The organism is Klebsiella sp. OBRC7 (assembly GCF_000293135.1).
Classification (GTDB): domain Bacteria; phylum Pseudomonadota; class Gammaproteobacteria; order Enterobacterales; family Enterobacteriaceae; genus Klebsiella; species Klebsiella michiganensis.
The window spans coordinates 1-114,249 of the sequence record NZ_ALNJ01000030.1 but is presented as its reverse complement, the minus strand read 5'-3'; the positions used below and the strand labels follow the sequence as shown (position 1 = coordinate 114,249).

Here is a 114,249-nt window from a genome sequence, read left to right as displayed (position 1 = left end):
ATTTGATGCAGCAGTATCGACGGCGACTACCTTCAACCAGGTAATATTTACCATCCCGACATACAGCAATAGCTTCAGTTGTTACCCCACTTTCTTTAATTAGGGGAAGTATATCTCTTGTAGAAAGATCATCAACTGCCTCTTGATTTCGAGGGTTTAGTTCATGAACGAGCGTTTTATCAGAGACTTCTGATCCTGGGACTACTACGTAGCGAGCTTCAACTTTGCGCCCATTCGCCAGAGTAAAGAGTCGCTTTTGCGTAGGGGGAGTTCTTAGAGGCGGAAGCCCGCTTTTTTGATCGACAACTGTACGTTTACCGTTTCCGGTTAAGTATTTGTCTTTGCTTGTACCGCGTTCAACTTCGCTCATTATTCACTGCCCTCCCTAACTGAGATACTTTTAATCTCATTGATAAGTTGTTGATATACCGACTGAACTGACATTTCAGCTATATCATACTGCTTTGAAGAACAGAGCTCTTCTGATTTTTTGATATCGAGTACTGTTCGACCTTTTTCGGCAGCTGCTACAAAAGCTTCTGAGTGTTTAATGTTTGTAGTCATGAATCTATCACGTACTGTTCTTACCAGTTTATTTAAAGTACGAATTTCATGTTGGCTTCTATCATCAACATTCACAGCTAGTACATTTAGCCATTTAATGTTCTCACCCTTAGAAGGCAATTGTTCAAGTCGGTCAGAAATAGTAATCATATAGTTTGTAGTTGATGCAAAATCATATTCTCGTGGTGTAATCGGAACAAGTATTGCATCAGCAGCTTCATTTGTTGACCAAATTATTGGAGAGTCTTGTGGTGGAGTGTCAATAAATATAAGATCATATTTTTCTTTTAATACAGGTATAACAACATCGCGAAAACGAGTAAGCAGCTTGTGTCTTGTTTCTTTATCCAGACTCCAATATTTATCAGTAAATCGGTCATCAGTCGGGAACGCTGTTATTACATCCATGTTGGGAAGATGCGTAGAAAATGCCATCGTTCCAATAATCTCAGCCTCCGTGTATCCCTGCTTTATATATTGAGTGAAATCGTTATCTTCAATTTCGCTAAGCAAAACGTCAGTAATAGTTAGATACACACTATCTTCGCTAGTGGAATGGATCAGGTTATTTCCTAATGAACCTTGTGGGTCTAGGTCAATGACACATATTTTGGCATTTAGATAAAGATCCAAAGCAGCTGAGGTAGCGAGTGTTGCTGTTGTTGTACTTTTACCGGTTCCACCTTTATGGTTTTCAGTCACGATGACTCGCGGCAAATACATGTCACGGTATTGAGGTGTGCCCATTGCATCCATTATTTTTTGCACATCCCAACGGGTATACAGGTGACTCTTGTTTTGGAAAATAGGTTCACCAATTACATTTTTTTCATGCAGTTCGGAAAGAATTCTACTAAATGTATTTCTTGATTTACCAAAAAAATCAGAGAGAGTTTTTTTATTTAAACAGTGATTATAGATAAGACGGTCTAATCCATCGACTTGCTCATCTGAAACGTCAACTTGGCTCGACTCAAGGATAATCTCCTTAAGACTTGCTTGCTCGTTTTTCATTTTCAGGCCGATCGCACGAATATCATTTAATATGCTCATAGTCTCTCCTTAGGTTAGTTTTTACATTATTAATGAGGATTGAGCACATTACAAGGTAAAAGTGCATTGCAATGCACTTTTACCATATTAAGCGCTCAAATCGAGATTTCGCGCACAAGTCATTTGTTTACTCTATGTAGCATAAAACCTCCAACATATTGATATACAATAAAAAAATGATTCAAAGTGAAAAAATATCGATTTGGTGAATTCTATCGCTATCGGCCTATATCTACAGCTTACTTTTCAATAATAGTGTTAGCCTTGCATTAACTAAGACGATGAAATCCGCCTCCCCTCCCTTCCCCTTCTCTTATATCCACTGTTTACACCGTTAGCTATGAACATCAGCAGCAGGAATTCTTACTGCAAACATCGAGGTTGTCTTTGCCTTTGGTACTTCAGTAAGTGGATGGGTCTACCGGAATGTGGCTGCGAACAACGGGGTTGTTTTGTACCTGAGAGGCATCAGGAAACCAATGAGAGCCCAGTTGGATAGCTGCGAACAGTGGGGTTGTTTTATTCCTGAGAGGCATAAGGAAGCTATTGAGAGCCCAGGATAGCCGCGAACAACGGGGTTGTTTTATTCCTGAGAGGCATCAGGAAGCCAATGAGAGCGCAGTTGGATAGCTGCGAACAACGAGGTTGTTTTGCACATCAAAGACATCAGGACGCGTAAGAGATCCTGATAGGTTTGTGCGAACAGTGGTGAAGTTTGAACCTGCCGGATATGAGGAATCTGCTGAGTTTCCCTGTTTGTGACTTCGACAACATAGTTGTTTTTGACCCACGAATTATCAGAAAGCCGCAGAGGTCCAAGGTACCTATCTGTGTACAAATGGGCTGCATTGTTGCTGACAGGTATCAAGATGAGTATGAGAACAAGGCCGAATATCTGCAAGTTACGTGGTTGTATTTCTCCTGATAGGCATCAGGAAGCGTAAGAGAACCTGGTGGGCTACCTGCGAACAACGGGGTTGTTTTTATTCCTCAGAGGCATCAAGAAGCCAATGAGAGACTAGTTAGATAGCTGCGAACAATGGGGTTGTTTTGTTCCTGAGAGGCATCAGGAAGCCAATGAGAGCCCAGTTGGATGGCTGCGAACAACGGGTTGCTTTGTTCCTGAGAGGCATCAGGACGCGTAAGAAAACCTGGTGGGCTACCTGCGAACAACGGGGTTGTTTATTACATGAAAGACATCAGGACGCGTAAGAGAACCTGATGGGTTTGTGCGAACAGTGGGGGAGTTTGAACCTGCTGGGTAAGAGGAATCTGCTGATTATCCCTGTTCATGACTGCGACAACATAGTTGTTTTGACCTGCAAATCAGCCGAAAACCGTAGAGATCAAAGTTTGCTATCTGCGTACAAAGAGGTTGCATTGTTGCTGCCAGGCATGAGGACGAATATGAGAACCAGGCCGACTATCTGCAAGCTACAGGGTTGTATTGCTCCTGATAGGCATCAGGACGCATAAGAGAACCTTTTGGGGTAACTGCGAAAAACGAGGTTGTTTTGTTCCTGAGAGGCAAGAAGGATCCGATAAGACCCCAAAGTGTTTTCTGCGAACAACGGGGTTGTTTTTTACATGAGAGACATCAGGACGAATAAGAGAACCTGATAGGTTTGTGCGAACAGTGGGGAAGTTTGAACCGGCCGGGTATGAGGAATCTGCTGAGTATCTATGTTCATGACTGCGACAACATAGTTGTTTTTGACCAGCGAATAATCAGAAAACCGCAGTGATCAAAGTGGCTATCTTCGTACAAAGGGTTGCATTGTTCCTGATAGGCATCAGGACGCGTAAGAGAACCTGTAGGGTAACTGCGAACAACGGGGTTGTTTTTAGTCATGCAAAGACCCTTGAAGCCTATCACGCTCACGAATCCGATCTGAGAAGAAGGGGGTTGAATTTATACCTGCGAGGCTACGGTAAGAGTATGAGGGCCCAGTGGGTTTCTGCGAACAAGGGGGTTGCTTTGTTCCAGAGAGACATCAGAAAGCACCTGAGACTCGGGGGGATGCGAACTACAGGGTATTTTATTACCTATGAGGTAACATGATACAGCTAAGATATAAGTGTGAAGGCTGAGAGCGACGGAGTTATGTACGGTCTTCCGGGGAACAGAAATACGCTGACTTTCGATGCTATCGAAAGAAATCACGGGAATAGGGGAGGGGGAAAAGAAACAGAAAAAAATAAGAGAAATGAAGTGTTGTATGTGAAACGAATATACATCCTAACCTTTACCGGCAAAAGTTAGGGCCATCGAAAAGACTGGCCCTAAAAGAGTTTATTTCAATTGTGGGAACTCAACAATAAAACCAGCAGAGCCAACAATACCATTTGTACCAGGAAATATTGGAATTACGACATCATTTCCAACTGTGCCCAAATCAATTTGTATTTCTTTAGTTTCTCCAGGGTTAACGATGTTACCTATAATACTTAGAGAGAAAGAAGCATCAGAGCGTACTGTAACAAGAGCCGTCTGAATACCTTTTGCTAAAGATCCATCATTTCTTCTCAATTGACTGGCCTTTAACACCGCCAATGGTTCTCCCGTAGATAAAGAAAGGGCTTTATTGACTGCAAGGGTGTTTAACTGATCCAAAACAATCAGGTTTTTAGGGTAATATGCAAAGCGGATAGAGTTAGTACTCACATTTCCTGCACTGTCTTTAGCTTTCACTAGAAGTGTATATTTATCAGTGTTCGCATCTAGAGATGGGAATAAGCGAGGATATAATGGCGTGAAAGTACCATCAGAATTTTTCACGAAACCCAATTCTACATCATCAGAGGTAGGTCCACCCTGAAGAACCATCTGATATATTTCCGAGCTACTAAGCGCATCTATTACAGAGATAGATATGTTCTCAAGTCCATATACAGTGCTTTCAGTAAGAAGTGGCTTTCCTTCATAAGAAAAAGAAATTGAAGGGGGAGTATTGTCAACAACAAGAGATTGGAACGGAAGTTGAGATGTATTATTGAAAGTATCAGTAGCACTAAACGCAAGGTTATAGCTACCTTCGGGTATGCCTGATAAATCAAATGCATAGGTATACTCTTCGCCCGACATGGCAACTTTTGTACCAGTAAGAAGTACTGCATTAGAAATTGTATCGAGTATCTCTACCTTTGAGAGCATTAAAACATCACGCCAGCTACCATTTCCAGGCTGAGAAACATAAACAAGCACAGACTTATTTTCTTCTTTATAATCGTAGCCCGTGATTTTTGGAATTAAATCTGTATTCCAAATACTACGAATTTCAAATTGATTTGATGAAAGTGTCTTATCGGGATTTCGAACAATAAAATAGTGAGCTAAGTACCCATTACCTTTATTTATAGAATATGAAAATGGTCCCGTACAAGAAATTTCACCTTGGGGAATGGTGCAAACTTCATAACCTTGAGTAATATTATAAAACGACTGCACATAATCTCTTGGATCAACGATGACAGTAGCACTTTGATATTCACCAGGTAAATCCTTATTGGTGAATTTCATTGTACCAGCGGAAAAACTTCCAATTGTAGAAAAAGTAGTTGCGTAGGATTTAATAGAAGGAGATTTTGGAGCCGTTGAACTCAACTTAATGTTATAAGAAGAGTTACCACCTCCATACTGGTAACCGTTATGTATAGTAAATGACGTTCCAACCGGCGTGGATTGTTTAATATAAACGTAACCATTAACTTCAGTAAGCAGCGAACCGAAAGATAAACCAGCTTTATTATACGCTCTATAATTATGTTTGGGTATTTTATAGACAAGAGTGACAGGATTGGTATTAACAGTCATGCCAGCAGTATATTTAATATAACCAGTAGCAATACCTGGAACTACACTTGTTGTTGAATTAGGATCAGCAACTGCAAATAGTTCATATTCTCCGGCCGAAGAATCAAAAAGAAATGTCTGATCGGGTACCTGAGTGAAATTTCCCGCTTTATCATAGAGAAATGCTCTAAAGCGATACTCTACATCAGCATCAGAAACAGGCATCCAAGTAGCTTTGGCTATTGCCCCTCCACCTTTGGTTATAGGGGCTGTAGCTGCTTTAGAACCTTCATCATACGTCATTGCATAACTTGATTGTGTAGAACCATCAGGTTTTATAATTTGAACTATAGCTTTATCAAAACCAGATAGATCATTGATATTCTTAATTGCAAGATTGATGGCAGCTTCCTGTCCTTGTCCTAGCTCCCAACGCTGCCCGGTTACCACCATGTTGTATCCTGGTATCCAGGGTACTGAAAAGTTATCTGACGTAGGTCCTACAGTGTCGATTACAACAAGATGACTTGTTGTTGAAACAACGGACGATTTTGAATCCAAAATGTCAGATTTTATGGTGTAACGTCCATCACTGATAGGAGGAATAGTGACTGTCTTCCCGTAAAAATAATTGCCGCTTGAGGAGGCAATTCGATCATCAACAGTAATGATGCCGGTTGTTGTGCTAAAGACAGCATTGGTATCCGTATCTCGAAAAACTGATATGCGAATTTGTTGGTCTAAGCCACCAATGAGGAGGACATTAAAACTTCCATGCGGATTAAGATACGGCGCACTTTCAGAGACACTTTTTTGAGCCCCATGGATATCTGTGAACTTATACTCGTATACCCGGGCATTCGCAATGGATAGCATGCTTGCGGCAATAGAGACGGTCATAGCTAAAGCAGAATGATGTAAGAATTGTGGAAAACTCATAGGAAACCTTTTAATGGGAGAAGCCACGAAAGTTACTTTCCAAAGACGCTCATCGGTCTATACGGGAATAATATCATGCGAATTTTTTTTGATTTCGAGATAAGAGGGCAAAAGAAAAAAATGTCACTATCTATTGATAGTGACATTTGAACTCTGGAGGTCAGTTGATTTCGGAGAGGATACGCTCTGCTACCGCAATTTGCTTACTGGAAAGATGACGGCCACTTTTAATGGTAAGTGTAAGACTTTTCAGGAATTGATTTTTGCTGCTTGATAACATGATTTTTTTCTCAAGTGCAGATAGATTATCAATTTGGTTCTTGCGCCAGGAAGTTGAATTAACAACCTTTTGGGCAGCTGAATAATTCTTTTTGAAAAGAACCTGCAACGTGAAACACTCTTTGATCAAAGTACCCTGTTTTCCAGTGCCTTTACAGGAAGTACAAGTACCTGAAGAGTTTGCATAACTGATGCGATGACGGCCGGAACCATGACAATATGTACATAAATAGTTTTTTTCGTACCGAGCGGAACCATTGAATTCATGAATATTAAAAACAAGTTTATTATCAATTAACTGACCATCAACTGAAAACCATTGTTCATTTGAATTTTTCATTTAGAATCCCCCGCCTTGTTGTATATTACACCATTAAATCAAATAAAAACGCCCTGTATAGGCCCTATTTTTAATGATGTATGAGCAGGGTGGAGGCAATTCTCATGTATTTATCATAAACATTAAGAAATAACAGAAAAAATATAGTTACTCAGTGTTTATAAAAAATAACGCGATTAAGTAGTTGAAATTTATATAATTATGGGGGCACACCCCCATAATTTAAGAAGAGAATAGGATTGCAACAGCCGTTAATTCTCTTCTGGATTAGCAATAGGAAAATTATTCATGATTACCGGAAGAACCGTGACTGCTAAAGGTTCACCATTTTCAGGAAACGGAGGTATCCCCTCCATCTCGATATCTTTTAAATCTGACATAGCTCAATCCTCAAAAATTAAATAATTATGGGTAATTCACTTCATACAGCAGAATGCAAATTCAGTAACGAAAATTCGTTATTCTGATTGTTCGAAGGTGGTTCATTCAAAGGAGCATTGGAGGCCGGTGTTATATTGGTGTCATCAGCTGTAGATTGAGTAGACTGTGAAAGTTTACCCTTTGTGGTTTTGCGCTCAAGCTTGGTTTCATGATCACGAATAGAGGCATAAGCCTGCAAAATAAGCTCAACAAAATGCCTGTCGACCTCAATATTTATTTTTTCATTTTGACCAATTTGTTCAAGATCAATCTCCGTAGGAAGGGAGGCTCGTAATCTGTTTGAAACCTCTTTGATACTGGCCGCCAGGTTTTGAGATAGTTTTCGTGGGATCGGCTGAATGCCAATCGAAGATTTTGTAATCCGGACTGCTTTACGTGTACCCGTGGTTGCTTTAATGATGTCAGTTACATTAAGTGGAAGTGAACCAACTCCTGATAAATCAGGTGAGAGAACCTTAATCTTGTCATTAAGGTCTGAACGTATTTTTTCAAGGGCTTCGTTTTCGCCAAGATCACGGATCAATTCCAGACACAAAGTATACGAAATCACATCCTGGCTAATTAGTACTTTGAGCTCATCATTGATTGTTGCCAATGAAATGAGTTGACGTACGGCCATATCTGAAATGTTTTCACGTTTGGAAACTTGCTCCACGGACATTCCTGCTTCATTAACCAAACGACTATAGGCAATTCCGCGACCTACGGGGCATAAAAGAAGGGCTTTTGCACCATCCAAAGAGTGCCATTCCTGCTCAATATCATCACCTAGGAATTCACGTAACCGAATAAGTATAGGAAGACCTGTTTCCTTGAGAGCAAGTAAAGCTGCACGGGTACGGCAGTTTCCCTGACGTACACGAGGCCGACCGTCAACAATGACGACAGTGATAGGGTCGATATCTGCACCGTTGATGAATGCGTTTTTAAGGTTCTGAATGTGCGCCGCAGGTTTTGGAAGCTTGTAATATTCTTCCCCCAATCCCATCTCCCTGCAGTTCCAGTTAGGTACGAGCTCCAATGCCCTCGGATCAATCATGTAAGGCTGTCCATTCACAGCCTTATGGCAGATATCCGGGTTGGCATCACTAAATTCCCGTAAATTTCTGACCTGACGGCCGTGGCGTTCTGTTGTGATAAAAAAGGATGCAGATTGTTGGTTGTTATTCATTCTTCTACCTATGACCAGTTCAACTACAGAAGCATTACTTTACATTAATATGGTATGAATTATTTTTGGCTTGCTGTAAGGATCAGCAATGCAGAACTATTTTTTTTAAAAGTAACTTTTCTAGGAATCACATAAGGTTTAACCCCTCAATGAAAACACTAACACCATGAATTTCAATGCTTTTTCTGGTTCTTGTGTAAGATATAACGCCATGGTGATTCAGTAGTTTCAAATCTGATAATGTTGCCGGTGCAATATCAGCGAGAATCAAACCTTCTTTTTTCAAAAGTAACTTTTGCAACAGGGTGTAAAGACTAGTCCGTTTTGAGAAAAACAAGGTTGATAAGACAATGGCTGTTCTGTTGCTTAGTACATGTAGTTGCGAGGCAGCGCGAGGGTTGATTGCTATATACCCTTTGCTGATTGTGCTTGTTTCAAACTCATGTCTTACCTCTGTAAACATAGCTATGGTCCGAACACAATTGTTGAGAACAATTTCTAACCTGAACTCAATCAAGAGCAATAGAAAATATGAGACATCGGAAAGTGAATATTTGATTGCTCGTAATCCAATGGCCTGGCAAACACGTTCTGACTTTTCAATCAGTTCCACAACTACAAAATTAAAGTCAAACACATCTAACTCAACATTTTTCCTTACGTTCAAGTCAAGCAAGATAGCTAACCACAGAGGTTGAAATCGTGTATGCATGATAGGGCCTGATAATTTTATCGAATCAGGGCGAGAGCATTTCTTACCGTTAACCAAAAGTGCGCTGATGTCGCAGGACGCTATCTCTATCTTTGAATGATCCAAACTTAGGGAAGCCTTATGGTATTTCTTGAAAAATACCTGCAACACCTCGATTTCTTGAAGATTTTTATGACTATTCATATCCAAATTAGCCCTTAAATACTTAATAAGCATTATCTGACTGATTTACAGATGAGGAGCTTTTAACATCAGAAATAGAGAGTAATTTTACTTGTAAAATACTCATGTTATTGATCCAAAGCCTTTTGGTTGTATAGATCTTGGCATCGATGACATCACCTATTTTATACTGCGAAGGGTAGGTGTCATATAGAATAAAATGCCGGTGTTCAGGGGTTTCCATAAGGAGTGATGAAAATTTCTCTGTTGAGAATTTCCTCGTAAAAACGTCAATATGCTTCACGAAAAGAGTCACAGAAATAGTTACCCCAAGTTTTGCATTAAAAGGCATAACTAACCGACCGCCAGATGGTTTTGTTTTGTCGGCAGCAGGCAAAATATAACGATATTGGAGTCTTGTAGGAAAGTTACTTTTGTTAAGTGATGCATAGATAGATGAATAAAAGTCACCTTTATCTTGCTCCACGAATGCCAACCGTTCAACCAGATGTTTTTTCAAGCAAGTCTGCTCTACTGATTGATTGAAAGGTAGCTTCAGCCCGTGTAGTGCAGCCCATTCATAAACGGGATAAACTTTTTCAAGAGCCGGTGGTAATGACCCGATTCCAGAGCAGACCTGACAATTGATACCAGACCCTAAACAGTTGGGACATGGGCGATGTATATACATGTGACCATCAGAGTTAGGCTGATTATCTACGATGAAAATGTTATCTGTCGTTACCCACATAATTACCTCACCTGAAATATGTTCCAATCCTATCAGGAAAAATTTATCAGGTAAGGGGGTATTTTTTTTTCATTAGTTGATCGATGAAAGGGACTATGGCGCTTAAAGCCGAACATCCCTTTAGAGGTTAAAACTATCGTAAGTCAATTGAGCTTTAGACATGACATTGTATCTGTCATTTCGTTCCTAGAAGATACCTGATGATTTACCAAAGGTATGATGCTGACGTTGGAATTTAATACATTGATGATATGTTTTATATTTTTGGAAAAAATTTTAAAGACCCATTCCGAGTCCATCTTTTCAAAAATCTCTGATTCAGAGAGAATAGAGTTGCTAATAATGCGGCGGGTTTCATAGTTACAATGTCCGTCAATATTGCAACTCAGAACTAACACATTGTTATAAAGCGATATTTTTAGATTTAAACCCGCAACTTCAAGTAACCTCGTTTTCATGATTTTCCATTCACGTCCTGCATCAGAATGATCCTAAATTTACAATTTGAAACGCATTTATGGAAGAGGGTAATGTTGTAAATTTCACCAAAGATGGCAGATTATATTCCAGATTACATGCTGCAACCGTGTACATTTAGGTTAAAAAACTATAAAAATAGATTTAAACGATCAATTTCAATGATTTATATATATCACACTTTCTTCAATATTACTTCATTTTTCGTAACATTTTGAAGCATCTGCAGCCCAAACACCCCCATAATTATGGTAAACCACCAAATTTTGTAGTTTAGTAGCCTCTATAGGTTTGGCCGCTAAGGTGACCTTCTCAACTCGAAACCAACCGTCAAAAGTTACTTTCGTCAATGATAGCTAGATTTCATAACAACAGAAGTTCCAATCTCTTGCTTTATGTTTACTGCTCTCAACTAACCACACTCCTAACGACTATGTTGAGATTATGGACAAGTGTGTCCAAAAGTTACTTTTCCAAGGTAAGGATCTTAACCTGGCAGTATTCTTTTATGGCATAGAAGAATGAATAGTGATGAATTTGATAAAAGTGACTTTTGCATACGGTAAAGTTGAAGCTTGAGAATGAATCTAAAGGACATCTGGTGTGGTTTTGGTGAGTCATAATATGGGTAAAAGTGACTTTTATCAGCTGAAAATGTTGACAAAGAAACAGGGGAGATAGAACAGAATTATCAACAAATCCAAATTATTAACATATCTTTCATGAGGTTACGACATTTTAGACTATGTACTGCGCTCTAGTTCTGAATTTATAACACTATAGGAGATGCTCCTACTTCTATAAAAGTAACTTTTAAATGGATCTCATTTTTTGTTTTTTTTATAAAAAATATCATCCATATATTGAAATTTAAAATTATCTCCTAGGTATTCTGAAATGGCTGGTTAGTCACCAGATCACATAAACAATTTCAGTCTTCAGGAGTTAAACATGATCAACAAATCCATGGCTATGGCCCCGAAAGCAGTTTCTTTCACACTGTCCGAAGGTATGCGTAATCTGCTTAGCAATAAAATGTTCCAGGTATTTATCGCACTGATGTGTGCAGCTCTGTTCTCATCAATCGCGCTGGCTGGCGGTGATGACGGTGCTCTGGGTGAAATTTGGACCCAGTTGTCTGAAGCACTGAGCGGAGCGCCTGGTAAAGCGTTGGCAGCATGTATGCTGATCTCTGCTTTCTATTTCTCTATCGGTCGTCCGAACCCGGGCCTTGCTCTCGTTTCCTTCCTGATGATGATGATTTTGGCTAACGGCGAAAAGATCATCACTGGTTTCCTTGATGCAGGTGTAGCACTGTAAAAAATAAATTTTGCTAAACGGGCAAAACAATACTGAGGGGACGAAAGTCCCCTTTTTTTTACCTATACAATAGGGGTCATTATGAGCAATGGTACTGACACAATGGATAATTACACATACCGGTTTCCATTTAGAATTAATCTCCCTTTGTTAATTCTCTTCTTTGATGCGAAGCAAATAGGGGTCGTCATGGGGTTGCTTTCATTTGGTAATATTTTTGAATGCATGTCCATAGCAACATTTGCAGCAATCGGATATTGGATTGCATACGGCAAAGCTAAGGAGAGTGCGATCAGGGGGAGATTAAAACATAAGTTGTGGTGGAATGGCTTTCTACCGGGTAAATCCGTTTTCCAAAGTCGCTATTTTTCTGACCCCTTTATGAGAAGATTTTACAGCTAAAGTTCCCGGAGAAGTAATGAACGAAAAGAAAAAGTCACTTTTAGATTACGTCACGAGCTTCTTCTCGTTTAAACCTAAGAAGCTGGTTGCTGACAATGTAGTAGATGAAGAGAAAGATGATGGAAGACGTCAAAAGAACGAAAGCTATAGTACTGATAAAATACAACGCAGGAAAAGCATACTCAATGTTTCTGAGGAACTGAATTTACCTAAGAAAGGTAAAAAAACAGGTGCAGAACTGACATATTCCCAGTTAATTCAACGGGACAAGAAACTAATATTAAACAACCGTTTGTTGACTGTTATTGCTGGACTTCTTGTTGTTAAAGTGGTGTTTTTTTCTACGACGGAAGTGATTGCCATACCCCCAGATATGACCGAAGAAGTTTCTGTAGCAGGTGCCAAGGCTAGCGAGTCCTATAAAACACAATGGGGTCTGTTTATCGCCACCACTCTTGGAAACATTAACCCAAAAAATGTCACATTCGTAACGAACTATATTTTAAAAATGTTTCCGGCTGCAAAACAATCAGATTTAGAAGCTGAGCTTAAGAAAGCATCTGATTTGATGCTTGCAAGAAAAGTTGACCAAACTTTTATTCCGGAAGATGTCAACTTTTTGCCTGGTGACAATGTGCTGTATGTTTGGGGCACCCGTAAAACCAAATTTCTCAACGTATCAGATAAGGAACAATCTGAGCGTTGGACGTATGAGATGGTATTAAGTGTTAAAAGTGGTCGCCCAAGAATCCTGTACCTGAACCAATACTCCGGCACACCTAATATCAAGAAAGTAACCGTTAATGGGAAGGTATTGGAAACAGAGTTCACCGAAAATACCGACATGATCCAGCCACAAGATGAAGCAGAAGCCCAATAATATGAAAAGAAAACTCATAGGATTACTTATCACTTTAAACGTGCTTGCTCCAGCTGTTCATGCAGATGAAACATTTAATATTCCTGCTTCGGCAGTGAATACACAAGCTTTTGATGAACCGCCTGATTCCTCTGAAGCTATGAATATTGTGACCAATGCAGTGAAACAGGTCCCCGGTACGGTAACGAGTACTAATGCTATTCAACCGCCAATAAATACTAACCGGCCGACTACAAAGTTGCCAGCTGCTCCAGGGCTTTCCCCAGCTAGTGCTTCATCTCCTGCAGTTCGTTCTATGACGGATACATTGATGAATAATGCTCCAGCTGAAGGTCCAGGACAAAAAGCTGTTAATGAAGCAAAAAAACGCTATCAGCCAATGCAAAATGTCACTGTGCCGCCAGGCGGGAACATTGTCTTACCTGTGTCTCTTGGTTTGCAAAACCGGATCCAGACAACATTCAAAAATGTAAGTGTTTCAACAACTGCACCACCAGAAGATACGACCATCTATGTTGATGGAGGAAGTGTTTTTATTACGACGGAGAAAGACGCTCCGGTTGGAATAATGTTATCTGAAGAAGGGGTGCCTGCATCCACTTATAATTTGACCTTGATACCAATTGATGTTCCTGGCGCTATGATTCATGTCCAAACACAGTTAACCCAGAATATGGCTATCGAACGCGATCGCCATATTGCTGAAAACACGAACAAGGAACTTCTGGAGCAAGCTCAGTCCGGTGAACTTGATGAAAAATCGATCGCACAGGATGACCGTAAGCAACGTATCATTGATATTCTTTATCCCGTCGCTAACGGTGAAGTTCCTACCGGCTTCGCGCTTCAGCTTGATAAACTTTCTGTAATACCTACTAAGGAACGGACGCCTTGCAGTTTTAACTTTTATGCAAAACTGGGCCAACGGTTGGTCGGAGCTCGTGAACTTGTTGATGTAATTCTTGTTCAAAATAACTTGACTTATCCATCGGTTATTGATGACCAAAAATGTATTACTCCTGGAGTAATTGCCACTGCAATTTTTGATAAAGCATTCCTACAACCTGGTGAAAAAACGGAGCTGTATATACTTCGTGACAAGCTTTATCAGGAGCGTGAGTCTCGCGTAACTAAGCGGCCAAGTCTAATCAATGATTGATAAGAAAAGTTACTTTTCTAAGTTCAAATTGGCCATTTTGTTTAGTGTTGGTTTGGGTGTGGGTTTTTACATCGCTAACATTGAAAATGAACGCTCTCAGTTTGTACAAATTGTGCCCTCTGAATACAAATCGTTCGAATTCCAAAAAGCTGATTATGATGCTTTCAAAGTATATGACATAGACAATTTGCTCTCTGATGAGATTGACGATCGTGATGCTCATTTAATATCAGGGCAAAAAATACCCACTGAGAGCGATATCAGCCATTTCGAACCAGAAACTCATGAGCAGATTAAGGAGATATCTCAAACTGCACTGGAGAGCGAAAATCAGTTCTATGAGCATCTTGAAAACAACACATTCAAAAATTTACGGGCTGAGCCTCCTTACTCTGTTCCGCAAATAGATGAAAAGGTCAGATCATTGAGGGTAAAGAGATTTTTACCTCCCGGTAATAAAGGTCAACGTAATGAAAACATTGAAGCTGAAGGAATTGTGGGCAGAAAATAAAGCCATTCGTATGGCATTTTTGCTCATCGTCGCATTTGCTGCTCTTGTGATGGTGACCCTCACACTAATGGGGGGGGATGACTCAAGCAAGAAAACGAAAAAAATAAAGCCGGTTACTAATCTGCTTGATACATCTTCGGTTGAAAATATGGATGAAGAAGGGCAGAAGCGTTTTTTGCAGACAGTACAGATGCAAAACCGTAAAGACCAACAAAGTATGTTGGACCAGGTAAAGCAGATGGAAAAATACAAATCTGAGAATTCTGGTGAGATTAATGAGCTTAGAGGCCAGATTAAGCAGTTAACTCAACAGATTTCAGATATGCAGAATGGTAAAGGTCCGGCAAGCAACCGCAGCCTCGACAGTCGTGGCATTCAACAACCTACTGACAGCCAACAGCCCAATTCTGCATACCAACTTAATGGTAATGCTGCAGGTAATCGCAATCAGGAAATACCTGTTGCTGGTGGGATATCCCCTCAACGAAATCAACTGGTTCGCACCATTACAAGCAACAGCATTACCACGGCCAATAATGGTGTACTGGAAGTAACACCTATTGTTGAAAAGAACATTACAAATGCTAACCAAAAGAGAATAGTTAAATCAGGTTCACCTGCGTTAGCTGGTGATGGAACTAAACCCATAGATAGCAACGCAAAACACTCAAGACGTTCAGACGATCAGTATTTGCCAGCAACGTCACAGTTGTATGGAGTCTTGATTACTGGTGTTGAGGCCCCTACATCTCTGTCGTCGCAAGAAGAACCACTTGGAGTGACGTTCAGGGTAAAACGTGATGTGTTCCTGCCTAACAACTACAGAATGGATTTGCGTGACTGCAACCTTTTAGGCACAGCCCGGGGGGATATGGCTTCGGAGCGAGTCTATATCAGAACGACGAACCTTAGTTGCGTGAACTCTAAAGGAAAAAGCTTTGATATTAAACTGGAAGCATACGCCGTCAGTGAGATCGATGGTAAAGCAGGAATCAAAGGCACACTTATTTCCAGAAATGGTAATGCAATCATGGGGAGTGCTCTTGCCGGTGGTTTAAGCGCGCTTGCTCAAGGTTTGAGCCCAAGTAAGGTTAGTCAACTAAATATCGACCCCAACTCACAAGCTCAATATCAGGGACCAAATATTGGTGCGTTAAGTGCGGTCGGTGCGAGCGGTGCTGTATCAGGTGGACTGAATAAAATGGTCGATTGGTACACTCATATCATGGATCAGCAATGGCCGGTTGTTGAACTTTCCCCAGGAATCAACGCTACTTTTGTTGTTCTTAGCGGCGCGTCCATTCCAACAAACTTAGCGGCGAAATGACCATGACTGAACAGAATAATAAAGATGAACATAATGACGCGGACTTTGATAAAGATGTCAAAGAGAAAAAAAATCTGACATTTTCTGTATCATACGCTTTTGCAGAAAAGTCGCTAAAATTTTTCATTCTGGCTGCAATTATTTCTGGAATTGTTGTATTTCTCTGGAAACAAATAGATGGCAGATTTAGCCTATTTAATGAGCCCGTAAAAATCGCTGTGCTGAACCCTACAGCACTAAATGAACAATATCTAAAAGCACATAACGGCAATAATAACGATTATATACCCTATATCCGTAAGCTAATGGCGCTTTACCGTGCCAGAGACGTACTTGTCCTTGATATGAATTACGTGATAACCCGACCGTCATCTGTAAGTGAAATTTCTTACATTAGCGACACAGACGTTGAGAGTGAACTCGCTGAATATGGAATAAACCCGAAAATGTTTGAGGAAAAGCAGTAATATGAAAAAGTTACTTTTCAATTTACTCATTTTGATTGCATTACTAAACTCGTCATATTCATTCTCGAATGGTCAATACAATGCAGATGCTGCTGCATTAACCCGTTCAGCATCTGATAACGGTCTTGCTCTGAATCAGTCGACACGTGGTTTGGTAAACAAGCTAGGGGCCTACCAGGCGAAGGATGCAATCTACTTGCCTACTGGTGGACTTTTCTTATTTGAAGATCAACGAAGTGGTTTGACGATTGTTACAACAACAGGTCGTTACTCATTTTCCGAAGGTAAAGCCTATGACGTAATCCGCAAGACTCAGATTCAGACAATTGCTGATATCAGGAAAAGTTACTTTTTACCGATGAGTGAAGCACCGTTCAGAACTGAGGATTCCTTTACCATACAGTTTGGGAACCCCTCACTAAAACGTCAGGCAGTGATATTTATTACACTGGACTGTGCGGATTGTGTTGCTTTCCTCGGAAAAATGAATGAAATAAAAAAAGATGTGCGTTTTGACATTGTAATTCTACCGAGTCCAGGAGGGGCTGCAAAGAGAGTCAAGCAGATGTGGTGTTCTGTTAAAGCCGGTAAAGTAACTAATTACGATATACTACAGTCATTATTAGGTAAAACAAACGATATTAATACTCGTCTTATTCCACATGAAAGCCTGACTGACTGCTCTGTAGAACCGATCATAACAGGTTTATATCTTGCATCTATTTATAACGTTCAAGGCACACCGTCTGTTGTTCGCGAAGATGGGCTTTTAGGAAATGGGATACCCACAGACTTTAAAGCCTGGTTGAAAGTGAATTTACAACCTTTGCTGCAAAACCCATTTGATAAATAAAGGTCATATATGAAAAATTTCATAAAACTCATCATGTCAGTTGCTGCAGTCTCAACCCTATCTGGTTGCATCGGACAATCTGAAAGTTCCTGTCCCGGCATTGAGGAGGGGGTACTGTGCATGGGTCCTAGGGCTATTATGGAAGCAACCAACAATCATGACGATCTCAAATATTTAAAGAAGGAAGGTGATGTGGGAAAGCAGGATATTGCGGATAGTCAGTATCCAACTACATTAACACCTCCGCCAGGCGTGCAGTACCCTAAGAAACCTGTTGTGAATACTGGGCCAAAGCCGTTATTTTCAGGCACTCCGCAGCCGGTTAAACCACTTACAACCGCAAGTTATGTTTCTCAGCAACATGTTCCGGCGGGTAAAGGGTTGTATTCAGAGTTTGATGGTAAGCCTGTTAACCCAACACTTAGCGCTTATCAAGAACGTCAGTACCAGGTGCAGGGCACCAAACAAGCAGTGATTGCGCCAGAGCCTCTGGCTGTGTTGCGACAAGGCAAGGTTATGCGTGTTCTTATCGCACCCTACACTGACGATAACGACGCGTTAAACCTACCTGGTTATGTATATGTCAATGTCAAACCACAAACATGGGTCGCTGGAGATTCAGCACTGAAAAATCCCGCCCGAATAGTTCCTTTGGAAGTTCAGGATCGTGCTCGCGATAACATGCAGCAGCAGCAACGCAGCGCTAAAGGTGTAACGGCTGCTGGAGTCACCGGCTCATTCTAGCTCGTTCCATGAAGAAATGAATAGCACCACGGAATGTAAGGTAAACGTATGAACAATTCTCGTCTTGCAAAAGAACTGGAAAGATTAAATCTTGGAAACTTCATTCCTGTAGTGGACAGAATGGTAGACGTTCCATATTTTTTACTGGAAGAAAATGCAGTGGGCATGTTTTTCATTTGTAACCCATCACCAGGATTATATGACAACCAACAAAACCTGATGACTGATTTGTTTAAAATGGATTTCCCTGCTGAGTCCATTATGCAGATGTCGTTGGTAGCATTGCCTGATATTAATACATCACTTTCACGTTGGTTGCGTCGTCGCGGTAATCGAATGGGAGGTCGCGACAATGAAAAAGCAGACCTGTTGACCGTATATTCACTTGATTATCTTTCTAAGAGTCAGTATGACCCATTGAAAGTTGCTGATGGTGTAAAAATTACCCATGCCGATGATTTAAAACTCAGGAATTTTGAGCTTTGGATAACTGTCAGAATACCAATCAATAGTTTTGTGCCAAACGAATCAGAATCAATTAGGCTGGATGCAATTTATAAAGATTTACTGGCTAAATTGAAAGGACTTAGTCTATCACCGGTTACTGGTGATGCTGATATGTGGTTGTACAGCGTTGATAAAGTTATTAACCCTGGAAAAGATGCTCGCTGGAAGTATGGTGGACTGGAATCTAACTCTCTGCAACCATTAAATCAGCAGGTAAACGTTCCGGGAAGAAAGTTTGAAGTAGGTGAAGATTATTTCGCTTCACTTACTGCTGATGGCGAAGAAACAGCTCAGCGATATTTTAAACACCTGTCTATGACAAAGTTCCCTGAGTATGTAAATTTTGGGGCTATATATGAATTAGTTGTTGACTGGATGACAGGAAGCAAAACTATATTCTCACCGTTTATAATTAATTTCTGTATTCAGTTCCCGTATCAAAAGAAAATTCAAAAAGAGTATCTGCGTTATAAAGCAATCACAGATAACCAATCTAAAATCCCGATCGTGTTAAAATATCTTCCACGTCTTGCTGATATGGATAAAGATTATTCGGCATTAACCAGAGAGTTAGAGGACAAAGCAAAATTATTAAGAACCTACATGACATTTATTGTTATGGATAACACTTTGGATAGAGTCAAGGTTGCTGCGAAAAGCCTTATAAGTTACTACAGTGAAAAAAAAATCACTGTCGTTGACGATAGTTATATTTGCTTTTCCGGTGTCATGTCAGCCTTACCTCTCTGCAATGACCCTGCCACATTCAGAGATATGGATCGTGGTGACGTCATGACAAATACGGGGGCAGCTCATTTAGCTCCAATTTTTGGTCCATGGAAAGGCAACACACAAAACCCGGTCATACCATTTGTCACTCGTGAAGGGCAATTGGTTATGATTGATATATTTGAGACTTCTGCATCTTATAATGTCTGCGTTGGTGCAACATCGGGAGCGGGAAAATCATTTGCAGCTAACAATATCATTCTTAACTATCTGTGTTCAGGTGAACATATAAATCCGTTGTATCATTTCGATGATATTAGAGAACAGCTTACAAACGATAAGTTTTCCCCTCCACTTGATTTAAGAGGTAAATTTAATGCCTCGGCTGATGGTGCCCAGGTTTTTGTAGTGGATATCGGACGTTCCTACCAGGGGCTTGCTGAGCAGTTCGAGGACTCCCAGTTTATTGACTTCGGTGTTGATGCTACATTTTCACTTAATCCTTTTGCCTTCATGGTAAAAAAATATTCTGCCGAGGTATCACTGGATGGAGTAACGGGAAAATCAGAGGACTCCAATAAGGAATCAGACCTTATATCTCAGACCATCATGGTTCTAAACCAAATAAAGCTGATGGCTTCGAGCAGCGGCAACATAAGCGATTACCAGGAAGCTGAAATGCTTCGCCTTATTATCGAAGAAGCGCAGAAGCCGGAGGATGATTATCTTCCATCAGTCACTGGCTTTGCAAAAAAATGCAAGAATCATGATAAACAAGAAATTAAAGATATTGGCGTTCAACTTGGTCCATGGTGTGAAGGTGGCATTTACGGTAGAAGGTTTACAACATCATTGCCACCAATTGATTTTGATAGTCGCTTTATTGTTCTTGAGCTGGAAGAGCTCAAACCTACACCACATCTTCAGTGGGTTGTGTTGATGTCAATAATCCAGGCTGCACAGCATGCCATGTTTATTAAGAAAGATGGGCGACGCCGTCTGTTTATCCTGGATGAAGCCTGGGAATACATTGGGGAAAGTAATGGTGATGATGCAGCTGTTTCATTCTTTACTAAATTCCTCGAAGCTGCATGGCGTCGTTTCCGTAAAACTAACTGTGCAGGAATCTGTATTACACAGAGTTTTGAAGACTTCTACAAGTCACCAATCGGAATTGCAATCGCGAACAACTCGCCATGGAAGTTCATCATGAAGCAATCTCCGGAAGCGATCGATTCAATGCAAAAGAACAAATATATCTCTGCAACAGCATCTGAATATGAAAGAATGAAGTTGATAAGAACTGAAAAATTTGTTTTTTCTGAAATCATGATTCGTTTCGAAAACGTACAGCAGATAGTACGTCTATATGTAGACCGTAAAATGGAACTTTGCTTTACTACAGACCCTGCTGACAGGCGTAAAATCTGGAGTCTTATTGAGGACGGATTTACCTACGCAGAGGCTATCGACAGAGTGTATGAACAGGAACAAATTCAATTAGGGCTTTCCAAAAAATTAGTTGCATAAATGAATATAGGGGCTAACGCCCCTTTATTCATTGGATATTTACGCGTTCAGACATTACCGGCCTCAATTCTACAATGACTTTATCCTGTGATTCATCAATGTTAACGCCCAACGGATATTCTCCCGGAAGGGCACTTGTGACGACAACGGGGGGGTTATTCGTAAAGGCTCTCTCAGGCGTTGGAGCTGGTTTGTATATCATGAGGGCAACGTTCCGGTAGTCCTTATATGAGATACCAAATGTTCTTCCTTCCTGTGTATCTGGTATTTCTACTTTCACAGGAGTTACCCCTATTTTTTGTTTTGTGACAACGTTAATGATTATTGCCCCAGGAGGATTCGTATCTATAGTGTAGGAAAAGGCCCATGTAATCCCAGTTGTAAAAAATAAAGTGAATAGAGCGAAACAAGAATTTTTAATCCCACTGGCTATAAATAACATTAACATACTCCTCATATTTTTTAGTTGAAGTAAGCTTAAACCGCATCGCCACTTCTACAGGAACGGCCATTTTTTTGTTCTCACTAGATAAACCATTGAACTTTTTGCTTACAAAAACCATTTTAATATCATCTGTATAGCACAATCCTAATAATGCGATATTCGGGACCATAAATGTACTGACCGATGATGGTGGAACTATAATTTCATTCTGAGATTCATATCCACAACGATTCCCATATAAAGCGAGTTTATCAATCATCATAAACTCATTATATCCATTATCTATAATTACATATACTTCTAAACCTGCATTCACTACGTGAACCGTGTATTTAGCTGTAAGTTTACCCGGTACATCGATGGTTTTAACAGGTGTGTAGCTTATCGCAGGTAGATTCCTGTGCCAATCTAAAGGCTGCTGACAAGCAGAAAGTAGCAATGTTACAAATAGAATTAAGCTATTTTTTAACATGAGTCACCCCGGTGGCTTTTATTATAATATTTTCGTTAGGGTAGGCAATAAGGTTCTTTGTGAAATACTGTGAACCTCCTAACATCCCATTTCTCGAAATTATATACACCTCTTTGTCGAGATTTATTGATGTAAACCTGCTAACGTTTACATTAGAAAATCCACTTTTAATTTTACTGACTTCATCAAAATTAGATACACTGTTTACAACATCATTATTAGTAATTCGAATAAATTCAGGCGAGTCCTTATAGGTGATAATAATGGACTCTTTAGCTGCATTTATTTCTTTACCCGTCACAACTGTTAGAACTTTAGGTTTCTTCTTCCCAACCATATAAACTACTGGAATGAAATCGTAAAATTTCACACCCTCATTAATACGGAGAACTACGTCACTTCCAGGCTCAACCCACACAAAATTTTTACCTATTGATGCAATGGTACCATGTCCATTTTTTGCGGCAATTGAAAAATCAATGTCTGGGAATGTTAACATTAATGGTGTGATGACCGTTTCATTTGTGATTCTTATGAATTTTGTTTTTTCATCTTTACTTTTGAAATACCCTACCTTAGAATTTAACATATTGTTATTTTGCTCTACATGGATATCAGCACTAAGATAAATTTGTGAATCAGCTAGAACATAAGTCGCAGGCATCAGTAAGCATAGCAGGCAGGATACTATTTTAAACTTCATATAAACGCCCCAGTTCTGTATCCGTGATATCAAGAATTCTTATTTTAAAATCCAAAGGAGCAGAGGATAAACCATTCCAGTCATTAGGGAAGAGGCAAGTGATTTGTTTATTAATCACTGCGTTAGACCTTTGTCCATATGCAATTTCTTTAGGCTGGTGCGCACCTAACACTACAAGCGAAACGTTGTCTATTACTTTGCCAGAATCAAGAAAATAGCGACTCCTGGTGATATTAGTTGCCATAATGCGCAGTTTTTGACTGTCCATTTTGTTTAGGGTATCTATTATGTCTTTCCATTCCCTTCCATCCTGGGGGATATCAGACGAACCAATTATGTAAATACCGTGCTTTGTTTTTACATTAATAACCAATGGGTAGTCTATTTTGTATATGTCACGTTCAAGTAAGATTTGATCATATTGATCATGCCATTTACCGCCCAAACTTCTCCAGTGTTTACGAGTATGCGTGTCTGGATAATAGCGCAGGCTTTTATTGTTTTTTTGAGTTATAGCATCAGTCATGAGAAGCTCATGAAAGCCCACTACTGAAAAAACATGGACTTTTTGGTCGCCAATTTTTCTTTGTACAATTGACTTCAAAAGACTCTTAGCAGATGGTCCCCAGTCAAAAAGGTTACCGGTAGTTATAATAACGAGTTCGTCGCTAACAGCTGTCAAGCGTGACAACCCTGTGCGAAGTAATTCAAAGTGACCATACAGATCACTTACTATAAGAATACGTCCGTTAAAGTTAGTCAGGTCAATGTTTAAATTTGAAAGAATAGTCATTTTTCACCTCACCTTGATCATACCTTCAAACATACAGATATGAGCTGGCTATGGAGGCAAAATGCTATTTTTGCCGTATTTTTTTTAAGAATCTGTAAGGTTATGGTGAAACAGACTTTTTTGACTGTATAAGATTAACATTTCTTTGTACGATGTTGCGGGGCAGAAATGGCATATGCCTCAAAACTGGTCAGACCTTAGGTTCGATTTTACACGGAGTATATACTCTAATGATTCATAACAAAAAGTTGGCTAAGCTATAAGGTCTAAGCCTGATGTTCGAGTTTTAAGATATGAAGACAATGATTTAACGTATTGTTTTTAATGGATAAGTACAAGCAGGGTGAATTTATCACAATCCTTGTCCCTAATGTGACCTAATTCCTATTGCTTCTGATAAAAGTTACTTTTAAACCGTCAGAAAAGTGGCTATTGATTGATGATTTTGCAGAACAAGTGAATAATATAGCCCCTTTTGTTGTCCTTGCTGCGTAACGTGGGATCTCCACGACGGAGCTGGTCGATGAAAGCGAAAATCCGTAGCTTACATGTTAAGCTAAGATTAGATATATCTATGCAGCCACTGCGAATACAAGTTTTTTTATCGTTCTGGCTAAAGTAGGACCGGTTTGTTTTTGGTATGATTTTAGCGACATACTTCCCATCAAAGCACATGAGTAACTACAGATGACAGATGGCATGATTTACCATGGGGTAAGAAAGCATGAACTACTCAGAATTATCGAGCGTTCTGGCTTAACCTTCGAAGAAGCACCAAATACTTTTGGCTTTGCTGAAACCTCCCATAATCCACTTTCTTTGATTCTGGATGGTTACTTTATTCAGATTACTCCTATGGCCCGCGAAGATCACAACTGGGAAATAGCGCCGGTCGACACTGTTATTTTATCTATTATTATTCCACCTTCTCTTGATGAAGACCTGGATGAAAACACCATGACGATTATGTCTGATTGCGGAGTTGCTGAGTTTGAGCTTGAGGATGCCGGGACAAGGATTAACAGGCTGATAACATTTGTCGGTGGAGCAACGGCAGGCAATTTCTTACATCAACTCAGGCTTCTTTACATTACGGCCTGCCAAACTCAAGGGGGGTTTGAAGATAACGATGAAACTTAATTTAAAAAAAGTTAGTTTATTCGTATTACCTATTATTTGCCTGGCTTTATTTTATTCACTACTGATGGGCGAGCAGAGCCTGTTAAGCTTTAAACAAAAATCGGTACGCGCTTTAAGCCTTTCTGGAGATGAAACCAGTTTAAACTTTCAGATAGTTGATAATAAAACAATTCTTATTAACAACATACCAGCAGTTGTAAAAAGCGAGTACACTAAAAAACTAACTACTGAAGAGCTCCCATCCGGAGCACCTTCGGGGAGCTATCTAATACTGGAAACTAATTCATATATTATTGCCATGAAGCGTTCTGGTGAAAACACATACATTGGACTTATTAAAAACTTAGTAAACGAAGGTGAAAAAAATATATGGTGGAAGATCTAACAAAAGATTCATCGTCGCTGTTGCAATACAGAAACGAGAAGGTATTTAACTCCGGAAAAGCTGCGCTTGAACTCAATACTTCAGCTTCCAATGGTGACGTTAACCTGATACTTACCGGTCCATCGCCAGAAAAGTCTGGTTCTTTTGACTGGACAGGTAGTAAATGCATTTCAACAAAGCTTAGTGACGATGAAGTCATAACTTTATGCATGGCATTTCTTCACCTTACTCCAGAAGCAGCGCTTAAAGATAAGAAAACCATGCATCATGGGAAGAGAGTCTACAAAAACATAAAAGTAACTTTTGACGGAAAACTAACAGCTATACTGGAAGGTGGGGTTCTTGCCATAAACAAGACTGAAAGTGGAGTCAATTTCGTACATAAAATTAGTATCGAACCTTCAGCTTGCCTTAGGTTAGGACTTTTCCTCCTGTCAGTCATTCAATCAAGAAATCCTGGCCTACCGTCCGATACGATACTGACGTGCATGCGTCTAAATGCAAGCGCTCGATCCCAAAAGTAACTTTTACCTGACGGCAAACGCGTTTTGCGAAATTTTAAAAAAAACACTTCACGTAATTCGGTAAATACACTCTCCTCATAAGATACAGTAGGTGCAACTATGGCATAACTACGTACAGAGCTTCCCATGACTAAAATTAATAAAATCTCATTGCTGATGTTCTGTTCTGTGTTCAGTGCTGTTTCTAACGCAGAATCTATCATGGTTTCCGGGACCTTAGAGACCGCCTTACCTGATGTCAAATTTTCGACATCACCACAAGTAAATACAGCGTTTGTAAAAGAAAATACGGTAACTGCCATACCAGTCTCGGATGGCTGCGATGTATCCTCTGACCCTAATGTCAAAAGCACGGCTGGAAGCCTGAAATGTGTTTTCGAGTGGTTACCCAATAACTCCGGTATGCCGGTTGCCAATGGTTTTTCGCTCAAGGGGTTCCCCGCAATTGCAGGTGACATTAAATTGCCCTGGCAGATCGCCTACTACTCAGGCTCAGAAAGAGAAAAAGTGATTGTTCGTGAAGGGGAGTACATATTTAAGACTGTGGAACCCGTAGCCCCCGTTTTTTCAAGTATTAAAGGGTCAATGAGTAACGGCACCTCGGGCTCAACGCTGATTTCATACATAAAGAATGAAACTCTCTCAAATATTGAGATCTCTGTGGAGCCCCGCGATTACGATATGGTTGCTTCTGTCGGTTCCGGAACTTCATGTGCTATCGCGGCTGGCGCATCCAAATGCTCTATCACGACTGGAAGTGTAGGTATCAGTGACGGCAGTACCGATTTCGGCAGCCGGGATGTTGCCATAACACTGAACTCGGCTAATAACTTTTTTTCCCCACCTATCGCAGCTAATGTGAGACTAAGCTGGGATTACCGTGCTCCGGCAGTCGATAGCACTTTCTGGAACGTATCTAAAGAAGCTCGGGCTTTTAAAGTAGGTGATAAAGACATTTTTGTCGGTCCGAAAACAATCGCTGTTGCTGTCTCGGTTCCAGCAAAGTCTAGTACCGGTGACTGGTGGAAACCAGCGGCAATGTCGCTGACATTAGCTCCTGATGGTGGTTTTTCGCCAACCACAAAAGTTACTTTGGACGATGGTACTGAACTCAATTTTAACAAAATCTGGTCTACTCCTTCCCGGAGAACTCTGCAGCCAGTTGCTGGGTATCAGGAAGTTGCCGGGAAATATGTCTATTTCTTTGATATAAGCGATCTTGCCAGTGCGTCGTATATTGCGACTTTCTCTGTCGCAAACACAGCCGGAAACGACTCAAGTTATACAGAACCGGATTCGAAATTAGTACTTTCTGATGAGCCAACAGTTACTGTCTACAAGGAAGGTGCGGAGCTCGTTAAGCGGGATCAAGTCTATTTTCTGAATGAAATCGTTATTGCAGCCTTCCAAGGCGAAGAGGGCGTGGCCGATATAAAAAGCGTTGCTATTGATAATGTCATGGCCTCATACAGCCCAACTAATGTGAAAGGCATATATCGTTTAAATCAGATGACGTCACTGGAAACAAACAAAGTACATACTTTGACAATTGTAGCTGAAAACGTTAATGGAATATCTAAAACCTATTCGATTGATTTCACCTACATGCCGATGACCTTCACCCTGAAGTCCATCGACTCAGCATCCACAATTTACAGTTACGTACGTCCCTATACGTCCCTGGTCACTCAACAATCAGGAAATACCTGCAAAATATTCTCTACTGAGGAAGATGCTCAGGCTCTGCTTGGTCAGTTCGGCAATGGGATTTACGCTACTGCCTGTTATGTACAGTGGAACAACGTTCCTGCGGGTATGGAGTTTTACTCTAAATCTAAAGTGCCTGGCCTGACGGGTTACTTCTCTAAAGTTGGGGATAACATCCTTGATTACAACGTTTATGTGATAAACACAAAAGGCTCAAAAGCTCTTGCAGCTCATAACCGTAAAACGATCCCGGCAGTAGAACCTTTCGCGCCCGAGATTTCTTACAAGTTAAGTAAAACGGTTAGTACCTTAGGAAAAAATACCGCTCTGGTCTATATCTCTGGAGGCGATGCGGCAAAAGTTCTGGCGAAGTCGGTACCGGCCAACATTGTCTTGACGTCTAAGGTTGAGGGTCAGGATCCGGAAACGACGACTTATAAGAACAAATCGAGTGGTGACACGCCTGTAACTTATTCCGAGCGAATTAAAGTTCCAGCAGCTCCATTATGGACACAAACCAACGTCAACATTGATGTTGCCTATGAGAACGAACCGAGTATTAAGTCCTCCAGTATTCTCAAAGTGTATACCGTTCCTAACTTCAGCATTCGTGCTTACATGAAGGTAGAAGAGCGTAAGTCGGCAACGAGCCTCAAAGTGCCTGTGTCGGTTAACATTGGTCAATGGAATAACAGCTGTAGTTGTACTCTATACGACGAAAAAACAATGGGTAACTGGGATGTAGTGGTTTACAAAGTTACTTCAAAATGGGTGACAGATGCTGAAACTGGTAAAGATTATTCCGTTTCTGAACGAACTCCATTGACCGGCAAGCTGGCAGTCAATTCAGAGGGGATTGCAGCTGGTGAGCTTAACATGGATGATCTGACTCTGGGTAGCCACCGGATTATTGCTGTAGCAACAGTAAGGAGCCCGTTTGATGACTTTGAGCTCAAACGTGAAACGTCCACAACAAGTATCCGGGTCTATAAAGGCGCTGACCTTGAAGGTGGTCTTTCTAAATCGCTTATTGTTGGCCGTGTACCACTTTCGGCAATGGTCTCTTTCAGAACAAAAAGTACTGATGATTATGATTCACTTAGCCCGACTGAATGGCAGATCTCCAGTAACAATGGATCTACATGGAGTACTCTTGAGGATATGACTGGTCTTCGCAGTGTCAGTATCAAACAAAAAGAGGTGGGCAAGTGGCTCTATCGCGCAAAATTAACGAACAAATACACGGGTAAAACGTCATATACCGATAATCTCACTGTGGTCGCATACAGAGAACCTAAGCCAGTTATAACGGTAGGTAAGGTGCTTGAGGGGCACAGTATCCCTGTAACGCTGACCGACAACAATGAAGAAATCAAAGGTAGTGCTGTAGACGTGCAATGGTCTGAGGATGGCGAAGATTGGACTGAAGGGGGTGTAAAATACACGATCACCTCCTCGGAGGTTCCGAAGTATATTTTTGCGAAGGTCCGATATACCGAAACCGATGAAATGGCCGGTACATCCGCGTGGAAAGAAACACGAGCTCGTGTAACCGTCATTAAGCACAAGAAATTGTCAGTAAAGGTTGAGGGTAACGCGCAAGTAGAGGTTGGCAAAAAAGTAACTTTGCAGGGAACTTACACGAACCCAAATACTGAGTACTCATCTGATGCTGAGGTTTTAGAGGAGTGGATACTGCCTGATGGGAGCGTTAAGAAGGGCGGGCTTCTCGATACAGTGCTAACCGAAGATATGCTTGATGCACGTGGTTACGCTGCGTTTACCTATCAGGCATACATGCCAGAGGCTAAGGAAAGGACATTAGCGAAGCGAACGATTAGTGTGAAATCATGGGTATATAAATTCCCTGAGCCTCGCCTTAATACAAAGCTCAAATACACAATGATCCCATCCGAATTGGCAGTATCGGTAACCGGAGTGGATGTTACCTATCCAGGTGTAGTTTTCACTGAGGACTGGCAATACAACAAAGATGTCATGACACTTGATAGTGACACTAATGGGAAAAAAGTGTTCCAGGTGTTCAAGTCAGGGACGCATACACTAACCTATGTTCTGAAAGATAACCGTAATAATGAGGCAAGGGTTGAATATACTTTCGTTGTAAACGAACAGAACCCAATGGAGATTACGGTTAACCCCAAATATTCAAACAAGTTCATGAGGGCACCATTAGATCTATCTATGAGGTCGAGTGTAAAACTAGCTCACTCAGCCGACAGCATTGATAATGTCTCCTTTAAGCTGAATGGCAAAGCTGTAGATGGAGGAAAAAACTACTGGTCCCAGACATTTGAGAACATTATGGAGGGCAGCTACAAGCTTGAAATGGATGTTGTCAGTACGCAGGGCCAGAGAGGGAGTGTAACGGTCGACTTTGACGTGATACCTAACACACCACCGAATTGTAGCCTGACTTATACAGAAACACCGCTGAGCTGGGCTTTTACGGCTAAATGTAATGACCCGGATGGAAAGATATCCAGTTATGTATGGAAGGTTAATGACCAGGTTCGCGGCGTTTTTGGTAGCACAGCTACACTGTCAAAGTCACAAAACAAAGGTAAGCTGGTGGTATCAATCACTGCTTATGATGACAGTGGTGATACGGCAACAAGTTTTATCACACTAAATAACTGACATCATACCAAACCATATACTGCCTATAGCCCCTTAAATCAGGGGCTATTTTTTTATGTAAATCATGAAATTCCTCCTGTTATCTGGAAAAAATTACTCACCATTGGGGCATAATGATCTGAAATAATCACTCAGGACACATTATATGTTGATGTCTCTAAGGTATCTTTCACCGCAACGTAGGGGTTTATTACAAGTCGATAAATCACTAATTTTGCACTTTGTTATAATTTCTGTATTGATACATTTATTTTTTACCAGGTTCACGCTGGGCCACGGACTGCTCTATGGTTGCATTCCTGCTGAATATTACATGGTGGATAACCACGACAAGCAATATGAAATAGGAGATATGATTAACTTTACAATGGACAGGGATGCGAGATTCATTAAGGCTGGCGATAAAGTAATTAAAATTGTCGCGGGGAAGGGAGGGGACAAAATCCAGATTACCGATACATACGTTAAAAACGGAGATCGTCTATTCCCGGTCGATGGAAGCCGTATTGTGAAAAAATATCAAATTGCACCAGAAATCCTGAACCGAGAAGTGACGGTTCCCGCCGGGCATATATTTGTTGTAGGACAAACCGACTACTCATGGGATTCCCGTTTTTGGGGAACAGTACCAGAAACGACAATCACAGGAAAAGCATATGCCATCTTCTGAATGCCTCAAAAAGTTACTTTTTTGCTGTCTGTTAGTAACTCCTCTTACACATGCTAGTGACTCAGCTGAACCAGCTGGAACTCAAAGTATGGAGTCGGTCGTCGGTACGCCTCGTTACAATCCAAGCTCTGTATCTGACAGCGTCCGGGCTGTAATTGAACATACAGGTAAGCTACGAGAAGCGAACACCATGAGTGAAGTAGCTAAGGACATTAAGGAAAACCAACCCACTGAAGTGTTTTCAGAGGATGCTGAAAAGATAAATCAGACAAAAAACGAAACGATGAGAACGCAGTCATCAAGCATAGAAAAAATGTTCGGGAAGTCGGGAATTACAGCACAGGACTTTGAACGGAAACTGGATAACAATAAAAATGAAGAACTATCAACTGATAATGGTTTGACGATATTTGCATCATTCAGCATGCCAGATTATGTTTTGACTGACCTGATTAAAACGGCATCAGAAAATAATGCACGCGTTGTGTTCCGGGGACTTAAGGATGGTGTTGAAAACCTAATTCAGATGCAGGTAGTGTTGCGTAATTATATAGCGAATGCAAAAATAAAAAATGAACCTTTAGTCACTCTCGACCCGGAAAGTTTTACGCAGTATAGCGTTAAAGAAGTACCAACTATGGTTTACAAAAAAGATGATAAGACCTATAAGATCAGCGGGTCGATTAACATCAAGTACTTCATGAAACAGATAGAAGAAAACCCTGAAAAAACATCCTTCCCGGTGACTGCCCAAACATTCCCTGTAAAAGAGAAGAGCATAATACAGGAACTGGAGGAGCGCAGTAATAAATATGACTGGGAAGCAGCCAAGAAGAATGCATTAAAATCGACATGGCAAAATCAATGGATGGCCTCCCTTCCTGTATCAGACGAAAATAAAATCTGGTATATCGACCCAACTATTCAGGTAAATGAAGATATTAAAGATAATCAAGGAAATCTTCTGGCAGCTGCCGGTCAAAGAGGTAACCCTCTAGCACAATTACCTCAGAAACTTACCATGATCATCTTCGACCCAATGAATTCAGAGCAGTTAACCTGGGCGAAGATACAGTTTATGCACCGTTTTGGAGAAGGAAAGGTCATGCCTGTCTTTACGCGAATCAAACGTGAAGATGGCTGGAAACATTTGGAAGAGCTCCGTGGACAGTTTTATGGACAAATGTACAAAATCAACCCCGAAATCATTAACCGTTTTCTAATCAAAGCCACTCCATCAATTATTTCCGTTGAAAACACATATTTCAAAGTCCAGCAATTTGCCCAAGCTGATGTGCGCGAGTACACCCGAATTAATCAGCAATCAGAAAAAGAGGTGGCGCAATGATTAAAAAGTTACTTTTACCTGCGTTCACAGCAATTATGCTAAGCCTGGCGCTGCCTGGTATGGCAATAGGTGCTGAAAACGGTAGTGGAATTTGTCAATCAGCTGGCGTATGGAAAGGGTTGATCAAAAATATTTGCTGGAGCTGTATTTTCCCTATGAGAATTATGGGAGTAGGTAAAGCACCAGAAGGAGCCGCCCCTTCAGAACCTGTTTGTTTCTGTACTGACCAGAACGGGGTTCCTGAGGTTGGCTGGCAGCTTTCGTTCTTTCAACCAGTAAAAATGGTTGAAGTAGTTCAGTCCCCGTGGTGTTCACCAGTTCTCGAAGGTGTAAGCCTGCAGGCATCGAGTTTTGATATGGGCAAAGGCGCTACCAATAAACCGAAAGGTGGTAACGAAGCGGGGTTTTATGATGTTCATTTATGGGAATTCCCGATACTGGTCATGCTAAAGCTTCTCATCATGGGGGATTGTACGGCCGAGCCATACATTGATCCGTCTCTGACATATATAAGTGAGGTAGACCCTCTTTGGGAAAATGACCTTCTTACGCTCGTTCTGAATCCAGAGGCTGTAGTGTTTGCAAACCCTATTGCTTCTATGTGGTGTGCAGCAGACTGCGTCAAAGTGACTGCAGGGGCAGATAACTTGAGTGCACACTTTTGCGCCGGATGCGATGGCAATCTATATCCGTTAACGGGCCACGTATTTGCGAACGACGATTCAGTCAGAGTTTCATCTTTGCTGACACAACGAATGATAACAAAGCTTCACAGACAAGGAATGCTGATGCAAACGATGGGTAAGGATGCGATGTGTGAGCGAGGATTTAGTTACTTCATGCCAAGATCGCAATATCGTTTGTCGATGTTATACCCCGTTCCGGAAGCAGAAGGGCCTGAGTGTTGCCATCGATTAGGTGATTCAGTCCATGACTGGTCCACTAGAAAAGGCGGGCGTAAACGAATAGGTGTTAATAACTACGTATATATGCTGTGGAGATATAATGACTGTTGCGTTAGATATATCCCTTGATAACGGTAAAACATATGAAAAAAATTATTTCTTTGATTTTATCCGTATCCATAATAACTAACACACTGAGTTGGGCATATTATGTCACCCTGATAAACATGGTATTGACCCCAAGGGTTTATGCCGCAAACGAAATATATGAGAGTCTTGAAAATACCTTTGACCTAAGTAACCCCGCTGCAAACAGAACCGCAACGGTTACGACAGATAATATTCTGGAAAAATATAAGAGTAGTGAAGGGGGTTCATACACTGAGAAACTGAATTCATACGACAACACTGGCTCTTCAAGTGTTGATATGAGTAAGTACAGTGGTAAGCAGTTTTCTAATGAGGATGTATTAAACTTTGCAAAAACAGACGGAGCTGATATAGCAGGAACAGTTTCACTTCCAAAGATGAGTGGGAATAACATAACAATTAATGGAACTGAAAATGGAGGAAAGTTACTTTCCCGGAATGAAGATGGAAGTATATCAATTAAACCTAACCCTAATGCTGGTGGCAGAATAACGGGCACCAATACGGCTGAAATGTACAGTTCAGAGCAAAATAATGCTGATGTTCAGTTTAATGCAGATGACAGTTATGGGGATGAGAAGGGGTTTGTAGAGGATATTAAAAACAGGAAAAGTCAGCTTTTTACAGCAAACAGCTATGACGGCCAGGCCTACCGGTCGCTGGTGTCTGCTACCAAGTCGAATCCTATACCTAATATTTCACCAAATGACCCTATGTTCACGAGTGGAAGAAGCGAGATTGCCAATGCAGCAGCCGGAACAGGGCAGTGGCTACAGAATTGCTCAACGCAGACAACTACTTCAACAATTGACAAACACACTCCAGATTATAAGGAGTATTACTGTAATGCACCTAAAAAGGATAATTACAGCAGTTGTACGATAACTCGTGAATTTAGTGTTCCTGTATACATTTCAGGAGGAAATGGCGACCTAAGCGTATGTGGTGACAATTGTATAAGAGTCTGGTTCGGACGACATGGTGATGACTATTTTGATGAGGGCGTGCATGAAAATAGTATGTCACTTCATTTTCACCAGGATGCTGTCATTAAATCTGCCAAAATAGTTTCTGCAGAATGGGATGATCACATGCAGGTCAAAATAGATAACACCCAAATTTTCGCACATATAGATGGTGAATATCGTGATCCGGGTTATGGTTCGCCAAGAAATGGTCTTGAGAGAAAAACATCAAATAAACTACAAGAGCCTATTGATGTTACTGAACAAGTCAAAAAATCAGTATACGATGAGTCAGACAATGAAGTTGAAATGTCATCCACTGTATGGGTAGGTGGTAAAGGCGAAGGGTATTTTGAAGTAGAATTGATATTTGAAAATATTAAACTTGAAGACAAACACATACAAGAACCAGCAGGGTGCTATGAAGCTGTAAAAAAAACAGACTCATTTTGTCGCTTTGATAGATTTAACGATTTGGATGTTGGAACAAAACGACTACCACAGTCTATTCTGCAATATGCGTCACCTCTTTATGACGGAGACACAAACAATATAACCTGGAAAACAAACCTAGAAGGTTATTTCTGTGACCCACTAGGAAAAGAAAAATTATGTCAGTATGACGCATCAGGTAATATCTTGAAAGATGCTGATGGGAATGATGCCTGTTACAACTACGATGATATAAAGACCATGCCAGATGCATGCTCCAAATACTCCACAAACTCGTCGTGTTCGATGTCAAAACAATCGTGTGCAGAAGGATGGTTCGATGAAGGCACGAATCAATGCTATATGTATGAACAAAAATGGACTTGCGATGAAGGTACAACAAGAACCGTTACTATTACTAATGAGTCTAATACTTGCATAGGTATGATCCCATGTTCTGGTGGTACGTGTAATACTGGTGCAAATGAGGAAAATAAAGATTTTGGAAAAGTTGTTGCCTACACAAGCATGGTCCAGAATATGCAGGGTGACGCAATGTGCAGCGACCCAAATGATTCAAACTCCTGCATTGTTTTTTCTGGTGAGAAGCAATGGTGCGGTCGCTCTGTAGGTTTTGTTAATGGACTCGCAAAAACTGACTGCTGCGAAGCTCCTGAAGGAGCAGCTGGTAAGCTTGAAGCCATTATCCTGGCAGGTACCATGTTGAGAAATACAAACTGGAGTAAAATCTCAGCTAAGTTGACGACCTGGACTGGAGGCGAATCCGGTACCTGGGCCTCTATGACTAATTCAGTAGGGCAATGGACGTCCGGAGTATCGTCAAGTGTGGGTCAAATGTGGCAACGAGTGACCGAACCCCTGACGTCAGTGTATGAGTCAGTTACAGGCAACGTTTCTAAACTGATTGGATCTACCACAGTAGAGGGGGGTGGTTCCGCAGCCGCAACTGAGCTTACCAAAGACGGGTTACAGACTGGAGGACTCGCTGCAATTAAACAGCAGTTAATGAATAAAGCTTACGACATGTTACCCGACGCAATTAGGGACTTTGTTTTTGATAAAACAGCAAGTGCAGCCGGGCAGGCTGTTTTTTCCTCAGCTGTTACCAACTTTATGTTGGCCTTGAATGTTATTGGTTGGATTTATACAGCTTATCAAATAACAAAAATGCTTCTCGAAATGCTTCTTGCCTGTGACCAAAAGGAAATGGAGGCATCAATACACAAGAATCAAGGAGCATGTTTTGTAATAGATACCGACCGCTGTGTTAAATATCTGAACGTTGGATTCACAAAGAAATGTATTAAAAAAGCAACGGATATGTGTTGTTACAACTCGTTATTATCGAGAGTTATAATGCAGCAGGCTTATCCTCAATTAGGTATTAATCCCATAGAAAGTGGTTGTGTTGGATTAACAATCTCACAGGTTCAGCAACTTGACTGGGATAAAATAGACATGACTGAATATATTGAATCTGCTGTTGTAGCAGGGGAGGTCCCCGATGAATATGCAACATTTACAGAAAGCTCAGTTGCTAATATGGGACCTTATAAGAATGACAATGCACAGTTACCATCTGAACGAGCATTAGAGTCAATGGGTGGTGATGTCAACATGACAAAAGCGAGGGAAGAGAATACGCAGGCTTTGAAAGCAGAAAATGTTGACTGTTCATACTTACCAAGACCAGCAATCTGCGAAGTAGGTTCAGTTTACACGGATCCTATTACCGGAGCTATTATCAAATAACTATCTGACCGGGTATAGCCCGGTCAGATTATAATATTTTAATCAATGCCTTTTTTTAAAGGGAATTTTTTATATCCTAAATCACCCTTAATAAAGTAATATTCTCCGCCATTAAGAGATACACTTGCATAGCCCGGGGCCGTTTTTGGTGTTTGAGGCATTAGTGTAAACCCAGGGAAACCAGTGGTATCAAAAGATAGTCCCTTCACCATAAAGTAGACATATCGAATAACTGTATAATTACCAGCTCGTATATGTAATTCATCTAGTTCTGACCCAGTAGCTGGACGGATTACTTGATACTTAAAGAAGGTTGTTCCATTACTACCAGATTGCGGTACTTCAGTTTTAGTCTCACACGTATCCCAAGGCCCCATAAAGGACTTAGTTATTGTACATTCAGAAAGAGCTTTGCTTTGTTGTGAGTAAGTTGCATTGTTTAGTTTAGGATGATCTTTGATAGCATCGATAATTATTTTCGCCCCATTTTTAACAAGTGCCGAGTCATTGTATGGCAGATTGGTTGGGTTTGGCACGAAAACTACAAATTGTGGGGCCTGGATGTATTCCGCATCTGCTTCACTATAAAGAGATGCTGTAAACATTCCGATTCCTGCGTTAAGGCCACCGGTGATCGCTCCAGTAGCCGTATTCAAAAGCATTTTGGAGGCAAGACCTTCATCGACGCCTCCAGCAGCATTCTCAGCTTCTTCGACATTTGCCTGGACCCCAGCCAATGAGTATGCGTTTACTGCCAAGGATTTCTGACGATCTGAGTGCCAGTAGACGTCATGCATTTTAGTAAACATGCGGTTTTCCGGGCTGGTTGGTTGTGTAGCACAACCGGCAAGGAGTGTGCAAGCCAGTACAGTGGTCAGTGTCTTTTTCATTTATGTGTCCCAGTGGTTTATTTAAAGTGATTATTCCATATAAAATTCCTTGTGCAAGGGGGTATTTTTTAATCTTATCTTTTATAGGTCATAAACAGTGTGAGTTTATGAAACACAACATGAGTAGGATTGCCTTCATAAACTAAAGAAATCTACAAGCACATCACCATAAAAAATGAAAAAAAAGAAAAAAATTAAAGTTGATACTATTACGAAAAAAAAGCACCAGGATGTGACATTATAAATACCTAGATATAAAGGAGCTAAGATGGCATCTAGTACTGAAGAACAAGACCGTGTTATACGAAACATGGATAAAAACACAATGGTGATTGCATGCCCAGGCAGTGGGAAATCTTTCACAATGAAGGAAGGAACTAAAGCTATTTTTCAGCGACATCCTTTAGCCAGAGTAGCATTGGTTACTTTTACCCGTGCCGCTACTGATTCTTTAAAAGGTAGTCTACAAAAAATGATAGAACCACAACTCATGAGTAGGATTGAGGTAGACACATTTCATGGTTTCATAAAAAAAATGGTTAATCAAACCGGCTGGAAAGGTGGGCTACTTATCGGTCACAAACAGATGGCTATGGTTTCTCGTGTTCAGAAACATTTGGACTACCATGAAGGTGTGTACGACATCATGCCATTTATTGATGGGATCGGACGAGAACTAAATCCTGATATTATTAAGATAAAATATACACGTGACCAAATAGCATTTTACAACGAGTATATGAATTTTTGTAAAAAGGACAATGTTGCAGATTTCAACTCATTGTCAAAATATGTTGTTGGAATGCTCAGCACAGATAAAATGAGGCCATTAGGTATCACGCATCTGATTGTTGATGAAGTACAGGATACCGATGGAATTCAATTCACATGGATTTCAGAACACGCCAAAAGAGGGATCAATACCACGATAGTTGGTGATGATGACCAGACAATATATAGCTTCAGGGATGCCGGAGGCGTAAAGATTTTCAGGCAGTTCAACAAAGCATACAACCCCAATGTTTTTCATCTAACAAAGTGCTTCCGTTGTGCCCCAGTCATTTTGAAATTTGCTGATGCGGTGATAAGCAAGAACAAGGCACGTTACGAGAAAAGCCTTGTATCAGGAAGGCAAGGAGATAGAGGGAAAGTTACTTTTGTGAAAACTGATGATGCAGAAAACCAGTTTGAGACTATCAGAGATCTGGTGGAGAAGAACCCAAATGACTGGGCCATTTTGAGCAGAAACAACACCACTTTGGACAAGATGGAAAGTTATCTCGAGATGCCGGTCACCCGGATAGGAGGTAAATCATTCTGGGAAGGACTGGAGCCTAGTAATATCCTTCACCTGTTCACCTACTTCAGGCAGCCTGGTAACGTTGGTCTGATGAAACGAGTGCTTTCATTTCTAAATGAAGATGAGCAAATCCTTGATGTGTTATGGAAACAGATGAGTGCCAGAAAAGTTACTTTTCAGCAAACGGACTTACCCAATGATTCTTCTGTGCTCACTAAAATGCTGCATAAGCATATGACGCTCATGTTGACTGACACGCAAAGTAAGGAAGAGATAGAAAACCGGTTTAAAAAAATAAAAGAGTGGTTAGAAATGGCCGGATACAAAATGTTCAATACTAAAGGTGATCCATCAGTTACCCGGTTATCATTAATGTCCTGCTATCGATGGGCAATCAAAGATGGATGGCTGAAGATGCTTAATATTGCAGCTGGCATGACGATGGGGAGCAAAAAAGAACCAACTGATACCGAGCAGAGTGGAATATGTCTTTGCACACTGCATGGTTCAAAGGGCCTTGAATGGAAAAAAGTAATAATTATAAATTGCAACAATGACCAAATACCATCACCAAAAGCCATTGGGGATGAAGGTATTGAGGAGGAGCGCCGATTATTTTTTGTAGGAATGACACGCGCCGAGTCAGAGCTTTACATAACGTGGCATGGAAAACCATCTGAATTTATAACCGAATCGTTCCCTAAAGTAGTTGAGTTATCCGGTGAATATGCTGTGGTTGAAGGCAAAGAAGATTTTTGTTTACAATGAAAGAATGTTGTTGTATAAATTTATTAATAGTTTGTTTTAATACCTATACCCCTTCTAAGATATCCATAAATGGATAGCTCATTTTTGAGTTGCGACACCAGAGCCTCTTTTTCATAGAGTGGCGCTGGTGCGATTACTCACGTCTGTATTTCCACAACTCGTAGCTTATTTACTTTTAAAAAGTAACTTTCTACGGACTCCTTAATGCCAGAAAAGTATAAATTCAGGCGGTTTGTTACTTCCGGGTGATAAACGACGGCATATGCCACCTTTAACTGAAACTATGTATGTGGTTTTAGTTACTCAAATCTAAACTAATAGGTACTTAAAATGACTGCTACTACTGCTAATTCAACTGCTAATACATCTACTCGTGCTAAAACATCAAATACTGCTAAAACTTCACAGCCAGCTGCTAAAGCTCCTAAAAAAATTGATAAAGACTCAATTTTAATGGCGCATGCAAAAGTATTCTATGGTGACGAAATTCCACCATCAAATACTGGCAGTGATATTTGCAAAATTGAAAAGGGCACTGATAACGACAAGGCTTACATTTGGTATATGACAGATTCTGTCAGCCGTGTAGTCGAGTTAAAAGCGCTTGAGGAAAGTTCAAAACTGAAGCATCTTGTTGGTTCTGAACGTTCTGTTATCTACAGCATTAATGTTAGCGATACTTTCATTAAGGAGATCACTCTCGATGAGGCAGAGCAACTTCTTGAAGAGTTCCCTGACATTCCACGTGAAAAAACACTCGAAGAATTTTTAGCATCTCTGGATGTTAGGCTTATCGAGTTAAATATTGACTCTATTGTTTCATCAGAAAATCTTAACTTCGGAAAAGAAAAACTGATTAAACTTGGAGCAGTTAAAGTAAGTCAGTGGCTTCAACTTGTCATTGATGAAGTCTTTGTTTTTTATAAACGTGAAAACTTTATTGAGACTGTAGAATCTCCCCATAAGGACCTTAATGACTTTTACAGTAAATTGAAACCTTTGATGAGAGAGTTCGGTCTTAAAGATAAACATTATGGGCTTTCATTTAAAGAGATGATGATCCACAAAGTTGATGGTTTTGATTTTGTTGTTTCTGATTCAATGCCTAAGTTGCTTAAGCTTGAAGCCTCATTGAAAGAAGAGGAATTAAAAGCAAAGGCCTTCACTGAAAAGCCATTAGTTGATGAAGCAATCACTGAAATTCCAAATAAGGTTATTTCTTTCTATGATTCGGTAACAACAAGAGTTCTGAAAGGAGCTGCTTGTGTAGCCGTTGTCTATTTTGGAGCTTCTACTTTATATAACTTCGTTAGCTACATTCAATGAACGTCATATATATAGCGTCTTCTTTATACAAGATACACGCATACCATCCATAAGGAGAAAAGAGACTCCTTCTGGGTCTCTTTTTATTTTTTAAAAGAGGCCTAAATGTTTACTAATCATATTAATACTGTCTGTGTTTCCGGTGAGGTTAATAAGGTTATAATTCGTCCAGAATATGACACTATTATGTTAATACTGGATAACAAACAAGAAATGGAAAATAATGGTAAAGTCGAAATGGTCGTTTCCCCTATCCAGGTGAAGATACCACAAGACCTGTATGATAAGGAATTTAAGGAAATTATTCGAGGTGATAGCCTTATGATTTCTGGTTGTCTTGTTACTGATAAAGTGTCTTCTGGTGAATTCACGGTCGTCAGAGTTCAAGCCCAGAAATTGCTTCATAGAGTACCTAAACCGATAGAAGGCTTTGGCGCTTCAAGGTTCTTAACGCGTTAAATTTCTTTAACCCTATAGGGAGAAATCCCTTTTGGGTTTCTCCGTTGGAGAGACCTATCATGCATTTAAGTAGTAAATTTAAAAGGATTGTTAATAAAAACCAACTTAGTTTTAGCTTCTTTTTATTCGAGGAAGATGAAGTTAAGGAGAAGGTATATAAACCTGTGGTTTCATCTTCAATCAATGAATCTGATATAGGTGACGTATCAACCTATGAATATCAGGAGCTTGATGATTTCGTTTGGTCTGATGAACATATTTCCACATTGTTCTATAAGTTGATGGAATCATCATTTGTAACTGTTCAGTACCATATAGACCATTCCATGGTTTATAAAATCGATTCACATGGTTATCGATATTTAACACCTAAATTAAAATTGGAGTTAGACTGGTACTGTACTAAACAATTTCAAATCGTGTGTCATTACTTTGGATATGACCCCGATGAAATTATTCTGTTTATAAAGTCAAGGCTCTTACTTGAGGTGCGTTCAAGAGAGTCAATGCAAAACCTTATCAATTCATTAAACACTGACAACTTAACATTTTCACACCCTATTATAGGCCCGCTGAAATGGTCAGATTTTTTGGATCCAGGTTATTGCGACTCAAGGAGATCGTTAATTATAAAATGGTCAATAGCAGACAGATTGAAACTCTTTAAAAAGATTTTCGACGAGCAAATGCTAATCCTTGAAAATTTAAGTGAGAATGGTGCATGGACATGGGATCGAATTAAAGATTCATACGTCCTAAAAACTGAAGCCGTTGATTATATTCAGTGGTTATATTCAGATGCATGTAAAGTTATTTCTCATGCATACGGATTTGATTACGGATTACTTTTAAACACTTCAAAAGCCATTATCAAAAACAGACTTTACTATACATATATGAAATGGGGTTATTTATGACACACGCTACCGCCGCTAATAATACATTCAATATTGTTTCTCTTACTGCTAATGAAGACTCAGAATCGGAGATTAAATATTTCGAATCACATGAATTAACCAAAGCAGTAGAATACGAAGATTGTGATGATTACATTCTTGTTCGTGCGAATGAGCATTTTAATGTAAGCAGCTTTTCTGAAAATGACGTTGTACCAATTTTCAAAAAAGTCACTCCTTTTCGTGCACTACTTAATAGTAAGTACCGTCCAAATCCGATAACCCTTCGTCGAATGATCAAGTTGCTCATGAATAATGAGATAACAGCTGGAATTTGTCTGCAAGGAGAGTCAGGGTCTGGTAAAACTGAGCTGGCATTATATATCAGCCACATGCTTAACTGGCCTATCACCATCAAGCAAATCAATAACGAATTATCTATTGATGACCTTGAAGGTATGAGAACGCTGGAAAATGGTAATACACGGTATGTATATAGTGACCTTGTCCAAGGCTATCGTGATGGTCACATCATTCTTCTTGATGAGATTGATAAAATAAATCCCGATACTGCTGCTAAGTTACATATGCCATTAGAACGTAAACCGTGGGCAACTGCGAAAGAAGGAGGCGATTTGATTCATGCAAATCGTTTCACAAGATTTATTGGCACTGCTAATACGAACATGAGCGGAGATGATATGCGTTTCGCTTCTTCACAGTCTCAAGACTCTGCATTTATTAAGCGGTTTTTAATATTGCCGATGTTTAGACCTGACGAAAAAGATATGTATAACGCTGCAGAGGCTCACTTCCCTGAACTGAGTCCTTCATGTTTGAGAGTGTTTGCTAAAGTTGCTTTTGAGCTCAACAATCTGAAAGACGACGAGTTGGTTATGGATATTCGTGAACTCATATCATGGATTGCCACTTCGAAAGTTCTTGATGAAGAAATTTCTGTAGGGTTCACAATTGCATTCACTTCTAAGTTATCTTCTGAAGCAAGAAGTAGGGCGGATATATTGCTTGAACAATTGTTCCCAGAAGAAATGTTTCTTTCAATTTCACAATTGAAGTAGAAAGTTAATCTTAATTCCGTACTTTATAAAACCCCACCGGGAAATATTTTCCCTCTGGGATATATTTTTCCGGTGTACACTGGAGAAATATCATGGCTAAAATCAAAATTGCTGCTATTGCCGATACCACTCACATCAGCAAATCCGTTCAAACTTTCATTGATCGCCATCCTGAACTTCAAGATGGTGCCGTTATCATTAAGGTAGATGTCGAAGGTTCGCAGGGTCGCCGTCGTACTAATGAAATAAGACAGTTTTTTGTTGAAGATGAAGTATCAGACCAGTCCAGCGTTAGCAAGGTTGAAATTCAATGGATTTCCAGCAAGGCTTTGAACTTTAAAAGCGCCGTGCATACGCGACTAAGTAATTTAAAGCGTAAATATTGCATTCCATTCAGCTCAATGAACATACTTCCGACATCTAAACTGGAGGAGTACTTAATTGAAGTTGAAGCCGTCCGAGAGTACTTCAAAGAAGGTATCCAGAATGCTTTAGAACGTTATGAAGAGTACATTCAGATGGAAAAAGATAGAAGTCCCAAAATTGCAGACTTGATTGAAAAATTGAGAATGACAAAGACAGACTTCGAAAATTCTTTTCTTTTCCAGGTTAGCCACCCTATACCTTTCACACCAATATCAATTGATGGGGAGGATTTAGGTGACCGCTATACAGTGGGTTTAATTAAAGATATCGCGGCGACTGCTGAATCTATTTATGCTTCCTGCACTAAGCCAAAGATTGACCAGACTTTTGTAGAGAAACTTGCTAATTTGAAGGAAAAGGTTGTTAGTTTTATGTTTATGGATGATCGGGCAACTAAAATTGCTGATTCAATTCAAAGCGTATTAAACCACCTTCCGAATGGAAATTTGGATTCGGCCCTTCACATGAGTTTGTTCCGCGAGTGGTTATTACTTTTAAGTGATACTGACCGTTTGAACAAAATCATGGATGGAGATGATTTAGTAACTAGTTTCATTTCCGAAATTAAAAATAGATTTAATGATTTAGATGATAAATTGGTCAATAATTCAAGCTTGAAATTTGTCGATCCGTTTGCAACTAAATCACCTCAGGCTAATACCCAGAGTAGTTCATTACCTTTAGTGTCAAAAAATGATGGCGTGCAGAAAAAAGTAACTTTCGGAACGTCACTCAATTTTTGATTATTCAATTCCCTCGTGGGCATACCCACTTGGGTGCGCCCATTTAATATAATATGGGTGTTTTATGTCTATTAAATTAAGTTCTTCTTTGCGTTCAAAGTTAGCAGCTCAGAATATCGCTCGTGTCATTGGTGCTGACCCTGACCTTACTATTAGGTTTGCCGGTCGCAAAATGAACCCACGAATTGATATGGTTAAAAAAATAATATATTTACCTGATGGTGACTTTAGTAATGATAAATACTGGAAGTTATGCTCTGGTTGGATTAGTCATGAAGGTGGTCATAATCGTTTTACTGAATTAGAAACCTGCATAAGTTTTGAGAATGAGTACCTTTCAAAATTACCAGGTTTTGATCATATATTACCTGATGGTGTTCCTGTTTTCTCTTCAGAAAACGATGAGAAGAAAGCACGAATTAAGTTAAAAAGACTTCATCGGGAAATCAACCTTTTTGAAGACATTCAGATGGAGGAGAAAACTGGGAATCTTTTTCCATTATCTAAATCGATGCTTTCTGAAATGTATTCTTTAATGGTTCAAGATGGTTACATGACTGCAGATGGAAAAAATATAGTTTCATATGTGGAAATGTACATTTTAAATAAACTCCGAGTCAACCAATTAGGGCAAGAAGGCATTCCTGAGATTTTAAAAAATTTCTTTGATCTTGCTGATACTACTCTATTAGGTTTGAAAGATCGTTTTGATTCATTAATCGCAGAAGCTACCGGTGTTAATTCAACTCTTATGGCATGTGATTTAGGATTAAAACTTCATGAAGAGTTTGAAAAATTACGTGATGATCTAAAAGAGAAAGAAGAAGAGCAGAAGAAACATGATGATTCTGATGACTCTGATGACTCTGATGACTCTGATGATTCTGATGACTCTGATGATTCTGATGACTCTGATGACTCTGATGACTCTGATGATTCTGATGATTCTGATGATTCTGATGATTCTGATGATTCTGATGATTCTGATGATTCTGACAGCTCCGATGATTCTTCTGTAAGTGATAATTCAGATCTAAAACCTGTTTACTCACCCGAACAGATAAAAAAGGCCATAGAGGATCTTGATAATTATCTTGATTCTGACAATGACCAAACACCATCGCATGATTTTCATGAAGCTCTTAAAAAAGCAATTACCGTGATGGCAGCATCATTCAGTGATGAAGATGTTACAAATTACGGGGTTCGCATCGGTTTTATCCGTCTTACTGAAGAGGACTATACTAAAGCACAAAATAATTCACGTGACCTAAGAAAGTTACTTTCTTCTCTATTAAAACAGAATGTCCGCCGTAACAACCGGCTTACAGACCGTGGAGCTCGCCTTCATGGAAGAAAGCTTGTTGAGGTACCTATGGGCGCAACATCTGTCTTTAAGAAAGGTGGGGATGGATGGAAGCGATCTGACGTGGGTATAGTTAATCTACGTGATATCTCGGCATCTATGTATGAAGTTGGTGAACTAGCTTTAAATGCTAACCTCGCTTTTACCTTGGCTTGTGAGTCGGTAAACAATATTGATGTTGCTGATGTTGTTTATCCGGTCCAGAAAGAAGGTTTTATAGACATTCTTAAGCCATTTAACGAATCAGTTGCTCACAATTTCTCTGATTACGAAAATGTAAGTAGCGGATTACATACTCCAACTGCTGAAGCGATAAATGAATGCGTAGAATATTTATTACGTTTCAATTTTACACGTAAGGTTATTTTTATAGCGACAGATGGTTTACCGTCTAGTCCTGTAGAATGCGTTAGCAGAGCAGTTGAACATGCCAAGAAACATGGTATAGAAATTGTCTGTATCGGTTATGGCATTGAAAAACCACAAGGCTTCGACGGCGTTTATTTTAAAACAATAAACGATATATCTGAATTAATTCTTTTGTATAAGGAATTAATCAGAAGTCTGGTCTAAATTTAAATACCTTCCCCTGCGGGCTTATATACCCGCCTGGGTGTATTTGCTCGCCTTTTAGGAGCAAATATATGAAAGGTGAAAAATATATTAAGCGTGTCCGAGTTGACTCTCGTCAATTGGACGGTGGAATGATCGGAACCAAGATATACGTTACTGAAGGAGAAGTTGTTGACGGTGTATTGCCGGTTGAACGTCTTGTGCGTGATTCCAGCTTTTCCGAGGAAAATTCTGAAGTAATGGACTCAGTAGTTGACAAACTGGTGAGTAAATATCGGAATAACGGTTACGAAATCTTATAAATGAATGTGCCACCCTGTGGCACTTCCTTCATTCTGCGTTGTGGGTTTCTCAATGTTATCTGCACAGCAGTAGGCATTGTGAAACCCACAATGTCAGCCAGGAGAATATTATGAGTCATTCTACAAGTTCTAATTTACCGGCTAAATCACCAATGCAGCATGCACAAGAGACATTTGACCTCGTCAAGTCTCACGTTCATCAATTGGGTGGATGGCGTAATGTTCTGTCCTTTTATCCTGAATTTCATGAGGCGTTAGAAAAAGCACCTCGCTCCGTAAAATGCCCGTTTACAGGCGACGGTAAAACGAAATTTAGATTTAAAGACCGTTCACTGGAAAGTGTTCATGCTATACATGAAGATTATCCACATAATGCATTCATTGATGGCATTGATTTAATTGCTGAACTAAAGCAGGTTAGTAAAACGCAGGCTGCAAAAGACATTCTGGAAATGATCGGTGTTTCTAAGGACAGAAAGTTGAATGAAGCAGACCGCGTTAATATCGTTCTTTATGAGAAAAAAGCTTCTTCTTTCTCTGATATTGGAGAAGAGGAAAGATTTAATCGCATAAAGAAATTAGAGGCTGTATACAAATATACTAACATTGCGACTCCCGATTCTTTAGTAGCTCGATATCTTTCAGGGCGCGGAATTAAGAGGATTCTCACAAAGTTACCAGCAAGCCTGGGGTTAAATCCAAAAATGCGTTACTGGCATGGTGTTAATAAACCTGCCAGCTTTCACCCCACGATGGTTGCTATCTTTAATGATAAGTTAGGTCGCAATTGCACTATCCATAAAACTCATCTTAGTGATGATGGGCTTGTAAAAGCAGATGTTGAAAACCCAAAGTTAATGATGAAACCGGTCTATCAGATGAATGGTGGCTCGATCCAGTTGTTTAAACCAACCTATGATGAAATGTCTAAGGCTTGGTTTTTGGGTATCAGCGAAGGTATAGAGAATGCGTTGTCGGTAACTGAGGCAACTTCAATACCATGCTGGGCATCTTCAAGTTCTACGTTTATGGAAATGCTCGAAATTCCTGATCATTTTATGCCTCCTTCTGATTGCGATTTCATCGAATTGACGATTTGGGCAGATAAAGATCGGGTTAATCCAAATACAGGTAATGCTGCCGGAGAAACTGCTGCACAGGTTCTTAAGAACCGAATGGAACCATTATTCGCTGCACGCTATCCTCATGCGAATGTCCATGTACACATTTTCTTACCAGAAATTGATATTCCTGATGGTAAGAAAGGTGTCGACTGGAATGATGTGCTAATACTCAATGGGACAGAAGCTTTTCCTGGTAAACTTGAAGAAAAGTTTTTCGACCTGATTAAGTAATTATCATAACCCATACAGGGAGAGTTCTCCCTGTGGGGGCTCTCTCATTTAACATTAAGAGAGCCTGTTATGAACAATATTTCTGCAATTGATATTGAATCTGTATTCACCTGGGTAAAAGATAACGTCATTTTGAAGCATTCCTCCACTCTTGTTAATACACCGTGGTATGACTACGACATAGAGGCAGATTTGCGCTTAATCAAGCAAGCCTTAATCAATGGTAACTCTGAATTTATCTACGTTGTTCGCGATCATGGCACCATGTTGCTTTTGTTATCTGAATTTCACTCCTCCATGGCACTTGATTGGGATGGTAGTGAGGACTTTGCATATTATCATTGTAAAATGTTTAGCATGCAGAGCGTTCGTCTCACAAAGCAAACTGCTGGTGTTCTGTTAGATCGAGGGCCTTTACTTAAGTCTTTTAGCGGTGGCAACAAAAACACCTATCTGAAAGAGATTTTAGATTTTGTTAATAATAAAGGTTTTAACTCCGATCCCGCACGGTCACTCTTTGACTGCCTTCACATCGGTGAGGAGTTAAACCTTCCCTCAATGAAGAACTTCATTGCGCGAGTTGAAAACCATCTTCGCTGCTTAAATTAATTATTCATTGTTGTCTATAAAAAGAGCGCATATTTTATGCGCTTTTTTTTTGCCAAAAAAATTTCTCAAAGTCTGATTTTTAGTCCCTTAGTCCAGAAACTTTGCCTTTCTACTATGATTTAATAGTTTAAAGGAGGGCTGATGAACTACAGACATGAATGCTATGGCCTAGAAAAGTTACTTTTGGCCGATGATGATTTCCTTCTCTACCTTTTTGGTGGGGACAATGCTGAAGCTTTACGTACGGACTTGAAATTGCGTTATGCAGCCGGTGAACGACTTATCACAACGCAAAATTGTCCAGACTTTTCACCTGTCTGGGGTTGCCCTGGGCATGAAAGAGAGTGTGTTGATGAGTAACCCGTATGACCTTTCAATGTATTCATTACTGGTTGTAATGGTCATTTTGGCCCTTGTTTCAACGTGGTATGCAAAAGACCACAAAATTAACTTTTATTTGTTCCTTCTCAGCATAGTTACTTTTGTTGCTTTATTGGCTGTCGGGCTTATCAACTGGTTCGTTGAAGGCTCAGTTTATGGTGCTTTAATCACAAGTGCAGGTATCATTTGCCTCAGCATGACCAGACTGAGACTGTTAGTTTATCGCTATAGCGTTAAGGCCAGTGTTAAAAGCATCGTATCTTCGGTTACTGATGGTAGAAGGGTGGTTTTCATTGCTCACGATAATTTAGACCTGAGAGAAGTCGTCTTATCCTTGTTCAGCCATCACTTACCAACACAATCACGCGTGGTACGTGGTCCTCTGGGTTTCGGAATGGATAATGATATTGATTTCATAAAACAACATAACCTTTCTGATCAGGGGTACCTGGTTATCTTCTTGAACCAGGAAGATTCATACACATGGTTAAAGCTCATCGCAGATGGTGCACCAGAAAAGGCAGTTGCTTTTAATTTTGATTATATTCCAGATCTGGAGAGCAAACATGAAAACGAATGATGTGCATGGCGCAGCTGACGGCTTGCCGATGAACACGCTTGTCATTGACACAGCAACAGCACGTCGTTTTGAATGTGTAAAAGAGAGGGTACGTAGACTCGGGTTCAATAACATATCCGACCCTGAAATTATTGACGCTATCCTGTCTGAAATAACAACAGCTGATGCTGCTGGTATTATTATCGAGTACAAATTAAAAAATACAAAACCTTTGCTCTCGATAGATTAGGGCTTTACAGAGCATTTTTTTATGCTTTCATATTCATTAATGAAAAAAAAGAGAACCTAAAAATTGAATATGATTTTCAAAGAAGAAATAGTCCTGGGTATCTACAGCTGGTTGCATATGACACCTGTCAGTATATTGGTCAGAAATATTACCAGTGCTGGTGGCTCTTTTGCCATCGTTCGTTTGACGGTTGACAGCAGAGGAGTGCAGATGGGCCCAAAGGCCCAGGGCCAGCTCCTATGCTCATTTAGTTTTAATGTTGATGAGACCTATGTGGCAGATACCGGGGAAGGTCCCAGGATTATGAAAGCCGAAATGATGAACGCGGTTATGCAGATTGTTCCTGACTTTATCGAGCTTACGGATCGTCAAACCCATGCAATCAGGGAAGAAGTTTCCGTGTTTGATCGAGTTTGTGCAATGCGCCTTACCGGTGGTCACGGGAGCTCAAGGTCGCTGTGGGAGAACGATATCCTCCCACGCATGAAGAGCCATAGCCAATTACAGTGAGGCAGGACGATGGGTAAAGTGCACAGTATCGGAAACATTACCTGGAAGAACTACGAAAGTGCATCGTTTAAAGCCTATGCCGGTATCGGGGCAATTTTAAGCCTTGGACTCATTACAGCGACGGTGCGTAACTATGAAATCCTGCAGATGACGGTTCCGTATTCATGGTATCTCTACTTTACGGCATTCTGGCTACTTTATCCGTCCTTCAGGATCTCTTTCAGCGAAAACGCCGGGCGAATGTTTATTTCGTGGGGATTTTTCGGCCTGAAGCTGATAACGATTAACCGGCCTGTCCCTGCTGGTTACTGGCTCGTGTCGATGGAGAAAACACGATACCGGTTGATTCGGGTGTGTCAGGACGGACGCCGCCTGCCGCTATGGCTGACATTCAGAACTTTACCTGAATTCATTTAACGACTAACGTCCGCCCTCGGGAATCAAGATCGGGAGATGAAATGAATACTGACTTCGCACATTACAATGAAGAGCAACTACGCAAACTCGATGAGCTGCACAGTTTACTCCAGGATAGCGAGATCGGATCAGCTTACCTTGCTTCGCTCCCGGAGCCACGAAGCATGGAGGAGTATCATCCCCCGCAGGAAATTAAGGTGACTCACTCGGTGCCTGGCCTCGACACCCTGGTGGACATCTACCGGCAGCAGCGGGTTGATAAAGGCCTGGCGGAAAATGAACCTTATTCAACCAAAATCACCCGTAAATACCCCGGGTTTATTGTCGTCAATAATAATCATGACGAAGTGTTGGCGCTGGTAGGAGAAATCAACCGGCTACGGGATAAGTTTGCTGATGCGGTCAAAAGTATCACTCAATACAGAGACTCCCGGTCAGAAATTCTGCATCAGGTTTGCCCGTGGCTGGTGACCCTGCAGGTATCCCGTAACATCCGCATCGTGACTGAGAAAATTCGTACTCTCGGTTTTACCTGGCAAATTCCGGTCGTTCATAAATTCACCCGCCTGGAAACGGTTATTGATCGCTTACGCAGGGAACTAACGGCACTACAGCCTGATATCAGGCTGACAATACAGGATGTTAAGCGACTGAAGCAGGAGCGTAGTGAGGAAATCATGATGCTGTCGTTGCTCAATGAAGAGGTCAGTCATGAAGATGAGCAGCTGAGGAGGTTTCGCATCATCCGGGAAAGTAACTTTCCTGCTGTTAACGTCAATATCAGGTACACCAGTCCACATGATCCTGATGACGTGTCCGGACCGTACAAACTCAACTTCAGAGCCCCTTTACCGTTAATTTTGTTCAGTGAGCCGAGCCGTTTTAACCCGTTAAAAGATTACGAAAAAGGTGAAAGGCAGAAGCGCGGTAATGTTGATGAAAAATATCGATCTGTCCTGCCACGAATTGGGCTGGTGGAAGTGATTAAGGAGTCGGCATGAGCCGGATTTTAACCGGTATTTGTCGTGCGGACCCGGCCAACAGGCTTTACGAGGTCGCGGTCAGTCGGGGAATATCGTTTGTGAACGCGAAGGAACGTTTCCGGGTTCAGATCAGTTTTAAAAATGCTATGACGCAACCGAGTGAAGACAGATTTCTGGCTGAGTTACTGACAGTTCATCATTTCCTCTCGGATCCCTCCATTCTGTGGCATATGGAGAAACAGGTTTATGCCAGCACCACCTTATGGGCCAGTACATCGGCCTGGCTGCCTGATATATATCAGCGCAAAGCCAGTACGCCCGGCGTGGTAAAGATCATCCGGTATATGCATGCTCTGTTCCCGGGACTCAACACATCGGTGGAAACCAGTGAGCAGGGCTACGGGCAGGCTCTGACCAGCACGAGTCTTGAAGTCCCTTCCTGGCCTGCGATGCCACAGTTTGACTGCGAACTGGGTAAAGTCCAGATCACGATGGGAGGGATGATTCGTTACACAGAAACCATGAGCAATAAAAATTGCAGAAACCCACTTGCACTGATGATGAAGAGTTTCAGGAAAGGGATGATCCCCGTAGATAAACTGCCAGAGAGCAAGACAGCAAGACTTTTGCCACTCGATATGAATACCGCTGGTGAGGTATTTTCTCACACCACCTGGCCGAGATATCGCTATGTGTTTGTTACCGGCGAGGGCGGCATTAAGAAACTGGTCAATGTGGTCAGGCTGAGATTAAAACCCCTGGAGGAATAATGAATTATGCAATATTTATGGTCGTAACCGCCCTGTGTGCGTATGGCCTTAATTTTTTGACAAGCAAAATCGGGGCCGATGCGAGCCAGAATAATCGGGGCGACGGCACGGAAGGGATGGCCTTACGGTGTATCATTTCATTTATTCTGCTTCTCGTGGCTTTATTTTTGCCCATCAAACCGGCAGTGATTCATCTGGGGGTGGAATTTGCTGCACTGGTAAATTTCATTGCCTGTGTGGTTCTTTACACCCTGGCGGGTATCAAGGTAAAACGGAGATTAAAAAAACAACGGAAAGCAGAAAAGGCAGACCAGAAACGCTAACAAATTAAATCACCCTAATTTTCCTTCGTGAAACGCACCAGAAGCCATTCTTGAGCAAGATAAGGCTTTTCTTCGTCTTCCTGCCGTACGGCCGCATAATGAAGGAACTGGGGCGTTTCACAATGACGGGAGAAATGAGTCTGCATCCATTCTGAAAAGCACTGAGTTTTGAGTTTCCTGACTGTGTTGTTCTGCCTGAAACTTTTCCCCACTCACAACCAAGGCGAACACAAGCGTAATAGCCATTCCTTTTACATTCCATCCGGAGGGACAATGAATAATAAACGAACCATTACTACTCGTGAGCAGATAAAAGTAAATGGAGAGATTAAAGAAAGAACAGCCACGCATATTGTAACAGGTGCACATGGGTACGAAACACTCTGCACAAGTGGATATAATATCGACAGGAATGAGAAGGGTGAAATAATTCATAATTGCGAGAAGATAGCAGAGGATGAATTGCCTGTTACTTGTCCAACATGTCGTGTTGTCTGGTTTCATACCCATGAATTCAGTATTACTGACTTTGACACATTATCTGATAGAGGTAATTTTGTTTTGACAGACTTGAAGGAGATTAATATTTAATGACGTTTCATTAACCCCCACAACACGTTAACACCTGACTGTCGGTATCTCCGGACCCATGTTATATGTCGTCCAGATGATTGCGCATAAAGCTCACCATGGCTTTTTCACTGGCAAGGTGTGCCCTTATATACCGGAAAACCATCTTCGGATCAGACCAGTTCCCCATCTCCGTAATTTTCTCCAGAGTGTATCCGTCCCTAAACAGTTCAATAGCCCCCCCGACTCGCACACTGTGCCCTGTCCACTTAATGTACCGGCCAGACTGTCGCTTATCACCCACTTTACCGGCTATATCCCACAGGCGCGAAAATGCTTGGTTCAGTGAATTGGAGGACAGAATACCGACATCCTCTCGTGAGACCTGTGAGTCCTTCTGCAGCTGAGTGAGCAACGCCTGATTGAATCCAGCCTTCAGGAGCATGTTATCTATAGATTTGCCTCTGGACAGCTTACTGCTGGTGGCCGGAAAATACCGGTTTGTATGGACGTTGACAGGTTGAAACAGGTAACGGTTCCCGAAGGTTTCTGTATTCGTATACTCCACCGTTTCAATCAGTCGCCTGACGTGTCGGCTGCACTGTGCCGAAAGTTGAAACGTCAGGTTGCTCGACAGGCTTGTTTTGGTCCGCATCACATCCAGAAGGTAACAGGCACTGTCATTTTGCCATTTGAGGTCACCGGTTTTAATCCTCCTGATTTCCACGTTGCGCAGCAGCGTTTCAAAACCAACCCAGATCATAGCCAGGTCACGAATATCCCTGACGTCGTCGCTCTTCTGGAGGGCCCGACGGAGTATATTGAGGTCTGCAACCATAAAAGGAAGCGCCTGGCCGGTAACCACTTTTTTCTCATTTTCCCGCGCCCGCCAGACCTGGACAAGCGCTTTAATAAGAACGTTGCGGAAGTCAGGGAATCCGAGACTCCCGTTGACGCTCGCAAGGCAAGCAATGAAATGAGAAATGGTCGCCATTTTGACGGATCCATTCAGCCCGTTGATATAACGTTCAACATCAACAGCAGCCACAGGGAAGGGCGTCAGGCCATTTTTGGCACACCATGACGACCAGACACGGGTGGTCCTTAACTGGCTTCTCGCAGTGTTGTAGCGGCGGAAACGTAACAGCTTAAGCGCATCCAGTGCGCTCATGTCATCGGGCCGGGATAGGGCTATCAGCTTCGTTCTATCTGTCATGGAAGATCTCATGTCTTTTAACAGCACTGGCTTTATAACCAGTATACTAACAGTATTTTTTTTCAAAGCCAGGAACAATAACAAAAAACCAGAAATGCCTGACTTGCCAGTCTGTTGGCATTCATTTATTGTTTTCGAAAGTACTGAGTGTTTTAAACCTGCCCCGGAGTGCCGTTGTTGAAAAGCCCACATGCTGAAAGCAACCTCAGAGAAGTTTATCTCCTGAAGTTCAGAAAATGCAGTACAACAGAAACTCTTGATAAAGTTTTTGAACGTATCCAGGATAAATTAAACGAGGAAGGTGGACCAATAAACGAGATTATCAGTCTGAATGGGGCTTATGACCACCGCAGGGCTGAGATTTATATGAAAAAGATATATGACAAAATACCCGCCTCTGTGTGGAGTCTCATTCCTGATGATATTTAAATAACTTCCAGTTAATCATGTTATTTCCGGTTTGAGTAAAGCGGTTGATGTACAATATTTTATCTGCATTAAACGAGGAATCAACATGAAACGCAATGCACGAAAGTGGATCCCATTTGGTTTTGATAAAGACACAAATAAAATCGTTGATATTGCCAGTGTTGAAAATGGTCTTTCGTGCAATTGTATTTGCCTCATCTGTGGCACCTCTCTCATAGCCAGACAGGGACAAAGTAAAAAATGGCATTTCAGCCACTCCACGGATGTTAAAGGCGTTTGCAGTGAACTGACCTTACAACATCTAAAAAAATACATTCAGATGAAGATACAGGAGAAAAAATTTCTGGCTCTTCCACACCTTTTGCACGGTAAGGAAAAAGGTGTTGTAACACTTAAAAATATCACCGCTGGTGGGATTGTATGCGGGCTGAATGCTGACCTTATCGGGCAGTGTAATGACACAACTATCGGGATCTTCATCAATGATACAGCTGAGGACATCCAGCCAAATCCAGACCTGTTAGCCCAGACCGGCCAACTGGCGCTGGTTGAGATAGATGCGGTTCGAATAGAAAGCATCGTCGCTCCATACCGGGAGAAAGGAGAAGGCATAAAGCTGATGGTTGCGGTAGAAAAGTTACTTTTCGTTTCTGAGGAAGCGAAAAAATGGATCTACCATCCAATGATGAAAACGGTTAAGCCTGATGCCTTACACCAGTACAAGAGGGAGTTCACCAGCAGCGGTAATCAGCTTCTTTCGTTGATCCCGCATGAACTGCCGATAAGCATGAATGTATTACCGTTGTCACCATCTCTGCAGTGGCATCATTTAAGGTGCACCATAAACCTTCTCTGTGGTTTAAGCCGCGCCGATATACCTCCAGGAAGTAAAGCGTTTGACGAGTTGGTATATTTTATCCCACGTCTGCTTGAAGCTTCAGAATCTATCAATGTCCCGGCATACGAACGGTGGTACGACTTTTTTTTACGTAAGAGAGGTGATGGTGAACTGAATGAGGCTGAAATGGCATTCATAGGGTTCATCATCAAAATAATCAACTGGAACATGTCTATCCATCAACTGCCTGGCTTCGATGACAAACAGGCCTTTCATGACTGGTTTCTCCTCAATGACCGGAGCAAGTAAAACGGTCGCTCAGAAATGTACCACCTTTGTATTTAGTATTTAGCACTTAACATAAAGTCATCACTGCTGGCGGGTAAACCGGTCCCGCAGCGGCCCCCGCGATCAATGATGGCGAGCGAATTGCTGGTGTCCTGTTCAACATTATCACTGCTGACGGGTAGACCGGTCCTGCAGCGGCCACCGAGATCAATGCTGGCGGGTAGATAGCTCACCTCCTGTTCAACATTATCACCGCTGGCGGGTAGACCGGTCCTGCAGCAGCCACCGAGATCAATGCTGGCGGGCAGATAGCTCACCTCCTGTTCAACATTATCACCGCTGGCAGGTAAACCGGTCCTGCAGCGGCCACCAAGATCAATGCTGGTGGGGGGGAAACAGTTCACGTTGTGTTCAGGCTATCACCGCTGGCGGGTAAATCGGGCCTGAAGCGGCCACCGGTATCAACGCTGGCGGGTAAACCGGGCCTGCTGCGACCACGGGTATCAACGCTGGCGGGTAAACTGGGCCTGCAGCGGCCACGTGCATCAACGCTGGCGGGTAAACAGGGCCTACAGCAGCCACGTGCATCACCGCTGGCGGGTAAACCGGACCTGCGGCGGCTACGGATATCAACGCTGGCGGGTAAACAGGGCCTACAGCAGCCACGTGCATCAACACTAGTGGGTAAACCGGGCCTGCAGCAGCCACGTGCATCACCGCTGGCGGGTAAACCGGATCTGCGGCGGCTACGGATATCAACGCTGGCGGGCAAACAGGGACTCCAGCGGCCACGAGTATCACCGCTGGCGGGTAAACCGGGCCTGTGGTGGTCACGAGTATCACCGCTGGCGGGTAAACCGGGCCTGTGGTGGTCTCGTGCATCACCGCTGGCGGGTAAGCCGGGCCTGTGGTGGTCTCGTGCATCACCGCTGGTGGGTAAGCCGGGCCAGAAGGGGGCACGGGTATCAACGCTGGCGGGTAAGCGGGGCCTCCAGCGGCCACGGGTATCAACGCTGGTGGGTAAACCGGGCCTGTGGTGGTCACGGGTATCAACGCTGGCGGGTAAGCGGGGCCTCCAGCGGCCACGAGTATCAACGCTGGCGGGTAAACCGGGCCTGTGGTGGTCACGGGTATCAACGCTAGCGGGTAAGCGGGGCCTCCAGCGGCCACGGTTATCAACGCTGGTGGCTGATTGCCACCTGATATCAGATCTGTGCGGGGGTCACGAAAAGAAGGGATGTATGTGGTAGCCAGCTGAGAGCTGGCTACTCAGACAGTGGTCAGGATATTTTCTTATTTCTGTTTAGAATGACCAGCACATAATCACCACGGGATTTCTCGATCGAATACTTCAGGAAGCCAGCTTCTTCCAGCTGCTCCAACGCCCGTCTGATGGTGGCATTCTGAGAGCCTTTGTGTGCAGTGAGTTGCAGCCGTTCCCTGAGTCGGTCAAAGCCAATGCGATAGAAGTTATCCGGTAACTCCACAAGGTACAGGTACAGCGCCTGTGCTGACTCTTTTCGGGCCAAGGTTTTAAGAATTTTAAGGTATAGCCTAGTTTTACCATCGACCTGGTAGAGGGTGTTCAGGTCCGGGTTTGGCCTGATGATGACCTCATCGGTACCCTCATCATAGTAAGAGGTGGAGACCAGACTCATATCAATTTTGATTTTTTTGCCTTCAACCGAAGACGGCTTTATGAACTGGAAATGCGTATGCTGAATTCGCGTCAGAGAGTCACTGAATCGCTTGCGTAACCGGGAGTCGACACGCTTTGTCGCCAGCCCGCAGCTGCATGCAAAATCAATGAAATTCATTCGTACAGTGCCGTCCTTTTCCAGGTACTTATTGGTCAGTGAATCCACAATCCCTAACCAGACCTTAAAATCAGTATCCATATCAAGGCGCGGGCCGAAAATGCTGATCTTCTCGTAACCTTCTCCGGAGAGAGATGACAGTCTGCACAACTCCTTGGTGGCGTCGATGTGATGTCCTCTGGACATGGGATCAGAACCATCTTTCAGGGTCGGAACAAATACACCCAGTCGCAGAAGCGATTTAGGTTGGATGCTTTGTTTCGAGTTGGGGATCAGCTGTATAACTTCGCCCGTACTTTTTTCTATTTCAGTGATAATTAACGGTAATTGATTGTTTTCACTGTTCATTGTGAGAAAAGCCCCGCTTGTGGATACTTATGGAGAATACCCGCTAGCGTTGATAGTTACAACCCGCCAGCGTTGATAATCCACCCTCCAGCGTTGATTACTGACCCTCCAGCGTTGAGCATTTGCCCTCCAGCGTTGATGAACTACCCGCCAGCGATGATACAGAAACCCTGAAAGCCGCATGAATAAAGGGCTAAGCCGATCGCTATTCTTTTGTTGTTCTTTGTTGTTCTTTGTATAAACCTCATTAATCTTAATTAATTATTCTATCCGGTGGATAACTTCAAAAAACATAATCAGGGGATCGTGAAAATACTTTAACCACGCAGGTAAGTGAAAAGCTTAGCGTTAGCGATAAGAGTTTCTCAGCTGACGGCGTTGACTGCCCAGACTCATTACTTCTTAAAAGGGATCCTGCTGGTACAAGTCTTTGTTCTGATGAAAATTCAAGGCCTGTGACTGAAGTGTTTCAGGCCATAACGAGCCGGTCTACTACCAGAAGTAATTCGTCTTTCCCACTCAGATCACACTATCTGTAATGGTTATTCTTTCTATAGTGGTTATTGTTAGACTTATCTGACACCGAGAAAAACCGACAGTCAGTCTGCTTCTCCCGTTCATTTACAGACATGCCCCCTAGTGTGCTGCGGTGACAGTGATGTACACGGTTTCTCACCAGGCAGATGGCTTAACAACAGGCTTGCAACATTATGCCCACAGTTTTACTCGTTGATTGCTACAGTGAAGTCGTTCAGTCGAATCCCTAGTGCGCCCCCAGTTGTATCTGTTCGGCTCATTCTTAAATCCCGCCATCACCGGTAGAGCTGTGTTATACAAGTACAGTCTGCAGATGTCATGCTGACTAAAAAGGGGGGAGGGTGAAGCCGGTGGATTGCCCACTGGCACAGGAGACGCAGTCGGATCATCGATCCAGGAGCAGGCTGCCGCAGGGGAACTGTCTACTGTAGCCGACGCCGGTGGTGGCAATCCGGCAGCGGGCCGCTGCAGGGGGAATGTCTACTGTGGTCGACGCTGGCGACGGCGTCCCGGGAAAAGGCCGCAGCAGAGAACATGTCTACTGTAGTCGATGCCAGTTGAGGTGTCCTTGCAGCTGATCGCCTCAGGGGGGAATGTCTATTGTAGCCGACGCCGGTGGGGAACTGTCTACTGTAGTCGACAGTAAAAACGTGTTTCACACCGGCGAAATATCTTCAGATAGTTATCCCCTGAAGGTGACTAATTGTTTTAATGCATCTTCAGCCCACACTTCAAGGTCATCGTAAGTTCTGAACGTTTTACTTATTACCTTACCGGTTGCATCTGATGTACCAAACAAACTGAAACCTAACCTGCTACCGGGCGCGATTTTAAATTCGTCTACATCTACAGCCCGGCCATTTAACAACCACCACAGGTAATTGAAAAAATCTGGTTTTGATAAGCCCGCAGTACCTAAAGCTGCTCCCCTTGCCAGGTCCTCCCCCCGATAGATGGTTGGTTTCGGAGGCTCCCCGAGACCACTGCAGTTCGGAAGGACCGAATCCCGACATACACTGTCCTGGTAGATGGTGAAACGGGTTTCAAGCGAATCCTTAACAATACGCCCCCACATGATGAAGTGACATGCTCTGTGCCAGCTGCGAACCCGAGAGCTTCTCTGTAATCCATTGCAGAGAAGGCAGACTGCAGGCTTTTTGGCTTCATCACGAACATTTCGGTTGTACGATTTCATCTCGACCAGGAAGAATCGGTCGCAGACACCGAACAGGGTATCGGCATTAATATCCCGGTCGCGGCCGTTCAGTGAGGCAATGAGATCACTCATTCCGTATTCACGGCATGCATTCCGCACCTGAGATTTAAACACATCGGTAACGCTGTCTTCTCTGCCTCTGTTACTCACACAAACCTCGCTCAGTAAGAAATTACGCCGTGACGGCGGGGCCACCAGCGATGAATGTTAAAGCGGGAGGTCAGGTGAAACAATCACCGAAAACGGGAGGGACGGACAACCACACCCAAACGTAAGACAACATGCCTCGTAGCCCTGCAAAGCCTTTGCCCCGGAGTGTCACGCTCTGCGTGAGTCACGACTGTGCACATTTTCGGCATATTCTTTTTTTCTTTTTTTTCATTTTTCTCTTTTTTTCACACGCGCGGCGAGGGGCGGGCTGGGCACGGTAAAGGTCCAAAGAACTTGAGGTATGTTGTCTTACGTTTGCTATTTTATCGCCTGATGGTCGTGCCGGCATTCAGAAATTATGGAGATGGCCAACTCCGGGTTTTCCCGCATTGTCGCATACAGTAGACACCTCTCCGGGGTCAGGTGCCGGTCCCACTGGACTATTCTGCCCGGAGCTGCTGGTCGTTACGGCTCTTAACTGTTACCCTGGATAGTGACTGCATATCGGGGGGGATAGGATATGGGCAAAGTCCAGGGGATTTTTGTTGGTCACCGAAAGTTTGCTGTAGACAGCGACTGGAAAAAACGAGAAGAAGAGCGACGGTATCAGCAGCGTTGCCAGAAATTTGATGCATGGTCAGAAAAGTGGATCACCGTCTACAGACTTAAGTATTACCGTCTGTGGACAGACGCCGCCATACGCCGCTGGCTTGGTGAGCCCCAGCAGCAGGGCAAATATAAGGTTTTCTCTGTTGAAGCCGTCAGGATAGCGGAAACACGCCCGGATTTTCAGGCATGGCTACAGCCCCGCATTGATAAAAAACGGACCATGGCTAAAATTTCAGAAATCACCTCTCTCTAAATGTGAATATCTTTGGGGAGTATCCAACGCAACACGGTGCCTGAGGCATACCGACGCAACGCGTCTGATGCCATTCCGGTCATTGTACTTGGGAGATTTGTCATCGACCAGGCGTAGTCCGGGAATGGGCTTGGTGCCTCACTTCTTAGGGTGCGATATACCGTACACAAATATTGCCTTTCATGTCGCGGTGTAAGCACTGATCGTGCATGCGTTGAATGAAAAAGGGTAGGTGGGCACAGTCAGTGGTTCTGATATATTCATCTTTTTAGGTGCATGAGGTTAGCATCATGGGTTTGGGAAGTTTGTTTGGTTTGACTAAAAATGAGTTTGTGATTGGCGGTGTTAAAACAAAATTGCCTGAAACAGATGATGAGACAATGGACTTAGCGGAACTGCTGGCCCGACAGTTGGGAAGTAAGCTCCCCACCGAACAGGATGTTTACTGGTTTGTTATTGAATTTTACGATCGAGCGTCTGCATTTAACCACTCGGCTAGGGCGGTGTTGAGTAACCTACCTTTTCGTCTGTTTGAGATGGAGTATGAAGGTCGTAGATCCGAAATCTCATATGTAGGCAGGAAGAACCCTGGCGTCACTTACCTTCTTGAAGAAGTAGCGCCTTCGTTCAAAAAAGCGGTATCTCATCTTGGGGCTGGCCCTGAACAGGTTATAGTCGCTATTGTATATCTTGTTTTTTGCACAGCACAGGCTGAGATGATTAAAAACTTGCGTGTTAAATATGCAGTCCACTATCACAACAACTGTATATCTAGCGGGAGTTTCAACAACGCAGAAAAATGGGGGGAAGTGATCGACAGTCTGGAATGACACCACTGTACCCAACACATTTTTCCTTGCAGCAAGGCTTTACCTCATTAAAACCACCAATTTTTTGGTGATTCTCAATGAGAAACAATCAATAAGATATTAGAAAGGATAGTGTTGATGGAAAATGAGCTAGAAAAACTCAATAAAAACATAATTAACATTAGTGATGTTGATGCTCCTGTTTATAGGATATTTAGTTTTGAACGATTTTTAGAAGTAATTGCTGCAAAACAGTTGGTATTAGTTCGACCTTCTATGTGGGATGATCCATATGAAAACTTTTTCCTCAAGACTGAAGTGGTTTCTGATACTGGAGAAATAGCGTCTCTGGAGAACCTTAGCGACTCATGGTATGGTCAGTGTTGGACTGAAAACGAAGACACTGATGCAATGTGGAGAATTTATAGCCCTGAAAAAAGAGGAGTGAGAGTAAAAACAACCATCCGAAAACTATTCTCCACCTTGAACAATAAATCTGACGAATATTGCAGTCTAAAATACTTCATTGGAAAGGTAAGTTATAAGGATAAAGAAGAAATCAAAGAGTTCATTACTTCAACCTCATTTACGGCATTCATCAGTGGAGGGCAAAATACGCAATTCGCTGAGCTATTATGTACCAAAAGAACTGCCTTTTCCCATGAAAATGAAGTCAGACTCATTGTCGATGATATAGGTGATAAAAATGGGAGTGGGGATCTATATAAAATAAATATCACTCCTGATGACCTTTTTGAGGAAATCTGCCTTGACCCACGTTTGTCAAGTACAGACTTTGTAAATCTAAGAGCGAAAATTCAGGGGATGGGTGTCAGCACAAATATAATACAATCAGATCTTTACAAACTAGACCTCCCACGTTTAAAACTGTAATAAAAATTATAAATCAACAGGATAGTCATATGGCAGATAAAATTAGCGAAGGAAAAATCATGCAGGCTCTCAACTGGGCCTACGATAAAGCACTGGATGGAACCATTCCGGGAACGAACTCATCTTACGAGATGGCTGAAAACTATCTGAAGGGTGAAGGGGACTTAGCAAAAAAGGTCAACTCTCTTATTAGATGGCAAAATACAAAATCTGCCACTACTGGTTTTGTTTCCGGACTTGGAGGTATTATTACTCTACCTGTAGCAATTCCAGCAAGTATCGCGACTGTGATGTATGTCCAAATTAGTATGATAACAACAATTGCTATCATGGGCGGTTATGATGTTAAGGATGATCGTGTGAAAGCGCTTGTTTATTCGTGCCTAGCTGGTAATGCTGCAAAAGACATTCTTAAGGGCACAGGGATTGTCATTGGTTCAAAACTGTCCACGCAGTTAATTAAGAATATTTCAAGAGAAACAATCACAGCTATCAATAAGCGTGTAGGTTTCAGACTGCTCACTAAGTTTGGTGAAAAAGGGGCAATTAACTTAGGTAAAATGATCCCACTTGTAGGCGGAGTTATTGGCGGGACTTTTGATGGGGTTTCAACAAATCTTGTAGGTAATATAGCCAGGAAGACCTTCATTGAAGGCAATATCATTAATGATATCTAATGGACGGTCTGAATATGACGAATGCTGAATTTAAAAAATCAGTATAGCCGCAACGTTCCGTTTCGACTATGATATTTATGGCCCACCTAATGGTGGGCTCATATTGACGTTATGATATCAATGGTAAAGGTTAACAAGAGAAACCGTATCTAATTATCCAAAAGCTGAACCACCACCAATCGCCCACCTTCCTCAGTAGAGAAAATAAACTGAGCGTTGTCATCCAGGCGGAGCTTATCACCAATAGCTATCACTCTGCGGTCGGGTAGAGACATCAACCCGTGTATTCCCTCGTTTACAAGCCACCACTGGTCATTATGGAAAACGAAGTAACCCACTCTTTTTCTCTGGTCAGCAGTTGTTCTTTCATTGGGTGCAACCAGCCGGTTAACATGCCAGGCATATACAGACTGCCCGCTCCAGACCATTAGCCGGTGGTCATCAGGCCTGAAAGACCCTGCTTTTCTGGATGAATACAGATTCAGGATCGGAAGCTTACCTTTGTATGGCGTTCCACAGTAAGGACACGCCGGTTTCGTTTTGCCGGAAAAAACGTACCACTTCTGCTCACAGGCATCATTCTGGCAAGGCTGAACTAAATCGACCGTTTTTACCAGGGCCGTTTCCCATTCATCCGCTGTAGGCCGTTTTGACGGATCATGCAGCCCGTCAATAAATGCCCGGTCGAATAGCGGTGTTAAATAAGGTCCCAGGACGGTGTATGGGATTTTCTGAGGATCGGCCCAGGGAAGAGAAAATGAGGAGACCTGGCTGATTTTAACCGCGTTGCTGTGGTCTGTGTGATGTTCGATGAACAGAGCCTTTTTCCCCATAGCAAGGGCTTCATCCCGCACTTCATCGTCCATGTCATGGATCTTTCCACCCCGTAAGGGATGACGAAAAAGCAGATACATATAAATCAGCACTGAAAGCGCATGCCGGTCGGTGGCTATGCTTGGCAGAACACGCTTAGGGTCATCTTTGGGGAGGTGGCTTGTTGTCACCACTTCCGGGGCAATAAAATCTGGTGTGCCAACCACGTCGGGGGGGTATTTGCCAGGTACAACCAACCCGTCAACATCGATGATGCACGCGTGGCCCAGTTCAGGGTCTATCAAGACATTCTTATAGCTCAGGTCACTGTGGCACAGTCCTGCAGCATGCATCCGTCTGACTGCCCGGGTTAACAGTAAGCAAACTTTCAGGTAGTTGAGAGTATTGCCCCTTTCACGGGGATCTAGAAATTTATTCTGATTGTTGGCGCTGGCGAACCATTTCCCTTCTTTTTCCCGTCCTTTGATCCCGAGAAAGTCGTTATTTTTGGAGCCATACCGGAAAAAAAAGTGCTGCTGATAGGAGGGCACCACAATCCCCACCTTGTCGCCGTGCTCGACAACATCTGTAGGCCAGCAAAAAAGACCTTTCCAGTAATCTCCTCCTGATTGTTCGAAAATATTTTGCCGGTATCTGCCCGTTATCATATTAATACGTTCGCGGGCCTGGTCGTTCTGAGGCTTATGATAGAAGGCCACAACGTACGATTTATCTGGAGAAAAATACACATCCTTCATTGAGCCTGAGCCGATGACTTCATCGACATACTGAATGGTTTTTCCATCCTTAGTTTTACATGTAACAATATTTGCCATGAATACCCACCTGTGGTCCCATTAAGCTCACCAGAGAACAACGATTGTCCGATCATCATGATTACCCGGGGAGAAAAAGTTTAACCACTCCACCAGCTGCGATGAGGCCAGATCAGGAACAGAGAGAAGAGGATTCAGCTCTGTCATTAACGTGTCCCATTTCGTCGGATTCTGTAGTCCGTTGTCTGTCTCAAACCACGGGTCGGATACACCATCAGTCATCAGCACAAGGTGAGAGACATCATTCCACTTACCTATACTGATGCGTTTACTGAAACCTGAATCACTGACGGCCTCAGCGTCAAGAAATCGTGTCTGTCCGGCATATTCTCCACTATCGGCAGCCCCAAGGACCCTGACCTTTCCGACCGGTCCATATGCAGCAATAGCGCCATCGCCAAGCCAGAAGGACGCAGCAAACAGTTCAGAGCCTTCACGAAAAGTGACGGTCGCCAGTAAAGTTGTTGAGAATGACTTTGCTTTGTCCTGGGCCATAATTGCTGCACTACTGATGTTATGCACAGCCAGTAACGCAGCTTGCCTGAAATGGTGATTCATGAAATCCCATACAGCCCGCTGATCTTCGCTATTCCATCGCAGTACTCTGTCTTTGATTTCATGACCCTTTTCTGCTTTTAGTTGACTGAAAAGGTAGTTACCAACGGTTTCAGCTACAATGCGAGAGCCTTCACGAGAAAATCTGGCACTACCTGCTCCGTCTGCCACCAGCAACACGTTCCATCCGGATTCATCACTGACATTGATATAAAAATCATCGTCGCGGAAGGTACCGGCATGTTCGTGGGAACGTCCACGTCGACTTGCAGCAACGATATTTACAGTTGCAGAGCTGATATTTCGATGATCGATACTCTTTTTGAAAAAAGGAGCGTCGGCAGGGGGATCAATCACTTTCCAGAGGCTTTTGGGGTCGGGATTCACAACAAAAAGTAACTTTTTTTCATTATCTGAATGTGAGGGACATGACCATTTCACTGTCATTTCAAAGTTTCCGCTGAATGCTGGCGTTCCTTTCAGGCGCTTCTCTTTTTTACAAAAGAGCAGACCGATATCTTGGGAAAAATGAATATCTGTCACTTCTGCCGTAACACCGCTGTCAGTAATGACATCTACCAGTGCGTCAAAAGATTCACCGACCCTGGCATTTGCAAGAATAATGGATACGTCAGGCGCTTTCTGGAGAGTAGGAGAATGCTCCGTCGTCTTTTTGTGGGGTATTTCTCCCGGTCTGAGTAAGATCGCCTCAGACTGACGAGGCGATTCAGCTGATTCCAATGTATCGTCACTATCTATAATGCCCGATATCTCTGCTTCTGATGCGGTTGACAAAGCCTGTTGCACATCATTAATCACTGATAAAGCCTGCACAGAAGATTGCTGATTAGTCGTGTCAGCGGTCTCATGTACAGGAGTTTCATTCATATCCTGCCTGGATGTTTCTGGTTTGATTTGTACAACATCCATTTGTGCATTATGGTCGTCGTTTTGGTTTACATCGTTCTGAATGGGAGGTGGCGATTGTTCACCACAGAACGTAAGTAAGCTGCTTTCCTGCTGGCTAACGTATGCGGCGTCAACCTCTTTATGAGCAGTGGCGTCAGACAACGGTAACCTGAGCCCCGGGTTTCTCACACACTCTCTTAAATCATTTATAAGCCCGCAAATAGCCGGGTCGTTGCTTAGTTTTAGTGCGACCTCAGGATCGGATTTCCCCGCTGACTCTTCCAGAATAAGAGAGACAATTTTATGCTCCAGTGTACTCAATTCACTCATCAGCCGCGTCCTCTGCTAACGTTGAAATCGGAATGACCACCGTCGTCCTGAAAAGACAGTCCTTTCTCACACCATGGGCAGATAACATCATCGGGCCCATCGATGCAAAGAAGCTTCCCACAGCTGCACATCGCGAAAGCGCTACTGTTTCCACAATGCGGGCATCCAGGTACACCGTGGAGTTCACTGGTATTAACCTGAACGCCAGATGCGACCATATCCGTCCATGAGAAGTAGTCTTCATCGATCGGATAGCAGCCTGCAATATTGAAGGTGTTCAGGTTCAGGTCAAATGCAAGTCCTGACACCTTAGCCGGTGGCCGTTCATACTTCATAAGATAGGGTCGACGTGTTTTGCTGCAACGCCCGGTCAAAACCACGCAGTTATCATCGTAAGCTCTGGTGATTTCATCTTTGGCGAGTTTGACAATATAGTCGGTCTGTTTCAGTGGCGGTTGAGTATCTTCTCCTACGCTTCTGCTGTGGGCCGTGACGGAGGCGGTGATCCACTGTATGAAACGCGTGAAATCTCCGTCCTGGCTTTCCGTAAACAGTAAAACGTTTTCAGTCAGTTGGCGAAGCACACCAAGGTCTACCGAATTCCCCATACCTACCGCGATCAGGTTCACTTTTTTGGCGTAATAATCATTCCAGCGTTTTACTTCACCCGAAATATCATCGGTAGGACGTCCATCGGTGAGCAGGTAAACCACAGGTTTCCAGTCTCCTTTTTCTTCGAGGCTGGTTTTACGCACCTGAGAATCTATTTGTACCGTAAGTTCCCGTAGCGCTGCCCCAAGGCTTGTCCCTCCTCCGACAGGAAGGCGAGGGGGATAAAAAGACACAATATCATGAAGGGGTACAATAGTTCTGGCGACACCCGCAAATGCAATAACCGAAATCCAGGCTGTTTCGAGTGCATGGGGGTCCTTACGCAGATCGTTAACGATCATCTGTAAGCCATCATTCATCCTTTTCAGATTTTCACCAATCATGGACTCTGAACAGTCCAGAACAAAGAATACGGGAAGCCGTCTCATAAGAAACCCCATCACGCTATAAATTACGTCCACTTCATTGGTGGACTGAAACGATGTATGGCAAGGTTGTCCTCCTGCCATACCGGTTAGTACTTAAAGGACCAGCTGTATTTCAGGTGGAGGAGGGGGAAGCGTGTCTGAGGAGGCATTTACCCCGGCACTCGAACTTCCTGATGCCACACTTGCGCTGACCCATTTGAAAAAGCCAGAAAAGGCTGTCGAATCAAGCGTCTCCAGCGCTACAACTTTGGCAGTCAGTTGCTTAAGATGCTCATGCCCAGCTTTAGGACCAACAGCACAGGCGATGATGGAGCCAAATGAACGGCGATGAACCTCTTTAACGGCTTCACCATAAGCCCACGCATCAGAAGGCGTGCCATCAGTCATCAGGAAGACCAGCGGGCGCCAGTCACCTTTTTGCTCGCCATCAGACCGGCGGATGTCCCGGTCCACACAACTCATCAGACACTCCAGCGCAGCTCCCGTAAATGTTCCTCCCGCACTGGGCACCTGAATATCCACAAACTGAAAATCAGCCAGAGCTGTCAGAGGGACATATTCCCGGGCTTCATTGTCAAAGGTGATGATAGAGATATGGACACTTTCCAGCGCGTAGGGGTCCTGTCGCAGGGCACTCAGCATCGCCTGAACACCGACATTCACTGAATGTATTGATTCGCCACGCATCGAGCCCGAAGTGTCGATAAGGAGATAAACAGGTAGTCTGCGCATTTAGATATAATTCCTCAGATGGCTGACGAAGGAATCTGTGGTTGACGGCTCACCGATCGCATTCAGTTTCCAGCCGGTTGGTTCACGAACGAGTTCAGCAAAGACCATCGATCGCTGACCATTAAAGGACGCGCCTCCTGAAAGGTCAAACCGGGCCATTTCGACATTTCTTCCATCCACCGCCCGGATAAATGCATTCTGTACTTTACCGAAGTGCTGCTGTAATTTTTCGCCGTTGTAGATTTGAACAATGAAGACAATTTTTTCATACTTCGGATCGAGACTATTTAGTTTTGCAATTATTTGCTCATCGTCTCCGTCTCCGGCACCTGTCCGGTTATCGCCAGTCAACCAGATTTGCCCAGACTTATGGCGAAGACTGTTAAAAAACACAATATCGCCATTAACCAGCGTGGGTTTACCGTTTTCAACATTTCCGAGGTCAGTAACCTTTCCGGCATCGTTGCAAAGGAAGGCGATGACATCAAGGTCATACTCTTCCTCTTTTTTACCGAAAAGCCCACCTAGAAGACCTTTTTTTTCTTCATTAATATCCCAGCCAAGACCGATAGTGACCGAAGAAAGATCGAACTCATTTTTACGCAGGCTAACGCCTTGACCTTTTCGTAAGCTGACTGTCATGGGATCCCCTCTATTATTAGTATCCTATAAAACTACGTTCACTTCTGGCGGTGGAGGAGGTAAATCATCAAGACCGATAACCTCTTTCTTACCCGCGTCAACTTTCTGACTTCCTACAGAAACACTCGCCGATACCCATTTGAAGAACGCTTTGATAGAAGAGCTGTCAGCGGTATCGAGCTGTAGGACGATTTCTGTAATTTCTTTCAGTACACTGGTGTCCGCATCATGGCCTGCCGCGCAGGCTACAACGACGCCTTTCCTGGCTGCTTTAAAATCATTAAGGCCTTTTCGCCAGTCGTCGGTCGGAGCGCCATCAGTCATCAGGAACACCAACGGTCGCCAGTCACCTTTTGTATCTGCTGTTGTTTTCATGACTTCTGAGTCAATTCGATTCGCAATCAGAGATAAGGCTTCGCCCAGCGCTGTGGTTCCGCTCGCGGTCAAAGAGGGCAGGTTGAAACTAAGCAGATCCGTCAGAGGAACGGCCTGGTGTGCTGAGGAGCTGAAAGTAATAACCGACACAAACGCTGTTTCTAAAGCATATGGGTCCTGCTTCAACGTGGTTAGCAGCGTCTGAACACCATTTTTTACAGCCTCAATGGGTTCGCCATGCATTGAACCTGATGTATCAAGCAACAGGTAAACGGGGAGTCTTCTCATTAAAATTGTTCCTTGCGGTAAATAATTGGGGAACAGTGGCACATCTGGCCGCTTTTTCTCTGACTATAGGCTTTTGTATATCACGAATACCAGCCCTAAATCTGATAGTTAACGTCCAAATGACATGATTTGATGAAGGTAACGTTGAGGCTGTTCAGCTTCCCTCGACAGGAAAATAAGTCACTCGTACGTTCCGTAGCGATGTAAAGAATGTGCAAAGAATTTCTGACTGTGATACCTGGGAGGATGATTAAACCGGTTGTGATATAGGGGCCAATTTTGCAGGTAGCCCCAGATTGGTTCTCTGCCGGGAATGATTTTATTCCGGTTTATTTTTAAACTGAATTGCCTTAATAAAGTCCTCGACCTTCATTTCAGCGAGAGTCTCTACCGCTTCACTTCGGGACGTGCCGGTTAGTTCCGCCAGCTTGTCAATTTTACGCAGTACCCGACGTCGAATGGATAAAGAGACAGTCGTCTTCAGATCTTTATCCAGCACCACCTTTGTCGAAATATCCTGCGCTTTCTGTTCTGCATTCTGAGTGAGAGCTTCATTCATCCGGCGTAATGTTTTTTTATCGAGCTGGCCGGGACAAACTAACTGATAGGAATGACCGGCTTTACTGTATTTGATTTCCGCCGCATAGGACTCCCGAAGCTCCTTCAGTGCACGACTGAGGGTAGGTTCCGAACAGTCAAGAACGCTGATGATTTTTGCCGCAGAAACGGGTTTTCCCGTACCCAGTAAGTTTGCCAGAGTATAAATTCGTTCCTGTCGGGTGTTTAGTTGCATAGTCAGCTGGTGCCTGCAGTTATCGTAAAAGGGTCAATGACCTGAAACAGGAAAGTGGCGCTCATTTTCCGGATAAGCGTCTGAACACTCAGTACCGCGATCGGGTCCACGTCTTCAAGGTTCGTATAGTTAATTTTTTCCATATGATGGCGGTCTATCCTGCAGGAAAGAATGTACTCATCCTCAAGGTAACCCGTTTGTTTGCTGATCCGCTGAGTAAAGCCGGAAAGCACGACGTATTCAAACGGAAGCGTCCGAAATACGATGGCAGCTAATCGCATCAGACAACCGTGGACGTGTCTTGCATAACTCTCCCGGACCGCTTTCTGTGTCATCGTTTTTTCAGTGATATCCGTTCCCCTTGCATTGACGCCATACATCTTATCAGGCATATCCTCAATCTCAGGTAAATCAATATCAAGCAGGACCATTGACGCGTCAGGCCTGACTTCAAAAGTCACAAGCGTTTCGCGCGGCCATTCCGTTTGTGAGAGCACCTCTGCCAGGCAGTCTTCAAAGAAACGGGCATCCGAACGGAACTGCTCGCGTGCAACACCTGCAGTGAGAGCGGAGTTTTTATTATATTCCTGAGCGTCAAACTGCCAGTTTGCATACTGCTCAGCCCAGGCCACACGTTGTTTCTCATACCGTTGTTTAAGCAGTGTGTTTTCGCGTTCAACGTCCGCCACTTCCAGTTGCCACCGTCGCTGGTTCTCATTCTGTCGTTCGGTGCGAGCCGCATCGGTTTCGAACCATCCCCCCAGAAAACCACGACCGCTACGTTCGTCTGGTGCGGACGGGAGAGGACTGTATTCAGGTTTGGCAGGACGAACAGGCGCGGGCCGGTCGAACGTCCTCTGGTGGAGCTCAAGATAATGTGATTCGAGCGATGCCCATGTGTTCCCTCCCACAGGTGAAGGGGAAAGCTCATGAATACTGGAAATGGCCGTTATAGCGGACATCAGACTTTCCACTTCCTGCTCCAGCTCTTCCCTCAGTCCCGGATTGGAATGGATTTTGTTTTGTAATTGCATTGATTAGAATGGTTTTTATCTTGTTCCATAAACGTTGAGGCCCCCATTAAGGCCCCCTTCTGCAAAGGGTCAAAATTTGATGGTTGAACAGGAACTTTTACATCCATCTGAATACTATTTGATGGCAAGGTATAGTGATCTACTACGGAATCGCAGTGAGCACCATCCATGTTTGAAAATGATACCATAATTTGGTTCCTTACTGTTTAGTGGGCAACGCCCCTGGATAGTGTTTCGCGATAATGTCGTTCAGCTTATCGACCAGCTCCGATCGCCTGAACGTGATATGGACAGTTCCCTTCTGAAAATACTTAATCACAGACATCTCATCCTCATAACGGGTGCTATGCCTGTTCTCATGGATATGGTCGCTTAACCGGCGCGTGACGTCGGCGCGATTGTCGGGGATGGCCTTCCCATCCAGCAGCATCAGCATGCGCTCAAGGTCCGTTAACCGGTCACGCTGCCAGCCCCAGTTCAGACCAAATCCCCACCGGTCATATTTGACAAGCCCCGTCACGATGATTTTCCCGCCAAACCTACAGGGGCTGTTTGTCTTAAAATTCCAGCTCAGACCTTTAAACACGTTAATCACACCTCGTTCAAACACCTCACCTTTATTCAGATGCAGTTGTTCGAATGTGTTGAGAATATTCTCTTCACTGATAGCCGGAATATCGTCTTTCTCCAGGCTGTTGTACCACTCGTCGCGGACCTGTGCGTCCATGAGCGCCAGCATTCCCGAGCGTTGCATCAGATCCCGCCATATACCACGATCGATATTGCGAGTAATGGCTTTCATGGCCGTATCAGTATCCTCCATCAGCCAGCAGTCGTAGCTGTATTGCCGCATTCCCTATTCATTCGCTTTACCACCGCCGATGCTGCGGGTCAGCGTCGAGATATCGTCAAGTTGTTGTATCAGCGTTTCAATCTGTGCAATCGCGAAATTACGTCCGGTGATGATGCGCTCAATACTGGTAGAACAAATCACATCGGTATGGCCGGTTAACACTTCAGGTTCGGTGAGGGTAAGATCTGACATTTTAATTTCCTTTATATAAAGCAAAGCGCCAGCCGGTAAGGGCTGGGGCTTATAGGTGTGTGGTGAGTATGGTTCGGTGGCTAACAGGTTCTGGTCTGTTGCAGAAGCTGAAGATGGCGGAGATTACGAACATCGTTTCGCGCCTGCTCAATCCAGGGCAACAGCACTGCTGAATCCGTCTTGTCTTCGTCGTTGTCGAAAATAATGCCGGTGTTGCAACTGATGTTGTCCTGCAGCCAGCCAATCAGAATGTTGAGAGCCACTTCGGTGGTTAATTCCGGCATGTAAAAACCTTGTGGTGATTGAGGTGGGGTTACCAGTCAAAGGTTGTAAAACTTGGTAGCACTTCGCCAAAGGCATCCAGATGAACAATGCCAGCGGCGTAGCGACGCATAAGCGTCACTAATAACCGACGGCAGGCTTTTGACAGACCGAGGCGTTTGAGGCGTAAGACCGGAAACGACCACGCGCCCAGGTGGAGCAGATAACCCGAGCCGGTATAACTAATCCATTCAGACTCGCCAAAGTCTTCATGCTGGTGTGAAAGGGTAAACAGCAGAGCATTGTCTTCCGCCGTGATATGTGCAGTGCTGCACTGAATGCCGTTCAGGCGGGCAACGGGCGGAATTGGATCTTCAACAATCAATTTCCCCGGTTCGTCAGCAACGAGAAGCGAATAACCGTTCTGGTTCACCACATTGATCAGGTCGGTCAGTTCAATACCGTCAATGTCTACGACGATCCGGCCCATGTTGAGGGCCAGTACGTTGATGGCATCGGCTTCCACCGTCAGGGACAGCTTCATGGTTGCACCTCACGGTATTTGCCGGTGGTGATGTCGGTAACGGCCCTGTAGCTATGACGGGTCATCAGCCCGGTGGCTTTGCGGGCGCGGAGAATATCGATACTGGTGAGAAGCGGCGACTGAGTTTCCGCGTTAAAACCGCGACGATCAGTGCGTACCAGGTCGTATTTCTCCACGATGAAATTCACCGCGTCGCACAGTGAGATACCGGCATCGATATGCTCTTGGATCACACCATCTTTGCCAAATGGCGTGTCGTTGAGCGTCAGACCGTAGTGACGGTCCAGCAGGTGACTCAGGAGGCGCTGCCAGATCGCCACGGGTGACGGGCGTGGCGAAACCTCCCGTTTCGGAGGAACAGGTTGTGTTTGCATAATGGAAACCTTTACTGGTGAGTTAAACGAAGGAAAACTGCCGGGAGGTTTATTCTGTTGTTGCAGGTGTCGGGTAAATTGCGAGATAGACGTACCCGTGCGAGCCGAGGCTGTCGGCCTCGCATATCAGCCCTTTTGCATACAGCGTGACGCAGTGCTGATGACGGGGATTCAGCTCACCGGAAAGCAGCATCAGCTCCAGTTGCTTCAGCAGTAGCGGGAATGCCTGGTCGAGATGGCGTAAATCCGCGTCGCTGAAGGTGCCGGTGATGCTGGCGCGGTCGTTCAGGTAATGCAGCCGGTTGCCCTCCTGCACCAGACGTGCGCCAAAACAGGGGGTGATATCGCGTTTAAGCCCCCACCAAGGGGCGGCGATATCGTGGTTTACAGGCGGTATTGTATTCGACAATTTTAGCCTTCCTTAAACGTGAATTAATTCAGCGTAACGCTGCGTAATACGACGTACGGGCCGTTGCGGTCCTGACGGTGTTCTGCGAAGACGGCGAGCACGCCGCTGATATCCTGCACTTCCCGACCTGCGTAGTGGCAGATGCTGCCGGACCATGTGTATTTGCCGGCACAGAAGCGAAACAACCGGGACTGCGGATGCTGGCGGTATATCGCCATCGCCTGGCGTTTGCTGATGATTTTCATCGTTATTCTCTCCTTAAAGCCACCCTCTCTCAGCAAACGAGACGATCTCCATGCCGCCCACCACCAGGTGATCAAGCAGTCGGATATCAACCAGCTCCAGCGCCTGCTGAATACGCGTAGTGACCTGACGATCTGCATTGCTGGGTTCGGCAAGGCCTGACGGGTGGCAATGCGCCACAATGACAGCGGCACAGTTATGCTTCAGACCGGCCTTAACCACCTCGCGGGGATGGACCTGCGTATGATTGATGGTGCCGGTGAAGAGCGTTTCGTGGGCTATCAGACGATGCTGGTTATCGAGGAAGAGTACAGTGAATACTTCACGCTCCAGTGAGGCGAGTTGCAGACGCAGCCAGTCACGAACGGCGGTGGTGGAGGTAAAGGAGGCGCCGGGCTCGCGTAACTGGCGTTCCAGCAGGGTCAGCGCACGTCGGATAGTGCGCTGTGCGGCGGGAGATATTCCCCCGCTGTCGGGGGGGCAAGGGGTTATATTCATTGGCTTTTCCTTTATGTTGACCCGTCCGGGATTGATGTGTTGTACAGTTTCACGGCAACGACGAACTCGTCGTGCTGGGATTCAAACCATGACCAGATAGGGAAGAGAGAGGTGCCCGTCAGAAAATGCAGGAAGAGTTCGTCGGTCACAACGTCTCCGTCCTCATCCCTGACCGTTATTTTCCCCAGCGCATCCCACAGGGTATTCAGGTGAGACAGTTCATACGACATGGCGGGATGCTCAGTCGATGATGTGCATGATGGCGCTGCATTCCGGGTGACTGAGCGCGTAATCCCGCAGGCGGTAGTAGTGCTCCGTCATGGCATCGCATTCGGTGCGCATGGCATGGTGGCTGTAAGTCATCAGACAGACGGCAATCCCCGCAGCGTCGGCACTGAGTTCACCGCCGTTGCCGTTCATAGTGTTGAACAGCGACCACGGTTCATTGTTCTCCGCTTCCGGGGCCATAAACGCACCACCGTTGCTGAGCGTATAAAAATTCCAGATACCGCCGTTGTAGTCGGCGCAGAAACGGTCCATCCACGCGAAGACCGTCGGCTCAAGGATTATCCACTGCGGTATGCTGCCGAAGTACTGCGGCCAAAAGCCGATGCGCTGCTCGTCCTGTACGAGGGTGGCGGTCAGCGCTGGCGCAGAACCGGCAGGTTGTGGCGGTAACGGAAGGGTATCGTGAAGGTTAATAATGTCGGTCATGTTAGTTTTTCCTTGTTTATTTATCGGGTTGGGGATGCTGGTTCAGCAGGAGTGACGGGCAGGACTGCGCATAGCCATCTTCATCGCACCGTGAGGGCCAGATGCTGTCAGATACAGACAGTCGGCACAGGCTGAGCTCGCCGGGACGGTAGCAAAGATGTCTGCACCAGGCGCAGAGGTCATCGTCGGAGATGGAACGGCAGCCGGACTGGTTTTGCAGGGAAACGGGCCAGACAGCCGTCAGACGGGTATTTGCAGGAATGTGCTGCATCAGCTCAGTGCCTGCTGCAGTTCTTCGGCCATCACCCAGAGCGCGCGGTTGAGTTTGATATCCCCGTCGATACCGTTAACCGCACGAGTGTGGGTACGTTTACCCTGTGCGGTGCGTCCGCTCAGCCCGCCTTTCAGCAACGATTCCTGAATGCGGTTATAAACGGTCCACAGGTCGTCCTGATGGTCCTCATACCGTCGCGGTGTCAGTATCTGCGCTGCGGTCACCGGCTGATATTCTTCACCAAAGCGGTATGTCAGTGCGGCGTTCGCCAGGGCATGTTGCGCGGGTGCTGGTAGTCGAAGTGACTGCATGGCCTCGCGCTTTTCTTCCACCCGATCAAAGACACCGAGCACTTCATAAGCCCCCTCAATCACTTTCCCGGCCACATCGCCACGATGCGGTACACGAATTTCACCGAACGACTGTCCGCAGACGAGCCCGTTGGTGCAGATGGCTCTGAACAGCCCCGGCAGCATCTGGTATGAGCTGCTACCATCGTGCGAGTTAAGCAAAATGATTTCGGGAACCTGCTGGCCGGTTATCTGACCGGTACGACGCAGGCGCAGCAGATGTTTGGTGTGCTCCCGGCGGTCAGGGTCGCGTACGCGTGACTGGCAGGCGAAGAAGGGTTCAAAGCCTTCGCGTTGAAGATTTTCGAGCAGAGTAATGGTGGGTATGTAAGCGTATTTTTCGCTCCTGGAACCGTGGCGATCTGCACTGAATACGCTGGGAACGACCTGCATCAGTTCTTCGCGGGTTAACGGACGATCGCGACGGATCTGGTTTGTCCGTCCAAAGCGGCTGGCTAGTCTCATGGTAAATTCCTTATTGTTGATTTAACGGCATAAACAAAACAGCCATGCTCCTGTGGGAGCATGGCTTTTTTGTGTGGTCGCTATTGGGTTAAGCTGTGGTGTGTCAGTGTTTGGGGATCCCGTGGCTGAGCAGATAGCGGTTAAGCCATTCCCCGGCACTGGCTTCAAAATTCCAGGCCCGCCAGATTAACGTCCCCTCGCTGTCGCGAATAACCAGCCGAAAGTGCGTACCCTGGTCATCTTCTATAGTGACGTTGTGGTAAAGCGTGACCACGGCTTCAGCCTGTCGGCGGGTGAATTGCCCTGGCGGTAACGACGTATCGTCAGTGACTTGCATATTCAGTTCCTGATGAATGGCATAAAACAAAATGCCCCGCTCAGTGAGCAGGGCATCAGTGGGTTAAGTGTGTGGCAATAAGCTGCAGTATCTGTTCCATGAGCGCTGTGATTAAGGCACCTGCGAGCAGGGTTGCCGCCTGTCTGGCGATGTAAATACTGTCTTCGTCATAGCCTTCTTCGCGGAAGTGGTCTTCCACAAACTGCTGCGCCCGGCTGCTGGCGCACCACGTCAGCACCTGACGCAGGGTGTTGAGCACGATTTTCAGTAATGTCATTGGGTCAAATCTCAGAGGGGGGATCCGGATGAATCTGGGGCACACAGGAATGCCCCGGCCGGATAATAAGAGGAGAGCTGCGTTACTGCGGTGACGGAGACTCCGGCGGCACAGGGGCCTGACCATGAATAATGCGGTGCTTCGCCAGTGCCTGCGGCATATCGTTGATGCAGTATGTAATGTAGAAGACGTTGAGCACCACGGTATAAAACGCATTCATCTTCAGGTCAAACCGGAAGGTGTTCAGCGCATAGTGTCGCAGTGCTGCTCTGGCCTTAAAGGCCCAGACGATGTACATCACGCCGCAGGTGAGCGACAGAATGCCGCTTAAGGCCAACAGTGTATCGCTGCCCGTGTAGTAGCCCGCCAGGTCCGGTGAGGCCATCACGCCGAACTGTCGTCCGAGCCCAAAACAGACGGCGAGCCAGATGATAAACAGATTGCCGCAAACCGGATATCCGGTGGTGTCGCTGATAATCTGCTGTTTTCGGTACAGCCACAGTAACGGCCAGATGCCGCAGGTGGCGACGGTGAGTAGAACAAAATGCAGGGTTGGCGTCGTCAGTCGCTGGCTGAGTGTCGAAATGTCGGTCATATCGTATTGTCCTTGATTGATTTTGCTGTAAACCGGGGATGCGCCGGGTTACCCGGCGGTCAGTGTCGTGCATTCGGGCATATCAGCCAGAACCTTGTGAACGTTTCCAGCCGAAGGGGTAAAGTGCCCCACCTGTTTGTCGTTGACGTAAATCTCAAACGACGTTGCTTTTCTGATGGCATCAATGAACGACAGCCAGGCGTTGTCGCCGTTACGCCAGCCCAGAGAGGACGGCAGGGGGAACGTCTGGTCATCCGTGACGACGGTGATGGCGGTTTTCTCATCCTGTGAATCGGCACCGCTGCCGTCAGGCAGGGTGAGCATGACGTGATGCTGCAGGATATTCTGGTCGTCAGGGTTGCCGGTGCAGTTCAGGTTCATCATCACGTTTTCCGGGCTGGTGATGATGTACTCGGTGACGCCCATACCGAAGCCACTGCTCCACATATTGGGGACCGCCTGTGCCGTGATGGCAAAGGTCAGTAATCCTGCTGACAGGATGGCGTGCATGAATCGCATGGTATTTTTCCTTCTCAGTCAAAAATGTTGTTGGGGGGCAGCCGTGTTACATGAGTTGTTTACCCACGACGATAAGTCCGGCCAGCCAGCCGATATACTGTGGGCCCACAAGCCAGAACAGACGGGCCTTGAGTAATCCGGTCATTCCTTCGCGGGTGTATACCGCATCCGGCATCAGCCATTGTCGAAGAGCAGCACCGACCGTCATACCGGCTCCGGGCCCAAGCGTCATCCAGAACAGATATTCCATTCCCTGACCAAAACTGCGTATCTCGCCGGTACTCCCGAACACGTTAAACAGCACGACCACAAGCGCGATGGCGAAGGCAATCGCGAAATATTTAATGACAAGCGCCATGTTCAGATTTCCTTATTTTCTGCACTGCTGAGCAGCGCTCAGCATGTTGTCCATGAAGCGCGGGGGGACATAACCGTATTGCTGGTTCATTTTCTCCAGCTCCCCGTGCGTATATTTCGTTTTGAGGTCATCCCGGATACATCCGCAGACGGCGGTAGTACCGCCGCCTGATTTGCATCCCCGGATAAACTCGCGTTCATTTTTGTCGCCACAGCCGCTCAGGGTTACGGCAGACAACATCAGGGTGAAGAGCAGCAGAGGGCCTTCGACAGGTTTCACGATTTGACTCCTTTGGGTCTGGATGGATGTTCAGGGTGTTGTTCCCTGAAGGTGTGAATGACATCACTGATAAAGCGAAAGTGGGGCAGTGCGCTGATAAATCCCTCTTCAGTAATGAGCGAACTGATTTCGCTCCGGCGACGGAAGGTTTGCTCTGAGAGTGAGGCCGAGATAATGTCTTCCAGCCGGAACACCCGAAGGCTCCCCCGGCAACAGACGACCAGATACCAGTGCTGATGCCGGTAAATCAGGCGGTAAGGCTCCTGCTCATCGTGACGGACACCGCCGACCAGCAGACTGACCACCCGGTGATGACAAATGGCTTCGGCCAGACGATGAAAACTGTCAGCCTGTGTCCATGCTGGCGGTAAGTCGTGCCAGATAAAGCAGGGTGAGGTGCCCGTTTCATTCATCAGCAGGTGCATCAGTTGCCGGTTCTGCGACGGGATAATGCGTGCGATACCGGTACTGCGGGCAAAGGAAACGGCCCCCGGAGAGTGATCACGCGTGGCGCTCTCACTGAGCCGATACGTGCCGTTCTCCCCGATAATGTCGAGGTGGACCAGCCGTTGATGTAAGTCACGACGCAGGGTGCGTATCGATACACCAAACTCACCGGACAGTGTCTGAAGGGTCAGCGTTTCTCCGGCCATTAACCGGCTGATAATGACCGACAATCTGACGGCCAGCCGGTCGTAGCGGGCCTCTTCATCGGGTCGTTGCATGGACGCTCCGTGTGCGATAAATAGGTTGATATTTCATGCGGTTATTATGCGGGCGGGGAGGGACACGTTATGTCCATCCCCCGTAATGGCGGAAAAGAAAAAGTAAAATTCATCTTTCAGTAAACAGGAGAATTAACAAAGGGTTAGTGCCAGGTAGCTGAAATGACGACAGCATGCTGACACGCCCTGTCATCAGTCGTGCCGTAGCGAGTACGGTCAGCGGCTCAGGCTTTGTGCAGGATGGGCTGACCCTTATTAACGTTACGGTGCACTGAAGATATGCTCGCACTGCGTGCAGCCGTATTCATCAAAGACGGTACCGTCCAGTTGTTCTCCGGCCAGAGAGCCTGCCACCGCACCAGCACAGGCGCCGGACAGAAAACCAATGAGGCCTCCGGCTATCGTACCGACAACCGGAATGACTGAACCTATCAGCGCACCGGTGGAGGCTCCTTCAAGCCCGGCAATGCCTCCGGCTGTTGCGCCAATGACCCCACCCGTCTTTTTACCCACATGGCGCAGTCGTATGTTTTGCGAACCGCAATTCGGACAATGCATTTCTTTCTCCCTTATTACTGGCAATAAATAGCCGCCTTCATGAGCTGGCGGACCGTGTATCAGAGAGACCTGGGTACCGGAACAGAAAGCATAGCTGTGACTTAGCGCGAGAAGCATACGCACGGGTATTTTGTGGGACAGTTGACCCGGGAGAAGGAATAACGACGGTAACAGGGTATCGGGACCCCGTTTGTTCTTACTGGACACATTAACCTCCGTGAGTGAAATAACAAAACGGCAGCACTTCTGCTGCCGTTCTCACACCGGTAATATAGGTCTGAAATTATTTTGAATGTCATTTCTGGTCTGTATTACTGCCTCCGCTCACCTTGTTTTTAGCGCAAAGCCCTCACTCACCACCACAGGTTTTTCGGTAATGGTCATTAATCAGCATTTCCAGCATATCACTGATGCGAACTCCGCTACGTTCTGCCATAAAGTCCAGTCGAGTTTTTGTTTCGTTCTTCAGGTACGTATTGAGTGCTTTTTTATCGGTACGGGACTGACGTAATTTTTGCTGGTTCCAGGCTTTATTCAGGTTCAGAAGGAATAAACGCTTTGTATCCGGTGCATCGTCCCATAAGTCGATCGCCGTGCGCAGGGCTAAATTGCGTTCAGAATGACTCAGGGGGTAAACCAGGTACTCATTCCTGGCGTTGAAATATTTAATGAGAGCCCGATAGTGGGCGCATTTCTTTCTTCCTGAAGCGATTTGAGGCTGTTCCATGCCCACAGTACCGCGTCTTCTTCATTAGGTAACCATTTCAGCGGAGCTGGTTTGCTGTAAATATTTTTCCACTGGTCTTTCAGCCTGTCCATGACCTGGCGCTTGAGATGATTTACCGGTGGGGTCGGAATAATAATGTTGTCGAAAAAAGAGATGATAATATTAATTCTTTCCTGGTGGCTTGTCGGAGATACACTCAGATTCATTCGCTGATACCAGTTCTTTCCGAACTCTGCATTTGCTGGTTTGTCAATACCAAGTTCGTAGTCTCCGGCCTTGCAAATATACGCCCATAACCAGAATGTTGCCCGTTCATCCTGTTCTAGCCAGTCAAAACTTTCCAGCGGAAGGATGTTTTCATCACGGGCTGTTTCCATATCAGAAAAAAGTCTTGCCCGCTGTTCTGCATTCGGTATGAACTGATTAATCAGTTTGTTGAGTGCCTGTCGACAACTTTCTGCATCCTGGTGAGGAATGTCACGGGTGTTAATTATTTTATTAACACCCAGCCACCCGGCATAAAAAGCACAGACTCTCAGGTCACGGGTTTTTATAAGATGTTGTCTGCCATTGTCGTAATGTACAACCATTGTGGATACCTGTAATCGTAAACTACATAGTAGTGGTTATGGTGGTGATTGTTGTAGCTACACAGTATCACGATGATGGTTTTATCGTCACTTAAAAACACATCTGGTAGTCATCGTGAGGTTTTATTGTTGATTTATACTGGTTTTGACAAGGTTTTACCATGGTTTTAAAGTTGTCATTTTCTTTGTTTATCTCTCAGATGCTTCTCTGTTTACTGGATGAGTATCGTCTCAATAGGTTATCTTGTTCTCCTGCATGCTTTCGTTTTCATCCCCATCATGGTGCCTGGTTCGCTTCAGGGGGCATTTCTGGTATCAGGTCGGGCTGCCATGAGGTATTTCCATTTTGTTGCTCATAATCAGGATTGAGGGCTTCTGCGGGCAGTGATGATACGGGGTTAATTTGATTGAGGTTATTTGATATGACGTGGTGTCTATTTTCATGTTATTGAAAAAAGATAATTCCAGAGTAACTGATGCAGGCGTTTGTTGTAGGTAAGTGCTGTCTGGCGTGGTTATCTTCATAGCTATTGTTATGCCTGGCGTGTTGGATTGGTATTAATATATTAAAGAAGGGGTCTTATCATTTGTAACAGTAATCGATGATGTGTTATCAGTAAGTGGGTTATGCCTGGGAGGTATTATTATCTGAAGGTATTCACTAAGGGGATAGTACTATTGGATGGTATCCATTGAGCAATCATTGCCATCAGGTAAGAAATACACCATTCAATGTAGTCACAACCTGAATGTTTAGCACTCATTAAAAATCTATCATTAAGAAAACAGAATTGAATTGAGTCGATATTACCATTGACTAGTCCTCGTCAGGATAAAAGTGAAGATGATTAACATCAGTAATCTAATAATCATAACGACAGGGTGGTTACTGGTTAACAGTAACGTTTTGGGTGAATGGTCATGCCTGAAAATCAGCAGGTGAGTATCAATGGTTTATTACTGGTCTGCGTATTAGTGATGAGCGTTAAATGCTCAGTCAGTGAACTAACCTGTAGTAAGCCTGTCGGTATTGCTCTGTCTGCCTGATATTGACGCTTACAATACCTGTCAGTTACAGATACTACGGTGACCCGTTATCCCTGAAAGTTTTTTGATATGTGTAAACAAGGCCATTGGTAACGACTGTAAACGGGGCATTATCCGTGTTGGTGATAATAGTCATGATTGTATCGTAAACAGAATAACCCGATTGAGGTGACGTGGAATAGGGTGATTATCCTGGTAATCACCGCAAGCTATTTAATAAGTAATTGAGCGCTGTAGTGTCTTATACCGCCATAGCTTCCTGTGAGCCTGCATAAGCGCATTGAATAACACGATAGTGGAAATCTGTGGTTAGTATGAATATGGCGCTCCTGATGCGTTACAGGGCGTTTTAGCAGTAGTCCCGATAACGATTATTTATCGGGCTTATTGAACGGGGTAATAATATCATGACAGCAATGAGGGACTGGTACAGGGGCTCTTGCCCCGGGTATATACATCCCTCTGGGGTAATATTTGCTTTTCAGGGTAACCACAACCTATTTTGGGTCCAGGTCAATACAAGGGCATCGCAATCTTCAGCTGCTTCTGTAAGCCAGAATTGCAGCGACTTAACAGTTTCGATCTTCGCTACTGGCCTGACATTGCCGGGATCATTCGCTCACTGGGGATGGAAGAGGTGGAGGTAACATTCAGGGATGAAGCGACAGAGGCAATTATCAACGCCCGCAGACCTTCACAGACGGATTTCTTCAGAGCGTTATTCGATAACATCAGTAACCAAAAAACCGGGGATTACTACGCCTTGTCACGGAGTTTTAAACTCTCCGATACAGCACTGGCGACGATTTGTAATATCACCCGTGATTTGCCACCCGATGAACTCGTTGACGCCGCTTATGTCAAGCGTACCCGCCATCGTCTAACGGGAAGACTGTTTTTTCGCAGCCTTCGGGTCACCCGGCATTAGAACCGATTTCTGAGAGGCGATTACCCTTTACGCAATCATTCTGCCAGCCACGATATTTTACTGAAGCCAGCCGTCTCTGAGGGATCGACTGGCGGACTCGCTGAAGGCAATAAGTTTTTTTTAACAGCACCGGTAATGGTTATGAACGATAACCCACCGGAGTCCATTTTAATGAGTTACACATACGACCCTTACTGGCAGCAACGCATCGCTGATACCTTCAGTTGCGCTCTTAACGCTTACACCCGCTTACTGGCCCTGCGTGTTGACCTCCGTCTGCCGGATACGCCAGCGGCCACCGATGCTGCTGTTATCTCCCGCTTCACCGATTCCCTGAAAGCCCGGATTGATGCCCTTCAGACGCGTCAACGTCGCGAGGGCAAACGCGTCTGGCCGACCACGCTGCGTTTTATCTGGGCGCGGGAGTTTGGTGAAATCAAAGGGAAGAAGCATTACCACGCGGTGCTGTTGCTGAACCGCGATACGTGGTGCGGACCGGGAGATTACAAAGACCCGGATTCGCTTGCAGGTATGATTAAACAAGCGTGGTGCAGCGCCCTGAAGGTGGATGCACAGGCGCATGCCGTTCTGGCTCGTTTCCCGGCGAGTCCAGTCTCATGGTTGACACGTGGCGATGGTGCTCAACTGCAACAGGCCCTGTCGCAGGCGGCCTATTTAGCCAAGCTGGAGACCAAAATCACCGGTGACGGTGAGCGTAACTTCGGTTGCAGCCGTGGCTGAGCCAGACATATCTCGATTCATCAGGCCTGATTGTGCGGGCCGGGTAATTTTTTACAACGTTCCCCTATCCTCTGAGGAGAACCGGTAACCCCATGATTCAACCACCACCGGACGTCTCCCGATAGCCATATCCTCAGAGGGAGAAAAATACCATGACCACGTTGAATACGAATATTAATGCCAGCCCTGACACACTGCTTTCAGCTCAGGACCCGCTTATCGACATGACCTTTATCACCACGTTTACCGGGATGACCGACAAATGGTTTTACAAACTGATTGGCGACGGGTTGTTTCCGAAACCCATCAAGCTGGGGCGCAGCTCCCGCTGGCGCAGAAGCGAGGTGGAAGCCTGGATGCAGCAGCGTATTGCTGATTCCCGTGGCGTCTGAGCAGGGAGGATATCTGAATGGAAAAACGACGCCGCACTCAGCCACAGGCCATCCCGGTTCGCTGGACGTGTCCCCGTTGCCGGCGACAGTACTGTGGCGCCAGACCCTGTCCCGTTTGTTTCAGACCCACCGACGCACCTGCACAACCGTAACCTTTCTGTATTCCGGTGCCGACCACCAACCGTACCGACCCGCTAACGCATAACTGAACCGCCATTCACCCTGCCACGCTGCCCGTACCGGGACGGCTGACGCCTGCGTGTCGTCTGGCGGTAAGGAGAGTACCACTATGTATGCAAAATCGTTTATGGCTCTGGACGGCAACGGCCGTCTCACGGGAGCCATAACCGCGCAGACCGCGCCGTATGACCGCTACAGCTGCCATCTGTGTGCCAGTGCCCTGCAGTACCATCCTGAATACGACACCGAACGTCCGTGGTTTGAACATCATGCAGCAAAGCTTTCGGAGAACGGTCGACAGCACTGCCCGTATGTAAAGCCCGGGGTGAGGGAGACCCGCCATATCCGGCAACTGCAGTCTTATGTACCGGAAGCCCGTCCCCTGGTTTTCTACGCAGACTGGCACTGTCACGGCTGCGGCAGTGATTACCACGGTGAGCGCTACTGCCTCACCTGCCGGACGGGCGAGCACAGTGATGTGCGTGCTGATACCAACCGGATAGAGGAAGTGACGGCATGCGCATGCTGAAATGTTATCTGGCCAATGACCGCGAAGGCCACTTCGCGACAGCCGGGGAGGCCGTGAGTGCGCCGGGGCAGATATGGAGCTGCGCGTCCTGCGGCTGTCGACTGGTGCTCCATGCGGGGACATACGGGGAGCCGCCGTGGTTTGAACATGACCAGCAGAGCGTGGCCCGGCATGTGCTGATGGCCTGCGCCCACCTTGACCCGGAAGTGAAAACCGAAGCCCGGCACCGAAAGCTGCGCAGTCTCATCAACGGGCTGGAAGCGACGGTAATGGTGCTCTCCTGGTACTGCGTGTGGTGCGGCGACCATTACCAGGGCGTGAAGCACTGTCCCCGGTGTCTGACTGGTATCTACAGCATCGAAGAAGCGCACTGGCAGAGAAACTACTGCTGCAGTACCAGATAGTTCCCCGTCTTTATGAACCAGATACCGCCGTAGAGGCGGTGTCCTCCCTGATTTAACCTAAAGAGAGTCTGCATTATGAATCATTCTTACATACGGGCGTCTGATGCTGTCAGCGCGGATGCCGTCAGCACGCGTGCATTTCTGCAACAGGCCGTTGACCATTACCCGCGACTGGCGGCATTCAGCTTTACGCTGGCGCTACCGTATCGTGAAGCCATGAGCGAATACCGGTCATTGATTCTGCGTTTTCACTCTGAAGTCTGGCAGCGCACCGGCGAATATTCGCGCCAGCGTCAGCAGGCACGACATCGTTCACTCCCGACGCTGTTACGCTGGATATGGGAGACGGCCAGCGCACCGGAGTGCAAAATGGTGCTGCTGCTCAATCTCGATACGCTGGGTACAGGGCGAAACCTGCAACTGACCGACAGTGCGCCTCCGGGGCTTAACGCCATCATCGCCGACGCATGGCAAAAGGTGACCGGTACCGCCTGCACTGACGGTGTAACGAGTATGACGCAGATCATTATTAACCGCGTCGCTCAGGGAGTCTTCGCAACACCCTTTAACCAGCTTACCGTGCATGTTAAGGCCATGTCAGAGCCAATAGCAACGGCCAGAACGGGGATGATTTGTCCGTGAAAGTAATAGCTTCTCTAATTAATGGGGGAGTTATCCAGGTCTTCCCCGGTGTCTGCAGCGCCGATATAATCCCTGAATGAAAAAAGCTCACGATACCTTACCCCCGGAACAAACCGTCACAGCACTTGCGCATTTCGCCTGGTGCGCCCTTGTCGCCTTACGTACCGCTCAGCAGGATGGTCAGGCATTGTCGCCACTCAGCACGCATGCATTTATACTGCGCTGGTTAACGGTGGCGTATAAGCAAAAACGGTTTCCACGTGCAATCGCATCTGATATTGAGGGATTGCTGACGCTGGGGCGTAACAAAGGCCTTGCCGCCAGCTTATTCAGTCGTCTGGAATATCTGTGGTCTTCGTGCACCGGACCGGTGTCAGCGCAGTCGGATTTGTATCGGCTGACGTACGCAATTGAACAGCTTAAATCGCGGGGCTGGGTCAATGCAGCGGTGAGTGACAGGGACTGGGACAATGAAACGCTTCTGGCCCTGGAATACAGCGATGCGAATGCACTGCTGGTAAGGAAGTCGGCACTGACCTGCGGATTTTCGGATGGAGGGAAACTCGTTGCGCCGGTTGAGTTTCTTGTGAATGGCGACTTGTCAGCCTGTATGGCTGTTTTTGCGGCTCATACACTGTCGGCTGTCATGCTGGAGTCGAATCGGATCGTGTTACAACCTTGAGCAGTAAAACAACCGTTCTCAACCCGCAGCAAAGCTCATCACTGTCCACGTCTGTCTTTCTGTAAACCGAACGGGTGTTGTTCCTGGTCGCGCTAATGCACCGGCGGCTGAGATATTCATATCGCTGGTACAGGTATGAGATATGCGTAAAGTCCGGGCGTTGCAATTCCTTTAATCTGAAAAAAAATAAATAAGCCCGGTTTACGTGAATAATAAGAAATGATGGAAACCTGAAACTGTCGCCAGTTTTTCACATGCTCAGTCACGTCCAGCTTCTCAATTTCTGATAAAAGTACAAAATCAGATATTTCACGTGACTGGTGATATTTTGTACAAATATACACCCTAAGCCAAATTGATCATTTTCTGTACATCCTTATCCCGCGGGGCCTGAAGGGTTATGGTGTAAAATTTTTATAAATCAGAAAGATGATATTTTTTTTGTTAAAAGCCAGGAATGTAAATCTTTGTTACATTTTTTCATTTTCGATCTGGCAGGGAACGTTCCCAAACTCCAGCCATTGGGCCTTATCCGAAATTTTTCATTTCAGACAAATACCCAGAAAATACAGTGTCGACATGCTGGTGGATGGAATGCGCCCGCTTTTTTTGGTTCCGGGATTTTTATTTACGTCGGATGACGCGAACCGGAAAGTTGTTCTGGCTGGGTAATTTTTTCTTATTTATTTTTCACTGGCATTGACCGTTTCTATCACTCCATAGAACAGGGACAGCCATGTCTAATTCTTCCTTTCAGTCCGAAATCCCTAAAGCGCGTATTAATTTAAAACTTGATTTGCATACCGGTGGTGCGAGCAAGAAAACGGAGCTCCCCCTGAAATTGCTCGTGGCGGGCGACTTCAGTAATGGTCAGGAGTCTGCCCCTTGTCTGAGCGCAAAAAAGTTGATTTGAATAAAAATAATTGTGATTCTGTCATTTCTGAATATTCCCCAAAAGTCAATCTTACCGTTAAAAACACGCTTGCTGATGATGGCAGTGAAGACAACATCAGTCTGACCTTCCGGAGCATGAAGGACTACCAGCGTCGGTGAGACATCCGCGTCATACAACTCTTTGAACGCAGCCACTATCTCACGGGTGGTCATCCCTTTGGCGTACAGTGACAGGATTTGGTTATCCATCCCGGTGATCCGGGTCTGGTTTTTCTTCACCAGTTGGGGCTCGAAGGAGCCGTCACGATCGCACGGCGTACGCAGTTCCAGCGGGCCATCGCCGGTGGTAACGGTTTTTGTGAAATAGCCGTTGCGGGAGTTGGCACCCGGTTTAGACTGATGTTTACCGTAGCCGAGGTGATGGAGCATTTCGGCGTTGAGGCGGCGCTCAACGTTGATTTTTTTCAGCAGGCGATCGAACTGGTTGAGATCGTCAGGGGTTTTGAGATTTTTGGTCAGTTCGTTAGCCAGAGCCTACAACTGTTTTTCGTCCATAAAGTAACCTGCTTTTGATGTTGAATTGAACATATCAAAATCAGGCAATTACACAAACTTGTGTACAGGCTCCATACAGCTAACCCGGCCCGTCACATCGTAATGTCAACCCGTAATGCATAACATCATGCAGCGTTCCATTAATGAGTCGGGAATCATATTCAACCTTCTTGAATCGCCACGGGTAATCTAGACACTTCCGAGCCGTTGATGGACTGACCCCACCCCGGTAGACGATCCTGCCCTATAGTAACGAGCGCATGGCAGACATGTCCCCGTTCTGGATGCTAAATGTTCTGAACAGCGCCGAACTGGTACTGGGGCAGTATCAGCGCCTGCAGCACAGCCCGCCAAGTACTGTGGTTCCGACCTTAATGGGGGCCGCCAGCTGTCAGTAAAGGTCAGTGTCTGACCCCGGAGACACGCGGACAGCCAAGCACCTACCAATCATCTGCTGGTCCCGCGCTAGCAAATCAGCCAGTTGCGTAAAGAAATGCGGCATGTTGTGCCGCTGGTTCTGAATGGTCAGGTTGGCAGCGCGATGACGAATGACATGCTGCCGCAGGCGGCTATCCCGGGAGAAGGGGGAAGGTCTGGCGTGAGTCTTCAGCGGTGAGCTCAATTGCTGCATGGGTCACTACCTTCGCCATATCTTGAGCATACTACCGGAGTAGTCCAGCAACAAAGTGGCCGAACTACTTCCATGGAACGTGGTTCTTCCCGATAAATAATCGTCAATACGGCGCTCGTTTAACGCTTACACATTAAATATTAATTAAGCCTGATTGGATGTTTTTCATTTTTTTTAATTGGTGTGCTTGACCTTCCAGTAACATCAACCTTTAGCCTTGTAAGAAATTGCTACAGCGCCGTTTTCGGATGGGCCGGGGCTGCCTGTGGCGTATGAAAGGATCACTGTTATGAAAATGAAAATTGGGGTTCTGATTGTGTCGGCCGCAATCATCGCCACTGCCGGGATTGCGTTTGCCCGGGATAGTGGCGGCAACGATGAGCCGGCCGCAGCGGCCGCACCTATGGCTCCCCAGGTTCCCGTAGCCGAAGTGCTCTCGCGTCAGATAGTCCCTTCGGCAGAGTTTACCGGTTCATTGGCGGCCCCAAAAACCGTAGAGCTACGCCCACGCGTTGGCGGTACCATCGACGCTGTCAGCGTACCTGAAGGCAGCATGGTGCGTCAGGGGCAGCTGCTGTTCCAAATTGATCCTCGTCCATTCCAGGTGGCTCTTGACAGCGCGCAAGCACGACTCAAGCAGGCAGAAGCGCTGGCTATCCAGGCCAATCGCGATTTTGAACGAGTTGGTCGGCTGGTGAACAATGGCGCGGTATCCCGGAAAGATTACGATGACGCCGCTTCTACACGTCATGCTCGTCAGGCTGAGGTGCAGGCTGCAAAGGCCGAGGTTGCGGCGGCGAAACTGGACTTGTCTTATTCGCGCGTGGTGGCACCGATTACCGGCCGCGTGGATCGCATGCTGGTGACTGAGGGAAATCTGGTCAGCGGCGGTGGTACGGGATCTGCGACGCTATTGACAACGATTGTTTCCGTCAATCCGCTATACGCTTACTTTGATATTGACGAAGCGACGTTCCTTAATTCAGTCAGCAAGGCACGTCCTGACGCAGTTAACAAGGTGGAAGAGCGTTTACCCGTGCATGTTGGGCTGGCGACAGAAAAAGGTTTCCCGCATCAGGGAACGCTCGATTTTGTCGGGAATCAGATCGATCGTAGTACCGGTACTGTCAGGGTACGTGCCGTAATCCCTAACGACGATGGGAAACTGACGCCAGGTGCCTTTGCCCGCGTGCAGCTGGCCACCGGTGCGGCACATCAGGCGATTCTGATTGACGATCAGGCGATAGGGAGCGATCAGGGACGCAACTATGTCCTGGTGGTGGGTGCGGATAATAAGGCGCAGTATCGCCCGATTGAGCTGGGCGCGGTGGTTGATGGTTTGCGCGTGGTCAAGAGTGGCCTGAAAGCCGGTGAGAACATTATTATCAAGGGGCTGGTGCGTCCCGGTATGGCGGTGACGCCGCGTTTGACCCCGATGCAGGCTTCTGGCGCGTCGGTTAGCGAGGGGGAAAAAGCCGGCTCCGTTGAAGGGGGAGGCCAATAATGAAATTCCCACACTTCTTCATCCAGCGGCCTATTTTCGCGATTGTGTTATCGGTGTTTATGCTGATAGCTGGCGCTCTGGCTTTCTTTCAGCTTCCGCTGAGTGAATACCCATCGGTAACACCGCCTACCGTGCAGGTTTCGGCAAGCTACCCTGGTGCTAACCCTAAGGTGATTGCTGACACCGTTGCTGCTCCACTGGAACAGGCAATCAACGGGGTGGAAGGCATGTTGTACATGAGTTCCCAGATGTCTGCCGACGGTCGAATGGTCTTGACGATTTCATTCCGGCAGGGAACCGACCCCGATATTGCGCAGATTCAGGTGCAGAACCGGGTTTCTCGGGCCTTGCCGCGCTTGCCGACTGAGGTGCAGCAGATCGGTGTCGTGACGGAGAAAACGTCACCGGATATCCTCATGGTTGTGCATATATTTGCACAGGGCGATCGCTACGATCCGCTTTATGTTTCCAACTATGCCATGTTGAACGTGCGTGATGAGCTATCACGCTTGCCAGGTATTGCCAGCGTCACGCTTGGGGGCGAGGGTGAATACGCGATGCGCGTCTGGCTGGATCCGACCAAAGTCGCTTCCCGCGGTTTGACGGCCAGTGATGTGACCGCAGCAATTCGTGAGCAGAATGTCCAGGTCGCGGCCGGTTCTGTCGGTCAACAGCCGAACAGCTCCTCAGCCTTCGAAGTCAGTATCAATGCCCAGGGGCGTCTGACCACCGTTGAGCAGTTTGGCGATATCGTGATCAAAGCTGGCGCTGACGGGCAGGTTACCCGCCTGCGCGATGTTGCGCGTCTGGAATTGGGATCGGACAACTATTCCCTGCGCAGCCTGCTGGACGATAAAAATGCCGTGGGTATGCACATCGTTATGACGCCAGGCGCCAATGCGCTGGACGTCTCTGCCTCGGTTCGGGCGACGATGGCGAGGCTGCAGGCCAACTTCCCGGAAGGTATCGAATACCGTATCGCTTATGACCCGACAGTGTTTGTCAGCGCCTCGTTGAAATCAGTGGCAATGACGTTGCTGGAGGCGACGGTGTTGGTGGTACTGGTGGTGATGCTGTTCCTGCAAACCTGGCGGGCTTCGATCATCCCTCTGGTCGCGGTACCTATTTCGTTGGTCGGTACTTTCGCCCTCATGTATTTGTTCGGCTTTTCGCTCAACACGCTGTCGTTGTTTGGTCTGGTGTTATCGATTGGTATCGTTGTCGATGATGCCATTGTGGTGGTTGAAAACGTCGAACGGCATATTGCACAGGGCCGTTCTCCGAAAGAAGCGGCAAGAAGGGCCATGGACGAGGTGACTGGCCCTATTTTAGCCATTACTTCCGTTTTGGCTGCTGTGTTTATTCCTTCTGCGTTCCTGTCAGGATTGCAGGGGGAGTTCTATCGCCAGTTCGCGCTGACCATCGCCATTTCGACGATCTTGTCTGCGATCAACTCGTTGACGTTGTCGCCGGCGCTGGCATCGGTTCTGCTTAGACCCCATCAGGATATGGCGCAGGCCGACAGGTTGACGCGCATCATGGATCGCGTATTCGGTGGTTTCTTCCGTCGCTTTAACGCTTTCTTCGATAGATTGTCGAACAACTACGTTGGCGCAGTCCGCCGGGCCGTACGCGGCAGTATCATCGTGCTGGTGCTGTATGCCGGTTTCCTGGGCCTGACACTGTTGGGGTTCCAGCAGGTTCCTAACGGTTTTGTGCCCGCTCAGGACAAATACTATCTGGTTGGGATTGCTCAATTGCCTTCCGGCGCCTCGTTGGATCGCACGGAAGCCGTAGTGAAAGAGATGTCCCGAATTGCGCTGGCGGAACCTGGAGTGGAAAGCGTCGTGGCGTTTCCTGGGTTGTCGGTAAACGGCCCTAACATGCCTAACTCCGCATTGATGTTTACCATGCTGAAACCCTTCAGTGAACGTAAGGATCCTTCGCTGTCTGCCGAGGCTATTGCCGGTAGCCTGATGGGGAAATTTAGCCAGATACCTGACGGTTTTGTCGGGATCTTCCCGCCACCACCGGTACCGGGGCTGGGCAGCATGGGAGGATTTAAACTCCAGATCGAAGACCGGGCAGGGCTTGGCTTTGAAGAGCTGACCCGTGTTCAAGGGATGGTTATGGCGAAGGCCATGCAGGCTCCTGAACTGGCAGGGATGATGGCCAGTTTCCAGACCAACGCACCTCAGTTGCAGGTTGATATCGACCGCGTCAAAGCCAAGTCTCAGGGCGTCGCACTGACCGATATCTTTGATACGTTGCAGGTGAATCTGGGGTCGCTGTATGTAAATGACTTTAACCGCTTCGGTCGTACGTATCGGGTGATCACTCAGGCGGATGCGCAATTCCGTATGCAGCCTGAAGATATCGGGTTGCTTAAAGTGCGTAATGCCGCGGGTGACATGATCCCACTGGGAACGCTGGTGAACATTACCCGTACCTCTGGACCAGACCGTGTTATGCGTTACAACGGTTATCCGTCGGCGGATATTACCGGTGGCGCAGCGCCTGGCTACTCCTCCGGACAGGCAACGGCAGCTATTGAGAAGATCGTTAGTGAAACGCTGCCTGAGGGAATGACATACGAATGGACCGATCTGACTTACCAGGAGAAGCAGACTGGCAACTCGGCGCTGTATATCTTCCCGTTGGCGGTGTTCCTGGCGTTCCTGATCCTGGCCGCACAATACAACAGCTGGTCGCTGCCGTTTGCGGTGCTGTTAATTGCCCCAATGGCATTACTTTCCGCGATCGCCGGGGTTTGGCTATCGAATGGAGATAACAACATCTTCACGCAGATTGGTTTTGTGGTGCTGGTGGGACTGGCGGCGAAAAACGCAATCCTGATCGTCGAGTTCGCTCGCGCCAGAGAGAGTGAAGGCGTCGATCCTCTGGCTGCTGTGCTGGAGGCCGCTCGCCTGCGTCTGCGCCCGATACTGATGACCTCGTTGGCATTTATTGCGGGGGTTGTGCCTTTGGTGATCGCGAGCGGTGCCGGTGCGGAAATGCGTCATGCCATGGGGATTGCCGTGTTTGCCGGGATGCTGGGGGTGACGCTGTTCGGACTCTTGTTGACGCCAGTGTTCTATGTCGTGGTCCGTAAGCTGGTTATTCGCCGGGAAATCAAGCAGGCACAGCGGGCAATCAGTGATTCACGGCCATGACGGGCGGAGAGAGAATAATGAAAGCAGAGTATGAAATGAACCATCGTATTAATAAACTCTCGGTGCTGGCGATGGCGCTGGTATTGGCCGGTTGTACTATGGCGCCGGACTACGAACGGCCTTCTGCACCAACGAGCTCAAGCTATCCTTCGGGAGCGGCTTATGCTCAGGGAACAGTTTCAGCGGCTCAGACTGCCGTGGCTGATATCGGTTGGCGCGATTTCTATCGTGATCCGTTGTTGCAACAATTACTTGAGGTCGCGTTGGCAAACAACCGCGATCTGCGCAAGTCGGTGCTGGATGTTGAGGCCGCGCGGGCTCAGTACCGGATCCGTCGTGCCGATATGTTGCCAACACTGAATGTGGATGCGGGCGCTACCGTGCAGCGTCTGCCCGCAGATGTCAGCCCGAGTGGTACAACGCAGATAACGCGGAGTTATGACGTTAATGGTGCGGTGTCAGCCTGGGAGCTGGATTTGTGGGGACGGGTTCGTAGCCTCAGCGATCGGGCGCTGGCAACGTACCTGGCGTTGGATGAAACACGGATTGCGGCAAGGCTGAGCCTGCTCGCTGAGGTGACAAACGCTTATCTGACGTTGCGTGCGGATCAGGAGTTGCTGCAACTGGCTCACGATACGCTGAGCACGCAAAAGAGGACTTACGCATTGACCCAGGCGCTGTTTGATGCGGGTAATGCAACGCAAATTGATTTGCGGCGCGCAGAGATTGCGTTGCGTACTGCGGAAGTCAGTCAGGCTGCTTATACGAGGGTGGCGGCGCAGGATCGCAATGCACTGGTTTTGCTTTTAGGGCAGCCATTGACGGCCGAACTCTCGGCCAGCCTGGATAAGGCGAATACCTTGCCCGATGACATCATCCCTTCCGCGTTGCCGGCGGGCTTGCCGGCAGAATTGCTGGTGCGTCGTCCGGATGTCCGTGCGGCAGAGCAGCAACTGCGTGCGGCCAATGCCAATATCGGGGCCGCTCGCGCGGCATTTTTCCCGGCAATCAGTTTGACAGGATCGGCTGGTACGGCCAGTTCGAGTCTGGACGGGTTGTTCGAGCCGGGGTCAGCGGCCTGGAGTTTTGTTCCGCAAATCTCGTTGCCTATTTTCCGGGGAGGCGCTCTGCGCGCCAATCTGGACCTAGCCCAGGTACAAAAGCGCATCGAAATTGCGAATTACGAGAAGGCGATTCAGGTTGCCTTCCGCGAAGTGGCTGATGGCCTGGCGGGCAGACAAACCCTGGACGATCAATTCCGTTCAGAACAATTGTTGGTGCAGGCCAGCCAGGCTAACTATGAATTGGCCTCACAGCGCTTCCGGGCCGGTATTGACGATAATCTGGCGGAGCTTGACGCGCAACGAGCGCTGTTCAGTGCACAGCAAACTCTGGTTCAGACCCGACTGGCGCGAATGAGCAATTTGGTCAATTTGTATAAAGCGCTGGGGGGCGGATGGACAGAAAGCTCTCCGGCTAAGCCATAACTCTCCGGGCAGGTTAACGCCACTGTCTGGCGATAAGGTCGGCAATACGTGGGTGGAGGGATAAAACCGCCCGCGTATTGCATTGTCGTAGGGATAAGGGGTTACGGCGCGGCAACCACTTCTTTTACTGCGAGGACTGCTACGTCTTCGTCTTGTTGCCCGACAGCCGGCAGAAAGCACAACTGAACGGTTTACTTGAAATACTTTGGGGCAGTATATATCCCCACCTCAGGTGAAACGCTTAGTCAGAGAATATAAGCACGAAAATTTTTGGCGATAGGGCTTGACCTTACAACGGTGGCAAGTTCTATCATTGAAGTTACTACAACTAAATAGGATATATATATGCAATTACATCTAGAAAATATGACATGCGGCGGATGTGCCCGGACAGTGACTAAAGTGATTCAAAATATTGATCCTGAGGCAAGTATCATAACTGATCCACCGACTCGTAAGATCGAAGTGAAAACTTCTTTATCTACTGAACAAGTTGCTAATGCTTTACGTGAGGCAGGTTTTCCTCCGAGAGAGTAGTTAACTAAAAATGGTTACCTCCCCGCTGTGGTAACCATTTTTTATCATGTATCCTTACGGTTAGAAGTATTTCTGTTATTATTATGCACCATGGTGGGGTGTTTAGATGTCTTGAGTTGTAGTTTTGATTTAATATGTCTATTACTTAACTCACTAATTTTTTCTCTATGTTAAATGTATTGTGTTCAATATTTATGTGTGATTTACTAAATCATCGGTTTTTTCTTTTAAGGCCTCATTAATGTATCATGTGACGTCAAGTATTTGTGGAGGGAGTATTTGGTTTTTTTTAAATATATTAAGAACAGGGTGGTATGCCAAATTTATCATCATAAAAAGTAAGAAGAGCGAAGTATACGTAAACCAAACGCTGTAAGTTTAAGCATGCCATTTTTGTTCCATGCACTTCTTGATAGCTCCGGGTTTTCAGTCATCAGCCGATACCTCTTCCTGTATCAGGTTATTCAGAGATTCATGAGGCCGCTCGTTATTGTATTACCTCAGCCAGCATAATGTAATTCTCCCGTACCTCATTCTGAGTTCTAAATAGATTAAAATCCAGTATTTATGTCCGATAGCGGCGGTTAAACAGTTCTGCTTTGCATTAGTAACCCGCGTCCCCGGTAGGCGTTGATACGATATGCTTCCCGCAGAGAATGCACCGACTGGTATTTCTGTGCCGGCCTTAGAACTTTTGCTTCAGCATCTCCTGAAGCATCTCCTTGTCCACACTCAGGCCAGCCACCTGTTTCTTCAGTAGCTGATTTTCATCCTCCTGCTACCGCATGTGATTCAGTTCTGAATGAGAAATATCGCCTTATTCCTTACGGTATGTAATGGGATTGTCAGGGCATCGTACAATAGCGTGTTCGACAGCGTGATGAACTACTATCCAGAAGAGCTTGACCGTACGTTCGAGATAATTCTCGATAGCGTGGAGGCTCATATAAAGGTCTATGTGTCGGTCAAGAATCTTGATGCCAGTATGGCGGTAGAAGTACTCAATGAAGTAATATCAGCAAATATTATTGCTATCTAAAAATCAAAGAGACTGATATGTTAGTCTTAAAATAATAGTCAGTTAGAGACTCAACGGACGGAACAAACTAGCTGGCAGTTCGTACTATGCCCATACTATTATGGAATGACGATATTCAATTTATGTCAAATTTTTCAAGTATTCATTCGTCAATTCTGGTTAAGCTGGGATTCGGCCCATCTGACATGTGATGTCGTAGTTTTCCTGATATTTTCGTGGTCATTGTTTATGGGGGGGAGAAGAACCTCGGCGCAAAAGACTGTCGGTGCGGTCTTATTTAAGGTGCTAGGGTTTTCTTTCGCTATACATGATTTTATACTAGCGAGAATATAGATAAAGGATTTGGGAATGTAATGAATTTTAATGCTGTCCTCATATGCTATTATCCTGCGCTTATAATCCACTCCACTGAAAGTGTAATAGTACATGCTCCTGCTCGTAATCTTCCGGTGATATATCACTCAGGGCTTGAAGCCATTTCCAAGCCAGTAGATGACTCGCAAAACATCATCTGATATCAACATTCAAATATATGTTTCTGATAGTCCACTTTTCGGAGACTCTGCCAGTTCCTGGCGTGTCAGAATGTCCAGTTGATACCAGCAAAACCGCTGATATTGTCTCGCGCTGACACAACAGGACTGTCACTGGTTTTATCCGCAAGCCAGGCATATGAAGCGCCCAGTAGGGTGCCCCAGTGTTCATTAAACTGATGCTGCCAGCTCAGGGTAGTCTGCGTAGCATAAAATCCTGCGCTACGGTTGTATTCCCGGAAACCGGTTGTGCGGCTCTGGGCAGCATTAACGCCGTACCAGGTGTTAATGTACCGGGCGTCACCAAAAAGTGCCGCGCCCTGCAGGGCAACCGTATCTGTGTCGTTCTGCCAGGGCACGAGCGTCAGCGAGGCCTGGTACTGTACCCCCTGTGAATCCGTCAGCGGCAGAGTTGCACGGATTTCCGGGGTAAACCAGCTGTTCACCTGCCAGCCAACAGCAACCTGCGTGTTCAGTGCACCACGGATGTTTCCCATTCCTTTCAGTTTGTCAGAACCATCGCGCCACGATGAATTTTGATCGGCACGGCCAAAACTGTATCCGAACGCATTTTCAAAATAGAGGCCATTATCCGTCTGCAGGTCATAACCGATACCTTTTGTTGAGTCGAAGAAAAACGCGCCTTTACGGACCTGCAGGGAAGGCATCACTGTCCAGTGCTGCTTATCCGCGCCACTGTAGCGGGGGGCGTTTTCTCCCATTATCCCCACCGTCACTCCATCCTGATTGCCGCTGTCGGCAATAGCGGACCCGCAGGTCGCTGCCAGCAGGATCACTGTACACCCTGTTACAGACGAATACGTTGCCATCATATATCCCTCGTTTTATGTTTATGCATTACGGTAAGCTGTGACCCGCCCGGCCACCCGCAGTGGATTATGACGATGCTTTATCAAGACTCAGCGTGGAAACCATCAAGAAACCATCAAGGCAGAATGAATGAACACAAAACGTATTCTGATTATCGAGGACGACCGGGATGCGGCGAATGTGCTCGAAGCCTATCTTCGCCGTGAAAACTTCGGGGTCATACTGGCCCATGATGGAAAAGCAGGACTTGAAGCCGCCCTTACCCAGCATCCTGCACTTATTCTGCTTGATATCATGCTGCCGGGTATGACCGGAACAGAAATACTCAGCCGGCTGCGCCGCGAATCCGATGTTCCCGTGATAATGGTCACCGCAATGGGCGAGGCCCCGGACCGTATCGGGGCCTTACGCTTCGGTGCGGATGATTATGTCGTCAAACCTTATGATCCGGGTGAGGTCGTGGCCCGGGTGCAGGCGGTGTTACGGCGTGGGGCGGCAGCGCATGCTAGCGCTGAAAATTATCGCCGGGTGGGGGCCGTTGAACTCAACCGGGACACCATGTCAGTCGCTGTTATTCACGATGAAAACCGGGTGCACCTTGAGCTGACCCCCACCGAGTTTTCACTGCTGGACATGATGATGACCCGCCCCCGGAGCGTCTGTTCCCGTCAGACGCTGCTTGAACACTGCCTGCCGGAAAGTGATGCGCTGGAGAGGGTGGTTGATACACACATCTATAACCTACGCCGCAAACTGGAAAAAGCGGGGGTCAGCGGTGTGCTGACCAGCGTGAGAGGGATCGGTTACCGGTATCTGCAGCCATGAAAAAAAGAGAGTCCCGTTCATTATGGCGCTGGATTTGCGTCAGGGTGTTGTCGCTGGCGGCCGGCAGTGTCGTGCTTATCGCCCTGTGCATGTGGCTGCGTTTTGCCCTGCTGGATGCCTGGGTACAGCATCGGATGCCGGAGGCGGTACGACAGGAATTTCTGCATCTGCGGGAAAATCCCGATCTTAATCGCATCCGTTACCATGAAATTATTGATGACTGGTACGGACTGCAGTTCTCAGATCCGTCCATTGCGTCAACAGACTGGCTGACGCTGGGAGGGCTGGTCCTGTTTGTGACACCGCTGATAATTATGCTCGGTTTGCTGGCCGCCCGGCCTCTCGCCCGGCAGTTCGGTCTGCTGACGCGAGCCTCCGCAGCGATAGCGCAGGGGCGTTTTACCACTCGCTCAAAAATGGATGCAAGTGCGCCCTCTGAATTGATGTTGTTTACGCAGAACTTCAATACCATGGCCGAAAGACTTGAACGTTATGACCGGGAATTACGGGCATCTCATGTTGCAGCCGCGCATGAACTGCGCTCTCCACTGACGGCCGCGGTGGGCCGTCTACAGGGAATGATGGACGGCGTATTCCCGGCTGATAAAGCGCAGATGAATATGGTGATGAACCAGCTCCTGAGCCTCAGCCGTCTGATTGATGATTTGCACCTGCTCTCACTGGCTGATGCAGGGCAGCTTACGCTGAATAAACAACGCTTCTCACCCGCCGGATTACTGCAGGAAAAGATTGCCTGGCTACGGCCACAGGCTACCGCCGGGCATTTCGGTTACGACACGGATATCCCTCCGGGAGAATGTTGTGCGGACCCGCTGCGAATCGGACAGGTCTTTACCATTTTAATGGAGAACGCACTGCGTTACGCGACGGAAGGCGGGAAGCAAACGATACAGGGTTCCGTTCAGTCAGGCTACTGGACGTTCTCCTTCCGGGATTACGGCGCGGGCGTCGAACCGGATTTTCTGCCGGTGATGTTTGACCGGTTTACCCGTTCTGATGTTTCCCGTTCCCGTCATTCAGGAGGCAGTGGACTGGGTCTGTCGATTGCCAGAGCCATTTGTGAGTCTCACGGCGGAACGCTGACCGCCAGTATCCCGCAAGAGGGGAACGGACTCCTGTTTCGGGTGAAACTGCCCGTATGAGTTTTCTTTTTCACTTTTCTTGACCAAATCTTGATGGTTCGTCGAACGTATCTGGACACACCTGCGGTTTACTCATGGCAGCATTTTTTCCGGAGGCTGCCATGCCATCATATTCATTCATCCCCCTGATAGCGTCTTTGCTTTTCTGGCGACGGGGCTCAGCCCTGGTTTTCGCCCTCGCCCTGCAACTGACCGGCTGTGATAATGAGCCGGTATCCCGCCATGTCCCACCAAGACCGGTGATGACCACGGAGGTATCTGCCGGCAATCATGGCGGACAGACGCTGATGACCGGTGAAATATTGCCCCATGAAGAGACGATTATCGGCTTCCGTACCGATGGCCGGATGGTGAAACGACTCACGGATGTGGGGCAGTCAGTGGTTGCCGGGCAGGTACTGGCTGAACTGGATGATACCGATTTGCGTAATCAGTACCGCAGTGCTCAGGCGGCAGTACAGGAAGCCGAGGCAAGCGCCAGGCTTGCTGAGATAAACCTGCGACGCATGACGCTGCTTGCCCCGCAGGGTGCGGTTGCCCGGGTTCAGCTTGACGAGGCCCGCACAAACCGCGACACGGCAACAGCAAAACTGCAGAGCGCTCAGGCCGACCTGAGCAGTGCAGCGGACCGTCTGGGGTATGCGCGACTGCTCTCACCGGTTACCGGGGTGGTCACCACCGTCAGCGCCGGTCCGGGACAGGTAGTGACCACCGGACAGGAAATCCTGCGGGTGGCGCAGTCAGGGGCCCGTGATGCGGTCTTCAGCGTACCGGGGGCTCTGGCTGACACCCTGAAACAGCAGCAGACACTCACCCTGCGTATGGCGGATAACCCGTCGGTGTCGGTAACCGGAACGCTGCGTGACATCAGCCCGCAGGCCGACACACAGACCCGGACCTGGCGGGTACGCTATGACCTTGAGAATGCACCCGCGGTAATGGCTATGGGGGCGACGGTCACCGGGTCATTACCCCTGGGCGGCAGTGAAGTGTTTCAGGTACCGGCATCTGCCCTGACGAGGAAAGAACAGAAACCGGCAGTGTTCGTGGTGGACACCGGCAAAAATCGCCTGCGCCTGACACCCGTTGACATTGCGGCCTATATGACCGATTCGGTGCTCATCCGCAAAGGGCTGACAGCCGGTGAACAGGTGGTCACTGCCGGGGTCAGTCAGTTACGTGACGGGGAAAACGTGCTGACGGAGAACCAAAAATGAAAAATGTTATGCACGCTTCCGGCGGTTTTAATCTTTCTGCCTGGGCACTGGCCCACCGACAACTGGTGGCTTTTCTGATGCTGATGGTCACGGTGACAGGCGTCATGAGCTTTCTAAATCTGCCGCGCAGCGAAGATCCGGCGTTTACCATTAAGACCGCCGTGGTGTCGGCACAGTGGCCGGGCGCAACGGTAAAAGATACCGTCAGTTTCGTCACCGACACGCTGGAGAAGAAGCTCCAGGAAATCCCACATCTGGATTATATCGAGAGTTACACGCGTCCGGGCTCGTCGGTGATTTTTGTGAACCTGCGTGATGACACACCGCCGTCAGAGGTTGCGGGTATCTGGTATAGCGTGCGGAAAAAGATGGACGACATCCGGGCATCCCTGCCGGACGGCACCACCACCCCGGCCGTGGATGATGAATTCGATGATACATACGGCACAATTTATGGCTTCACGTCGGACGGCTTCACTCCCCGGCAGTTACGCGATACCGTCGATGATATCCGGACATCTCTGCTGGCTGTTCCGGGAACAGGGAAAGTTACGCTGCTGGGTGACAGCGAACAACAGGTGGTGATTGCTTTTGATCCACTGAAACTGTCGGGAATGGGACTCGATCTTCAGCAGGTGACGGCGGCTCTGCAGGCACAGAATGCCGTCACGCCCGCCGGACGTATCCGGACATCACAGGAAAATATGTCGGTGGAAGTCAGTGGCGCCTTCACATCCGTGGACAGCCTGCGGCAAATTGTGCTGCATACCGGAAACCGTTTTATCCCACTCACCGATTTGGCCACGGTCACACTGCAGCAGGCAGATCCGCCCTCACCGGAGTTTAGGGTTAACGGTAAACCAGCACTCGGGCTGGCGATTTCGATGGCTCGCGGTGGAAATATTGTTGATTTTGGTCGGGCGCTGAACGCGACGATGGACAGGATCCGCACGCATCTTCCTTACGGGATCAGTGTGGAGAAGGTGGCAGACCAGTCGGCCGTAGTCAGTGACGCGGTGGGAGGATTCGTCCAGGTGCTGGTTGAGGCCGTTATTATTGTGCTGGCCGTTTCTTTTGTTTCGCTGGGCAGCCGGGCAGGTCTGGTGGTCGCCGTGGCCATTCCGCTGGTGCTGGCCATGACATTTACCGGGATGGAACTGGCCGGAATAGGGCTACAGCGAATCTCCCTCGGTGCCCTGATCATTGCACTGGGACTGCTGGTTGATGATGCCATGATCACCGTAGAAGCCATGGTGTCGCGGCTTGAGGCTGGCGATGCCCTGAGTGTGGCCGCCACGCAGGTATTTCGTACCACCGCGTTCCCGATGCTGACGGGGACACTGGTGATGATTGCCGGATTTATACCGGTGGGATTTGCGGCATCGAGCGCAGGAGAATACTGCTACTCCCTGTTTGTGGTGGTACTGACAGCGCTGCTGAGCTCATGGCTGGTTGCGGTTCTTTTCTCGCCGCTTACCGGCGTCTGGTTACTGCCGGAACAGCATTCACATCAGTCACATAAGCACAGTTTCTTTCACCGTCATTATACCCGCCTGCTCGACCGGGTGATGCAGCACCGACGCAAGACACTCGGTTGTGCCCTGGCGATACTGATATTGTCCGGGGGCGGAGCCCTGCTGATGCAGGGTGAGTTTTTCCCAGCGTCCGATCGCCCGGAGCTGCTGGTGAGCCTGACTCTGCCGCAGAATGTCAGCCAGGCACAGACGCACCGCGACGTCCTGAAGTTTGAAGCGAAGTTGCGCGATAATCCTGATATTGACCATTACTCAAGCTACATCGGTTCCGGCGCTGTGCGTTTTTATCTGCCGATGGATGTTCTGCTGCAGAAAGAGAACATTGCCCAGCTGGTCGTAGTGGCGAAAAATGAAGCGGCGAGAAACCGGCTGCAGAAACAGCTTGAGCAGATCCTGTCGAAAGATTTCAGTACGCTCACAACCCGGGTATCCACACTGGAGCTGGGCCCTCCGGTGGGCTGGCCGGTCAGATACCGGGTATCCGGGCCGGATAATACCCGTGTACGTGAACTGGCCACGCAACTGGCAGGGATGATTGCCCGCAATCCCGATACCCGGGGTGTCAATCTGACGTCCGGTGAACCGGAGCGGGTCATCCGTCTGCGGGTGGATCAGACGCAGGCGCGTGCCACCGGCATGACGTCTCAGTCACTGGCAGGAACGCTTGCCACGCTGTTTTCCGGAACCACCGTGACCACCCTGCACGACCGTAACCGCCAGATTGATGTGGTGCTGCGGGGAAATGAAGCCTCACGACAAAACCCGGCGTTACTGAATGCTCTGATGCTGACATCATCGACCGGGAATAAAGTTCCCCTGGGACAGGTCGCCACGCCAGAATGGACGCTGGATGATCCGGTTATCTGGCGTCGGCAGCGGTTGCCGTTTATCACGGTTCAGTCGGATACCGCGCCCGGCGTTCGTGCAGAGACCGTGTCATCGGCACTCTCTCCGGTGGTTGCCGGTTTCCGGGAGAGTCTCCCGCCGGGTTACAGTGTGGAGGAAGGTGGAGTGGTTGTGGAATCGGAGAAAGGAAACAGCTCAGTGTATGCGGTATTGCCTGTCACGCTGATGGTGATGCTGTTACTGCTGATGATTCAGTTACAACGCTTTTCGTCGATGCTGCTGGCCCTGCTGATGGCACCGTTTGGTTTGCCTGGGATAGTTGTGGCTATGCTGCCTTTTGGCATACCGATGGGGTTTGTGGCGCTGCTGGGGATCATTGCACTGGCCGGGATGATCATCCGTAATGCCGTCATTCTTATTAGCGAAGTGGATGTGGGGATGAAAAATGGTTTCACTGCGGATGAGGCGATCAAAGTCGCCGCGCTGCACCGTTCACGCCCCATCATGCTGACCGCTTCGGCGGCCATTCTCGGGATGCTGCCGATTGCCCGGGATGTTTTCTGGGGACCGATGGCATTTGCCATTATTGGTGGGCTGCTTTCAGCCACACTGGCAACGCTGACACTACTGCCGGCAGCAATAAGTCTAATCTTTCACTGGAAACCGTATCCCTGACGAGTCCTGCCGTATCATCGCCTAGTGCTTCGACTAATGATTGCAACCCGCGGATATGGGGATGACCGTCGCTGCCGGTTGCGACTGCTAGGATCATGGCGCCGGACGCCGCCATGACCTGCTGGATCGTGGTGAACTCAGGAGGGGATTCGGCGTGTGAGACAGCGACTATCTGTGACCTCCGAATGAGGTGAATGGATGGTTCGTCGTTGTCTGAGCGCGCACTGGTTCAGTCGTCTTTCCCAGAACCACTTCAAGTACCAGCGCAATTTCGAGCATCCAGGGGATGGGACCCAGCAGACGTTTGAGGATAGCACGCACCTGGTCCGGAGGCTGTTCACGCACTTCGTTATAGCCACATTGACCCAGCCGGGTCTGCACCTCGGCTTCGGAAAGTCCCTTCACGATATTCTCAGGGAGCATCTCCATACACCCTTCTCCGGAAATACCTGACCCGGCAGGTCAGGTATGTTGTTATGGCGATAAAATGAAAATCTGCCGGAGACATGGCGCGGTTAAGTGTATGGCGCATATGCTTTTACAGCAGTGTCATCACAAAGAAACCAGTGGCAGTCATCAGAAGCGAGCCAGTTACGTGCGTCAGTACGGAAATGACAGCCCATGCATAATTGCCATTCTGAAGTAACACCACCACCTCAGCAGAAAAGGTGGAAAAGGTTGTCATACCGCCACATATGCCGGTGGTAATAAAAAACTTCCAGGCGGGATCAAGGTGAGGCTGCCGGACAAAAAAGGCCAGTGCCATACCGATGATAAATCCGCCAACCAGATTAACCACCAGGGTACCAGGTGGAAGATTGGGGAAAAGTGCATTGAGACGCATGGACAGTATCCAGCGGATCACACAGCCGATCGATCCGCCTATCACCACCGCGAATAATGATTTGTACATACCACCTCGCTGAAATCAGGGCACCATCAGACCGTCATTCAAGGGAATAACGTGCGGTGATGGCCCGTTTTTCATTCATTTCATACAGTACGGGGATTCCCGTCAGGACATGCAGATCGGGAACCTTATTTTCATCAATCTGCTCAATAAACATGGTCAGCGCACGCAGTGTATTAGCATGACTGACCAGCAACATGGTTTCGCCACTGGCGACGCGCAGGACAATGACGTGGTGCCAGTAAGGCAACAACCTTCGTTGCGTCATTTCCAGACTTTCTCCCCCCGGCAAATCCGTCAGGGACACATGACGATAACGTGCCTCACGATGAAGTGAAGCAGGTGCATCCGGCAACGGAGGGGAGATACCACGATAGCTCCTCCGCCAGTGATAAACGATTTTCTGGCCAATCTGTTGAGTGGCTTCATCTTTGTTCATTCCCTGAAGCGCACCGTAATGACGTTCATTTAACCGCCATGATTTGTCCACCGGTAACCACAATTGATTCAGCGCTTCCATTATCAGCCAGAGCGAATGAATTGCCCGGTTCAGAACGGATGTGCAGGCTCCATCTATGATTGTAGTGGCACACTGATTCCGGACCGTTTTATCAGGTTTGCTGCGCGCCGGGTTTCCTCCACTCCTTTCAGCATCAGCGGGACATTTTCCCATCCGGTAAAACGATTTTGCGATTCAACTAACTTTCGCCATGGCGGAGTAAAATAATTTTCCCCATAACAACTACCTGTCTGTCACCCACAACTGAACCGGAAGGACCTGAACCCGTTGAGTTGTTTGTACTGATTACCCGGATTTACCTGGACTCCGGTCAAGGAGGTGACGCATCAGAAGATGGGCACCGCTCCCGATGAACAGCGCGATTACAACGGCACTGGTATCATCCGGCAGTATATTAAAAAAGGCATCAGCGATCAGGAAAACCAGACAGTTTGCCTGGATCCCCGTTGCTGTTACAGTATGAGTATTTTTCCGTTCACAGAACCACCCTACCCCTTCCCGTATCTGAGCATACGGGAAGGGTGACGGAATCAGCGTTTTTTGAAGGCGGCTTTACCGGCGAAGATGGCGGCATCACCTAATTCATCTTCAATACGCATCAGTTGATTGTATTTCTCAATGCGCTCCCCACGGCTGGGTGCACCGGTTTTCAGGTGACCAGCCCGCAGGCCGACGGTCATATCTGCAATGAAGCTGTCCACGGTTTCCCCGCTCCGGTGCGAAATAAAGGTTCCCCAGTTGTTATCCTGACACAACTGGACGGCTTCGATGGTTTCACTCAGGGTGCCTATCTGGTTCAGTTTGATCAATGCGGCATTGGCCAGGTTTTCATCGATACCTCGCTGGATATATTTCACATTGGTCACAAAGATATCATCGCCAACCAGCTCAACTTTATCGCCGAGCGCGCGGTGCAGGAGCTGCCAGCCGGCCCAGTCGTCTTCCGCAAGGCCATCTTCAATCAGGACTATCGGGAAATCCTTCACCAGTTGCTCATAGTAGCGGGTCATTTCGTCGGCGCTGAGCCGGGTATTTTCGGTACGCAGGGTATATTTCCCATCGACGTAGAATTCACTGGAGGCCGGATCCATGCAAATAACGATATCTTCGCCTGGGCGGTATCCCGCCTTGCTAATTGCCTCCACGATAAGCTCCAGCGGCTGACGGTTTGAGGAAACGGCCGGTGCAAAACCGCCTTCATCGCCCACGCCGGCGGATAAACCTTTTTCCAGCAGGACCTGACGCAGGGCCTGGTAGACCTCACTGCCCCAGCGAATAGCTTCGCGTACGGAAGAGGCTCCCCATGGTGCAATCATAAACTCCTGAAAATCAGCGCCCTGCCAGCGGGCATGAACTCCGCCGTTAATGATATTCATACAGGGAACCGGCAGCAGATTCGCGCCGACGCCACCCAGATAGCGGTAGAGCGGGGTAGAGGATAGTTGTGCCGCCAGGCGGGATACTGCCAGCGATACGCCAAGGATCGCATTAGCACCCAGCCGGCCTTTGTTTTCTGTGCCATCAAGGGCAATCAGACAGTTGTCGATTTCTTTCTGGCGGCGTACATCGTAGCCCTGCAGGGCATCGTTAATTTCGGTATTGACGCACTGGACCGCATCCTGAACACCTTTACCGCCAAAACGTGTCTTGTCATCATCGCGATGCTCGATGGCTTCACGGGAGCCGGTGCTGGCACCGGAAGGAACGGAGGCACGGGCCATACTGCCCCCTACAGAAGTCACTTCAACCTCTACGGTCGGGTTACCGCGGGAATCCAGAATTTCTCTTGCGATGATACATTCAATTTCAAAGCTCATAAGTTTGACCTTCTTTTAAGGGGCTGGAATATGTTTAATCAGAACATCAACAGAAAGGTGATTGATGAATTCGAAAGAAAAGGAGGAAAAAACCCCGAACAGGCGGTTTTCATGCCCCAGCATGACCAGATCGATATCTTCATGCTGAACAACGGCCTCAACGTCCCGGAAACGATGGATGCTGACGATGGACCTGACGTTGATATCAATACTGCTGGACTCCACCAGACGGCTAAGCATTGCCTTTGCATCAATAACTTCGCGGGACTGACGGTCTTTGGTTAATGAGTCACTGGTATAATCCAGTTCCCTATAGTCAGCACTGAGATGCCCGACAGTAATACGGGTGCCCATCTCTTTTGCCAGACGTTCTGCCTGCTCAAGCAACAGCAGACCATCGGTTTCATTCTGTACAAGTAACAAGGCATGCCGGTAAATTTGCATAAATCACCTCTTATAAGAAGCGAAGCGGTTGGTCAGCCAGGGGAGGATTTCTTTTTTCCGGCTTGTCATGCCGGGCAGCGATACCTGGCGGGAGCCTGTCAGGCTGCTGTCTGAAAAAAGCAAAACGGAGTTCCGGCTGGTAATGTCTGTCACCATCAGGATCACCATGTCCAGCACGCTGTCCTTGCAGGTTTTATCCATTTCCTGCAGTAGCTCAGGCAACAGGGGAGTAATATCAGCCATGTCGCGGACCTCAATTTGTGACAACAACAGCGGCACATCATGGATCCGGTAATTTTTGGCGTCACGATTGAGTAAAACCGACGCGGATTGCCCGGTTATATCTGTTTTGGCTCGCAGCAGCCCTGTCACAAACTGGTCATAATCGATACCGGCGATTTCCCGCAAAACAGCCACGGATTCCTGATCCTGAGTGGTGGTGGTGGGACCCGTCAGCGCAACGGTATCACTGAGGATCGCCCCCATCAGCAACACAGCCTGAGCGGCAGTCAGCGGCATCGGAATGTCATGCATGAGAATTGAGAGAATTACTGTTCCGCAGCATCCTACCGCCCGCACCCAGACATCCGGTGGATTGCGGGTAACAAGGGTACCAATACGATGATGGTCAATGATGCCGATGACGTTGCTGTCCATCAGCGAAGACGGTCCCTGCTCTGCATCCGTAAAATCAACCAGCCATACGGTTTTATCTGTCAGATCGACGGTGAGTAAATCGGGTTGTGAAACACCCGCAGCGTTGAGGATATAACGGGTTTCCGGGGTGATATCCCCCAGGCGCCAGGGCGTTGCGGGACGACCGGTGTAATTAAGCCAGTCAGCCACAACCAGCGCGCTGCAAATAGCATCGCTGTCAGGATTTCGATGACCGAAGACATAAATCGGATTATCTCTTTGAAAAGAGAGAGATTCTGCGGTAAGCGGTAATGTGGTTTTATTTTGCATAGCTATACCTGACATACATGCCTATAAGAGGACAACTTCATCTGTATATCAGGCGCCATCATCCGGTGTTGAAAAACCGGCGGTTGGGAAAGGTGGAGCACCATCACCTTGTAAATCAATCTTATATGGGCCTTTGCATTAAATCAATATTTATTGTTGGCCCTCGGTTTCGTACACACAAGTACATCCTGTCCCGCCAAAAACGTTTACAATAGTGCGCCGAATGAAGCAATTTATACCTTCTTAATTATATTTATGATGAGTATTATCGCCGACGTATCCTGACTCAGCTTAACCGGAGAGAAGGTCGTAATGCAGTGGCTAGGGCAATCTGTTATGGCCAGCGTGGTGAGATCAGAAAACGTTACAGTGAGGGATTGCGTGTGAGGTCGCCAGCGGAACCAGATGCATCCCACTGGGGGACAGCCAGTCCGGCTATTTGCTCTGCGACCATCTCTTGCGTTAACTGGTCAGGTTCAGGGTAGTACAGTCCCGGGTTACTTATCTAGGACTGCAGTCATGCGGGCAAAGTTGTTCTGGTCAGCACTGGTGATGCGGTAGGACGAAGCACCGGATTCCTTGGCGATAGCGGCAATTTTCGCTTCCGCGTTGCTGAGTGTGTCAGCAGTAACACTGACTGACTGGGCGAAGCCAGAGAAAGAGACTACGGAGAGCATACTGGCAGCAACAAGCAGTTTGATATTTTTCATGGTCATATTCCTTGGGTTATCTGGTCATCTGGTGATACCGGCATCATCGCCGTCTCACCTGTTGATGTGCATTAAAAACCCTGTAGTAAATACAGGGTCAATAAGTTATTTTGTAAATTATTGTTGGCTGTGTTTTTTCGTTTTCATACAACCCAGCTCTTGAAAGAGCCTCACCGTGGCTGACGAGGCATGAGAAAATACGGCCGTAACAGACACCGCGAAACCGGGATTGCGCTGGGGAGATAGGTCGGTGCAGGGCCGTTAACTTACAGGATTAGTGAGGGTTTATGATGTTATGGCTACTGATTAAGTACGCGATCACCGCCGGAATGGTTGTTTTTATCTCTGAAGTTGCCAAGCGTAGTGATCGGCTTGGTGGTCTTGTCGCCGCGCTTCCCCTGGTTACTGTGCTTGTGCTCGTGTGGATGAAGCTGGAAGGACAGAGTCAGCAAAAAATAGCCAATCATGCGTGGTATACATTCTGGTATGTAGTGCCGACACTACCTATGTTTTTACTATTCCCTGTTTTCTGTCAGCGATTTGGCTTTTGGATCACGCTGGGTAGCTGCTGCGTCGTAACCGTCCTTATTTTCTTTTTGTGGGCCAGTGCGTTACGCCGTTTTGGCATAAATCTGATGTGATAATGTACGCTGTTGTGAAGCCAACTGCACTATTGCCGGAGGAAACACCGACTAACTCCGAACCATATCAGGCTTTTTAACAGGATAAGAGAGTTTTCAAGGGGGCCGGCTTCCTGCCGGAAGCGCGGTTCTTTCTGTCAAAGACAAATTCAGATGTTCTGGGGAGGTGCGGATATTACAACTATTATACTCGCTGTCTTTCCTTATTGATAATGTCACCCTGATTTCCCGGTTTTAAATGTCACTTTCTGCTGATTTCTGATGAAGAAAAAAGGGCAGTGAGCTCATTTTTTCAGGCTTGATTTGAAAAGAGAGGGTTCAGCCAGAACCGGATTGATGGCTCTGAGCTGAGCCTGAATCTGTGCCCGCCTTTTAGGCATACTCTGGCTGCGCCTTTCTTTTTCCTGCGGCTTCAAGCTCATCCTGTTTTTCCTTCGCCAGCTTCAGCACCGCGTCAAGCCTTTTGTTATCAACGATGCGCCCCTGACTGATGCAGTCCAGCTTATCGAACATCTGATATTTCAGTGTTCTGTTTCCATGGCGGAATTTGAGCGTACCGTCCGTATAATCAAAAGCGAGGATTTCTTCTCCGACTATGCGTGAGTTTTCGTCAGTGGGATCAACCAGATAAAGGATTTTTTCATACTGAAAAGTCAGTGCTTTTGAGAGCGTCCGAAGCGTCTGCCAGGCGAAAATGTCGTCCAGTTCCAGGTGGCTCTCTAGACCGTGCGGTGAAGGTTTTTCGGGTATTTTGCCAGTCTGGCAAAGCGGTGGTTGAAGTCGCTGATGAACGTTTCGATCCAGGCGTTGGCGGCATCAATGCAGGTGATATTCTCCAGGCACATCTCCTTAACCAGCCGCTCCTGCAGCGTCAGGTTGGCGCGCTTAACGCGGCCCTTGGCCTGAGAGCTGTTGGCACAGATACCCGCCAATAGTGGACACGCGACTAAGTGAGTAAACTCTCAACCAGAGGTAGCTCACATGACTAAATCAGTAACCGTCAGTAAAAAGCCGCGTAAACAGCACACTCCCGAATTCCGCCAGGAAGCTCTGAAGCTTGCTGAACGCATTGGCGTCGCTGCCGCTGCCCGCGAACTCAGTTTGTATGAATCGCAACTCTATGGCTGGCGAAAAAAACAACAGCAACAACTGACATCATCTGCACGCGAAAGCGAACTGGATGCTGAAAATGCCCGGCTTAAACGCCAGCTTGCGGAGCAGGCAGAGGAGCTGGCTATTCTCCAAAAGGCCGCGACATACTTCGCGAAGCTCCTGAAATGAAGTATGTTTTTATCGAAAAATATCAGGCTGAGTTCACCATCAAAGCCATGTGCCGGGTGCTGCGCGTGGCCCGTAGCGGCTGGTATGCCTGGTGCTCCCGGCGTCATCAGATAAACACGCGACAGCAGTTCCGTCTGGCCTGTGATGCCGCGGTTCTCAGAGCATTCACTGATGCAAAACAACGGTATGGTGCGCCACGGCTTGCGGATGAGCTCCCGGCCTACAACATCAAAACGATAGCTGGCAGCCTGCGTCGCCAGGGGCTTCGGGCAAAGGCAGCCCGCAAGTTCAGCCCGGTCAGTTATCGTGAGCATGGCTTGCCTGTGTCTGAGAACCTGCTGAAGCAGGACTTTTACGCCAGCGGCCCGAATCAGAAGTGGTCGGGAGACATCACCTACTTACGCACCGATGAAGGCTGGCTGTATCTGGCAGTGGTGATTGACCTGTGGTCGCGAGCTGTCATCGGCTGGTCAATGGCACCGCGAATGACGGCACAACTGACCTGCGATGCGTTGCAGATGGCGCTGTGGCGGCGTAAACGCCCGAAAAATGTCATTGTTCATACTGACCGTGGCAGCCAGTACTGTTCAGCGGACTATCAGGCGTTGCTGAAGCGGCATAATCTGCGCGGGAGCATGAGCGCGAAAGGCTGCTGTTACGACAATGCGTGTGTGGAAAGCTTCTTCCACTCGCTGAAAGTGGAATGCATCCACGGTGAACGCTTTATCAGCCGGGAAATGATGAGAACAACTGTATTTAATTATATTGAGTGCGATTACAATCGCTGGCGTCGCCACAGTGCCTGTGGTGGGCTCAGTCCTGAACAATTTGAAAACCAGAACCTTGCTTAGGGCCGTGTCCACATTACGTGGGTAGGATCAGTTCACACCAGGAAAACGATTAATGACTGGCGGCAGGATTATAACGAGTGCCGTCCACATTCATCGCTGGATTACCAGACTCCAGCTGAATTTCCAGCAGGCTGGCGAAACGGGAAATATGAAGAAAAACCAACCGACATTACTAATTGAAGGTTATATCTAATCCTGGGGTCAGTCCAGTTTATTTAGACAGTTTTGGCATTTCATGTCACGTGATTTAATGTCTGGGTATTTATTCTTTTGATCAGAGTAAAGCTAGAGTTGTTTGAAGGGAAGGGGATAGGAATGCGTGAGTTCCAGCCTCCAATTACCTGCAAAGACATATTTTGAAACCTATATAAATGGGGTAAGAAAAAATATCTTCAGTGTAAAACGATATAAAAATTGCCATATCTTATTGATTATGAGTGAATTTTATTGTTTAAGAAAAATTTCTCGATAAGTGGATGTTCAAGACAGTCAGCGCTATATAAAAAATACAATAAAAAGTATTGACCCTATAGTAGTTGCAGGGTTTTTAATGCTCATCAACAGGAAACGAGCAGTATGCTCTTATGATGAACATTAACTTTACTAGGGTTATCACTATGAAAAATATCAAACTTCTCGCAGCAGCTGGTTTTCTCTCTGTTGTCTCATTCTCTGGTATGGCGCAGACGGTCAGCGTAACTGCTTCCACTCTTGACAGTGCAGAAGCAAAAATTGCTGCTAAAGCAAAAGAAGCACAAACGTCATACAAAATTCTCTCTGCGTATACTGGTAATCGAGTGCATATGACCGCTAAATTAGGGGATTAATAGATAATCATTTTAGGGTATCTATAGGAATATATACCTTGATAAAATCTGCCACTATATACTAATTTTTAATGCTTGATATGCCACATGTTTTTTCCTTGAATAGACTTTAGCGGACTGCTGATAAAGAGTCCGTATTTTTTTAATGTAATACTAATAGTTAAGTATGGTTTTTTATCCGTGCAAATATTTTAGCTCCACGTCCTCTTTGTGGAGTTGCCCCCGCTAAAACGGACACGGTTAATTTATAGCTAGCAGCGAACTTCTGTATTCCCTTGGTGACTGCATTTTCAGCCCTTTATGGGGATGCCAGTTATTATAGTCTTCCATCCATTCCGTCAGTTTTCACATCACTGTCATGGCATCCGGCAGGTCATTAACATACACGTAGTCACGCTTGAACGTTTTAACGAACGATTCAGCCATCCCATTGCTCTCCGGACTGCGCACTGGCGTCGTACACACGATGAACCTGAGTGAGGTGGCGAACGTTCTTATTGAGTCCGCTATGTAGCAACAGCCATTATCGGTCAGCCACTCAACGGCATGTGGCAGGTAAAGCGTATTGCCAAAGCGCTTTTCCACACTCTCTGTCAGCAGATCCTGCACCATAACGCTGTTTATTCCACCTGTTGTCGCCGACCAGTGGATTGGCCCCTATATTTCCAGACACTTTTTATCGC

At 46.2% G+C, this 114,249-nt stretch carries 113 protein-coding genes, 8 pseudogenes and 1 riboswitch (1 of these 122 only partly in view); of the genes and pseudogenes, 65 read left to right on the top strand and 56 right to left on the bottom strand.

Annotation, left to right across the window (positions count from 1 at the left end; genetic code table 11):
* From HMPREF1144_RS08540 to HMPREF1144_RS08500, 8 genes are all read right to left on the bottom strand, one after another.
* A protein-coding gene (locus HMPREF1144_RS08540; RefSeq protein ID WP_009652492.1) for a ParB family protein crosses the window boundary here: on the bottom strand, window positions 1–370 show its beginning. 641 nt of this gene lie to the left of the window's left edge; only the first 370 of its 1,011 coding nucleotides appear in the window; the start codon lies at window positions 368–370; its stop codon lies off the left edge, out of view.
* Window positions 370–1,617 (bottom strand): ParA family protein, encoded by a 1,248-nt coding sequence (locus tag HMPREF1144_RS08535; RefSeq protein ID WP_009652444.1) that lies wholly within the window; start codon window positions 1,615–1,617, stop codon window positions 370–372. Before HMPREF1144_RS08535 ends, HMPREF1144_RS08540 begins: the two co-directional genes overlap by 1 nt.
* 2,293 nt (window positions 1,618–3,910) lie before the next feature.
* Window positions 3,911–6,349, bottom strand: a complete 2,439-nt coding sequence (locus HMPREF1144_RS08520) for an Ig-like domain-containing protein (RefSeq protein WP_009652484.1) — start codon at window positions 6,347–6,349, stop codon at window positions 3,911–3,913.
* Window positions 6,350–6,509: 160 nt separating this feature from the next.
* A complete protein-coding gene (locus tag HMPREF1144_RS08515; RefSeq protein ID WP_009652458.1) occupies window positions 6,510–6,968 on the bottom strand; it encodes a YuiA family protein in 459 nt (152 codons plus the stop codon).
* 251 nt (window positions 6,969–7,219) lie between these two features.
* A complete protein-coding gene (locus tag HMPREF1144_RS33875; RefSeq protein ID WP_009652387.1) occupies window positions 7,220–7,348 on the bottom strand; it encodes a hypothetical protein in 129 nt (42 codons plus the stop codon).
* Between the two features lie 41 nt (window positions 7,349–7,389).
* Entirely contained in the window at window positions 7,390–8,580 is a 1,191-nt protein-coding gene (locus HMPREF1144_RS08510; protein ID WP_009652508.1) for a hypothetical protein, read from the bottom strand.
* A 127-nt stretch (window positions 8,581–8,707) separates the two neighbouring features.
* Entirely contained in the window at window positions 8,708–9,475 is a 768-nt protein-coding gene (locus HMPREF1144_RS08505) for a hypothetical protein (protein ID WP_042927319.1), read from the bottom strand.
* Between the two features lie 22 nt (window positions 9,476–9,497).
* Entirely contained in the window at window positions 9,498–10,205 is a 708-nt protein-coding gene (locus HMPREF1144_RS08500) for a hypothetical protein (RefSeq protein ID WP_052544821.1), read from the bottom strand.
* 1,428 nt (window positions 10,206–11,633) lie between these two features.
* Between HMPREF1144_RS08500 and HMPREF1144_RS08490 the strand changes: the two genes are divergently transcribed.
* From HMPREF1144_RS08490 to HMPREF1144_RS08445, 10 genes are all read left to right on the top strand, one after another.
* Window positions 11,634–12,002, top strand: a complete 369-nt coding sequence (locus HMPREF1144_RS08490) for a hypothetical protein (protein ID WP_009652482.1) — start codon at window positions 11,634–11,636, stop codon at window positions 12,000–12,002.
* Between the two features lie 81 nt (window positions 12,003–12,083).
* Entirely contained in the window at window positions 12,084–12,404 is a 321-nt protein-coding gene (locus HMPREF1144_RS08485) for a type IV conjugative transfer system protein TraL (protein WP_042927287.1), read from the top strand.
* Window positions 12,405–12,420: 16 nt separating this feature from the next.
* Entirely contained in the window at window positions 12,421–13,284 is an 864-nt protein-coding gene (locus tag HMPREF1144_RS08480) for a TraE/TraK family type IV conjugative transfer system protein (RefSeq protein WP_009652413.1), read from the top strand.
* 1 nt (window position 13,285) lies between these two features.
* A complete protein-coding gene (locus HMPREF1144_RS08475; protein WP_009652479.1) occupies window positions 13,286–14,443 on the top strand; it encodes a type-F conjugative transfer system secretin TraK in 1,158 nt (385 codons plus the stop codon).
* The gene (locus HMPREF1144_RS08470; RefSeq protein ID WP_223290585.1) at window positions 14,436–14,954 is read left to right on the top strand and encodes a hypothetical protein; all 519 of its coding nucleotides are present in this window, start codon (window positions 14,436–14,438) and stop codon (window positions 14,952–14,954) included. Before HMPREF1144_RS08475 ends, HMPREF1144_RS08470 begins: the two co-directional genes overlap by 8 nt.
* The gene (locus HMPREF1144_RS08465; protein ID WP_170967394.1) at window positions 14,914–16,281 is read left to right on the top strand and encodes a TrbI/VirB10 family protein; all 1,368 of its coding nucleotides are present in this window, start codon (window positions 14,914–14,916) and stop codon (window positions 16,279–16,281) included. Before HMPREF1144_RS08470 ends, HMPREF1144_RS08465 begins: the two co-directional genes overlap by 41 nt.
* Before the next feature lie 2 nt (window positions 16,282–16,283).
* Window positions 16,284–16,748: a hypothetical protein gene (locus HMPREF1144_RS08460; protein ID WP_042927284.1), complete on the top strand. Its 465-nt coding sequence runs from the start codon at window positions 16,284–16,286 to the stop codon at window positions 16,746–16,748.
* Window position 16,749: 1 nt separating this feature from the next.
* Window positions 16,750–17,601 (top strand): hypothetical protein, encoded by an 852-nt coding sequence (locus HMPREF1144_RS08455; RefSeq protein WP_009652390.1) that lies wholly within the window; start codon window positions 16,750–16,752, stop codon window positions 17,599–17,601.
* Window positions 17,602–17,739: 138 nt separating this feature from the next.
* Window positions 17,740–18,345: a TraV family lipoprotein gene (locus HMPREF1144_RS08450; protein ID WP_009652496.1), complete on the top strand. Its 606-nt coding sequence runs from the start codon at window positions 17,740–17,742 to the stop codon at window positions 18,343–18,345.
* A 48-nt stretch (window positions 18,346–18,393) separates the two neighbouring features.
* On the top strand, window positions 18,394–21,111 hold the full coding sequence (locus HMPREF1144_RS08445) for a TraC family protein (RefSeq protein ID WP_009652469.1): 2,718 nt from the start codon (window positions 18,394–18,396) through the stop codon (window positions 21,109–21,111).
* A gap of 28 nt (window positions 21,112–21,139) precedes the next feature.
* Here HMPREF1144_RS08445 and HMPREF1144_RS08440 read toward each other — a convergent pair whose 3' ends face one another.
* The 4 genes from HMPREF1144_RS08440 to HMPREF1144_RS08425 are packed head-to-tail and all read right to left on the bottom strand — an operon-like array spanning window position 21,140 to window position 23,524.
* Entirely contained in the window at window positions 21,140–21,553 is a 414-nt protein-coding gene (locus tag HMPREF1144_RS08440) for a hypothetical protein (protein ID WP_042927279.1), read from the bottom strand.
* Entirely contained in the window at window positions 21,528–22,028 is a 501-nt protein-coding gene (locus HMPREF1144_RS08435; RefSeq protein WP_042927276.1) for a hypothetical protein, read from the bottom strand. The genes HMPREF1144_RS08440 and HMPREF1144_RS08435 overlap by 26 nt, the downstream gene beginning before the upstream one ends.
* Window positions 22,015–22,731: a hypothetical protein gene (locus HMPREF1144_RS08430; RefSeq protein WP_042927275.1), complete on the bottom strand. Its 717-nt coding sequence runs from the start codon at window positions 22,729–22,731 to the stop codon at window positions 22,015–22,017. The genes HMPREF1144_RS08435 and HMPREF1144_RS08430 overlap by 14 nt, the downstream gene beginning before the upstream one ends.
* Window positions 22,721–23,524 carry a metallophosphoesterase gene (locus HMPREF1144_RS08425; protein ID WP_042927274.1) on the bottom strand — a complete coding sequence of 268 codons (804 nt, stop codon included), beginning with the start codon at window positions 23,522–23,524 and terminating at the stop codon, window positions 22,721–22,723. The genes HMPREF1144_RS08430 and HMPREF1144_RS08425 overlap by 11 nt, the downstream gene beginning before the upstream one ends.
* A gap of 687 nt (window positions 23,525–24,211) precedes the next feature.
* Between HMPREF1144_RS08425 and HMPREF1144_RS08420 the strand changes: the two genes are divergently transcribed.
* From HMPREF1144_RS08420 to traN, 8 genes are all read left to right on the top strand, one after another.
* Entirely contained in the window at window positions 24,212–24,664 is a 453-nt protein-coding gene (locus tag HMPREF1144_RS08420) for a hypothetical protein (protein ID WP_009652457.1), read from the top strand.
* Window positions 24,654–25,049, top strand: a complete 396-nt coding sequence (locus tag HMPREF1144_RS08415) for a hypothetical protein (RefSeq protein ID WP_009652393.1) — start codon at window positions 24,654–24,656, stop codon at window positions 25,047–25,049. Before HMPREF1144_RS08420 ends, HMPREF1144_RS08415 begins: the two co-directional genes overlap by 11 nt.
* Complete coding sequence (locus HMPREF1144_RS08410; protein ID WP_052544819.1) at window positions 25,034–25,573, top strand: hypothetical protein; 540 nt, start codon at window positions 25,034–25,036, stop codon at window positions 25,571–25,573. Before HMPREF1144_RS08415 ends, HMPREF1144_RS08410 begins: the two co-directional genes overlap by 16 nt.
* Window positions 25,574–25,699: 126 nt before the next feature.
* On the top strand, window positions 25,700–29,941 hold the full coding sequence (locus HMPREF1144_RS08405; RefSeq protein ID WP_009652446.1) for an Ig-like domain-containing protein: 4,242 nt from the start codon (window positions 25,700–25,702) through the stop codon (window positions 29,939–29,941).
* A gap of 145 nt (window positions 29,942–30,086) precedes the next feature.
* Window positions 30,087–30,611, top strand: coding sequence for a signal peptidase I (gene lepB / locus HMPREF1144_RS08400; RefSeq protein WP_042927273.1), 525 nt, complete (start codon window positions 30,087–30,089; stop codon window positions 30,609–30,611).
* Window positions 30,598–31,959, top strand: coding sequence for a TrbC family F-type conjugative pilus assembly protein (locus HMPREF1144_RS08395; RefSeq protein WP_042927272.1), 1,362 nt, complete (start codon window positions 30,598–30,600; stop codon window positions 31,957–31,959). Before lepB ends, HMPREF1144_RS08395 begins: the two co-directional genes overlap by 14 nt.
* Window positions 31,956–32,993, top strand: coding sequence for an IncHI-type conjugal transfer protein TrhU (gene trhU / locus HMPREF1144_RS08390; protein WP_009652382.1), 1,038 nt, complete (start codon window positions 31,956–31,958; stop codon window positions 32,991–32,993). The genes HMPREF1144_RS08395 and trhU overlap by 4 nt, the downstream gene beginning before the upstream one ends.
* A gap of 14 nt (window positions 32,994–33,007) precedes the next feature.
* Window positions 33,008–36,184 (top strand): conjugal transfer protein TraN, encoded by a 3,177-nt coding sequence (gene traN / locus HMPREF1144_RS08385; protein ID WP_009652421.1) that lies wholly within the window; start codon window positions 33,008–33,010, stop codon window positions 36,182–36,184.
* A 38-nt stretch (window positions 36,185–36,222) separates the two neighbouring features.
* Here traN and HMPREF1144_RS08380 read toward each other — a convergent pair whose 3' ends face one another.
* Entirely contained in the window at window positions 36,223–37,074 is an 852-nt protein-coding gene (locus HMPREF1144_RS08380) for a hypothetical protein (RefSeq protein ID WP_227500428.1), read from the bottom strand.
* A 268-nt stretch (window positions 37,075–37,342) separates the two neighbouring features.
* On the opposite strand from HMPREF1144_RS08380, the gene HMPREF1144_RS08375 reads away from it, so the two are divergent.
* From HMPREF1144_RS08375 to HMPREF1144_RS08290, 19 genes are all read left to right on the top strand, one after another.
* Window positions 37,343–39,142, top strand: a complete 1,800-nt coding sequence (locus tag HMPREF1144_RS08375) for an ATP-dependent helicase (RefSeq protein WP_009652406.1) — start codon at window positions 37,343–37,345, stop codon at window positions 39,140–39,142.
* Between the two features lie 330 nt (window positions 39,143–39,472).
* On the top strand, window positions 39,473–40,468 hold the full coding sequence (locus HMPREF1144_RS08370) for a hypothetical protein (RefSeq protein WP_009652468.1): 996 nt from the start codon (window positions 39,473–39,475) through the stop codon (window positions 40,466–40,468).
* Window positions 40,469–40,573: 105 nt separating this feature from the next.
* Window positions 40,574–40,927 carry a hypothetical protein gene (locus HMPREF1144_RS08365; RefSeq protein ID WP_042927270.1) on the top strand — a complete coding sequence of 118 codons (354 nt, stop codon included), beginning with the start codon at window positions 40,574–40,576 and terminating at the stop codon, window positions 40,925–40,927.
* Window positions 40,928–40,986: 59 nt separating this feature from the next.
* Window positions 40,987–41,844, top strand: a complete 858-nt coding sequence (locus HMPREF1144_RS08360; protein ID WP_009652467.1) for a hypothetical protein — start codon at window positions 40,987–40,989, stop codon at window positions 41,842–41,844.
* A complete protein-coding gene (locus HMPREF1144_RS08355) occupies window positions 41,841–42,902 on the top strand; it encodes an ATP-binding protein (protein ID WP_009652428.1) in 1,062 nt (353 codons plus the stop codon). The genes HMPREF1144_RS08360 and HMPREF1144_RS08355 overlap by 4 nt, the downstream gene beginning before the upstream one ends.
* Before the next feature lie 92 nt (window positions 42,903–42,994).
* Window positions 42,995–44,071, top strand: a complete 1,077-nt coding sequence (locus tag HMPREF1144_RS08350; RefSeq protein ID WP_009652461.1) for a DUF3150 domain-containing protein — start codon at window positions 42,995–42,997, stop codon at window positions 44,069–44,071.
* A gap of 64 nt (window positions 44,072–44,135) precedes the next feature.
* Complete coding sequence (locus HMPREF1144_RS33540) at window positions 44,136–46,010, top strand: hypothetical protein (protein ID WP_009652403.1); 1,875 nt, start codon at window positions 44,136–44,138, stop codon at window positions 46,008–46,010.
* A 71-nt stretch (window positions 46,011–46,081) separates the two neighbouring features.
* Window positions 46,082–46,312, top strand: a complete 231-nt coding sequence (locus HMPREF1144_RS08340; RefSeq protein ID WP_042927269.1) for a hypothetical protein — start codon at window positions 46,082–46,084, stop codon at window positions 46,310–46,312.
* A 110-nt stretch (window positions 46,313–46,422) separates the two neighbouring features.
* Window positions 46,423–47,667, top strand: coding sequence for a toprim domain-containing protein (locus HMPREF1144_RS08335; protein WP_009652473.1), 1,245 nt, complete (start codon window positions 46,423–46,425; stop codon window positions 47,665–47,667).
* 69 nt (window positions 47,668–47,736) lie between these two features.
* The gene (locus HMPREF1144_RS08330) at window positions 47,737–48,276 is read left to right on the top strand and encodes a hypothetical protein (RefSeq protein ID WP_009652459.1); all 540 of its coding nucleotides are present in this window, start codon (window positions 47,737–47,739) and stop codon (window positions 48,274–48,276) included.
* Window positions 48,277–48,417: 141 nt separating this feature from the next.
* The gene (locus HMPREF1144_RS31160) at window positions 48,418–48,636 is read left to right on the top strand and encodes a hypothetical protein (RefSeq protein ID WP_071532244.1); all 219 of its coding nucleotides are present in this window, start codon (window positions 48,418–48,420) and stop codon (window positions 48,634–48,636) included.
* The gene (locus HMPREF1144_RS08325; RefSeq protein WP_224225248.1) at window positions 48,611–49,237 is read left to right on the top strand and encodes a hypothetical protein; all 627 of its coding nucleotides are present in this window, start codon (window positions 48,611–48,613) and stop codon (window positions 49,235–49,237) included. The genes HMPREF1144_RS31160 and HMPREF1144_RS08325 overlap by 26 nt, the downstream gene beginning before the upstream one ends.
* Window positions 49,224–49,466 (top strand): hypothetical protein, encoded by a 243-nt coding sequence (locus HMPREF1144_RS08320; RefSeq protein WP_009652463.1) that lies wholly within the window; start codon window positions 49,224–49,226, stop codon window positions 49,464–49,466. The genes HMPREF1144_RS08325 and HMPREF1144_RS08320 overlap by 14 nt, the downstream gene beginning before the upstream one ends.
* A gap of 69 nt (window positions 49,467–49,535) precedes the next feature.
* Window positions 49,536–49,976: a hypothetical protein gene (locus HMPREF1144_RS08315; RefSeq protein ID WP_042927268.1), complete on the top strand. Its 441-nt coding sequence runs from the start codon at window positions 49,536–49,538 to the stop codon at window positions 49,974–49,976.
* Between the two features lie 9 nt (window positions 49,977–49,985).
* Window positions 49,986–50,393 carry a hypothetical protein gene (locus HMPREF1144_RS08310; RefSeq protein ID WP_009652411.1) on the top strand — a complete coding sequence of 136 codons (408 nt, stop codon included), beginning with the start codon at window positions 49,986–49,988 and terminating at the stop codon, window positions 50,391–50,393.
* Window positions 50,394–50,434: 41 nt separating this feature from the next.
* The gene (locus HMPREF1144_RS08305; RefSeq protein ID WP_042927267.1) at window positions 50,435–51,394 is read left to right on the top strand and encodes a DNA replication terminus site-binding protein; all 960 of its coding nucleotides are present in this window, start codon (window positions 50,435–50,437) and stop codon (window positions 51,392–51,394) included.
* Entirely contained in the window at window positions 51,391–52,146 is a 756-nt protein-coding gene (locus HMPREF1144_RS08300; RefSeq protein WP_009652416.1) for a hypothetical protein, read from the top strand. The genes HMPREF1144_RS08305 and HMPREF1144_RS08300 overlap by 4 nt, the downstream gene beginning before the upstream one ends.
* Window positions 52,146–52,469, top strand: coding sequence for a hypothetical protein (locus HMPREF1144_RS08295; RefSeq protein WP_009652478.1), 324 nt, complete (start codon window positions 52,146–52,148; stop codon window positions 52,467–52,469). The genes HMPREF1144_RS08300 and HMPREF1144_RS08295 overlap by 1 nt, the downstream gene beginning before the upstream one ends.
* Window positions 52,470–52,742: 273 nt before the next feature.
* Window positions 52,743–53,060: a hypothetical protein gene (locus HMPREF1144_RS08290; RefSeq protein ID WP_042927265.1), complete on the top strand. Its 318-nt coding sequence runs from the start codon at window positions 52,743–52,745 to the stop codon at window positions 53,058–53,060.
* Between the two features lie 61 nt (window positions 53,061–53,121).
* On the opposite strand, the gene HMPREF1144_RS08285 is transcribed toward HMPREF1144_RS08290, so the two are convergent.
* Entirely contained in the window at window positions 53,122–54,447 is a 1,326-nt protein-coding gene (locus HMPREF1144_RS08285; protein WP_009652440.1) for a tyrosine-type recombinase/integrase, read from the bottom strand.
* On the opposite strand from HMPREF1144_RS08285, the gene HMPREF1144_RS08280 reads away from it, so the two are divergent.
* On the top strand, window positions 54,430–54,684 hold the full coding sequence (locus HMPREF1144_RS08280; RefSeq protein WP_042927264.1) for an Hha/YmoA family nucleoid-associated regulatory protein: 255 nt from the start codon (window positions 54,430–54,432) through the stop codon (window positions 54,682–54,684). The genes HMPREF1144_RS08285 and HMPREF1144_RS08280 overlap by 18 nt on opposite strands.
* Before the next feature lie 85 nt (window positions 54,685–54,769).
* Complete coding sequence (locus HMPREF1144_RS08275; protein WP_009652397.1) at window positions 54,770–55,831, top strand: hypothetical protein; 1,062 nt, start codon at window positions 54,770–54,772, stop codon at window positions 55,829–55,831.
* 32 nt (window positions 55,832–55,863) lie between these two features.
* Here HMPREF1144_RS08275 and HMPREF1144_RS08270 read toward each other — a convergent pair whose 3' ends face one another.
* Window positions 55,864–56,214 carry a hypothetical protein gene (locus HMPREF1144_RS08270; RefSeq protein ID WP_096490181.1) on the bottom strand — a complete coding sequence of 117 codons (351 nt, stop codon included), beginning with the start codon at window positions 56,212–56,214 and terminating at the stop codon, window positions 55,864–55,866.
* A 3-nt stretch (window positions 56,215–56,217) separates the two neighbouring features.
* Here HMPREF1144_RS08270 and HMPREF1144_RS32890 point away from each other — a divergent pair, with 3 nt between their 5' ends.
* A complete protein-coding gene (locus HMPREF1144_RS32890) occupies window positions 56,218–57,060 on the top strand; it encodes a hypothetical protein (RefSeq protein WP_009652472.1) in 843 nt (280 codons plus the stop codon).
* 30 nt (window positions 57,061–57,090) lie between these two features.
* Here the strand turns inward: HMPREF1144_RS32890 and HMPREF1144_RS08265 are convergent, their stop codons facing one another.
* On the bottom strand, window positions 57,091–57,975 hold the full coding sequence (locus tag HMPREF1144_RS08265) for a RepB family plasmid replication initiator protein (RefSeq protein ID WP_009652385.1): 885 nt from the start codon (window positions 57,973–57,975) through the stop codon (window positions 57,091–57,093).
* Window positions 57,976–59,194: 1,219 nt separating this feature from the next.
* Window positions 59,195–59,800, bottom strand: coding sequence for a hypothetical protein (locus HMPREF1144_RS08260; protein ID WP_042927262.1), 606 nt, complete (start codon window positions 59,798–59,800; stop codon window positions 59,195–59,197).
* Between the two features lie 598 nt (window positions 59,801–60,398).
* Here HMPREF1144_RS08260 and HMPREF1144_RS08255 point away from each other — a divergent pair.
* From HMPREF1144_RS08255 to HMPREF1144_RS08240, 4 genes are all read left to right on the top strand, one after another.
* Entirely contained in the window at window positions 60,399–60,740 is a 342-nt protein-coding gene (locus tag HMPREF1144_RS08255) for a hypothetical protein (RefSeq protein ID WP_009652448.1), read from the top strand.
* Between the two features lie 290 nt (window positions 60,741–61,030).
* Window positions 61,031–61,570 carry a hypothetical protein gene (locus HMPREF1144_RS08250; RefSeq protein ID WP_009652388.1) on the top strand — a complete coding sequence of 180 codons (540 nt, stop codon included), beginning with the start codon at window positions 61,031–61,033 and terminating at the stop codon, window positions 61,568–61,570.
* A gap of 117 nt (window positions 61,571–61,687) precedes the next feature.
* Entirely contained in the window at window positions 61,688–62,443 is a 756-nt protein-coding gene (locus tag HMPREF1144_RS08245; protein WP_042927261.1) for a DUF2971 domain-containing protein, read from the top strand.
* A 29-nt stretch (window positions 62,444–62,472) separates the two neighbouring features.
* The gene (locus HMPREF1144_RS08240; RefSeq protein ID WP_009652451.1) at window positions 62,473–63,120 is read left to right on the top strand and encodes an EcsC family protein; all 648 of its coding nucleotides are present in this window, start codon (window positions 62,473–62,475) and stop codon (window positions 63,118–63,120) included.
* Between the two features lie 149 nt (window positions 63,121–63,269).
* Here the strand turns inward: HMPREF1144_RS08240 and HMPREF1144_RS08235 are convergent, their stop codons facing one another.
* The 28 genes and pseudogenes from HMPREF1144_RS08235 to HMPREF1144_RS08095 all read right to left on the bottom strand — a co-directional run bounded on the left by HMPREF1144_RS08235 (window position 63,270) and on the right by HMPREF1144_RS08095 (window position 81,609).
* Window positions 63,270–64,769 carry a helix-hairpin-helix domain-containing protein gene (locus tag HMPREF1144_RS08235; RefSeq protein ID WP_009652386.1) on the bottom strand — a complete coding sequence of 500 codons (1,500 nt, stop codon included), beginning with the start codon at window positions 64,767–64,769 and terminating at the stop codon, window positions 63,270–63,272.
* Between the two features lie 27 nt (window positions 64,770–64,796).
* Window positions 64,797–66,563, bottom strand: a complete 1,767-nt coding sequence (locus HMPREF1144_RS08230) for a PP2C family serine/threonine-protein phosphatase (RefSeq protein WP_009652454.1) — start codon at window positions 66,561–66,563, stop codon at window positions 64,797–64,799.
* Complete coding sequence (locus HMPREF1144_RS08225) at window positions 66,563–67,603, bottom strand: TerY-C metal binding domain-containing protein (RefSeq protein ID WP_042927259.1); 1,041 nt, start codon at window positions 67,601–67,603, stop codon at window positions 66,563–66,565. The genes HMPREF1144_RS08230 and HMPREF1144_RS08225 overlap by 1 nt, the downstream gene beginning before the upstream one ends.
* Window positions 67,604–67,696: 93 nt before the next feature.
* The gene (locus HMPREF1144_RS08220; protein ID WP_009652425.1) at window positions 67,697–68,335 is read right to left on the bottom strand and encodes a vWA domain-containing protein; all 639 of its coding nucleotides are present in this window, start codon (window positions 68,333–68,335) and stop codon (window positions 67,697–67,699) included.
* Window positions 68,336–68,977 (bottom strand): TerD family protein, encoded by a 642-nt coding sequence (locus tag HMPREF1144_RS08215; protein ID WP_009652489.1) that lies wholly within the window; start codon window positions 68,975–68,977, stop codon window positions 68,336–68,338.
* Window positions 68,978–69,001: 24 nt separating this feature from the next.
* Entirely contained in the window at window positions 69,002–69,640 is a 639-nt protein-coding gene (locus tag HMPREF1144_RS08210) for a vWA domain-containing protein (protein ID WP_009652437.1), read from the bottom strand.
* Window positions 69,641–69,959: 319 nt separating this feature from the next.
* Window positions 69,960–70,433: a ribbon-helix-helix protein, CopG family gene (locus HMPREF1144_RS08205; protein ID WP_009652494.1), complete on the bottom strand. Its 474-nt coding sequence runs from the start codon at window positions 70,431–70,433 to the stop codon at window positions 69,960–69,962.
* 2 nt (window positions 70,434–70,435) lie between these two features.
* Window positions 70,436–71,467 carry a hypothetical protein gene (locus HMPREF1144_RS08200; RefSeq protein ID WP_223175620.1) on the bottom strand — a complete coding sequence of 344 codons (1,032 nt, stop codon included), beginning with the start codon at window positions 71,465–71,467 and terminating at the stop codon, window positions 70,436–70,438.
* Window positions 71,468–71,666: 199 nt separating this feature from the next.
* Window positions 71,667–72,512: pseudogene (locus HMPREF1144_RS08195) on the bottom strand (DUF4942 domain-containing protein).
* A gap of 80 nt (window positions 72,513–72,592) precedes the next feature.
* Window positions 72,593–72,796 (bottom strand): DUF957 domain-containing protein, encoded by a 204-nt coding sequence (locus HMPREF1144_RS08185; protein ID WP_009652505.1) that lies wholly within the window; start codon window positions 72,794–72,796, stop codon window positions 72,593–72,595.
* A gap of 29 nt (window positions 72,797–72,825) precedes the next feature.
* Window positions 72,826–73,317 carry a DUF5983 family protein gene (locus HMPREF1144_RS08180; RefSeq protein WP_009652438.1) on the bottom strand — a complete coding sequence of 164 codons (492 nt, stop codon included), beginning with the start codon at window positions 73,315–73,317 and terminating at the stop codon, window positions 72,826–72,828.
* A complete protein-coding gene (locus tag HMPREF1144_RS08175) occupies window positions 73,314–73,691 on the bottom strand; it encodes a TA system toxin CbtA family protein (RefSeq protein WP_016154457.1) in 378 nt (125 codons plus the stop codon). Before HMPREF1144_RS08175 ends, HMPREF1144_RS08180 begins: the two co-directional genes overlap by 4 nt.
* A 49-nt stretch (window positions 73,692–73,740) precedes the next feature.
* A complete protein-coding gene (locus HMPREF1144_RS08170) occupies window positions 73,741–74,100 on the bottom strand; it encodes a type IV toxin-antitoxin system YeeU family antitoxin (protein ID WP_009652436.1) in 360 nt (119 codons plus the stop codon).
* Between the two features lie 23 nt (window positions 74,101–74,123).
* Window positions 74,124–74,345, bottom strand: coding sequence for a DUF987 domain-containing protein (locus tag HMPREF1144_RS08165; RefSeq protein WP_009652392.1), 222 nt, complete (start codon window positions 74,343–74,345; stop codon window positions 74,124–74,126).
* Between the two features lie 13 nt (window positions 74,346–74,358).
* On the bottom strand, window positions 74,359–74,841 hold the full coding sequence (radC, locus tag HMPREF1144_RS08160; RefSeq protein WP_016154455.1) for a RadC family protein: 483 nt from the start codon (window positions 74,839–74,841) through the stop codon (window positions 74,359–74,361).
* Between the two features lie 11 nt (window positions 74,842–74,852).
* Window positions 74,853–75,071: a hypothetical protein gene (locus HMPREF1144_RS08155; protein WP_009652503.1), complete on the bottom strand. Its 219-nt coding sequence runs from the start codon at window positions 75,069–75,071 to the stop codon at window positions 74,853–74,855.
* Between the two features lie 10 nt (window positions 75,072–75,081).
* Entirely contained in the window at window positions 75,082–75,555 is a 474-nt protein-coding gene (locus HMPREF1144_RS08150) for an antirestriction protein (protein ID WP_009652453.1), read from the bottom strand.
* Window positions 75,556–75,571: 16 nt separating this feature from the next.
* Complete coding sequence (locus HMPREF1144_RS08145; protein WP_009652519.1) at window positions 75,572–75,826, bottom strand: hypothetical protein; 255 nt, start codon at window positions 75,824–75,826, stop codon at window positions 75,572–75,574.
* Complete coding sequence (locus tag HMPREF1144_RS08140; RefSeq protein ID WP_009652424.1) at window positions 75,826–76,644, bottom strand: DUF932 domain-containing protein; 819 nt, start codon at window positions 76,642–76,644, stop codon at window positions 75,826–75,828. Before HMPREF1144_RS08140 ends, HMPREF1144_RS08145 begins: the two co-directional genes overlap by 1 nt.
* A gap of 103 nt (window positions 76,645–76,747) precedes the next feature.
* Entirely contained in the window at window positions 76,748–76,981 is a 234-nt protein-coding gene (locus HMPREF1144_RS08135; RefSeq protein WP_009652474.1) for a DUF905 domain-containing protein, read from the bottom strand.
* A gap of 55 nt (window positions 76,982–77,036) precedes the next feature.
* Window positions 77,037–77,258 carry a hypothetical protein gene (locus HMPREF1144_RS08130; RefSeq protein ID WP_009652443.1) on the bottom strand — a complete coding sequence of 74 codons (222 nt, stop codon included), beginning with the start codon at window positions 77,256–77,258 and terminating at the stop codon, window positions 77,037–77,039.
* Between the two features lie 82 nt (window positions 77,259–77,340).
* Window positions 77,341–77,853: a DUF4234 domain-containing protein gene (locus tag HMPREF1144_RS08125; RefSeq protein WP_009652395.1), complete on the bottom strand. Its 513-nt coding sequence runs from the start codon at window positions 77,851–77,853 to the stop codon at window positions 77,341–77,343.
* Window positions 77,854–77,901: 48 nt separating this feature from the next.
* On the bottom strand, window positions 77,902–78,372 hold the full coding sequence (locus HMPREF1144_RS08120) for a hypothetical protein (protein ID WP_009652431.1): 471 nt from the start codon (window positions 78,370–78,372) through the stop codon (window positions 77,902–77,904).
* A gap of 46 nt (window positions 78,373–78,418) precedes the next feature.
* Window positions 78,419–78,730, bottom strand: a complete 312-nt coding sequence (locus tag HMPREF1144_RS08115; RefSeq protein ID WP_009652410.1) for a hypothetical protein — start codon at window positions 78,728–78,730, stop codon at window positions 78,419–78,421.
* A 12-nt stretch (window positions 78,731–78,742) separates the two neighbouring features.
* On the bottom strand, window positions 78,743–79,009 hold the full coding sequence (locus HMPREF1144_RS08110; RefSeq protein ID WP_009652486.1) for a hypothetical protein: 267 nt from the start codon (window positions 79,007–79,009) through the stop codon (window positions 78,743–78,745).
* The gene (locus tag HMPREF1144_RS08105) at window positions 79,006–79,734 is read right to left on the bottom strand and encodes a helix-turn-helix transcriptional regulator (protein WP_009652433.1); all 729 of its coding nucleotides are present in this window, start codon (window positions 79,732–79,734) and stop codon (window positions 79,006–79,008) included. The genes HMPREF1144_RS08110 and HMPREF1144_RS08105 overlap by 4 nt, the downstream gene beginning before the upstream one ends.
* 261 nt (window positions 79,735–79,995) lie before the next feature.
* Window positions 79,996–80,292 (bottom strand): membrane protein, encoded by a 297-nt coding sequence (locus tag HMPREF1144_RS08100; RefSeq protein WP_009652512.1) that lies wholly within the window; start codon window positions 80,290–80,292, stop codon window positions 79,996–79,998.
* Between the two features lie 624 nt (window positions 80,293–80,916).
* Window positions 80,917–81,609, bottom strand: a complete 693-nt coding sequence (locus HMPREF1144_RS08095) for a hypothetical protein (protein ID WP_009652445.1) — start codon at window positions 81,607–81,609, stop codon at window positions 80,917–80,919.
* A 2,146-nt stretch (window positions 81,610–83,755) separates the two neighbouring features.
* Here HMPREF1144_RS08095 and HMPREF1144_RS08085 point away from each other — a divergent pair.
* The 7 genes and pseudogenes from HMPREF1144_RS08085 to tssB all read left to right on the top strand — a co-directional run.
* Window positions 83,756–84,325 carry an inovirus Gp2 family protein gene (locus HMPREF1144_RS08085; protein WP_016154452.1) on the top strand — a complete coding sequence of 190 codons (570 nt, stop codon included), beginning with the start codon at window positions 83,756–83,758 and terminating at the stop codon, window positions 84,323–84,325.
* A 152-nt stretch (window positions 84,326–84,477) separates the two neighbouring features.
* Window positions 84,478–84,717, top strand: a complete 240-nt coding sequence (locus HMPREF1144_RS08080) for a helix-turn-helix transcriptional regulator (protein WP_009652493.1) — start codon at window positions 84,478–84,480, stop codon at window positions 84,715–84,717.
* Between the two features lie 289 nt (window positions 84,718–85,006).
* A complete protein-coding gene (locus HMPREF1144_RS08075) occupies window positions 85,007–85,426 on the top strand; it encodes a putative zinc ribbon protein (RefSeq protein ID WP_016154451.1) in 420 nt (139 codons plus the stop codon).
* Window positions 85,414–85,830, top strand: a complete 417-nt coding sequence (locus tag HMPREF1144_RS08070) for a putative zinc ribbon protein (RefSeq protein ID WP_009652429.1) — start codon at window positions 85,414–85,416, stop codon at window positions 85,828–85,830. The genes HMPREF1144_RS08075 and HMPREF1144_RS08070 overlap by 13 nt, the downstream gene beginning before the upstream one ends.
* A gap of 75 nt (window positions 85,831–85,905) precedes the next feature.
* Window positions 85,906–86,472: an inovirus-type Gp2 protein gene (locus HMPREF1144_RS08065; RefSeq protein ID WP_009652434.1), complete on the top strand. Its 567-nt coding sequence runs from the start codon at window positions 85,906–85,908 to the stop codon at window positions 86,470–86,472.
* A gap of 76 nt (window positions 86,473–86,548) precedes the next feature.
* Entirely contained in the window at window positions 86,549–87,154 is a 606-nt protein-coding gene (locus tag HMPREF1144_RS08060) for a DUF2913 family protein (RefSeq protein ID WP_009652485.1), read from the top strand.
* 736 nt (window positions 87,155–87,890) lie between these two features.
* Window positions 87,891–88,195: pseudogene (tssB, locus tag HMPREF1144_RS31155) on the top strand (type VI secretion system contractile sheath small subunit); the annotation flags it as partial.
* Here the strand turns inward: tssB and HMPREF1144_RS31150 are convergent.
* Window positions 88,193–88,579: pseudogene (locus HMPREF1144_RS31150) on the bottom strand (transposase); the annotation flags it as partial. The pseudogenes tssB and HMPREF1144_RS31150 overlap by 3 nt on opposite strands.
* 272 nt (window positions 88,580–88,851) lie before the next feature.
* Here HMPREF1144_RS31150 and HMPREF1144_RS33230 point away from each other — a divergent pair.
* The 5 genes and pseudogenes from HMPREF1144_RS33230 to HMPREF1144_RS31140 form a co-directional block, all read left to right on the top strand.
* A pseudogene (locus HMPREF1144_RS33230) lies at window positions 88,852–88,977 on the top strand (hypothetical protein); the annotation flags it as partial.
* A 546-nt stretch (window positions 88,978–89,523) separates the two neighbouring features.
* On the top strand, window positions 89,524–90,738 hold the full coding sequence (locus tag HMPREF1144_RS08045) for an efflux RND transporter periplasmic adaptor subunit (RefSeq protein WP_009652401.1): 1,215 nt from the start codon (window positions 89,524–89,526) through the stop codon (window positions 90,736–90,738).
* On the top strand, window positions 90,738–93,911 hold the full coding sequence (locus HMPREF1144_RS08040; RefSeq protein ID WP_009652455.1) for an efflux RND transporter permease subunit: 3,174 nt from the start codon (window positions 90,738–90,740) through the stop codon (window positions 93,909–93,911). Before HMPREF1144_RS08045 ends, HMPREF1144_RS08040 begins: the two co-directional genes overlap by 1 nt.
* 17 nt (window positions 93,912–93,928) lie before the next feature.
* Window positions 93,929–95,398 (top strand): efflux transporter outer membrane subunit, encoded by a 1,470-nt coding sequence (locus tag HMPREF1144_RS08035; protein ID WP_009652383.1) that lies wholly within the window; start codon window positions 93,929–93,931, stop codon window positions 95,396–95,398.
* 345 nt (window positions 95,399–95,743) lie between these two features.
* Window positions 95,744–95,935 carry a heavy-metal-associated domain-containing protein gene (locus HMPREF1144_RS31140; protein ID WP_016154448.1) on the top strand — a complete coding sequence of 64 codons (192 nt, stop codon included), beginning with the start codon at window positions 95,744–95,746 and terminating at the stop codon, window positions 95,933–95,935.
* Window positions 95,936–97,554: 1,619 nt separating this feature from the next.
* Here HMPREF1144_RS31140 and HMPREF1144_RS08020 read toward each other — a convergent pair.
* Window positions 97,555–98,340, bottom strand: coding sequence for a MipA/OmpV family protein (locus tag HMPREF1144_RS08020; RefSeq protein ID WP_016154445.1), 786 nt, complete (start codon window positions 98,338–98,340; stop codon window positions 97,555–97,557).
* A gap of 127 nt (window positions 98,341–98,467) precedes the next feature.
* Here HMPREF1144_RS08020 and HMPREF1144_RS08015 point away from each other — a divergent pair, with 127 nt between their 5' ends.
* The 4 genes from HMPREF1144_RS08015 (at window position 98,468) to HMPREF1144_RS08000 (ending at window position 104,599) form a co-directional block, all read left to right on the top strand.
* Window positions 98,468–99,163, top strand: coding sequence for a response regulator (locus HMPREF1144_RS08015; RefSeq protein WP_009652481.1), 696 nt, complete (start codon window positions 98,468–98,470; stop codon window positions 99,161–99,163).
* Window positions 99,160–100,326, top strand: coding sequence for a sensor histidine kinase (locus tag HMPREF1144_RS08010; RefSeq protein ID WP_009652412.1), 1,167 nt, complete (start codon window positions 99,160–99,162; stop codon window positions 100,324–100,326). The genes HMPREF1144_RS08015 and HMPREF1144_RS08010 overlap by 4 nt, the downstream gene beginning before the upstream one ends.
* Window positions 100,327–100,427: 101 nt before the next feature.
* Window positions 100,428–101,543, top strand: coding sequence for an efflux RND transporter periplasmic adaptor subunit (locus HMPREF1144_RS08005; protein ID WP_009652501.1), 1,116 nt, complete (start codon window positions 100,428–100,430; stop codon window positions 101,541–101,543).
* Entirely contained in the window at window positions 101,540–104,599 is a 3,060-nt protein-coding gene (locus HMPREF1144_RS08000; protein ID WP_009652447.1) for an efflux RND transporter permease subunit, read from the top strand. The genes HMPREF1144_RS08005 and HMPREF1144_RS08000 overlap by 4 nt, the downstream gene beginning before the upstream one ends.
* Window positions 104,600–104,767: 168 nt before the next feature.
* On the opposite strand, the gene HMPREF1144_RS07995 is transcribed toward HMPREF1144_RS08000, so the two are convergent.
* From HMPREF1144_RS07995 to HMPREF1144_RS07965, 6 genes are all read right to left on the bottom strand, one after another.
* Entirely contained in the window at window positions 104,768–105,028 is a 261-nt protein-coding gene (locus tag HMPREF1144_RS07995) for a cation-transporting P-type ATPase (protein WP_016154443.1), read from the bottom strand.
* Between the two features lie 109 nt (window positions 105,029–105,137).
* The gene (gene crcB, locus HMPREF1144_RS07990) at window positions 105,138–105,512 is read right to left on the bottom strand and encodes a fluoride efflux transporter CrcB (RefSeq protein WP_016154442.1); all 375 of its coding nucleotides are present in this window, start codon (window positions 105,510–105,512) and stop codon (window positions 105,138–105,140) included.
* Between the two features lie 34 nt (window positions 105,513–105,546).
* Entirely contained in the window at window positions 105,547–106,182 is a 636-nt protein-coding gene (locus HMPREF1144_RS07985; RefSeq protein WP_223175621.1) for a 2,3-bisphosphoglycerate-dependent phosphoglycerate mutase, read from the bottom strand.
* A 377-nt stretch (window positions 106,183–106,559) separates the two neighbouring features.
* Window positions 106,560–107,846, bottom strand: a complete 1,287-nt coding sequence (eno, locus tag HMPREF1144_RS07975; protein WP_009652415.1) for a phosphopyruvate hydratase — start codon at window positions 107,844–107,846, stop codon at window positions 106,560–106,562.
* Between the two features lie 15 nt (window positions 107,847–107,861).
* Window positions 107,862–108,290, bottom strand: coding sequence for a universal stress protein (locus HMPREF1144_RS07970; RefSeq protein WP_009652460.1), 429 nt, complete (start codon window positions 108,288–108,290; stop codon window positions 107,862–107,864).
* Window positions 108,291–108,293: 3 nt separating this feature from the next.
* Complete coding sequence (locus tag HMPREF1144_RS07965) at window positions 108,294–109,256, bottom strand: DHHA2 domain-containing protein (RefSeq protein ID WP_009652407.1); 963 nt, start codon at window positions 109,254–109,256, stop codon at window positions 108,294–108,296.
* A gap of 42 nt (window positions 109,257–109,298) precedes the next feature.
* Window positions 109,299–109,373, bottom strand: a riboswitch (Fluoride riboswitch).
* 116 nt (window positions 109,374–109,489) lie between these two features.
* Here HMPREF1144_RS07965 and HMPREF1144_RS33990 point away from each other — a divergent pair.
* Window positions 109,490–109,633, top strand: a pseudogene (locus tag HMPREF1144_RS33990) (Tn3 family transposase); the annotation flags it as partial.
* A gap of 120 nt (window positions 109,634–109,753) precedes the next feature.
* Here HMPREF1144_RS33990 and HMPREF1144_RS07960 read toward each other — a convergent pair.
* Window positions 109,754–109,966: a YdgH/BhsA/McbA-like domain containing protein gene (locus HMPREF1144_RS07960; RefSeq protein WP_009652456.1), complete on the bottom strand. Its 213-nt coding sequence runs from the start codon at window positions 109,964–109,966 to the stop codon at window positions 109,754–109,756.
* A 290-nt stretch (window positions 109,967–110,256) separates the two neighbouring features.
* On the opposite strand from HMPREF1144_RS07960, the gene HMPREF1144_RS07955 reads away from it, so the two are divergent.
* Window positions 110,257–110,607, top strand: a complete 351-nt coding sequence (locus tag HMPREF1144_RS07955) for a DUF3147 family protein (protein ID WP_016154441.1) — start codon at window positions 110,257–110,259, stop codon at window positions 110,605–110,607.
* A gap of 284 nt (window positions 110,608–110,891) precedes the next feature.
* On the opposite strand, the pseudogene HMPREF1144_RS33530 reads toward HMPREF1144_RS07955, so the two are convergent.
* Window positions 110,892–111,530, bottom strand: a pseudogene (locus tag HMPREF1144_RS33530) (ISNCY family transposase); the annotation flags it as partial.
* A 58-nt stretch (window positions 111,531–111,588) separates the two neighbouring features.
* On the opposite strand from HMPREF1144_RS33530, the gene HMPREF1144_RS07940 reads away from it, so the two are divergent.
* From HMPREF1144_RS07940 to HMPREF1144_RS07935, 3 genes and pseudogenes are all read left to right on the top strand, one after another.
* Window positions 111,589–112,739 (top strand): IS3 family transposase gene (locus HMPREF1144_RS07940; protein ID WP_085954962.1). Its coding sequence is split into 2 segments (ribosomal slippage): window positions 111,589–111,850 and window positions 111,850–112,739, totalling 1,152 coding nucleotides; the frame shifts between segments, so codons are not numbered across the junction.
* A 30-nt stretch (window positions 112,740–112,769) separates the two neighbouring features.
* Window positions 112,770–112,919, top strand: a pseudogene (locus tag HMPREF1144_RS31125) (integrase core domain-containing protein); the annotation flags it as partial.
* Between the two features lie 437 nt (window positions 112,920–113,356).
* Window positions 113,357–113,566, top strand: a complete 210-nt coding sequence (locus HMPREF1144_RS07935) for a YdgH/BhsA/McbA-like domain containing protein (RefSeq protein ID WP_032443218.1) — start codon at window positions 113,357–113,359, stop codon at window positions 113,564–113,566.
* A 240-nt stretch (window positions 113,567–113,806) separates the two neighbouring features.
* Here HMPREF1144_RS07935 and HMPREF1144_RS07930 read toward each other — a convergent pair.
* Window positions 113,807–114,217 (bottom strand): annotated as a pseudogene (locus HMPREF1144_RS07930) (integrase core domain-containing protein); the annotation flags it as partial.
* Between the last annotated feature and the right edge of the window lie 32 nt (window positions 114,218–114,249).

Excerpts from the sequence above, each read along its gene's own strand:
- HMPREF1144_RS08535 (WP_009652444.1), bottom strand. The coding sequence starts at position 1,617 with ATGAGCATATTAAATGATATTCGTGCGATCGGCCTGAAAATGAAAAAC.
- HMPREF1144_RS08520 (WP_009652484.1), bottom strand. The coding sequence starts at position 6,349 with ATGAGTTTTCCACAATTCTTACATCATTCTGCTTTAGCTATGACCGTC.
- HMPREF1144_RS08515 (WP_009652458.1), bottom strand. The coding sequence starts at position 6,968 with ATGAAAAATTCAAATGAACAATGGTTTTCAGTTGATGGTCAGTTAATT.
- HMPREF1144_RS33875 (WP_009652387.1), bottom strand. The coding sequence starts at position 7,348 with ATGTCAGATTTAAAAGATATCGAGATGGAGGGGATACCTCCGTTTCCT.
- HMPREF1144_RS08510 (WP_009652508.1), bottom strand. The coding sequence starts at position 8,580 with ATGAATAACAACCAACAATCTGCATCCTTTTTTATCACAACAGAACGC.
- HMPREF1144_RS08505 (WP_042927319.1), bottom strand. The coding sequence starts at position 9,475 with ATGAATAGTCATAAAAATCTTCAAGAAATCGAGGTGTTGCAGGTATTT.
- HMPREF1144_RS08500 (WP_052544821.1), bottom strand. The coding sequence starts at position 10,205 with ATGTGGGTAACGACAGATAACATTTTCATCGTAGATAATCAGCCTAAC.
- HMPREF1144_RS08490 (WP_009652482.1), top strand. The coding sequence starts at position 11,634 with ATGATCAACAAATCCATGGCTATGGCCCCGAAAGCAGTTTCTTTCACA.
- HMPREF1144_RS08485 (WP_042927287.1), top strand. The coding sequence starts at position 12,084 with ATGAGCAATGGTACTGACACAATGGATAATTACACATACCGGTTTCCA.
- HMPREF1144_RS08480 (WP_009652413.1), top strand. The coding sequence starts at position 12,421 with ATGAACGAAAAGAAAAAGTCACTTTTAGATTACGTCACGAGCTTCTTC.
- HMPREF1144_RS08475 (WP_009652479.1), top strand. The coding sequence starts at position 13,286 with ATGAAAAGAAAACTCATAGGATTACTTATCACTTTAAACGTGCTTGCT.
- HMPREF1144_RS08470 (WP_223290585.1), top strand. The coding sequence starts at position 14,436 with ATGATTGATAAGAAAAGTTACTTTTCTAAGTTCAAATTGGCCATTTTG.
- HMPREF1144_RS08465 (WP_170967394.1), top strand. The coding sequence starts at position 14,914 with ATGAAAACATTGAAGCTGAAGGAATTGTGGGCAGAAAATAAAGCCATT.
- HMPREF1144_RS08460 (WP_042927284.1), top strand. The coding sequence starts at position 16,284 with ATGACTGAACAGAATAATAAAGATGAACATAATGACGCGGACTTTGAT.
- HMPREF1144_RS08455 (WP_009652390.1), top strand. The coding sequence starts at position 16,750 with ATGAAAAAGTTACTTTTCAATTTACTCATTTTGATTGCATTACTAAAC.
- HMPREF1144_RS08450 (WP_009652496.1), top strand. The coding sequence starts at position 17,740 with ATGGAAGCAACCAACAATCATGACGATCTCAAATATTTAAAGAAGGAA.
- HMPREF1144_RS08445 (WP_009652469.1), top strand. The coding sequence starts at position 18,394 with ATGAACAATTCTCGTCTTGCAAAAGAACTGGAAAGATTAAATCTTGGA.
- HMPREF1144_RS08440 (WP_042927279.1), bottom strand. The coding sequence starts at position 21,553 with ATGTTATTTATAGCCAGTGGGATTAAAAATTCTTGTTTCGCTCTATTC.
- HMPREF1144_RS08435 (WP_042927276.1), bottom strand. The coding sequence starts at position 22,028 with ATGTTAAAAAATAGCTTAATTCTATTTGTAACATTGCTACTTTCTGCT.
- HMPREF1144_RS08430 (WP_042927275.1), bottom strand. The coding sequence starts at position 22,731 with ATGAAGTTTAAAATAGTATCCTGCCTGCTATGCTTACTGATGCCTGCG.
- HMPREF1144_RS08425 (WP_042927274.1), bottom strand. The coding sequence starts at position 23,524 with ATGACTATTCTTTCAAATTTAAACATTGACCTGACTAACTTTAACGGA.
- HMPREF1144_RS08420 (WP_009652457.1), top strand. The coding sequence starts at position 24,212 with ATGACAGATGGCATGATTTACCATGGGGTAAGAAAGCATGAACTACTC.
- HMPREF1144_RS08415 (WP_009652393.1), top strand. The coding sequence starts at position 24,654 with ATGAAACTTAATTTAAAAAAAGTTAGTTTATTCGTATTACCTATTATT.
- HMPREF1144_RS08410 (WP_052544819.1), top strand. The coding sequence starts at position 25,034 with ATGGTGGAAGATCTAACAAAAGATTCATCGTCGCTGTTGCAATACAGA.
- HMPREF1144_RS08405 (WP_009652446.1), top strand. The coding sequence starts at position 25,700 with ATGACTAAAATTAATAAAATCTCATTGCTGATGTTCTGTTCTGTGTTC.
- lepB (WP_042927273.1), top strand. The coding sequence starts at position 30,087 with ATGTTGATGTCTCTAAGGTATCTTTCACCGCAACGTAGGGGTTTATTA.
- HMPREF1144_RS08395 (WP_042927272.1), top strand. The coding sequence starts at position 30,598 with ATGCCATCTTCTGAATGCCTCAAAAAGTTACTTTTTTGCTGTCTGTTA.
- trhU (WP_009652382.1), top strand. The coding sequence starts at position 31,956 with ATGATTAAAAAGTTACTTTTACCTGCGTTCACAGCAATTATGCTAAGC.
- traN (WP_009652421.1), top strand. The coding sequence starts at position 33,008 with ATGAAAAAAATTATTTCTTTGATTTTATCCGTATCCATAATAACTAAC.
- HMPREF1144_RS08380 (WP_227500428.1), bottom strand. The coding sequence starts at position 37,074 with ATGAAAAAGACACTGACCACTGTACTGGCTTGCACACTCCTTGCCGGT.
- HMPREF1144_RS08375 (WP_009652406.1), top strand. The coding sequence starts at position 37,343 with ATGGCATCTAGTACTGAAGAACAAGACCGTGTTATACGAAACATGGAT.
- HMPREF1144_RS08370 (WP_009652468.1), top strand. The coding sequence starts at position 39,473 with ATGACTGCTACTACTGCTAATTCAACTGCTAATACATCTACTCGTGCT.
- HMPREF1144_RS08365 (WP_042927270.1), top strand. The coding sequence starts at position 40,574 with ATGTTTACTAATCATATTAATACTGTCTGTGTTTCCGGTGAGGTTAAT.
- HMPREF1144_RS08360 (WP_009652467.1), top strand. The coding sequence starts at position 40,987 with ATGCATTTAAGTAGTAAATTTAAAAGGATTGTTAATAAAAACCAACTT.
- HMPREF1144_RS08355 (WP_009652428.1), top strand. The coding sequence starts at position 41,841 with ATGACACACGCTACCGCCGCTAATAATACATTCAATATTGTTTCTCTT.
- HMPREF1144_RS08350 (WP_009652461.1), top strand. The coding sequence starts at position 42,995 with ATGGCTAAAATCAAAATTGCTGCTATTGCCGATACCACTCACATCAGC.
- HMPREF1144_RS33540 (WP_009652403.1), top strand. The coding sequence starts at position 44,136 with ATGTCTATTAAATTAAGTTCTTCTTTGCGTTCAAAGTTAGCAGCTCAG.
- HMPREF1144_RS08340 (WP_042927269.1), top strand. The coding sequence starts at position 46,082 with ATGAAAGGTGAAAAATATATTAAGCGTGTCCGAGTTGACTCTCGTCAA.
- HMPREF1144_RS08335 (WP_009652473.1), top strand. The coding sequence starts at position 46,423 with ATGAGTCATTCTACAAGTTCTAATTTACCGGCTAAATCACCAATGCAG.
- HMPREF1144_RS08330 (WP_009652459.1), top strand. The coding sequence starts at position 47,737 with ATGAACAATATTTCTGCAATTGATATTGAATCTGTATTCACCTGGGTA.
- HMPREF1144_RS31160 (WP_071532244.1), top strand. The coding sequence starts at position 48,418 with ATGAACTACAGACATGAATGCTATGGCCTAGAAAAGTTACTTTTGGCC.
- HMPREF1144_RS08325 (WP_224225248.1), top strand. The coding sequence starts at position 48,611 with ATGAAAGAGAGTGTGTTGATGAGTAACCCGTATGACCTTTCAATGTAT.
- HMPREF1144_RS08320 (WP_009652463.1), top strand. The coding sequence starts at position 49,224 with ATGAAAACGAATGATGTGCATGGCGCAGCTGACGGCTTGCCGATGAAC.
- HMPREF1144_RS08315 (WP_042927268.1), top strand. The coding sequence starts at position 49,536 with ATGATTTTCAAAGAAGAAATAGTCCTGGGTATCTACAGCTGGTTGCAT.
- HMPREF1144_RS08310 (WP_009652411.1), top strand. The coding sequence starts at position 49,986 with ATGGGTAAAGTGCACAGTATCGGAAACATTACCTGGAAGAACTACGAA.
- HMPREF1144_RS08305 (WP_042927267.1), top strand. The coding sequence starts at position 50,435 with ATGAATACTGACTTCGCACATTACAATGAAGAGCAACTACGCAAACTC.
- HMPREF1144_RS08300 (WP_009652416.1), top strand. The coding sequence starts at position 51,391 with ATGAGCCGGATTTTAACCGGTATTTGTCGTGCGGACCCGGCCAACAGG.
- HMPREF1144_RS08295 (WP_009652478.1), top strand. The coding sequence starts at position 52,146 with ATGAATTATGCAATATTTATGGTCGTAACCGCCCTGTGTGCGTATGGC.
- HMPREF1144_RS08290 (WP_042927265.1), top strand. The coding sequence starts at position 52,743 with ATGAATAATAAACGAACCATTACTACTCGTGAGCAGATAAAAGTAAAT.
- HMPREF1144_RS08285 (WP_009652440.1), bottom strand. The coding sequence starts at position 54,447 with ATGTGGGCTTTTCAACAACGGCACTCCGGGGCAGGTTTAAAACACTCA.
- HMPREF1144_RS08275 (WP_009652397.1), top strand. The coding sequence starts at position 54,770 with ATGAAACGCAATGCACGAAAGTGGATCCCATTTGGTTTTGATAAAGAC.
- HMPREF1144_RS08265 (WP_009652385.1), bottom strand. The coding sequence starts at position 57,975 with ATGAACAGTGAAAACAATCAATTACCGTTAATTATCACTGAAATAGAA.
- HMPREF1144_RS08260 (WP_042927262.1), bottom strand. The coding sequence starts at position 59,800 with ATGAGTGATCTCATTGCCTCACTGAACGGCCGCGACCGGGATATTAAT.
- HMPREF1144_RS08255 (WP_009652448.1), top strand. The coding sequence starts at position 60,399 with ATGGGCAAAGTCCAGGGGATTTTTGTTGGTCACCGAAAGTTTGCTGTA.
- HMPREF1144_RS08250 (WP_009652388.1), top strand. The coding sequence starts at position 61,031 with ATGGGTTTGGGAAGTTTGTTTGGTTTGACTAAAAATGAGTTTGTGATT.
- HMPREF1144_RS08245 (WP_042927261.1), top strand. The coding sequence starts at position 61,688 with ATGGAAAATGAGCTAGAAAAACTCAATAAAAACATAATTAACATTAGT.
- HMPREF1144_RS08240 (WP_009652451.1), top strand. The coding sequence starts at position 62,473 with ATGGCAGATAAAATTAGCGAAGGAAAAATCATGCAGGCTCTCAACTGG.
- HMPREF1144_RS08235 (WP_009652386.1), bottom strand. The coding sequence starts at position 64,769 with ATGGCAAATATTGTTACATGTAAAACTAAGGATGGAAAAACCATTCAG.
- HMPREF1144_RS08230 (WP_009652454.1), bottom strand. The coding sequence starts at position 66,563 with ATGAGTGAATTGAGTACACTGGAGCATAAAATTGTCTCTCTTATTCTG.
- HMPREF1144_RS08225 (WP_042927259.1), bottom strand. The coding sequence starts at position 67,603 with ATGAGACGGCTTCCCGTATTCTTTGTTCTGGACTGTTCAGAGTCCATG.
- HMPREF1144_RS08220 (WP_009652425.1), bottom strand. The coding sequence starts at position 68,335 with ATGCGCAGACTACCTGTTTATCTCCTTATCGACACTTCGGGCTCGATG.
- HMPREF1144_RS08215 (WP_009652489.1), bottom strand. The coding sequence starts at position 68,977 with ATGACAGTCAGCTTACGAAAAGGTCAAGGCGTTAGCCTGCGTAAAAAT.
- HMPREF1144_RS08210 (WP_009652437.1), bottom strand. The coding sequence starts at position 69,640 with ATGAGAAGACTCCCCGTTTACCTGTTGCTTGATACATCAGGTTCAATG.
- HMPREF1144_RS08205 (WP_009652494.1), bottom strand. The coding sequence starts at position 70,433 with ATGCAACTAAACACCCGACAGGAACGAATTTATACTCTGGCAAACTTA.
- HMPREF1144_RS08200 (WP_223175620.1), bottom strand. The coding sequence starts at position 71,467 with ATGCAATTACAAAACAAAATCCATTCCAATCCGGGACTGAGGGAAGAG.
- HMPREF1144_RS08185 (WP_009652505.1), bottom strand. The coding sequence starts at position 72,796 with ATGCCGGAATTAACCACCGAAGTGGCTCTCAACATTCTGATTGGCTGG.
- HMPREF1144_RS08180 (WP_009652438.1), bottom strand. The coding sequence starts at position 73,317 with ATGAAGCTGTCCCTGACGGTGGAAGCCGATGCCATCAACGTACTGGCC.
- HMPREF1144_RS08175 (WP_016154457.1), bottom strand. The coding sequence starts at position 73,691 with ATGCAAACACAACCTGTTCCTCCGAAACGGGAGGTTTCGCCACGCCCG.
- HMPREF1144_RS08165 (WP_009652392.1), bottom strand. The coding sequence starts at position 74,345 with ATGAAAATCATCAGCAAACGCCAGGCGATGGCGATATACCGCCAGCAT.
- radC (WP_016154455.1), bottom strand. The coding sequence starts at position 74,841 with ATGAATATAACCCCTTGCCCCCCCGACAGCGGGGGAATATCTCCCGCC.
- HMPREF1144_RS08155 (WP_009652503.1), bottom strand. The coding sequence starts at position 75,071 with ATGTCGTATGAACTGTCTCACCTGAATACCCTGTGGGATGCGCTGGGG.
- HMPREF1144_RS08150 (WP_009652453.1), bottom strand. The coding sequence starts at position 75,555 with ATGACCGACATTATTAACCTTCACGATACCCTTCCGTTACCGCCACAA.
- HMPREF1144_RS08145 (WP_009652519.1), bottom strand. The coding sequence starts at position 75,826 with ATGCAGCACATTCCTGCAAATACCCGTCTGACGGCTGTCTGGCCCGTT.
- HMPREF1144_RS08140 (WP_009652424.1), bottom strand. The coding sequence starts at position 76,644 with ATGAGACTAGCCAGCCGCTTTGGACGGACAAACCAGATCCGTCGCGAT.
- HMPREF1144_RS08135 (WP_009652474.1), bottom strand. The coding sequence starts at position 76,981 with ATGCAAGTCACTGACGATACGTCGTTACCGCCAGGGCAATTCACCCGC.
- HMPREF1144_RS08130 (WP_009652443.1), bottom strand. The coding sequence starts at position 77,258 with ATGACATTACTGAAAATCGTGCTCAACACCCTGCGTCAGGTGCTGACG.
- HMPREF1144_RS08125 (WP_009652395.1), bottom strand. The coding sequence starts at position 77,853 with ATGACCGACATTTCGACACTCAGCCAGCGACTGACGACGCCAACCCTG.
- HMPREF1144_RS08120 (WP_009652431.1), bottom strand. The coding sequence starts at position 78,372 with ATGCGATTCATGCACGCCATCCTGTCAGCAGGATTACTGACCTTTGCC.
- HMPREF1144_RS08115 (WP_009652410.1), bottom strand. The coding sequence starts at position 78,730 with ATGGCGCTTGTCATTAAATATTTCGCGATTGCCTTCGCCATCGCGCTT.
- HMPREF1144_RS08105 (WP_009652433.1), bottom strand. The coding sequence starts at position 79,734 with ATGCAACGACCCGATGAAGAGGCCCGCTACGACCGGCTGGCCGTCAGA.
- HMPREF1144_RS08100 (WP_009652512.1), bottom strand. The coding sequence starts at position 80,292 with ATGCATTGTCCGAATTGCGGTTCGCAAAACATACGACTGCGCCATGTG.
- HMPREF1144_RS08095 (WP_009652445.1), bottom strand. The coding sequence starts at position 81,609 with ATGGTTGTACATTACGACAATGGCAGACAACATCTTATAAAAACCCGT.
- HMPREF1144_RS08085 (WP_016154452.1), top strand. The coding sequence starts at position 83,756 with ATGAGTTACACATACGACCCTTACTGGCAGCAACGCATCGCTGATACC.
- HMPREF1144_RS08080 (WP_009652493.1), top strand. The coding sequence starts at position 84,478 with ATGACCACGTTGAATACGAATATTAATGCCAGCCCTGACACACTGCTT.
- HMPREF1144_RS08075 (WP_016154451.1), top strand. The coding sequence starts at position 85,007 with ATGTATGCAAAATCGTTTATGGCTCTGGACGGCAACGGCCGTCTCACG.
- HMPREF1144_RS08070 (WP_009652429.1), top strand. The coding sequence starts at position 85,414 with ATGCGCATGCTGAAATGTTATCTGGCCAATGACCGCGAAGGCCACTTC.
- HMPREF1144_RS08065 (WP_009652434.1), top strand. The coding sequence starts at position 85,906 with ATGAATCATTCTTACATACGGGCGTCTGATGCTGTCAGCGCGGATGCC.
- HMPREF1144_RS08060 (WP_009652485.1), top strand. The coding sequence starts at position 86,549 with ATGAAAAAAGCTCACGATACCTTACCCCCGGAACAAACCGTCACAGCA.
- HMPREF1144_RS08045 (WP_009652401.1), top strand. The coding sequence starts at position 89,524 with ATGAAAATGAAAATTGGGGTTCTGATTGTGTCGGCCGCAATCATCGCC.
- HMPREF1144_RS08040 (WP_009652455.1), top strand. The coding sequence starts at position 90,738 with ATGAAATTCCCACACTTCTTCATCCAGCGGCCTATTTTCGCGATTGTG.
- HMPREF1144_RS08035 (WP_009652383.1), top strand. The coding sequence starts at position 93,929 with ATGAAAGCAGAGTATGAAATGAACCATCGTATTAATAAACTCTCGGTG.
- HMPREF1144_RS31140 (WP_016154448.1), top strand. The coding sequence starts at position 95,744 with ATGCAATTACATCTAGAAAATATGACATGCGGCGGATGTGCCCGGACA.
- HMPREF1144_RS08020 (WP_016154445.1), bottom strand. The coding sequence starts at position 98,340 with ATGATGGCAACGTATTCGTCTGTAACAGGGTGTACAGTGATCCTGCTG.
- HMPREF1144_RS08015 (WP_009652481.1), top strand. The coding sequence starts at position 98,468 with ATGAACACAAAACGTATTCTGATTATCGAGGACGACCGGGATGCGGCG.
- HMPREF1144_RS08010 (WP_009652412.1), top strand. The coding sequence starts at position 99,160 with ATGAAAAAAAGAGAGTCCCGTTCATTATGGCGCTGGATTTGCGTCAGG.
- HMPREF1144_RS08005 (WP_009652501.1), top strand. The coding sequence starts at position 100,428 with ATGCCATCATATTCATTCATCCCCCTGATAGCGTCTTTGCTTTTCTGG.
- HMPREF1144_RS08000 (WP_009652447.1), top strand. The coding sequence starts at position 101,540 with ATGAAAAATGTTATGCACGCTTCCGGCGGTTTTAATCTTTCTGCCTGG.
- HMPREF1144_RS07995 (WP_016154443.1), bottom strand. The coding sequence starts at position 105,028 with ATGGAGATGCTCCCTGAGAATATCGTGAAGGGACTTTCCGAAGCCGAG.
- crcB (WP_016154442.1), bottom strand. The coding sequence starts at position 105,512 with ATGTACAAATCATTATTCGCGGTGGTGATAGGCGGATCGATCGGCTGT.
- HMPREF1144_RS07985 (WP_223175621.1), bottom strand. The coding sequence starts at position 106,182 with ATGGGAAAATGTCCCGCTGATGCTGAAAGGAGTGGAGGAAACCCGGCG.
- eno (WP_009652415.1), bottom strand. The coding sequence starts at position 107,846 with ATGAGCTTTGAAATTGAATGTATCATCGCAAGAGAAATTCTGGATTCC.
- HMPREF1144_RS07970 (WP_009652460.1), bottom strand. The coding sequence starts at position 108,290 with ATGCAAATTTACCGGCATGCCTTGTTACTTGTACAGAATGAAACCGAT.
- HMPREF1144_RS07965 (WP_009652407.1), bottom strand. The coding sequence starts at position 109,256 with ATGCAAAATAAAACCACATTACCGCTTACCGCAGAATCTCTCTCTTTT.
- HMPREF1144_RS07960 (WP_009652456.1), bottom strand. The coding sequence starts at position 109,966 with ATGAAAAATATCAAACTGCTTGTTGCTGCCAGTATGCTCTCCGTAGTC.
- HMPREF1144_RS07955 (WP_016154441.1), top strand. The coding sequence starts at position 110,257 with ATGTTATGGCTACTGATTAAGTACGCGATCACCGCCGGAATGGTTGTT.
- HMPREF1144_RS07935 (WP_032443218.1), top strand. The coding sequence starts at position 113,357 with ATGAAAAATATCAAACTTCTCGCAGCAGCTGGTTTTCTCTCTGTTGTC.